Origin of the sequence: Halocynthiibacter sp. C4 (assembly GCF_028823805.1) — a bacterium.
Classification (GTDB): Bacteria; Pseudomonadota; Alphaproteobacteria; order Rhodobacterales; family Rhodobacteraceae; genus Falsihalocynthiibacter; species Falsihalocynthiibacter halioticoli.
On record NZ_JAPEIE010000002.1, the window covers coordinates 1,133,864 to 1,248,544 of the forward strand.

General features: G+C 54.5%; 109 protein-coding genes, 2 tRNA genes and 1 riboswitch (2 of these 112 only partly in view). Of the genes, 40 read left to right on the top strand and 71 right to left on the bottom strand.

The genetic code is table 11. The annotated features are described in order from the left end of the window. A protein-coding gene (cobN, locus tag OU789_RS12800; protein WP_274655926.1) for a cobaltochelatase subunit CobN crosses the window boundary here: on the top strand, positions 1 to 3,024 show its 3' portion. The gene continues 696 nt to the left of window position 1, outside the view; the window shows 3,024 of its 3,720 coding nt (coding positions 697-3,720); the start codon falls outside the window, past its left edge; it ends in the stop codon at positions 3,022 to 3,024. Here the strand turns inward: cobN and OU789_RS12805 are convergent. Then, a complete protein-coding gene (locus tag OU789_RS12805; protein ID WP_274655927.1) occupies positions 3,021 to 3,326 on the bottom strand; it encodes a hypothetical protein in 306 nt (101 codons plus the stop codon). The genes cobN and OU789_RS12805 overlap by 4 nt on opposite strands. Positions 3,327 to 3,454: 128 nt before the next feature. On the opposite strand from OU789_RS12805, the gene cobO reads away from it, so the two are divergent. Then, positions 3,455 to 4,063: a cob(I)yrinic acid a,c-diamide adenosyltransferase gene (cobO, locus tag OU789_RS12810; RefSeq protein WP_263952058.1), complete on the top strand. Its 609-nt coding sequence runs from the start codon at positions 3,455 to 3,457 to the stop codon at positions 4,061 to 4,063. Here cobO and OU789_RS12815 read toward each other — a convergent pair. The 3 genes from OU789_RS12815 to OU789_RS12825 all read right to left on the bottom strand — a co-directional run bounded on the left by OU789_RS12815 (position 4,060) and on the right by OU789_RS12825 (position 8,329). Further along, positions 4,060 to 4,887 carry a 4-(cytidine 5'-diphospho)-2-C-methyl-D-erythritol kinase gene (locus OU789_RS12815; protein WP_446719184.1) on the bottom strand — a complete coding sequence of 276 codons (828 nt, stop codon included), beginning with the start codon at positions 4,885 to 4,887 and terminating at the stop codon, positions 4,060 to 4,062. The genes cobO and OU789_RS12815 overlap by 4 nt on opposite strands. Further along, positions 4,884 to 6,575, bottom strand: a complete 1,692-nt coding sequence (locus OU789_RS12820) for a tetratricopeptide repeat protein (protein ID WP_274655929.1) — start codon at positions 6,573 to 6,575, stop codon at positions 4,884 to 4,886. The genes OU789_RS12815 and OU789_RS12820 overlap by 4 nt, the downstream gene beginning before the upstream one ends. A 101-nt stretch (positions 6,576 to 6,676) precedes the next feature. After that, complete coding sequence (locus tag OU789_RS12825; protein ID WP_274655930.1) at positions 6,677 to 8,329, bottom strand: electron transfer flavoprotein-ubiquinone oxidoreductase; 1,653 nt, start codon at positions 8,327 to 8,329, stop codon at positions 6,677 to 6,679. Positions 8,330 to 8,547: 218 nt separating this feature from the next. Here OU789_RS12825 and OU789_RS12830 point away from each other — a divergent pair, with 218 nt between their 5' ends. From OU789_RS12830 to OU789_RS12840, 3 genes are all read left to right on the top strand, one after another. Then, entirely contained in the window at positions 8,548 to 8,931 is a 384-nt protein-coding gene (locus tag OU789_RS12830) for a VOC family protein (RefSeq protein WP_274655931.1), read from the top strand. Between the two features lie 168 nt (positions 8,932 to 9,099). Then, positions 9,100 to 9,570, top strand: a complete 471-nt coding sequence (gene greA / locus OU789_RS12835) for a transcription elongation factor GreA (protein WP_263952052.1) — start codon at positions 9,100 to 9,102, stop codon at positions 9,568 to 9,570. Between the two features lie 22 nt (positions 9,571 to 9,592). Further along, positions 9,593 to 10,615 carry a hypothetical protein gene (locus tag OU789_RS12840; protein WP_274655932.1) on the top strand — a complete coding sequence of 341 codons (1,023 nt, stop codon included), beginning with the start codon at positions 9,593 to 9,595 and terminating at the stop codon, positions 10,613 to 10,615. Here OU789_RS12840 and OU789_RS12845 read toward each other — a convergent pair. Genes OU789_RS12845 through OU789_RS12855 form a run of 3 tightly spaced genes read right to left on the bottom strand, consistent with a single transcriptional unit; the run spans position 10,612 to position 13,873 of the window. Next, positions 10,612 to 12,384: a bifunctional molybdopterin-guanine dinucleotide biosynthesis adaptor protein MobB/molybdopterin molybdotransferase MoeA gene (locus OU789_RS12845; protein WP_274655933.1), complete on the bottom strand. Its 1,773-nt coding sequence runs from the start codon at positions 12,382 to 12,384 to the stop codon at positions 10,612 to 10,614. The two genes, OU789_RS12840 and OU789_RS12845, sit on opposite strands and share 4 nt — an antisense overlap. After that, on the bottom strand, positions 12,381 to 13,001 hold the full coding sequence (mobA, locus tag OU789_RS12850; protein ID WP_274655934.1) for a molybdenum cofactor guanylyltransferase MobA: 621 nt from the start codon (positions 12,999 to 13,001) through the stop codon (positions 12,381 to 12,383). The genes OU789_RS12845 and mobA overlap by 4 nt, the downstream gene beginning before the upstream one ends. Further along, positions 12,998 to 13,873, bottom strand: coding sequence for a formate dehydrogenase accessory sulfurtransferase FdhD (locus tag OU789_RS12855; RefSeq protein ID WP_446719185.1), 876 nt, complete (start codon positions 13,871 to 13,873; stop codon positions 12,998 to 13,000). The genes mobA and OU789_RS12855 overlap by 4 nt, the downstream gene beginning before the upstream one ends. A gap of 38 nt (positions 13,874 to 13,911) precedes the next feature. On the opposite strand from OU789_RS12855, the gene OU789_RS12860 reads away from it, so the two are divergent. Continuing rightward, on the top strand, positions 13,912 to 14,640 hold the full coding sequence (locus OU789_RS12860; protein ID WP_274655936.1) for an AzlC family ABC transporter permease: 729 nt from the start codon (positions 13,912 to 13,914) through the stop codon (positions 14,638 to 14,640). Further along, complete coding sequence (locus tag OU789_RS12865; RefSeq protein ID WP_263952046.1) at positions 14,637 to 14,963, top strand: AzlD domain-containing protein; 327 nt, start codon at positions 14,637 to 14,639, stop codon at positions 14,961 to 14,963. Before OU789_RS12860 ends, OU789_RS12865 begins: the two co-directional genes overlap by 4 nt. Positions 14,964 to 14,969: 6 nt before the next feature. Here OU789_RS12865 and OU789_RS12870 read toward each other — a convergent pair whose 3' ends face one another. The 5 genes from OU789_RS12870 to OU789_RS12890 form a co-directional block, all read right to left on the bottom strand. Then, positions 14,970 to 15,581, bottom strand: coding sequence for a hypothetical protein (locus OU789_RS12870; RefSeq protein WP_263952045.1), 612 nt, complete (start codon positions 15,579 to 15,581; stop codon positions 14,970 to 14,972). A 32-nt stretch (positions 15,582 to 15,613) separates the two neighbouring features. Next, positions 15,614 to 15,748 (bottom strand): aa3-type cytochrome c oxidase subunit IV, encoded by a 135-nt coding sequence (locus tag OU789_RS12875; RefSeq protein WP_263952044.1) that lies wholly within the window; start codon positions 15,746 to 15,748, stop codon positions 15,614 to 15,616. 69 nt (positions 15,749 to 15,817) lie between these two features. Further along, a complete protein-coding gene (locus OU789_RS12880; RefSeq protein WP_263952042.1) occupies positions 15,818 to 16,297 on the bottom strand; it encodes a DUF6173 family protein in 480 nt (159 codons plus the stop codon). 3 nt (positions 16,298 to 16,300) lie between these two features. Beyond that, positions 16,301 to 17,350: an MBL fold metallo-hydrolase gene (locus tag OU789_RS12885; protein WP_274656041.1), complete on the bottom strand. Its 1,050-nt coding sequence runs from the start codon at positions 17,348 to 17,350 to the stop codon at positions 16,301 to 16,303. A gap of 2 nt (positions 17,351 to 17,352) precedes the next feature. Continuing rightward, complete coding sequence (locus OU789_RS12890; RefSeq protein ID WP_274655937.1) at positions 17,353 to 19,071, bottom strand: acyl-CoA dehydrogenase; 1,719 nt, start codon at positions 19,069 to 19,071, stop codon at positions 17,353 to 17,355. A gap of 115 nt (positions 19,072 to 19,186) precedes the next feature. Here OU789_RS12890 and OU789_RS12895 point away from each other — a divergent pair, with 115 nt between their 5' ends. Then, on the top strand, positions 19,187 to 20,140 hold the full coding sequence (locus OU789_RS12895; RefSeq protein WP_274655938.1) for an L-threonylcarbamoyladenylate synthase: 954 nt from the start codon (positions 19,187 to 19,189) through the stop codon (positions 20,138 to 20,140). On the opposite strand, the gene OU789_RS12900 is transcribed toward OU789_RS12895, so the two are convergent. Continuing rightward, the gene (locus OU789_RS12900) at positions 20,137 to 20,706 is read right to left on the bottom strand and encodes a YqgE/AlgH family protein (RefSeq protein ID WP_274655939.1); all 570 of its coding nucleotides are present in this window, start codon (positions 20,704 to 20,706) and stop codon (positions 20,137 to 20,139) included. The two genes, OU789_RS12895 and OU789_RS12900, sit on opposite strands and share 4 nt — an antisense overlap. Positions 20,707 to 20,833: 127 nt before the next feature. Here OU789_RS12900 and OU789_RS12905 point away from each other — a divergent pair, with 127 nt between their 5' ends. Next, positions 20,834 to 21,676 carry a protein-disulfide reductase DsbD domain-containing protein gene (locus OU789_RS12905; RefSeq protein ID WP_274655940.1) on the top strand — a complete coding sequence of 281 codons (843 nt, stop codon included), beginning with the start codon at positions 20,834 to 20,836 and terminating at the stop codon, positions 21,674 to 21,676. On the opposite strand, the gene OU789_RS12910 is transcribed toward OU789_RS12905, so the two are convergent. The 4 genes from OU789_RS12910 to OU789_RS12925 form a co-directional block, all read right to left on the bottom strand. Then, positions 21,652 to 25,074, bottom strand: coding sequence for an efflux RND transporter permease subunit (locus OU789_RS12910; protein WP_274655941.1), 3,423 nt, complete (start codon positions 25,072 to 25,074; stop codon positions 21,652 to 21,654). The genes OU789_RS12905 and OU789_RS12910 overlap by 25 nt on opposite strands. A gap of 2 nt (positions 25,075 to 25,076) precedes the next feature. After that, positions 25,077 to 26,561, bottom strand: coding sequence for an efflux RND transporter periplasmic adaptor subunit (locus OU789_RS12915; RefSeq protein ID WP_274655942.1), 1,485 nt, complete (start codon positions 26,559 to 26,561; stop codon positions 25,077 to 25,079). 103 nt (positions 26,562 to 26,664) lie between these two features. Continuing rightward, entirely contained in the window at positions 26,665 to 27,195 is a 531-nt protein-coding gene (gene moaB, locus OU789_RS12920) for a molybdenum cofactor biosynthesis protein B (protein WP_274655943.1), read from the bottom strand. Positions 27,196 to 27,204: 9 nt separating this feature from the next. Then, positions 27,205 to 28,017 (bottom strand): uracil-DNA glycosylase, encoded by an 813-nt coding sequence (locus tag OU789_RS12925; protein ID WP_342453582.1) that lies wholly within the window; start codon positions 28,015 to 28,017, stop codon positions 27,205 to 27,207. A gap of 138 nt (positions 28,018 to 28,155) precedes the next feature. Here OU789_RS12925 and OU789_RS12930 point away from each other — a divergent pair, with 138 nt between their 5' ends. The 3 genes from OU789_RS12930 to plsY are packed head-to-tail and all read left to right on the top strand — an operon-like array spanning position 28,156 to position 30,991. Next, on the top strand, positions 28,156 to 29,106 hold the full coding sequence (locus tag OU789_RS12930) for an aspartate carbamoyltransferase catalytic subunit (protein WP_274655945.1): 951 nt from the start codon (positions 28,156 to 28,158) through the stop codon (positions 29,104 to 29,106). Continuing rightward, the gene (pyrC, locus tag OU789_RS12935; protein WP_274655946.1) at positions 29,103 to 30,386 is read left to right on the top strand and encodes a dihydroorotase; all 1,284 of its coding nucleotides are present in this window, start codon (positions 29,103 to 29,105) and stop codon (positions 30,384 to 30,386) included. The genes OU789_RS12930 and pyrC overlap by 4 nt, the downstream gene beginning before the upstream one ends. Continuing rightward, positions 30,386 to 30,991, top strand: coding sequence for a glycerol-3-phosphate 1-O-acyltransferase PlsY (gene plsY, locus OU789_RS12940; protein ID WP_274655947.1), 606 nt, complete (start codon positions 30,386 to 30,388; stop codon positions 30,989 to 30,991). The genes pyrC and plsY overlap by 1 nt, the downstream gene beginning before the upstream one ends. 37 nt (positions 30,992 to 31,028) lie before the next feature. Here plsY and OU789_RS12945 read toward each other — a convergent pair whose 3' ends face one another. The 4 genes from OU789_RS12945 to OU789_RS12960 form a co-directional block, all read right to left on the bottom strand. Then, entirely contained in the window at positions 31,029 to 31,286 is a 258-nt protein-coding gene (locus tag OU789_RS12945) for a hypothetical protein (protein ID WP_263952027.1), read from the bottom strand. 76 nt (positions 31,287 to 31,362) lie between these two features. Further along, positions 31,363 to 32,733 carry a glutamate--cysteine ligase gene (locus OU789_RS12950; RefSeq protein ID WP_274655948.1) on the bottom strand — a complete coding sequence of 457 codons (1,371 nt, stop codon included), beginning with the start codon at positions 32,731 to 32,733 and terminating at the stop codon, positions 31,363 to 31,365. A 60-nt stretch (positions 32,734 to 32,793) separates the two neighbouring features. Beyond that, a complete protein-coding gene (locus OU789_RS12955) occupies positions 32,794 to 33,357 on the bottom strand; it encodes a hypothetical protein (protein ID WP_274655949.1) in 564 nt (187 codons plus the stop codon). Then, positions 33,354 to 34,079 (bottom strand): 16S rRNA (uracil(1498)-N(3))-methyltransferase, encoded by a 726-nt coding sequence (locus OU789_RS12960; protein WP_274655950.1) that lies wholly within the window; start codon positions 34,077 to 34,079, stop codon positions 33,354 to 33,356. The genes OU789_RS12955 and OU789_RS12960 overlap by 4 nt, the downstream gene beginning before the upstream one ends. Positions 34,080 to 34,090: 11 nt before the next feature. Between OU789_RS12960 and ubiA the strand changes: the two genes are divergently transcribed. From ubiA to OU789_RS12975, 3 genes are read left to right on the top strand one after another with little or no spacing between them, the layout of a single operon-like run. Then, entirely contained in the window at positions 34,091 to 35,071 is a 981-nt protein-coding gene (ubiA, locus tag OU789_RS12965) for a 4-hydroxybenzoate octaprenyltransferase (protein WP_274655951.1), read from the top strand. Positions 35,072 to 35,130: 59 nt separating this feature from the next. Beyond that, positions 35,131 to 37,065, top strand: coding sequence for an OmpA family protein (locus OU789_RS12970; RefSeq protein ID WP_274655952.1), 1,935 nt, complete (start codon positions 35,131 to 35,133; stop codon positions 37,063 to 37,065). Then, positions 37,058 to 37,387 carry a hypothetical protein gene (locus tag OU789_RS12975; RefSeq protein ID WP_263952020.1) on the top strand — a complete coding sequence of 110 codons (330 nt, stop codon included), beginning with the start codon at positions 37,058 to 37,060 and terminating at the stop codon, positions 37,385 to 37,387. Before OU789_RS12970 ends, OU789_RS12975 begins: the two co-directional genes overlap by 8 nt. Before the next feature lie 6 nt (positions 37,388 to 37,393). Here OU789_RS12975 and OU789_RS12980 read toward each other — a convergent pair whose 3' ends face one another. The 10 genes from OU789_RS12980 to OU789_RS13025 form a co-directional block, all read right to left on the bottom strand. Beyond that, entirely contained in the window at positions 37,394 to 37,837 is a 444-nt protein-coding gene (locus OU789_RS12980; RefSeq protein WP_274655953.1) for a molybdenum cofactor biosynthesis protein MoaE, read from the bottom strand. Between the two features lies 1 nt (position 37,838). Further along, on the bottom strand, positions 37,839 to 38,087 hold the full coding sequence (moaD, locus tag OU789_RS12985; protein ID WP_274655954.1) for a molybdopterin converting factor subunit 1: 249 nt from the start codon (positions 38,085 to 38,087) through the stop codon (positions 37,839 to 37,841). Beyond that, positions 38,084 to 38,752, bottom strand: a complete 669-nt coding sequence (gene pgsA, locus OU789_RS12990) for a CDP-diacylglycerol--glycerol-3-phosphate 3-phosphatidyltransferase (protein WP_263952016.1) — start codon at positions 38,750 to 38,752, stop codon at positions 38,084 to 38,086. The genes moaD and pgsA overlap by 4 nt, the downstream gene beginning before the upstream one ends. A 68-nt stretch (positions 38,753 to 38,820) precedes the next feature. Further along, on the bottom strand, positions 38,821 to 40,710 hold the full coding sequence (gene uvrC / locus OU789_RS12995; protein WP_274655955.1) for an excinuclease ABC subunit UvrC: 1,890 nt from the start codon (positions 40,708 to 40,710) through the stop codon (positions 38,821 to 38,823). 288 nt (positions 40,711 to 40,998) lie between these two features. Further along, on the bottom strand, positions 40,999 to 41,853 hold the full coding sequence (locus OU789_RS13000; protein WP_274655956.1) for an SDR family oxidoreductase: 855 nt from the start codon (positions 41,851 to 41,853) through the stop codon (positions 40,999 to 41,001). Beyond that, positions 41,796 to 42,752 carry a calcium/sodium antiporter gene (locus tag OU789_RS13005; RefSeq protein ID WP_274656042.1) on the bottom strand — a complete coding sequence of 319 codons (957 nt, stop codon included), beginning with the start codon at positions 42,750 to 42,752 and terminating at the stop codon, positions 41,796 to 41,798. The genes OU789_RS13000 and OU789_RS13005 overlap by 58 nt, the downstream gene beginning before the upstream one ends. 170 nt (positions 42,753 to 42,922) lie before the next feature. After that, on the bottom strand, positions 42,923 to 43,720 hold the full coding sequence (locus tag OU789_RS13010) for a S49 family peptidase (RefSeq protein ID WP_274655957.1): 798 nt from the start codon (positions 43,718 to 43,720) through the stop codon (positions 42,923 to 42,925). A gap of 98 nt (positions 43,721 to 43,818) precedes the next feature. Next, complete coding sequence (locus OU789_RS13015; protein ID WP_274655958.1) at positions 43,819 to 44,811, bottom strand: DMT family transporter; 993 nt, start codon at positions 44,809 to 44,811, stop codon at positions 43,819 to 43,821. A gap of 152 nt (positions 44,812 to 44,963) precedes the next feature. After that, positions 44,964 to 46,070, bottom strand: coding sequence for a 3-isopropylmalate dehydrogenase (gene leuB, locus OU789_RS13020; RefSeq protein ID WP_263952011.1), 1,107 nt, complete (start codon positions 46,068 to 46,070; stop codon positions 44,964 to 44,966). 71 nt (positions 46,071 to 46,141) lie between these two features. Next, positions 46,142 to 47,044: a LysR family transcriptional regulator gene (locus tag OU789_RS13025; RefSeq protein WP_274655959.1), complete on the bottom strand. Its 903-nt coding sequence runs from the start codon at positions 47,042 to 47,044 to the stop codon at positions 46,142 to 46,144. Positions 47,045 to 47,136: 92 nt separating this feature from the next. Here OU789_RS13025 and OU789_RS13030 point away from each other — a divergent pair, with 92 nt between their 5' ends. Further along, positions 47,137 to 48,030: an epimerase gene (locus tag OU789_RS13030; RefSeq protein WP_274655960.1), complete on the top strand. Its 894-nt coding sequence runs from the start codon at positions 47,137 to 47,139 to the stop codon at positions 48,028 to 48,030. Here OU789_RS13030 and OU789_RS13035 read toward each other — a convergent pair. The 5 genes from OU789_RS13035 to leuC all read right to left on the bottom strand — a co-directional run bounded on the left by OU789_RS13035 (position 48,027) and on the right by leuC (position 52,841). Next, entirely contained in the window at positions 48,027 to 49,001 is a 975-nt protein-coding gene (locus OU789_RS13035; protein ID WP_274655961.1) for an endonuclease/exonuclease/phosphatase family protein, read from the bottom strand. The genes OU789_RS13030 and OU789_RS13035 overlap by 4 nt on opposite strands. Before the next feature lie 107 nt (positions 49,002 to 49,108). Beyond that, complete coding sequence (locus OU789_RS13040) at positions 49,109 to 50,041, bottom strand: hypothetical protein (protein ID WP_317134917.1); 933 nt, start codon at positions 50,039 to 50,041, stop codon at positions 49,109 to 49,111. 192 nt (positions 50,042 to 50,233) lie between these two features. After that, positions 50,234 to 50,839, bottom strand: a complete 606-nt coding sequence (leuD, locus tag OU789_RS13045) for a 3-isopropylmalate dehydratase small subunit (protein ID WP_274655962.1) — start codon at positions 50,837 to 50,839, stop codon at positions 50,234 to 50,236. A gap of 39 nt (positions 50,840 to 50,878) precedes the next feature. After that, positions 50,879 to 51,403 carry an HdeD family acid-resistance protein gene (locus OU789_RS13050; RefSeq protein ID WP_263952007.1) on the bottom strand — a complete coding sequence of 175 codons (525 nt, stop codon included), beginning with the start codon at positions 51,401 to 51,403 and terminating at the stop codon, positions 50,879 to 50,881. Between the two features lie 34 nt (positions 51,404 to 51,437). Continuing rightward, positions 51,438 to 52,841, bottom strand: a complete 1,404-nt coding sequence (gene leuC, locus OU789_RS13055) for a 3-isopropylmalate dehydratase large subunit (protein ID WP_263952006.1) — start codon at positions 52,839 to 52,841, stop codon at positions 51,438 to 51,440. A gap of 363 nt (positions 52,842 to 53,204) precedes the next feature. On the opposite strand from leuC, the gene OU789_RS13060 reads away from it, so the two are divergent. The 7 genes from OU789_RS13060 (at position 53,205) to OU789_RS13090 (ending at position 60,317) form a co-directional block, all read left to right on the top strand. After that, on the top strand, positions 53,205 to 54,584 hold the full coding sequence (locus OU789_RS13060) for a mechanosensitive ion channel family protein (protein WP_274655963.1): 1,380 nt from the start codon (positions 53,205 to 53,207) through the stop codon (positions 54,582 to 54,584). Positions 54,585 to 54,836: 252 nt separating this feature from the next. Then, positions 54,837 to 55,196, top strand: coding sequence for a ribosome silencing factor (rsfS, locus tag OU789_RS13065; RefSeq protein ID WP_263952004.1), 360 nt, complete (start codon positions 54,837 to 54,839; stop codon positions 55,194 to 55,196). 9 nt (positions 55,197 to 55,205) lie between these two features. Beyond that, the gene (gene rlmH, locus OU789_RS13070) at positions 55,206 to 55,676 is read left to right on the top strand and encodes a 23S rRNA (pseudouridine(1915)-N(3))-methyltransferase RlmH (RefSeq protein WP_274655964.1); all 471 of its coding nucleotides are present in this window, start codon (positions 55,206 to 55,208) and stop codon (positions 55,674 to 55,676) included. A 102-nt stretch (positions 55,677 to 55,778) separates the two neighbouring features. Then, entirely contained in the window at positions 55,779 to 57,299 is a 1,521-nt protein-coding gene (gpmI, locus tag OU789_RS13075) for a 2,3-bisphosphoglycerate-independent phosphoglycerate mutase (RefSeq protein ID WP_274655965.1), read from the top strand. Then, positions 57,296 to 58,432: a murein hydrolase activator EnvC family protein gene (locus OU789_RS13080; RefSeq protein ID WP_274655966.1), complete on the top strand. Its 1,137-nt coding sequence runs from the start codon at positions 57,296 to 57,298 to the stop codon at positions 58,430 to 58,432. The genes gpmI and OU789_RS13080 overlap by 4 nt, the downstream gene beginning before the upstream one ends. Before the next feature lie 5 nt (positions 58,433 to 58,437). Continuing rightward, positions 58,438 to 59,775, top strand: coding sequence for a S41 family peptidase (locus OU789_RS13085; protein ID WP_274655967.1), 1,338 nt, complete (start codon positions 58,438 to 58,440; stop codon positions 59,773 to 59,775). Between the two features lie 50 nt (positions 59,776 to 59,825). Beyond that, entirely contained in the window at positions 59,826 to 60,317 is a 492-nt protein-coding gene (locus OU789_RS13090) for an RNA pyrophosphohydrolase (RefSeq protein ID WP_274655968.1), read from the top strand. Positions 60,318 to 60,323: 6 nt separating this feature from the next. Here the strand turns inward: OU789_RS13090 and OU789_RS13095 are convergent, their stop codons facing one another. Beyond that, complete coding sequence (locus OU789_RS13095; RefSeq protein ID WP_274655969.1) at positions 60,324 to 61,337, bottom strand: NAD-dependent epimerase/dehydratase family protein; 1,014 nt, start codon at positions 61,335 to 61,337, stop codon at positions 60,324 to 60,326. Between the two features lie 217 nt (positions 61,338 to 61,554). Here OU789_RS13095 and OU789_RS13100 point away from each other — a divergent pair, with 217 nt between their 5' ends. Continuing rightward, positions 61,555 to 62,352: a methyltransferase domain-containing protein gene (locus OU789_RS13100; RefSeq protein WP_274655970.1), complete on the top strand. Its 798-nt coding sequence runs from the start codon at positions 61,555 to 61,557 to the stop codon at positions 62,350 to 62,352. Between the two features lie 220 nt (positions 62,353 to 62,572). Here OU789_RS13100 and OU789_RS13105 read toward each other — a convergent pair. Then, positions 62,573 to 62,648, bottom strand: a tRNA-Lys gene (locus tag OU789_RS13105). A gap of 106 nt (positions 62,649 to 62,754) precedes the next feature. Here OU789_RS13105 and dapF point away from each other — a divergent pair. From dapF to OU789_RS13145, 8 genes are all read left to right on the top strand, one after another. Next, positions 62,755 to 63,591, top strand: coding sequence for a diaminopimelate epimerase (gene dapF / locus OU789_RS13110; RefSeq protein ID WP_274656043.1), 837 nt, complete (start codon positions 62,755 to 62,757; stop codon positions 63,589 to 63,591). After that, positions 63,591 to 64,844: a tRNA (N(6)-L-threonylcarbamoyladenosine(37)-C(2))-methylthiotransferase MtaB gene (gene mtaB / locus OU789_RS13115; RefSeq protein WP_274655971.1), complete on the top strand. Its 1,254-nt coding sequence runs from the start codon at positions 63,591 to 63,593 to the stop codon at positions 64,842 to 64,844. Before dapF ends, mtaB begins: the two co-directional genes overlap by 1 nt. Beyond that, on the top strand, positions 64,841 to 65,476 hold the full coding sequence (locus OU789_RS13120; RefSeq protein WP_274655972.1) for a glutathione S-transferase: 636 nt from the start codon (positions 64,841 to 64,843) through the stop codon (positions 65,474 to 65,476). The genes mtaB and OU789_RS13120 overlap by 4 nt, the downstream gene beginning before the upstream one ends. Positions 65,477 to 65,550: 74 nt before the next feature. Further along, positions 65,551 to 66,174, top strand: coding sequence for an FMN-binding negative transcriptional regulator (locus OU789_RS13125; protein WP_274655973.1), 624 nt, complete (start codon positions 65,551 to 65,553; stop codon positions 66,172 to 66,174). Between the two features lie 3 nt (positions 66,175 to 66,177). Further along, the gene (locus OU789_RS13130) at positions 66,178 to 66,786 is read left to right on the top strand and encodes a glutathione S-transferase (protein ID WP_274655974.1); all 609 of its coding nucleotides are present in this window, start codon (positions 66,178 to 66,180) and stop codon (positions 66,784 to 66,786) included. 169 nt (positions 66,787 to 66,955) lie between these two features. Then, positions 66,956 to 67,513 (top strand): ubiquinol-cytochrome c reductase iron-sulfur subunit, encoded by a 558-nt coding sequence (gene petA, locus OU789_RS13135; protein ID WP_263951980.1) that lies wholly within the window; start codon positions 66,956 to 66,958, stop codon positions 67,511 to 67,513. Positions 67,514 to 67,523: 10 nt separating this feature from the next. Continuing rightward, entirely contained in the window at positions 67,524 to 68,858 is a 1,335-nt protein-coding gene (gene petB, locus OU789_RS13140) for a cytochrome b (protein WP_274655975.1), read from the top strand. Between the two features lie 16 nt (positions 68,859 to 68,874). Then, entirely contained in the window at positions 68,875 to 69,666 is a 792-nt protein-coding gene (locus OU789_RS13145; RefSeq protein ID WP_263951978.1) for a cytochrome c1, read from the top strand. Positions 69,667 to 69,732: 66 nt separating this feature from the next. On the opposite strand, the gene OU789_RS13150 is transcribed toward OU789_RS13145, so the two are convergent. Genes OU789_RS13150 through thiB form a run of 3 tightly spaced genes read right to left on the bottom strand, consistent with a single transcriptional unit; the run spans position 69,733 to position 72,957 of the window. Then, positions 69,733 to 70,428, bottom strand: a complete 696-nt coding sequence (locus tag OU789_RS13150) for a thiamine ABC transporter ATP-binding protein (protein WP_274655976.1) — start codon at positions 70,426 to 70,428, stop codon at positions 69,733 to 69,735. Then, positions 70,415 to 71,995 (bottom strand): thiamine/thiamine pyrophosphate ABC transporter permease ThiP, encoded by a 1,581-nt coding sequence (locus tag OU789_RS13155; RefSeq protein WP_274655977.1) that lies wholly within the window; start codon positions 71,993 to 71,995, stop codon positions 70,415 to 70,417. The genes OU789_RS13150 and OU789_RS13155 overlap by 14 nt, the downstream gene beginning before the upstream one ends. After that, positions 71,971 to 72,957 (bottom strand): thiamine ABC transporter substrate binding subunit, encoded by a 987-nt coding sequence (gene thiB, locus OU789_RS13160; RefSeq protein WP_274655978.1) that lies wholly within the window; start codon positions 72,955 to 72,957, stop codon positions 71,971 to 71,973. Before thiB ends, OU789_RS13155 begins: the two co-directional genes overlap by 25 nt. Positions 72,958 to 72,992: 35 nt before the next feature. Continuing rightward, positions 72,993 to 73,091: riboswitch (TPP riboswitch) on the bottom strand. A 90-nt stretch (positions 73,092 to 73,181) separates the two neighbouring features. Between thiB and aroC the strand changes: the two genes are divergently transcribed. After that, a complete protein-coding gene (aroC, locus tag OU789_RS13165; protein WP_274655979.1) occupies positions 73,182 to 74,282 on the top strand; it encodes a chorismate synthase in 1,101 nt (366 codons plus the stop codon). 3 nt (positions 74,283 to 74,285) lie between these two features. On the opposite strand, the gene OU789_RS13170 is transcribed toward aroC, so the two are convergent. The 6 genes from OU789_RS13170 to ade form a co-directional block, all read right to left on the bottom strand. Then, on the bottom strand, positions 74,286 to 74,693 hold the full coding sequence (locus tag OU789_RS13170) for a thioredoxin family protein (protein ID WP_274655980.1): 408 nt from the start codon (positions 74,691 to 74,693) through the stop codon (positions 74,286 to 74,288). Positions 74,694 to 74,702: 9 nt separating this feature from the next. Beyond that, the gene (locus tag OU789_RS13175; RefSeq protein ID WP_263951972.1) at positions 74,703 to 75,416 is read right to left on the bottom strand and encodes a cytochrome c biogenesis CcdA family protein; all 714 of its coding nucleotides are present in this window, start codon (positions 75,414 to 75,416) and stop codon (positions 74,703 to 74,705) included. 55 nt (positions 75,417 to 75,471) lie between these two features. After that, the gene (locus tag OU789_RS13180; RefSeq protein ID WP_274655981.1) at positions 75,472 to 76,350 is read right to left on the bottom strand and encodes a DMT family transporter; all 879 of its coding nucleotides are present in this window, start codon (positions 76,348 to 76,350) and stop codon (positions 75,472 to 75,474) included. Positions 76,351 to 76,440: 90 nt separating this feature from the next. Then, positions 76,441 to 76,728, bottom strand: a complete 288-nt coding sequence (locus OU789_RS13185; protein WP_263951970.1) for an HU family DNA-binding protein — start codon at positions 76,726 to 76,728, stop codon at positions 76,441 to 76,443. A 133-nt stretch (positions 76,729 to 76,861) separates the two neighbouring features. After that, positions 76,862 to 78,346 carry an AMP nucleosidase gene (locus OU789_RS13190; protein WP_263951969.1) on the bottom strand — a complete coding sequence of 495 codons (1,485 nt, stop codon included), beginning with the start codon at positions 78,344 to 78,346 and terminating at the stop codon, positions 76,862 to 76,864. Beyond that, on the bottom strand, positions 78,346 to 80,151 hold the full coding sequence (gene ade / locus OU789_RS13195) for an adenine deaminase (protein ID WP_274655982.1): 1,806 nt from the start codon (positions 80,149 to 80,151) through the stop codon (positions 78,346 to 78,348). Before ade ends, OU789_RS13190 begins: the two co-directional genes overlap by 1 nt. Before the next feature lie 124 nt (positions 80,152 to 80,275). Between ade and OU789_RS13200 the strand changes: the two genes are divergently transcribed. Next, positions 80,276 to 81,109 (top strand): SDR family oxidoreductase, encoded by an 834-nt coding sequence (locus tag OU789_RS13200; RefSeq protein ID WP_274655983.1) that lies wholly within the window; start codon positions 80,276 to 80,278, stop codon positions 81,107 to 81,109. 1 nt (position 81,110) lies between these two features. Here the strand turns inward: OU789_RS13200 and dxs are convergent, their stop codons facing one another. Genes dxs through OU789_RS13230 form a run of 6 tightly spaced genes read right to left on the bottom strand, consistent with a single transcriptional unit; the run spans position 81,111 to position 86,331 of the window. Then, positions 81,111 to 83,036 (bottom strand): 1-deoxy-D-xylulose-5-phosphate synthase, encoded by a 1,926-nt coding sequence (dxs, locus tag OU789_RS13205; protein ID WP_274655984.1) that lies wholly within the window; start codon positions 83,034 to 83,036, stop codon positions 81,111 to 81,113. Positions 83,037 to 83,057: 21 nt separating this feature from the next. After that, positions 83,058 to 83,927: a polyprenyl synthetase family protein gene (locus tag OU789_RS13210; protein WP_274655985.1), complete on the bottom strand. Its 870-nt coding sequence runs from the start codon at positions 83,925 to 83,927 to the stop codon at positions 83,058 to 83,060. A 3-nt stretch (positions 83,928 to 83,930) separates the two neighbouring features. After that, positions 83,931 to 84,173, bottom strand: coding sequence for an exodeoxyribonuclease VII small subunit (locus tag OU789_RS13215; RefSeq protein ID WP_274655986.1), 243 nt, complete (start codon positions 84,171 to 84,173; stop codon positions 83,931 to 83,933). Next, a complete protein-coding gene (locus tag OU789_RS13220) occupies positions 84,170 to 85,105 on the bottom strand; it encodes a histone deacetylase family protein (RefSeq protein WP_274655987.1) in 936 nt (311 codons plus the stop codon). The genes OU789_RS13215 and OU789_RS13220 overlap by 4 nt, the downstream gene beginning before the upstream one ends. Positions 85,106 to 85,123: 18 nt before the next feature. Continuing rightward, on the bottom strand, positions 85,124 to 85,828 hold the full coding sequence (locus OU789_RS13225) for a response regulator (RefSeq protein WP_274655988.1): 705 nt from the start codon (positions 85,826 to 85,828) through the stop codon (positions 85,124 to 85,126). After that, positions 85,825 to 86,331, bottom strand: a complete 507-nt coding sequence (locus OU789_RS13230; RefSeq protein WP_263951961.1) for a MarR family winged helix-turn-helix transcriptional regulator — start codon at positions 86,329 to 86,331, stop codon at positions 85,825 to 85,827. The genes OU789_RS13225 and OU789_RS13230 overlap by 4 nt, the downstream gene beginning before the upstream one ends. A 175-nt stretch (positions 86,332 to 86,506) precedes the next feature. On the opposite strand from OU789_RS13230, the gene OU789_RS13235 reads away from it, so the two are divergent. After that, a complete protein-coding gene (locus tag OU789_RS13235; protein WP_263951960.1) occupies positions 86,507 to 87,376 on the top strand; it encodes a branched-chain amino acid aminotransferase in 870 nt (289 codons plus the stop codon). Here the strand turns inward: OU789_RS13235 and OU789_RS13240 are convergent. From OU789_RS13240 to OU789_RS13270, 7 genes are all read right to left on the bottom strand, one after another. Further along, positions 87,373 to 87,570, bottom strand: a complete 198-nt coding sequence (locus OU789_RS13240) for a hypothetical protein (RefSeq protein ID WP_263951959.1) — start codon at positions 87,568 to 87,570, stop codon at positions 87,373 to 87,375. The two genes, OU789_RS13235 and OU789_RS13240, sit on opposite strands and share 4 nt — an antisense overlap. A gap of 65 nt (positions 87,571 to 87,635) precedes the next feature. Then, positions 87,636 to 88,553, bottom strand: coding sequence for a DMT family transporter (locus OU789_RS13245; RefSeq protein ID WP_263951958.1), 918 nt, complete (start codon positions 88,551 to 88,553; stop codon positions 87,636 to 87,638). Positions 88,554 to 88,581: 28 nt separating this feature from the next. Continuing rightward, a complete protein-coding gene (queG, locus tag OU789_RS13250) occupies positions 88,582 to 89,556 on the bottom strand; it encodes a tRNA epoxyqueuosine(34) reductase QueG (protein ID WP_446719186.1) in 975 nt (324 codons plus the stop codon). 56 nt (positions 89,557 to 89,612) lie between these two features. Continuing rightward, positions 89,613 to 90,278 (bottom strand): FtsZ-binding protein FzlA, encoded by a 666-nt coding sequence (gene fzlA / locus OU789_RS13255; RefSeq protein WP_263951956.1) that lies wholly within the window; start codon positions 90,276 to 90,278, stop codon positions 89,613 to 89,615. Positions 90,279 to 90,332: 54 nt separating this feature from the next. After that, positions 90,333 to 91,127: a monofunctional biosynthetic peptidoglycan transglycosylase gene (mtgA, locus tag OU789_RS13260; protein ID WP_446719177.1), complete on the bottom strand. Its 795-nt coding sequence runs from the start codon at positions 91,125 to 91,127 to the stop codon at positions 90,333 to 90,335. Between the two features lie 91 nt (positions 91,128 to 91,218). Next, positions 91,219 to 95,754, bottom strand: a complete 4,536-nt coding sequence (gene gltB, locus OU789_RS13265; protein ID WP_263951954.1) for a glutamate synthase large subunit — start codon at positions 95,752 to 95,754, stop codon at positions 91,219 to 91,221. A gap of 74 nt (positions 95,755 to 95,828) precedes the next feature. Then, on the bottom strand, positions 95,829 to 97,262 hold the full coding sequence (locus OU789_RS13270) for an NAD(P)-dependent oxidoreductase (RefSeq protein WP_263951953.1): 1,434 nt from the start codon (positions 97,260 to 97,262) through the stop codon (positions 95,829 to 95,831). A 219-nt stretch (positions 97,263 to 97,481) separates the two neighbouring features. On the opposite strand from OU789_RS13270, the gene OU789_RS13275 reads away from it, so the two are divergent. Then, complete coding sequence (locus OU789_RS13275) at positions 97,482 to 98,285, top strand: undecaprenyl-diphosphate phosphatase (protein ID WP_274655991.1); 804 nt, start codon at positions 97,482 to 97,484, stop codon at positions 98,283 to 98,285. Here OU789_RS13275 and OU789_RS13280 read toward each other — a convergent pair. Further along, positions 98,282 to 99,262, bottom strand: a complete 981-nt coding sequence (locus OU789_RS13280) for a complex I NDUFA9 subunit family protein (protein ID WP_274655992.1) — start codon at positions 99,260 to 99,262, stop codon at positions 98,282 to 98,284. The two genes, OU789_RS13275 and OU789_RS13280, sit on opposite strands and share 4 nt — an antisense overlap. A 165-nt stretch (positions 99,263 to 99,427) precedes the next feature. On the opposite strand from OU789_RS13280, the gene OU789_RS13285 reads away from it, so the two are divergent. After that, positions 99,428 to 99,513, top strand: a tRNA-Leu gene (locus tag OU789_RS13285). An 83-nt stretch (positions 99,514 to 99,596) separates the two neighbouring features. Here OU789_RS13285 and OU789_RS13290 read toward each other — a convergent pair. From OU789_RS13290 to OU789_RS13300, 3 genes are all read right to left on the bottom strand, one after another. Beyond that, positions 99,597 to 102,011 (bottom strand): beta-mannosidase, encoded by a 2,415-nt coding sequence (locus tag OU789_RS13290; protein ID WP_274655993.1) that lies wholly within the window; start codon positions 102,009 to 102,011, stop codon positions 99,597 to 99,599. A gap of 110 nt (positions 102,012 to 102,121) precedes the next feature. Continuing rightward, positions 102,122 to 104,299: a GumC family protein gene (locus OU789_RS13295; RefSeq protein ID WP_274655994.1), complete on the bottom strand. Its 2,178-nt coding sequence runs from the start codon at positions 104,297 to 104,299 to the stop codon at positions 102,122 to 102,124. Next, positions 104,292 to 105,194, bottom strand: coding sequence for an O-antigen ligase family protein (locus OU789_RS13300; protein ID WP_274655995.1), 903 nt, complete (start codon positions 105,192 to 105,194; stop codon positions 104,292 to 104,294). Before OU789_RS13300 ends, OU789_RS13295 begins: the two co-directional genes overlap by 8 nt. A 1,209-nt stretch (positions 105,195 to 106,403) precedes the next feature. Between OU789_RS13300 and OU789_RS13305 the strand changes: the two genes are divergently transcribed. Next, entirely contained in the window at positions 106,404 to 106,820 is a 417-nt protein-coding gene (locus OU789_RS13305) for a hypothetical protein (protein ID WP_274655996.1), read from the top strand. Here OU789_RS13305 and OU789_RS13310 read toward each other — a convergent pair. Continuing rightward, complete coding sequence (locus OU789_RS13310; protein WP_274655997.1) at positions 106,817 to 107,296, bottom strand: hypothetical protein; 480 nt, start codon at positions 107,294 to 107,296, stop codon at positions 106,817 to 106,819. The genes OU789_RS13305 and OU789_RS13310 overlap by 4 nt on opposite strands. Positions 107,297 to 107,512: 216 nt before the next feature. Here OU789_RS13310 and OU789_RS13315 point away from each other — a divergent pair, with 216 nt between their 5' ends. Both OU789_RS13315 and OU789_RS13320 read left to right on the top strand, forming a co-directional pair. After that, complete coding sequence (locus OU789_RS13315; RefSeq protein WP_274655998.1) at positions 107,513 to 107,776, top strand: spike base protein, RCAP_Rcc01079 family; 264 nt, start codon at positions 107,513 to 107,515, stop codon at positions 107,774 to 107,776. Between the two features lie 2 nt (positions 107,777 to 107,778). After that, on the top strand, positions 107,779 to 108,693 hold the full coding sequence (locus OU789_RS13320; protein WP_274655999.1) for a phage head spike fiber domain-containing protein: 915 nt from the start codon (positions 107,779 to 107,781) through the stop codon (positions 108,691 to 108,693). Here the strand turns inward: OU789_RS13320 and OU789_RS13325 are convergent. From OU789_RS13325 to OU789_RS13350, 6 genes are all read right to left on the bottom strand, one after another. Then, positions 108,674 to 109,798 carry a DUF1972 domain-containing protein gene (locus tag OU789_RS13325; protein ID WP_274656000.1) on the bottom strand — a complete coding sequence of 375 codons (1,125 nt, stop codon included), beginning with the start codon at positions 109,796 to 109,798 and terminating at the stop codon, positions 108,674 to 108,676. The genes OU789_RS13320 and OU789_RS13325 overlap by 20 nt on opposite strands. Next, positions 109,788 to 110,711, bottom strand: a complete 924-nt coding sequence (locus OU789_RS13330; RefSeq protein WP_274656001.1) for an NAD-dependent epimerase/dehydratase family protein — start codon at positions 110,709 to 110,711, stop codon at positions 109,788 to 109,790. The genes OU789_RS13325 and OU789_RS13330 overlap by 11 nt, the downstream gene beginning before the upstream one ends. Then, a complete protein-coding gene (locus tag OU789_RS13335) occupies positions 110,686 to 111,942 on the bottom strand; it encodes a glycosyltransferase (protein ID WP_274656002.1) in 1,257 nt (418 codons plus the stop codon). The genes OU789_RS13330 and OU789_RS13335 overlap by 26 nt, the downstream gene beginning before the upstream one ends. After that, positions 111,920 to 113,008 carry a sulfotransferase family protein gene (locus OU789_RS13340; RefSeq protein ID WP_274656003.1) on the bottom strand — a complete coding sequence of 363 codons (1,089 nt, stop codon included), beginning with the start codon at positions 113,006 to 113,008 and terminating at the stop codon, positions 111,920 to 111,922. Before OU789_RS13340 ends, OU789_RS13335 begins: the two co-directional genes overlap by 23 nt. Positions 113,009 to 113,011: 3 nt before the next feature. After that, positions 113,012 to 114,010: an O-antigen ligase family protein gene (locus OU789_RS13345; RefSeq protein WP_274656004.1), complete on the bottom strand. Its 999-nt coding sequence runs from the start codon at positions 114,008 to 114,010 to the stop codon at positions 113,012 to 113,014. 268 nt (positions 114,011 to 114,278) lie between these two features. Then, a protein-coding gene (locus OU789_RS13350; protein WP_274656005.1) for a lipopolysaccharide biosynthesis protein crosses the window boundary here: on the bottom strand, positions 114,279 to 114,681 show its final stretch. The gene runs 896 nt beyond the window's last position; 403 of the gene's 1,299 nt are visible here — the last part of the coding sequence; the start codon falls outside the window, past its right edge; the stop codon is at positions 114,279 to 114,281.

A 114,681-nucleotide genomic window follows, 5' to 3' on the forward strand; every position in this document is an offset into this window, starting at 1 on the left:
CTTCCTGTTTTTGTCGCCTCGCTCAAAGATCCAGTATCAGTTGCAACGCTCGAGCATCTGTTCTCAGAAGCTCCGCCATCCGTAATCCTGAACGGAACGTCTTTTGCCGTTGGCTCGCCTCATCAAGGCGACGATCAGGCCGCCAATCCTTTCCAGATGGAAGCCGCAAACGAAGCACCCGTATTTCAGATCGTGTTCTCCGCCAGCAGCGAAGCCTCGTGGATCGAGGGCGCAAACGGGCTTTCCGCGCGTGACATCGCGATGAACGTAGCCCTCCCTGAAGTCGACGGTCGCATCTTATCCCGCGCCGTGAGCTTCAAGGGCGAAGCGTTTTTCGATGAGGCTACCGAATGCGCCATCGCCAGTTACCGCGCTCAAGGCGACCGCATTGATTTCGTCGCTGACCTTGCCGCGAATTGGGCCGACCTGCGCAAAACTTCCGCAAAAGACCGCCGCGTGGCGCTGGTTTTGGCCAACTATCCGAACAAGGACGGCCGGCTCGCGAATGGAGTTGGCCTAGATGCCCCCGCCGCGACCTGTAATGCCCTCAACGCGCTAACAGAGGCCGGATACTCTACCCGCGATCTTCCAGAAGACAGTGACGACCTGATGCAACGCATTCTTGCCGGACCGACGAACTGGCTTACAGATCGACGCGTGCGAACTGGCGGCGTCGATCTCTCAATGGCGGACTACCAGATTTCTTACGGTGCGCTGCCCCATGAGGTTCGTGCGCAGATCGAAGAGCGTTGGGGCAAGCCAGAGGCCGATCCGTTCTACGAAGCGGGCGAAGTTGACTGCGGGCGGTTCAAGCTCTCGGTGCTGACATTCGGAAATGTTGTTGTCGGTGTGCAGCCCGCACGCGGCTATAACATCGACCCAGAAGACACCTACCATTCGCCAGACCTCGTGCCGCCGCACAACTACCTCGCGTTCTATTTCTGGCTGCGCCAAACCTTCCGCGCGCAGGCAATTGTTCACATGGGCAAGCACGGCAACCTAGAATGGCTCCCTGGCAAATCAGTTGCGCTTTCACAGGAATGCTTCCCCGAAGCCGTCTTTGGCCCTACGCCGCATATATATCCTTTTATCGTCAACGATCCCGGCGAAGGGACACAGGCCAAGCGCCGCACGCAGGCCGTTATCGTTGATCACCTGACACCACCGCTCACCCGCGCGGAATCCTACGGGCCGCTACGTGATCTCGAAGCTTTGGTGGATGAATACTATGAAGCAGCGGGCGTTGACCCTCGCCGGATTAAACATCTAAAGCGCGAAATTCTGACCCTTACCAGCGCCACCGGACTGGGCGAGGATGCAGGGCTTTCGGGTGAGGATGAGGAAAGCGATCTGGCCAAACTCGACGCTTTCCTCTGTGAGTTGAAAGAAGCGCAAATCCGCGATGGGCTTCATATCTTCGGCGAAAGCCCGACGGGGCGGCTGGAGCGCGATCTGGTTCAGGCATTGGTCCGCGTGCCGCGCGGCGATGGAACAGGAGCGAATGCATCGCTTCAACGCGCGATTGCGGATGACCTTGCGCTTGGGTTTGATCCGCTCGATTGCGACATGGCCGCGACATGGGACGGCGCGAAACCCGATGCGCTATTTGCAGTGTCAGCTGATGCTTGGCGTAGTTTTGGAGACACTGTCGAGCGGATAGAGCTGCTTGCCTCTGCTTTGATTGACGGTGAAGCAACCTGCCCAGGCCCCAAAAGCACCACGGTTCTTGAGGGCATAAAAACCAATGTTCGCCCAAGCGTCGCGGCTTGCGGCCCTGCGGAAATGAGCGGGCTTTTGACCGCACTGAACGGCAAGTTTTTACCCCCTGCTCCTTCTGGCGCCCCGACGCGTGGGCGGCTTGATACGCTACCCACTGGGCGCAACTTCTACTCGGTCGATAGCCGCGCGGTGCCCACGCCAACCGCTTGGGCGCTCGGGTGGAAATCGGCCAACTTGCTCATTGAGAAACACCTACAGGACCACGGCGACTGGCCGCGCGCCCTACTGCTTACGGCATGGGGAACCGCCAACATGCGTACGGGCGGCGACGACATTGCCCAAGCCCTCGCGCTCATGGGGGTAAAGCCCACTTGGGACGCCGCAAATCGCCGCGTCACGGGCTTCGAAGTTTTGCCACAAGGCGTACTTGGCCGACCGCGCGTTGACGTGACCCTGCGCGTTTCGGGTTTCTTCCGCGATGCGTTCCCGCAGCTGATAGCTCTTGTTGATAGTGCGGCGCGCGCCGTGATGGAACTCGATGAGCCGGCCGATCTCAATCCCGCCCGTGCACGCCTTTTGGCTGAGGGAGATCAAAGTGCCTACCGCGTATTCGGCTCTAAACCGGGCGCATATGGTGCAGGGCTTCAGGCAATGATCGACGAACACCTCTGGGCTGACAAATCAGACCTAGCTGACGCCTATCTTGAATGGGGCAGCTATGCGTATGGCAAGAACGCCGAAGGAACACGCGCTCGTCCGCAGTTTGAAAGCCGTCTGAAACAGGCCGAAGCGATTGTGCAAAATCAGGACAACCGCGAACACGACCTGCTTGATAGCGATGACTACTATCAATTCGAGGGCGGAGCGGCCGCCGCGATCAATACCCTTCAGGGGCAAGACCGCCCGATCTATCACAACGACCATTCCCGCCCAGAGCGGCCCGTAATCCGCACGCTGGATGAGGAAATCGCCCGTGTCGTGCGAAGCCGCGTGGTTAACCCAAAGTGGATCGAAGGGGTGATGCGCCATGGCTATAAAGGCGCGTTCGAGATGGCCGCAACTGTTGATTACATGTTCGCCTTTGCCGCAACGACGGGCGCCGTTAAAGGCCACCATTTCGATGCGGTCCATGCTGCGTTTCTAGAGGACGAGGACGTGCGCGCGTTTATCGAAGAACATAACGCCCCCGCCTTGCAAGAAATCGCAGAACGGCTAAACGAAGCAATTGAGCGAGGCCTCTGGATGCCGCGGAGCAATTCCGCACGCGCGCTGCTTGAAACCCTTGCGCGCCGCGCCCCAAACTAGGATTTTGGGCATTTCAATCGCGCCACGATGAGTGCGGGATCGCCTTTTACGGATCGCTGATCAACGTCACATCCACTTGCCTCTTCCATCGCGACAACGGCGCGCATCGGTATCTGAGCATGTTCCGAGAACGGTACGAAACCAACGCGAATAGCCTCTGCGATCTCACCTTTGGTTCGAACACGGAAGGTGCTGCCTTCAACTGTGATTTCTTGCGCCTTCACGCCCATCATTTTTGGATGCGGACTATCACAACCGGCAATCAAAAAAACGCCAAATAGTCCTAACAAAATCCGCCGCATCAGTACCTCGCTTCTATACCTTCGAAGGCTACTGCCGCATGGTTAACGAAACCTTACCTCGCGCGGCTTTCCCCTTGCATCCCATGCGAACGCACCGCAAAATCGCGTTGGAACCAAGGGAGCGCAGCATGAGCGAAGACACAGATCGCCACGCCATGAAGATGGCCAAGAAAAAGGCCGCCCGTGACAAGATCATGGCCACCAAGACCGATAAAAAGGGCCTGATTATTGTCCACACAGGGAAGGGCAAAGGGAAGTCCAGCGCGGCCTTCGGGATGATTTTTCGCTGCATCGCGCACGATATGAAATGCGCCGTGGTTCAGTTTATCAAAGGCGGCATGAGCACAGGCGAGCGTGATCTGATCATTGGAAAGTTTTCAGATGTTTGCGAGTTTCACACGATGGGCGAAGGCTTTACATGGGAGACCCAAGACAAGTCGCGCGATATCGAAATGGCGACTGCGGCATGGGAAAAAGCAAAAGAGCTAATCCGCGACCCTGAAAACAAGATGGTGCTATTGGACGAGATCAACATCGCAATCCGCTATGACTATATCGACGTGAACGAAGTGGTCGCCTTCCTTCAAAGCGAAAAGCCCGAAATGACCCACGTCGTTTTGACGGGGCGCAACGCCAAGGACGAATTAATTGAAGCGGCCGATCTCGTCACTGAAATGGAGCTTGTGAAACATCCTTTCCGTTCTGGCATCAAAGCGCAGATCGGCGTCGAGTTTTAGGGCAAAACTCGGGCGGCTTTCACCCACCAATCAGGGTTCGCGGCGGAAATGGATTGCGCCGCTGCTGCTGCCTGCTCCAAGGTTTCAAATAGTCCGAAACACGTCGCGCCAGAGCCCGACATGCGCGCAATATCTGCGCCCTCGAGCGCGGCGAGAACATCGTTAATCTCGGGCACGAGGCCGCATGCAGGCGCTTCGAGATCATTGCGCTGTGCGGCAAGCCACTCACAAAACGCGCTGTAGCCCATACCACTGGGCACATAATCCATCGCCGAGTTCTCACGGTTTTCCAGAGCAGAAAACACCGCAGGCGTCGAAACGGAAACGCGTGGATTGACCAAAACAACCGCCATATCTGGCAAGTCGGCGACTGGCTCAACGCCTTCGCCGATCCCTGTCATCCGAGCTGGGCGTTGCGCCAAACAAACAAGAACATCCGCACCCAACTCCACCACATCCTCGGGCCGGAGCAGTGAACATTCCCAGAGTCCGGCCAAAGCAGAAATAGTGGTGGCCGCATCGCTTGATCCGCCGCCAATCCCAGAAGAAACAGGCAGGTTTTTCGTAAGCGTGATCGCTGCACCCTGCCCTTTGTCTTGCATAAGTCTTGCAGCACGCAGAACGAGATTGTCAGCCTCCGCCTCCAAACCGCCAGCCTCCGGTCCGGCAATCCGAAGCGAGAGGTTGTCCGCGGGCTTCACGTCGATCTGATCGCCGACATCAGCAAATACAACAAGGCTATCAAGCAGATGATACCCATCGGATCGTTTGCCCGTTACATGAAGCGACAGGTTAATTTTAGCAGGGGCGAGCATCGGCGCTATTGGGTTTTGTCAGTCTCAAGCGCTTCTTCTTCAAGCACAACGTCAAGTCCGACCTCAAGCTTGCGGCGGATCCGATCGGCTTCCTCTTCTTCCGGCTCAAGCGACAACGCGCGGCGCCATTGGAAGCTAGCCTCGTTCTTGCGTCCGACCATCCATAGAACATCGCCAAGATGATCGCTCACAATCGGGTCAAGCGGCTCAAGCACAGCAGCCTTTTCCATTGGGGCAACAGCATCTTCGAAACGGCCGAGTTTGTAGTAAACCCATGCGAGAGAATCGATGATGTACCCATCGCGTGGGCGCGCTGCTACGGCTGTTTCGATCATCTCCAGCGCTTCATCAAGATTGATATTCTTCTCGACCATGGAGTAACCAAGGTAATTCAAGACTTGTGGCTGGTTTTCGTTAAAGCTCAGCGCCTTGCGGAAATCCGCCTCGGCCTTTTCCCATTCATCCAACCGCTCGTAACAAATGCCGCGCGAATAATAGATGAACCACGTTCCAGGCAGGTCATCAGGGAACAACGCCAGAGCCGCATCATAAGCTTCGGCCGCTTCGGCGTAACGCTCCTCGCTTCGATAAAGATCACCAAGCGCGATACTAACGGACGGCAAGGTTGGATATTCATCAGCAAGTGCAGTCAGAACCTCAATCGCTTCGTCCGGCTTTCCTGCTTTGCGCAGTGTCTCCGAACGACCCATTTCCGCAACATGGTACACAACGCTGCCTTCAGGTACTTTCGCATAGGCTGCATTGGCAAGCTCGTATTGCTCAAGCTCTTCTAGAAGCCCCGCCGTTAGAAGCAAGGCAGGCAAATGCTCTGGGTTAAGGAACTCCGCCGCGCGGGAATAGAGGATCGTATGATCGGGCGCGGCTTCTTGTGCGAAAATCTCTGCCAACGTAAAGAAAGACTGCGCGGCGCCCTCTCTTGGGTTGCGTGCAGCGGTAAACGGCACAGTTTCGCCCGCTTCCAGCTTTTCCTTGATTGCGGAGAACTCCGGATCAACATCGCCATCGCCATAGAATAGCTTGAGGATATCAAGCGCATCCTGATTGCGTTCCAACTGGCTCAAAACCTGCAAATGCGCAATGAGGCTCAGGCGCGTGTGTTCAAGATTGGTACCTTGAGAGTTGCTTAGTATGGCTTCGGCGCCTTCAAAATCTCCAACGGAGCCAAGCGCGAGCGCCTTGTGGAATGCAGCAATACCGCTAAGTCCGGGCTCTAATGCCATCTCGTCAAAAAGCTCAAGCGCACGAGACATTTTGCCTTCGCCAATCGCCGCCCAAGCCGCGAGCAACTCTGTTGCAATCGGGCCAACTTCGCCGCCAGCCTCAAGGCGTTTGGTCACCGCAGCGTAATCGCCCTCAATGATATCGTTGGACGCAAGCACAATGTTCGCGATCAGATTATCAGTTCCGGTTTGATCGAGCGAGCGGGCAATAGGCACCGCCGAGGCCAAGTCCCCTTTGGACACATAGGCTGCACTAGCCACGTTCATCAGGTGAGCGTTGGTCGGGTCAAGCGCCAGTGCGCGCGTGTAGTAAAGCGCGGAGGCTTCAAAATCTGCTGAGAAACGCGCGCTTTGGCCAGCAAGGTAGGCCCCAACAAACCCCTCGGAACTCGCGGGAAGCGACGGAAACAGGCACAGCGCGGAAAGGGCAAACGACCGCAAGAGGGAATTAGACAAAACGTGAGGCCTCAATAAATATACAGTTGCAAGTAAACTAGTCACTTGCAGCCCTCAACGCAATGCGGGGGCAGCCATTCAGCTGCCCCCGCACGTGTTTGTTACATATTTGGATAATTCGGCCCATCGCCACCCTGCGGCGTAACCCATGTGATATTCTGGCTCGGGTCCTTGATATCACAGGTTTTGCAATGCACGCAGTTCTGGAAGTTGATCTGAAAACGCGGCTCTGATCCGGCTTCCTGAATGACCTCATAAACACCTGCGGGACAATAGCGCTGTGCTGGCTCGTCGAATTTCGGCAGGTTCACGTTAATTGGGATCGTTGGATCAGCCAGCTTCAAGTGACATGGCTGCTCTTCCTCGTGGTTCGTGGCCGAGAAACTCACATTGGTTAGGCGATCAAACGACAAAACGCCATCGGGTTTCGGATATTCGATCTCTTTGTAATCCGCGGCATAACCCGTTGATTCCGCGTCGGACTTGCCGTGCTTGAGCGTTCCGAAGAGCGAAATACCAAAGAGGTTATTCGTCCACATATCAAACCCGCCAAGCGCCAACGACGCCGTAAGACCGAGCTTGGACCAAAGCGGTTTAACGTTGCGCACACGCTTAAGATCTTTGGCGACAACACCCGATTTCAATTCGGTTTCATAGGCCCCAAGCTCATCACCCGCACGCCCCTCTTTGATCGCCTCATAGGCGGCCTCGGCAGCAAACTTGCCAGAGAACATGGCGTTATGATTGCCCTTAATCCGCGGCACGTTCACAAGCCCGACCGAACAGCCCAAGAGCGCCCCACCCGGGAACACCGCTTTAGGCATGGATTGATAGCCACCCTCGGAAATTGCGCGCGCGCCATAGGCAACGCGTTTGCCGCCTTCGAGCAGCTTGGCGATTTCGGGGTGATGCTTGAAGCGCTGGAATTCCATGTAAGGGAAAAGATAGGGGTTCTTATAGTTCAGGTGCACAACGAACCCGACGAAGACCTGATTGTTTTCAAGGTGATAAATGAATGATCCACCACCAGCGTTTTTGCCAAGAGGCCAGCCCATCGTATGGGTAACAGTGCCCTCTTTGTGCTTCGCAGGGTCGATCTCCCAAATCTCTTTCATGCCGAGGCCGTATTTCTGGACATCCGAATCCTTGCCCAGATCGAACTTGGCGATCACCTCTTTTGACAAGCTGCCACGCACCCCTTCAGAGAGGAACACGTATTTGCCGCGAAGTTCCATGCCCGGTTCATATCCTGGGCCTGGTGTACCGTCAGGGTTCTTGCCGAACTCACCGGCCACAACGCCCGCAACCTCGCCGTTCTCGCCATAGATCAATTCGGAACAGGCCATGCCAGGGAAGACCTCAACACCAAGCTCTTCAGCTTGTTCAGCCATCCAGCGACAGACGTTCGCCATAGACACGATGTAATTGCCGTGATTGCTCATCAATGGCGGCATCGGGAAGTTCGGAACGCGAACATGTCCTGCGGGCCCGAGGAACAAGAAGTTGTCCTTACGAACTGGCACATTGATCGGTGCGCCCTTCTCTTTCCAATCAGGGATCAAAGCATCCAGACCAGAAGGATCAAGCACCGCACCGGATAGAATATGCGCGCCAACTTCGCTGCCTTTTTCAAGGACAACCACCTCAAGGTTAGCGTCCAACTGTTTGAGCCGGATTGCCGCAGAGAGACCAGCAGGCCCCGCCCCAACAATCACAACATCGTATTCCATCGATTCCCGTTCAGGTGAAGTCATCCCTAACCCTTTCGCGCCCTGCGCATATCAAAGCTCGCTCTCCGCTCCACTCGTTATCCGATATGGGCAAAAGGGGTCAATCACGACACCGCGTTAGTTTGCTGTTTCACCAGAATTTAAACCGAAAAACAGAGGCAAAACTCTGAAAACAGCCCTTGACCTCAAGTTAACTTGAGGAATTACACAGGACAAACATTCTAAATTTAAAGGACCAAACAATGTCACAGGCAACTCTCGAACACACAAACCTTACCGTCTCTAATGCCAAAAAAACTGCGGCGCTTCTTGGGGAACTCTTTGGTTGGAAAATCCGTTGGGAGGGCACGTCTATTCACGACGGCTATTCGATCCATGTTGGCGGCGATAACAGCTACCTCGCACTTTACCAGCCGAAGCAAACCCTTCCCCATTCCAAAGACAACTACGAACGCGTCAATGGATTGAACCACATCGCAGTTGTCGTTGATGACCTCGACGCGACTGAGGAACGTTTAAAACAAGCCGGATTGATTCCGGGAAGCCACGCTGATTACGAGCCGGGGCGCCGGTTTTACTTCCACGACCATGATGGAATTGAGTTTGAGGTCGTCGAATACGACTAGCCTCGCGTGCTGGCCGCCGCGTTCGTTGGATACGTGGCGGCCAAATAAGCGAATACACGCGGAATTCCGGTTAATCGGCGACTATTGGTGCGGTTGCTATTGACTTCGTGCCCCAAGGTTGAGTTAACAGCAGGATGTTGCCAACCACTTCAATTTTCACAAGGCACTATGGAAAAGATACCTCTAACTAAAGCCGGTTTTGACGAACTCGACGAAGAACTGAAAAACCTGAAAATGGTTGAACGCCCTGCGATTATTCGGGCGATTGCCGAGGCGCGCGAGCACGGCGACCTTTCGGAAAACGCCGAGTATCATTCCGCCCGCGAAAAACAGAGCTTTATCGAAGGGCGTGTGAAAGAGCTCGAAGCGATCATTTCGCTTGCTGATGTAATCGACGTTGCTTCGCTTTCGGGGTCGATCAAGTTCGGCGCGACCGTGACTTTGGTTGACGAAGACACCGAAGAAGAAAAGACATATCAAATCGTCGGCGAACCGGAAGCGAACCTTGAAAAAGGCAAGCTCAACATCAAATCGCCCCTCGCCCGCGCCCTTATCGGCAAGGAAGAAGGCGATAGCATCGAGTTCCGCGCACCCGGTGGCACCAAGGATTTCGAAATTCTGACCGTCGCCTATAAATAGCGCAAATTCGGAGTGCGGCCCGATGACCAAGGCCCCCGATCACCAAACAGTCGAACACAATGCCGCCCCGCAAAAGCGGGATTCGGCGGGTTTGGATCGGGCCGAGGTCATCGCTTTGGCATTGTCTGCTGTTTGGCTTTTGGGCCTTGGCTCTTTTGTCCTGTTTGCTGGTGACGGACTTGCAATCTCCGAACTAACGGCGGCGCAATTCGTCATGGTTTTGGTGGCGATTTTTCTGCCCGTCGCGGTTATCTGGGTCGGCGCGCTGGCTGTCCGAAGCGCTCGAGTTGTGCGGGATGAAACTGCGCGCCTTCAGGCCGCGATTGATGCTCTTCGCCAAAGCTATGTGGCCCAACAAACCGAAGCGGCGATTGCAAATGATCCATCCGTCAAAGATACGCTGGACCAAATCGTAACTGCCCAGCGAATGACGGAAACCGCAATCGCGACTTTTGCAACCAGCCGCCCCCAAAACGAACAACCAAAAACGCTGTCTGCTCCCGCCACATCAACACCGATTGTTGATGATCAGACGGCCCTCGCGCTTGGCACCCGTGCCGAAGACATCGCTCCGCCTCTTTCGACCGAAGATTTTATCCGTGCGGTCAACTTCCCCGAAAACGCCGATGACGCAGAAGGGTTTGCCGCGCTACGCCGCGCGTTAAAAGACAGGCAAGCCTCGCGCCTGATCCAATCGGCGCAAGATATCCTCACTCTGTTGTCGCAGGACGGCATATACATGGATGACCTGCGCCCTGATCGCGCCCGCCCCGAAATCTGGCGGCAATTTGCCAAAGGCGAACGCGGCCGCACAGTCGCAGCACTTGGCGGCATCCGTGACCGCTCTTGCCTTGCCCTGACAGCAGGGCGCATGCGGCAAGACCCGATTTTCCGCGATACGGTCCACCATTTTCTGCGCCAGTTTGATCAGACATTCACGCTGTTTGAAGCTGAGGCGAGCGATCAGGATATTGCCGAAATGGCCGATACACGCACCGCTCGCGCGTTTATGTTGCTTGGCCGTGTGACAGGAACGTTCGACTAAATCCCAAAGCCCGCGAACGGCAAGAAACGAACCAATTCGCCCTCACTGATCTGAGTTCGATCTTCCTCGACCTCAATCAACCCGTTCGCCCAGTGCAACCCCGAGATACGGCCAGACCCCTCTGACTCGAAGGCCGAGACAGTACCATCTGAATTCAAGCGCCCTCGCAAATACTCACGTCGACCAGCTTTTTTCTTCTTGGTGAAATCGGCCGGAACTTTGAAGGCCAATGGTAAACGCCAAGGCGCGCCCGCCAGAACTCCGAGCGCAGGCCGCGCAAAAATTAATGCGCAAACAAAAGCAGCTACCGGATTTCCAGGAAGGCCGAATACCGGCACCCCGCCCCACATCGCGAGCGCCAGCGGGCGCCCCGGTTTGAGCGCGATACGCCAATGGTGCAATGTTCCTTGCGCGGACAAAAGCGCACTTACGTGGTCCTCATCCCCTGCCGAAGCACCGCCCGATGTAAAGATTACATCTGCACTCTCGGCTCCTTGGTCTAAAGCGGTCTTAAGCGCAGCACGATCGTCGGGCACATGGCCAAGATCAACCGGCTCAAATCCCCATGCCTTGGCGAGCTCCAAAAGCATCGGCCGATTGGCGTCATAGGTCTGGGTTGGGGTGGCTGCTTCGCCCGCTGGAACAAGCTCATCTCCGGTTGAGAGAACGCCAACTCGAAGCCGCGCACGGACCTCAACTTCATCACATCCTGTCGCCGAAAGAAGCGCAATGGCTTGCGGAGTGATCTCCTCACCCTCAACCACGATCACCGAGCCTTTGCGAACGTCCTCGCCAGCTTTTCGGGCATTCGCACAAGGCTTTAGCGGGCCGGAGAAACGAAGCTCATTCCCAACGAGCTGCACATCCTCCTGCATCACGACGCTATCAACGCCTTCCGGCAGCGCCGCCCCCGTTAATATTCGAACTGCATGGCCCGCAGGAACCACGCTCTGATAGGGCGCGCCTGCAGCTGCTCGCCCATCAACTAGCGTAAGGCGGTAAGCCTCCTGCGCCGTTGGGTTTGCAAACCCGTATCCATCCACAGCCGAATTTGCCGTTGGTGGATTATCCCGCGGCGCCAAGATGTCTTGCGCGGCAATTCGGCCACAGGCCGCAGAAACGGGTACGGTTTCGCTTCTTACAACGCATTTCAGCCGATCACGCAGTGTCGCGAGCGCAGTATCAACCGGTGTCCACTCCACGCCATCCGGCAACGCAAAGCAGTCATCCCGCAAAGGCGGAAAATCTGGTTTAGGTTCCGTGACGAGCCCCACCTGTTCCAATACGAAATCGGCAATTGCAGCCGTATCATCGAGATCAAATACAAGAACATCGGGCCCAAGCCCTTCCGGCGCAGCGGTATCAGTTGCGACTGCGCGGATCGTGGGGTCATTTAGCGCGATCAGCGGTTCGCGCGCTGCGGACTCGCGATGCACTTCAATCTTCGGATGGCGCGCCGCCTTAAACCCCTCAACCAACACAAGATCAACTGGGTCAAGGCGGGAGAGATGCTCTGCCAGATAAGGCTCCTCCTCCCCGCGCAACTCATCAAGCAATGCCCAACGCTGACTGGACGACAACAATACTTGCTTTGCCCCCGCAACACGGTGGCGATAGGAATCCTTACCCTCTTTGTCGATGTCAAAACGATGATGCGCATGTTTTGTTGTGGAAACGGTAAAGCCACGGCTGGTGATTTCGGCAATGAGCCGCTCCATCAGTCCGGTTTTGCCGTTGTTTTTCCAGCCTGTTACACCAAAAACTCTCATTCGGCTTCTCCGGCCAATTGCTGCGCATGCGCTAGGTCATCGGGGGTGTTGACGTTGAAAAACGGGTCAAATGGCGTGGCCGAATAGGGCGCGGTTGCGATGCCGTGCGGTTCGGCCCATGCCACAACTTTGCGCACTCCTGTTTCGAGTGTGTTCCGAAGATCATCGCGCAAATCAACGGGCCAAAGTGCAAATACGGGGTGCCGCATCAGCTTGCCAGATTCATTCGGAGTCGCGGCCATTGCGATGGGTTTACCCGCAGTCTCAGAGGCAAGAAGCAATTGCGGAACGAGATCAGATGGGAAAAACGGCGTGTCTGCTGCCGCAGTCACTATATGCGTTGCGCCTTGCTCTGCGGCCCAATCCATTCCGGCCAGAACACCTGCCAGCGGCCCAGCAAATCCGGCAACAGAGTCTGGCAAGATTGGCAATCCAAATCCCGAGAACCGCGTAGCATCGCCATTAGCGTTAAGTGCAAGATCAGCCACCTGCGGCGACAAACGTGCGATCACATGATCGAGCAACGAGACACCAGAGAGCGGCAATAGCCCTTTATCCCCGCCGCCCATTCGCCGCGCTTCTCCGCCAGCAAGGATTACGCCAACAGGAGCCTTCATGCCTTGGGGCCTTTCGGCTTTTCACGCACCTCTGCATCGCGGATCAGGCGGTTCTCGCCCGAAAGACAGACAAACCGCTGCCCCCGCATCCGACCGATGAGCGTCAAGCCAAGCGTACTGGCGATCTCAACACCCCAAGCCGTAAAGCCAGAGCGCGAGACAAGCGTCGGGATGCCCATCTGGGCGCATTTGATCACCATCTCGCTGGTCAGGCGGCCGGTTGTATACATGATCTTGTCAGCAGGATCTGCCCCTTCGGCAAACATCCAGCCCGCGATCTTATCAACGGCGTTATGACGCCCCACATCTTCCATATAGACCAGAGGCTTATCTTCAAGGCACAGCACAGTGCCGTGAATCGCCCCTGCCGCCAGATAAAGGCTCGGCATACGGTTGATCGTTTCGGCCAACGCATAGAGCCAGCTTGTTTTGACAGGCGTTTCGGGGAGCCGTATCTGATCCAGCCCCTCCATCATATCCCCGAAAACAGTCCCGACCGCACAACCACTGGTGCGGGTCTTTTTACGTAGCTTTTCTTCGTAGTCGGTTTTGCGCTCTGTCCGAACGACGACAACCTCTAGATCATCGTCATAATCGACTTTCGTGACCACATCTTCGCGCTGCAACATGCCCTGATTACGCAAAAAACCAAGCGCCAAATACTCGGGATAATCCCCAATTGTCATAGCGGTCACGATCTCTTGGCTGTTGAGATAGATCGTCAAAGGTCGCTCTTCGACCACGGCGATCTCGACCTCTTCGCCATGATGATCCCGCCCTGTCACACGCCGCGTCAGCCCCGCTTTCTCCGGTTCCGGCGCAATCAGTGTCGATACAATTTTGGGGGTTGTTGACACGGGCAATCTCTCTATAGGGTCGAGGCGAATTTCAAACAGCTTAGAGGCACTTAATGCCTACTTCCACACGTAATTCCGTCTTTTGGCGCGGTACAATTGACGCGGCCCCATTTTTGTTGGTGGTCGGACCGTTTGCCATTCTGTTTGGTATCGTCGCCACAGAAGCCGGACTGCGCGTGTTGGAGACAATGGCGTTCTCCGTTCTGGTGATCGGTGGCGCCTCACAGTTTGCCGCGGTTTCGCTTATGGCAGAAGATGCGCCCACGTTGATTGTGTTGGCAACGGCGCTGACCGTGAATCTTCGGATGGCGATGTATTCCGCTTCGATGGTGCCCTATCTTGGAGCCGCACCGCTTTGGAAGCGCGCGCTGGTGAGTTACATCCTGCTCGACCAGAGCTACGCCGTCAGCATCCTGAAGTTTGAAAAAGAACCCAAAATGACAGTGAACGAGCGCCTGCTCTACTTCTGTGGGACGATGGTTCTTGTGGCGCCGCTTTGGTATGTTTTTACTTGGGTCGGCGCTGTTGTCGGCAGTCAAATTCCCCCCGAATATGCCATTGATTTTGCGCTTCCAATTACCTTCATAGCTATGGTTGCGCCGATGCTGCGCACGCCTGCGCATATCGTCACTGCCTTTGTTTCGGTTGTGGGATCGCTTGTTTTGAGTGTCTTGCCTGCTGGAACCGGACTTCTGGTTGCTGGCGTCCTCGCAATGATTGCGGGCGCGCAGACCGAACTTTGGATAGAACGCAGACAGAAGCAGAAAGGAGTAGCAGAATGAACTATTCCCTCGCGAATATCTGGCTGATTATCGTGCTGCTTGGAGCAGGCACTTATCTGATCCGCTTCTCTTTTCTTGGGCTACTCGGCGGGGTCCAACTACCAGAATGGGTGCTGCGCCACTTACGGTATACGCCCGTTGCGCTTATTCCGGGGCTTGTCGCGCCACTTGTGATCTGGCCTGCGGCCACAGGCGGAGAAACAGACCCTGCGCGCCTAATTGCGGCGGTTGTCACAATCCTTGTTGGTTACTTCACCAAAAGCCTTGTTCCGGCAATCCTCGCTGGCGGCGCGTCGCTCTATCTTGCGCTCTACCTACTTTGATCAGCCCTAAAGCGGCGACTCGCCCTGCACGACAAGAACGCTTTTGTTGTCGTCTGAATCGTTGTCATAAACCGTGTAGGTCGTGACCCCATCAAGCTCGCCGAAGCGCTTCATAAGCGTTTTGGGGAAATAGGTTCGCCCGACACTTTCAAAGCCATCAAGCTGCGACAGAATTTCGGTTGTGGTGTTGGAACACATCCCGTTGCCCGCTGGCCCCTGCGCAAGAGCAAGCTGAAGCGCTTTCTCCGCAACGTCAGGAGAAACGAGCTTCTTTTGCACGACTACCCGATAAGATTCACGTGCGTGGTAGTCTTCATAAAACTCAACAGTACGGTCTGTCATGCCAAAATGCACGTCATTGCGCTCGGGTCGGCGCGGGTGATGCCACGAGCCAGCCGGATCCCAAAGGATCCTGTGACTGCCGTTGATCAGAAGGGCACTGTGCTGCCCTTCGTTCGCGCCATTTGAAATAACGGTATAAAGTGTAAGCGCGGTTGGTTCATTCGGAGGCGAATAAATCGCGCGCTGAACTTCTTCTTCTGGGGCCCAAACCGACTCGCCCGCACCACAGGCGGCGAGCAAAAACGGGAGTGCGAGAGCAAGAAGAAAACGTCGCATTACACACATTACCCTATGTCGGTATCGCTCGATCAGGTATTGAAGATCGCCAAGAAAATAAGGATGAGAATGCAGAGGATAGTCCCCCATTTCACCATCTTGATAAAGCCGTTGAATGTTTTTTCCTGAACTTCGATGTTCATTTCACCTGGTTTGTACTCAGCCATGATTGCCGTTCCTCATTCCTCTTTCTGCCCAAATAACCGATTCATCTCGGGCTGTCACCCTAAGAGATTTCACGTTTCCTCGCGTGTTGCAGATTGCTCCAAATCTGCAGCAAGCCGGAAGCCGATACGGTTTGGGGCTTTGGCTGTTGGCGCTTTAGGCAAGGCACGAAGCATAACCGAAAGTTGGCTCACATGTTGGATAAGCTGGGTCTTTGCGCCGCTCGCGTCACTGCCATAAAAGGTAATGATATCAGGGTCAAAATAACCAAGCCCCTCAATCCTCAAAACACCCGCATCGCCACCGACAAATGCCATGGCAACCTCATGCTCGTTATCAAGCTGCTCTTCGAAGTTCTTGATATAGAGGATGAGCCGTTCATACGCCCACTGCGCCGGAGATTTCTCGGCAACCGGCGTTTTAGCGATCCCTTTCGGGAGCGGCTCTTTTTCTGCGGTTTGACGGGGTTGTGGATCGCAATGAACCACATGCGCGCGGGGGATCGCCTCGCCTTCGTGGGCTTCGGCTGTTGTCTTGATCTCGTTATCCATGCGTCACCCTACCTTGCGCCACCTCCAAGCGCCATCCTCTTCGAGGGTGCGCGTGATATTTCCGTTCAAATATAGGTGATTAACATGAGCCACTGCTTCGACCAGCGCCAGCCCGTATTCTGCTTCGCCAATCGGGCGTTTAAAGAGGACATCAAAGCACTCAACCGCGGTTTTCGGCGTTTCAAGATGCGTGAGCAATCTTGCAAGTGCGCCCTCGTGATTTTTCACGAATTGTCCAAGCCGCGTTGGTAGCCCTGTGTAAGGCAATTTGTGACCGCCCAGAATAAGCTGATCCGGTCGCGCAAACTTGGCCATATGCGTGCAAGCATCCAACCATTCCTGAAGAGGGTCCGCCATTGGTTCGGTCGCGTAGACGCCGATATTCGGAGAGATCGACGGCAAAAGTTGGTCGCCGCCAAGAACCAGGTGGTCACTATCGCTAAAGAGACAGGCATGCTCTGGTGCATGGCCGTTACCGATCCGAACAGTCCAGTCTCGCCCCGCTGCTGTGAGCTTGCTACCTTCGCGGATGCGTGTGAACCCAAGCGGCAGCGGCGCGACCATATCCACAAAGTTGAACGGCCGCTCCTTGGCCCGCTTCGCCAATATCTCTGGATCCATGCCGGCACGCGTCCAAAACGTTAGCGTTTCGGGTGTTGGCAGCAGTTGTTCATCCAGTGTTAGCATTCGCGCGGAAAGCCAAGCTGTTTGCGTGGTTACAAGCTCCGCGCCGAATTCGGTCTGAAACCACCCTGCAAGTCCGATATGATCAGGGTGATGATGCGTCACGATCACGCGCTCAACAGGCTTACCTGCAAGCGGACCACTCAGCAGCTTCTCCCAAATACGTCGCGTGCGTTTGGTATCAAAACCCGTATCAACAATCGTCCAGCTTGCGCCATCATCCAGCGCATAGACATTCACGTGATCCAGCTTCATCGGCAGAGGAAGGCGCATCCAATTCACGCCCTCAGCGACTTCGATCGCCTCGCCCTCGGCAGGAGGGGTTTCAAATGGATAGCGAATTCCGCTTGGGTCTAGCGTATCGTCCAGACTCAAAGCGCGAGATCCTCGGGCGTGATTGCGTAAAGGTCTGACGCGCCCTCTCGGACGTGCTGCAACAGAGCCGTGTGCTCTGGCAGCAAACGCTTCACAAAGAACTGTGCAAGTCGTGTCCGCGCGCCATCGCCACCTTCAACAGATGCAGCATTCAGATGCGCAAACCCGCCAAGAACAAGCGCGAAGGCACGAAGATATGGCACCGCCCCCGCAAACCGGTCCGCAAGATCATCCTGCGCTACCAACCATTCCGTTGTTTCGCGCAGGGATTCCGCAGCACTCCAAACGCTTTCCGTTAGCTCAGGGAACTGGCTGCGCGCCTTCTCGGAGTACTTCTGCACATCCTCAAGAAGCCGGAATGCCGCCTCGCCGCCATCCATCATCTTGCGCGCAACGAGGTCCATAGCTTGAATGCCGTTTGTACCTTCGTAAATCGCCGTCACGCGCACGTCGCGCCCGAATTGCGCCGCGCCGGTTTCCTCAATGAAGCCCATGCCGCCATGGACCTGCACGCCAAGGTTTGCAACATCAATGCCCACATCGGTGCCGAAGGCTTTGGCAATCGGCGTCAGCAGAGCCGCGCGTGCTTGCCAGTCTGCCGAACCTGTCGCGGTGGCCATATCAATAGACACAGCGCAGTAGAGCGCGATCGATCGCGCGGCAAAGGTCTGGGCCTTCATCGTTGCAAGCATCCGGCGCACATCGGCATGATCGATGATGGTGCCTGTTCCGTTTTCAATCGGCGAGCGGCCTTGTTTGCGTTCGTTCGCATAAGCCAGCGCATGTTGATACGCCGCTTCGGCAATTCCGACACCCTGAACGCCAACGCCGAGGCGCGCGTTGTTCATCATTGTGAACATCGCCTTCATGCCAGCGTGTTCCTCGCCCACGATCCAACCGGTCGCGCCATCATATTCCATGACCGCGGTCGGAGAGCCATGCAGGCCCATTTTATGCTCTAGCGACACAACCCGAAGGCTGTTGGCCTTGCCTGGGTTTCCGTCTTCATCTGGGATGTATTTCGGCACCATAAATAGGCTGATGCCCTTCGTTCCTTTGGCACCATCCGGCAAACGCGCCAACACGAGGTGACAAGTGTTGGCCGTAAAGTCGTTGTCGGCCCAGCTGATAAATATCTTTTGGCCTGTGATCGCATAGGTGCCATCGCCATTATCAACGGCCTTCGAGGCCAACGCGCCCACATCCGATCCGGCCTGCGGCTCGGTCAGGTTCATTGTTCCGTTCCACTCGCCCGAAATCAGTTTGGGAAGGTAAACCGACTTGAGGTGATCGCTCGCATGATGCTCTAGTGCCTCGATCTGCCCCATGCTCATCAACGGATTGAGAGACAACGACAAACACGATCCAGACAGCATATCGTTTACAGCAGTAGCAACCGTCATTGGCAGCGCCATACCGCCAAATTCCGCATCGGCCGCCATGCCGACCCAGCCGCCTTCTGCAATAGCTTCGTAACCTTTATCAAAACCGGTGGAACAGCGCACAACGCCGTTCTCCAATGTTGCGGGCTCAAGGTCTCCCACGCGGTTCAGTGGCGCAAGAACCTCGGTGCTGAGCTTGCCTGCCTCTTGGAGAATCGCTTCGACAACATCGGCGGTTGCATCGGCAAAACGCTCTGTTTCGCGCACCTGATCCAGCCCCACGATATGATCAAGAATGAATTGTATCTCTCTGGTTGGTGCTGTGTATGTCATTCGGTCTCCGTTCCGCGACTTGGCAAAGCAAGGGCATGTCGCTATGTCTCTTTTTCAAAAGCGAGCCTACTAAATCGTAGGTGTCCAGCAATAGAAACGCCACGTCAGAGACCGCATGCTTACAACTGAACGCCTAAATCCTATGCAAGACGGCATTGCCAAGGCTCTTGATGTCTTGCGCGCTGGCGGGCTTTGCGCGTTTCCAACCGAAACGGTTTACGGCCTCGGCGCAGATGCCCGCAACACTGATGCTGTGGCGCGTATTTTCGCCGCTAAGGGTCGCCCGCAATTTAACCCGCTGATCGTGCATGTGGCCAATCTCGAAATTGCCGAACGATATGGCGTGTTCAACGGTGCGGCCAAGCAGATTGCTCAAGCTTTTTGGCCCGGTCCGTTAACGCTGGTTGTTCCTTTGCGCGAAGATTCGGGTCTTTCTCCACTGGTCACGTCGGGCCTCGATAGCGTCGGCATTCGCATTCCTGGTTCTGACCTATCTCACGAATTGCTTGCGGCATTTAACGGGCCGGTTGCCGGCCCCTCGGCAAACCCCTCCGGCAAAGTCAGCCCGACCTCGGCGGATCATGTGCTTGCGGGGTTAAGCGGCGAGATTGAAGCCGTCCTTGACGGTGGCCCCTGCGAGATTGGTCTGGAAAGCACGATCATCGGCTGCGTCGACGCCCCAACGCTCCTGCGCCCCGGCGGGCTGCCGCGCGAAGCGGTTGAAGCATGCCTTGGAGCACCACTGGCCGAGCCAGCCGCCAATGGGGAAATCACAGCACCTGGCCAATTAAGCAGCCATTATGCGCCGAACGCACCTGTTCGCCTTAACGCCGACAAAAAGCGCGAAGGCGAAATTTATGTTGGGTTTGGCCCCTGCGACGGTGCGGATCTTTCGCTTTCAGCTTCTGGTGACCTCCATGAAGCTGCGACAAATCTGTTTGAGATTTTGCATCAAGCGAACGCAATGGAAGCCGAGAAAATCGCTTTTGCGCCGATCCCCGAACACGGACTCGGCCAAGCCATTAACGACAGACTTCGTCGCGCCGCCGCGCCGCGCGTCAAGTATTAGGCATTACCGGACGTAGAAGACAAAAGAAGCGGGCTTACCCCAAGCGTTTCAAGGGCGGCACTCCACTTTTCTTCGTTGTCCATATTGAAAACCAATTCCGGCTCTGCATCGGCTGTAAGCCATCCGTTTGCTAGAATCTCACCTTCGAGCTGCCCAGCACCCCACCCCGCATAACCCAGTGCAAGAAGTGCATCTCTTGGCCCCTGTCCTTGGGCGATATCCTCAAGAATGCTGATCGTTGCGGTCATTCCAAAGCTATCATCCACATGAAGGGTGGAATCTCCGGCATCATAATCACGCGAATGCAGCACAAATCCGCGCCCATGTTCGACGGGGCCGCCAAAGTGTACGCGAATATCAGAGCTCTGTTCGCCTTTTGGAATATCGAGTTGCTCAAGCAGCGTGTCGATCTTGATATCAAGGGAGGGTTTATTGACGATCAACCCCATCGATCCTTCGTCAGAATGGGCGCAAAGATAGATTACGCTATGGTCAAACCTTGTGTCCCCCATGCCAGGCATGGCGATGAGAAGCTTTCCACAAAGGCTATGATCTTCGATGTCCATAGGGTCATGGTGCGCTCAATGGCATAAGTTTTCAAGAGGCGATCCACTCTGTTTCACGAGCACTTCATCGCATTGTGACTTCCTATTTCAAAGCTGATCTCTATTGTTCAGCTCAAGGAGCAACACGATGAAACACCCTAGAAATCGCACCAATTTTGCCCAGCGCACGCTCAAAAACACGTGTCTGGCGCTGCTTATTGGCGCTCCTGCGATTGCGGGTGGGTTTGACGCGGACAAGGTAATTAAAGTCAGTACGCTCTCGGGGTGGAAGAATACCGACGGCACTTATGTTACTGCGCTGAAGGTCGATCTAGCGCCCGGGTGGGTTACATATTGGCGAATTCCCGGGGATTCCGGTATTCCGATGCAATACGACTGGACAGCTAGCAAAAATGTAGGCGGCGCCTCTATCGTATGGCCCCGTCCGGAAATCGACGAGAAATACGGTCTGACATCTTTTGTGTACCGCGACAGCGTGGTTTTACCGATCATTGTGGTGCCAACCAACAAAGGCCAAGCCGCAGAGTTGGCAGGCACCATCGAGCTTGGCGTTTGCAAGGACATTTGCGTTCCGGTGCAGTTCGATATCTCGCAACCATTGAAGCCAGAAAACACGCGAAAAACAGCAGCGATCAACGCAGCACTAAAGGACTTGCCCAAAAGCGCGCGTCAGGCCGGATTATCAGCGACAAAATGCGGAATTTCGCCAACAGAGAACGGCATTTCCATCAACACAACAACCAAAATGAACCAAGACATCGGTAAGGTTCATGCGGTTATTGAGCACGCGGATCAATCCTTTTGGGTCGGCCCCACAAGTACCACCCAGAAGGGCAAGAACGTCCACGCTGCTGCCGAGATTGAAAGCGAGACCGGCAGCCCCATTTCCATTCAACGGCAAGACGTAAGGATCACTCTTCTTGGCACGCGGGAAGTAATCGACATTCAAGGCTGCGTCGGAGAGTCCTGAACGCCTCGCGGTTCGCTTCGGCCAAACAGAACCGCGCCGATGAAGAAACCGATGAGTGTTGCCAAAAGCGTCAGACCGACAAAAAGCGCGAAACTTGTTGCGATCAACGGCGCATTGGCCAATCCCGGCATTAGCGCCAACAAGACCCCTGCGAATTCTCCGGTAACAATCGAAACGCCCATTGTTACTGCAAATGCAAGCAATGCGAACAGCGCCACCGCGGTCGAAACAAACGACACAAGCCGCCCACCTTCAGGGAAACGGAATGCACGGCGCGCCGAGGCAATCCGTCCCGAGAAATCACTCTGAATTGCGATAAGCGAGGGCACAACAAGTAACACTAAAACCATCCCGAACCCAAGTCCGTAAACAAGCGTTATAACCGTTGGCTTCAGGAACTGCGCCTGACTTGAGGATTCAAACAACAGCGGCGCGAGGCCAAGCACCGTTGTCAGCGTTGTAAGCATAACAGGACGCAGTCGGTCAGCGACGCCATCAATGATTGCAGGGAACAAACCACGCTCTTCGGCGTATTCGTCGATTGTCGTGATCAAAACAATCGAGTCGTTGATAATGATGCCCGTCATCCCAATCAGCCCGACAACAGAGAACATAGAGAGTGGCACTTCCCAGACAAGATGGCCGTAAATCGTCCCGACAAGGCCGAAAGGAATAATGGCCATCACAACAAGAGGCCGTGTCCAGCTGCTAAAGACCCAAGCCAATGTGAGGTAAATACCGGTTAGACACATCAGGAAACCAACAAGAGCATCCGTCAGGAACTCCTGTTCTTGTTCGGCCAACCCAGCAAGCCGCCAACCGACGCCAAACTCGCTCTCCAACTCTGGAAGGATCTCTTCTTCAAGCTGTGTCATGATAGCGCTGGCGCGGTCTGGATCGTCTTCGGAAATATCACCCGTCACCGAAACAACCCGTATGCCATTTTCTCGGCGAACGGTGGAAAATCCGCTCTGCTGATCGACACGAACGATGTCGGCAAGCTTTAGGTAATCCCCCGTTTCGCTTCTCATGTAGGAGCGCTCAAGGAAGTCAGCTGAAAGTTCGCCTTCTGGCAATTCAACACGGATTTTCGCACTGCGCGGCCCGTCTGGATAGGTGGCGGCCTCAATCCCGTTGAGCCGATCACGCAGCACGCGGCCAAGTGTATCAATCGAGAAGCCCATAGCCTGACCCTGCGGAGTGAGTTCAAGGATCATCTCTTCCTTGTCATAAGACAGACTATCCTCAACGGCCGAGACTTCTGGAAATTGCGTCAGCGCGGTTTTGAGCGCCTCTGCAGTTGCTTTCAACGTTGGCGCATCCGCGCCGTAAAACTGCACATCGAGCGAATCCCCCCCAGGGCCAGACCGCCAACCACGAAAGCTGACCACCTCGGCGAGCGGGTGTTGGCGCACTTCTTCTTGAAGCGCGGCCACAAAGGCAAAGGCGCTATAGGGGCGGTAATCGGAATCTATCAATTCAATCGCAATGGAGCCAAGTAGATCGCTATCTTTCGTGTCCACGCCCGACAGGCCTCGCCCCGTATTCCCGCCAATTTCAGCAAGGGTATAGACGATAGGATTGGTGCCGTACTCTTCTTCATAACGCGCACCGAGATCCGTTGCGGCGCGCTGCATCTCCTGCATCATCGCAAACGTATCTTCGCGGGTCGCGCCGTTGACCATGGCGAAGTTTCCCGAGACAGAACTTTGCTCCGGCGCGTTAAAGAAACGCCACTGCACGTCGCCATTGATGAAATGCGCCGCCTGAATCGACAACAGCACAACAGTCATTGCAATGACCGGATAACGCGCGACGACAACGAGCCTCATGAATCGGCGGAATATGTTGTCACGGAACCAACTAAAGCCACGGTTCACCACGCGATTGGGCCAGTCGTACCAGTTGTTTTTACCTGCGTGGCGGAGCGCGTGCGCCATGTGGTTTGGCAGGATAAGGAAACACTCAACAAGTGACGCAATCAACACCACAATCACAGTAAAAGGTATGTCGGCGATCAAGCTGCCAAATCGACCACCAATTGCAACGAGCCCAAAGAACGCGATGACGGTTGTAACCGTTGCAGAGAATACGGGCGGCGCCATACGAATAGCCGCATTCTCGGCAGCGACCAACGGGCTTTCGCCCAATCGACGCGCACGGAAATCGGCATGCTCGCCAACAACAATCGCGTCATCCACCACAATGCCAAGCGTAATAATCAACGCAAACAACGATATCATATTGAACGTAAGCCCAGCCGCATACATCAGCGATATCGCAGCCAACATCGCAACCGGAATTCCGGCGGCAACCCAAAGTGCAATGCGCGCATTGAGAAACAGGAACAACAGCATCACAACGAGCCCCAACCCCATGAGGCCGTTATCAAGCAATAGGGCAAGACGGCCCGTAATCGCCTCTGCACGGGTACGAATTAGGGTGATGTTGACGTCCTTCGGCAAGGAGATGCGCATTTCTTCCGCGACATCCTCAACCTGCTGCTGAATCGCAATCGCGTCCCCGCTTGCGGAGCGGTCAATCCGAATGGAGATCGCTGGGTTCTCTCCGACAAAATAGGCGCGATCGCTGTCGATGCCTTGCTGCGTCACCGAGGCAACATCACCGATGCGGAGCTGTGTTCCGTCGGGCTCGCTGCGAAGGATAATATCGGCAATTTCTTCTGCGCTTCGCTTGGCGACGCCCGTTCTGACGCGCGCGTTTGCGCCTTCAACATCCCCTGCTGGATCAGCATCAACTTCGGCTGCAATTGCTGTCGCGATTGCCTGCATCGAGACATCATTCTTGATAAGCGACGTTGACGGCACCTCTACAATTGTTTCGGGCGCAGCAAACCCTCGCAGCGTTGTGCGGGTCACACCAACGGAAAACAACCGCGTAACAAACTCGTCGGCGAGCCGACCGAGCTGCTCGACATCCACGGGCCCTTCGATGACGACATCGGTAACACGATCCCGCCACGCACCGCGGCGGACGTTCGGATCTTCGGCGCCTTCAGGCAGGTTAGACACGGAATCAACGGCCGCCTGAACCTCATCCGCCGCGCGCGACATATCCCAGCCATCTTCGAAATCGAGGCTTATCTGCGCGGAGCCTTCGCGTGATGTGGAATAGGAAGATTCAACGCCTTCGACACCAAGCAAAGCTGGCTCCAAAAGCTGGACAATAGCAGTATCCACGTCCTCCGCGCCTGCGCCTTCCCAATCGACCGAAACGGAAACCGAGTCGATAACAACATCGGGGAAAAACTGCGCGCGCATGTTTGGAACCGCCGCAAGACCCGCAACGATAAGGACCACAAGCAAGAGGTTCGCAGCGGTTGCGTGGCGTGTGAAATACGAGAGGATTCCGCCCGCCATTTTGTTGGTATTGCGCATGGTTAGCCTCCCATCCGCTGCTCAAGCCGATCAACGACGTTCACTGGAACTTCAGGCTGCGCAAGTTGCCCGAGAATACGCTCGCGTGCTTCCTGCGGCATACGTTGGTTACTCTCGACAAAGGCGACAAGTGCTGCGCGTCGCTCATCTGTCAGGGTCACCATCTCGGCGGCTGGCGGCGCTCCCTCGGTGTTCGTACCTTCGGAACTCTGATCTTGACCAGCCACCAGTGGGCGCACCTTGATGCCCGCACCAAGCAATGGAGACCGTTCCGCCACAATTCGTTCGCCATAGTGGCCATCGGCACCGATCAGCACTTCATCGTCCTGACGCCTTAACACCTCTACGGAAACAGACTGCAGCCGGTCTTCCGGCCCAAGAACGAGCACTTCGCCGCTTGCGTTCAGCGCCAAAGCAGGTACGCGCGCAACGTTCTTAAGCTCCGGTTCATCAATCTTAACCTCGACAAAATCACCAGGGCGGAAGCCGCTGTGATCGGCCATTTCAGCATACAGAACACGGCCGCTTTGACCGGTCTGAACCGCTCCGCTTTCACGCGTAATTTTCCCCTCGGTCTGAAGGTCAAGGCCAAGCACATCCAGCCCAACAAGAACCGGCGCGCCGACAAGGTTGCCTTCCCCATCAAGCAGGCGGGCATATTCGCTTGTCGAGACTCGGAAAGCGACTTCAAGAGATTTCGGGTCGATAAGTTGCGCGACCTGTTCATTGGCCGTCACGATACCACCTTCGACAACGGAAACGCCCGAAAGTGTTCCGTCAAAGCCAGCACGGATTTCGGTTTCTTCCAACCGCCGTTCGGCCTCGGTCAAAGTGATTGCATGACGGGCGAGCGCAGCATTCGCAGTTTCAACACGTGCTTCGGCCTGCGCGAGCGCCTGACGGCGGGACACAACCGCCTGACGCGCGGAGGCTGCGGCAAGTGCGGCGGTTTCAACTGCGGCGTCGGTGCCCACACCGCGTTCTTTCAGATCGGTCTGTCTATTGTATGCAACTTCGCGCAGGTCGGCCTGATCTATGGCTGCATTGAGATCATCTTTGGCCAATGTCAGCGCCAGTTCCGCGGCACGAATTTCTGCCTCCGCCTCACTGATATCGGCTTCTACACGCCGCAGCTCGTCTTCTGCATCCGCAGGGTCAATGCGCAGCAGCAACTGCCCTGCCGTAACGCGCCCGCCTTCTTCAAAGGCTGGATCAACGAATACAACCCGACCCGCCGAAGATGCCCGCAAATCGAGCGTTCGGCGGCTACGCACTTCGCCATACGCTGTAAATACCGGCGTATGATCTGCAGCCACGAGGTCAACAACATTTGCGGAAAAGACTTGTTCGCGCGCAGGTCTCTGAGCTTCACTCTGTGCATTTCGGCTTTGAAATGCCGAAACCACGGTATTTCCGCCCCATGCAAGAAGCCCCAGTGTTACCGCCAGCAGGAAAACACCCGTCAGACTACGGCCCAGAAATCGCATCCGTTGAACTCCTTGATTGCATAACCAATTGATTACACGTCATTTTATTGTCATATGACCACGCCGTTCATTGGGCGCTTATTGGTATATACGAACCGAAACGCTATTTCCGTCTCATTTTTTCGGTCAAACGCGGAAAAATTTCGACGAAATTACATGGCATGTGCCGGTAATCGAGCTGTTTGACCAAAATTTCATCCCATGCATCCTTACAAGCCCCGGGACTTCCGGGAAGAGCAAAGAGATAGGTCCCCTGCGCTACGCCGCCTGTTGCACGGCTCTGAACGGCGGAGGTACCAATCTTGTTCAGCGAGACAATCGTGAACACTGTTCCGAAGGCATCCATCGTTTTCTCATACACGTCGTGATGCGCCTCAACGGTAACATCGCGCCCCGTAAGCCCTGTACCGCCCGTGGATATTACCACATCTATCGCCGGATCGGCACACCATGCGCGCAATTGATCGGCAATCTCTTCGCGCTCATCGGGGAGAATTTTGCGATCCGCGAGAGTATGACCTGCCTTTTCCAGCCGATCTACAAGCGTCTGGCCTGAGCGATCTTCGTCGAGACTGCGGCTGTCGGACACTGTGAGGATAGCAATCCGCACCGGAATAAATTCACGTTCGGCCATACTGCCTCCCTAGGTCAAATCCCGCAGTTTTGCTTGGAGCGCCAACAAATCAACCCACGCTTCACGCTTGACCGCTGGCGTGCGCAGGAGTCGCCCTGGATGCAACATCGGCAAGGTCGGGCGCCCATTTAACTCGGTCCATCGGCCACGCTGGCGGTTAATATTCCCCTTGCCCAACAAAATCTGGCACGGAACATTCCCCATCAAAATAACAACTTTCGGGTCGGCAAGTTCGATGTGCCGCCTCGCAAAATCACGCAGCATATCAATCTCTTGCATGTTCGGCGGGCGATCCTGTGGCGTGCGCCATGGCAACACAGTGGAGACATACAACGCCGTTTCCGGATCAGGCGAGCTGCGCAACAGGCCGATTGCCGCAAACATCTTGTCGAGCATTTGCCCCGCGGCCCCGATAAACGGTGCGCCACCGCGGTCTTCTTCGAGCGTCGGGACCTCTCCGATCACCATCACCGACGCCTGCGGGTTGCCGTCCGCAAAAATCGTGTTGCGCGCACCTTTTTTCAGGTCACAGCCATCAAAGCTCTCGATGGCCGATTTGAGCGCCTCAACCGTGTCGCAACTCTCGGCGATTTCTTTGGCGCGTTTACAGGCTGCATCAAAAGCGTTCTTTGCTTCTTCCTGTTGGGAAATAACAGGAGCAACAACCTTTGGTTTGCCCGATTGTTCAGGTTTTCGCGCAGAGGCTGCTTTGGGCAGCTCATTCGGAAGGTCATAGCAATTTACGGGCGCATCGAGAATTGCCTCATCGGCACCCAACTCAATGTACCAGTCAAGCAAGGCCTTGGCCTCGTGAATTCCCAATTGCGACTCCATGCGCCAAAGCTATGCCGCCCCTAAAGCGGGGTAAAGGCTTGAATCCGAACTCGTGGCTTCAAAAGAATAATTTGCGCCTTTGGTATCCTGTTTCTATAAGCAAGAAAATCGACGAAAGGGCCTGTCATGTCATTCCGCGCCAAGCATCTTTTGGGGATCGAGCACCTTGCCCCAGATGAAATCACAACGTTGCTGGATTTGGCCGACAGCTATGTTGATCTAAACCGCTCGAAGTCCAAGCACTCGGACGCGCTCGCGGGCCTCACACAGATCAACATGTTCTTTGAAAATTCCACCCGCACACAGGCCAGCTTCGAACTGGCAGGCAAGCGCCTCGGGGCGGATGTGATGAACATGGCGATGCAAGCAAGCAGCATCAAAAAGGGAGAGACCCTGATTGATACCGCGCTCACGCTCAACGCCATGCACCCGGATTTGCTCGTTGTGCGCCATCCGCATTCGGGCGCGGTAAACCTGTTGGCGGAGAAGGTGAACTGCGCCGTGCTGAACGCGGGTGACGGCTATCACGAGCACCCAACACAGGCTTTGCTGGATGCGCTCACCATCCGCCGCGCAAAGGGGCGGCTGCACCGGCTCTCTGTGGCGATCTGTGGTGATATCGCACATTCACGCGTGGCGCGCAGCAACCTGATCCTGCTGGGCAAAATGGAAAACCGCGTGCGCCTTGTTGGTCCGCCAACGCTTATGCCGAGCCAGATATCCGAATTCGGCGTAGAGGTTTATGATGACATGCGCGAAGGTTTGGCAAATGTGGACGTTGTGATGATGCTGCGCCTTCAGAAAGAACGGATGGATGGCGGATTTATTCCGAGCGAACGCGAATACTACCATCGCTTCGGGCTTGATGCGGAAAAGCTTTCCTACGCGAAGGACGACGCGATTGTCATGCACCCCGGCCCGATGAATCGCGGTGTCGAAATCGACGGGCTGATTGCCGATGACATCAACCGCAGCGTCATTCAGGAGCAGGTCGAGATGGGCGTGGCCGTTCGCATGGCCGCGATGGACCTTCTGGCCCGCAACCTCCGAGCCGAGCCCAAGGAGGTTTTGGTATGAGCGATCTCTTCCTACATAACGCACGCCTGATTGATCCTGATGCCAAGACAGAAACGCTCGGCGCACTTACGATCCGCAACGGCAAGATTGTGGAGGTCCACTCTGGCGACGTGAAGCCTCCCGAGGGCATCGAAGCAATCGATTGCAATGGCAAACATCTTGCGCCGGGCATTGTTGATATTGGCGTGAAAATCGGGGAGCCGGGTGAGCGCCATAAAGAAAGCTTCCGCACCGCTGGCGCCGCAGCCGCCGCTGGCGGCGTTACCACAATGGCAACGCGCCCTGATACAATTCCCGCGCTCGACAGTCCCGAAACGCTCGAATTCGTCGCGCGCCGCGCGAATGAGGCGGCTCCTGTAAACGTATTGCCAATGGCGGCACTGACAAAGGGGCGCAATGGTGCAGAGATGGTCGAAATCGGCTTTATGCGAGATGCAGGTGCGATTGCATTTTCCGATTGCGACAACGTCATCACCGACAACAAGGTGTTTTCCCGTGCGCTGACCTATGCCAGAAGCCTTGGCGCGCTCGTTATCGCTCATCCGCAGGATCCGATCCTATCAAAAGGCGCAGCGGTCACTTCGGGAAAATTCGCTTCCCTGCGCGGATTGCCGGCGGTTTCGCCGATGGCGGAGCGCATGGGGCTTGAGCGCGATCTGGCGCTGGTTGAGCTTACCGGCGCGTGTTACCACGCCGATACACTCTCCACCGCCGCCGCCCTACCGGCACTCCGTCGCGCTAAGGAGACTGGCCTTGATGTAACTGCTGGTGTTTCGATCCATCACCTCACGCTCAACGAATTTGACGTCGGCGATTACCGCACCTTCTTTAAGGTAAAGCCGCCCCTTCGCAGCGAAGACGACCGCCTCGCGATGGTCGACGCCGTTGCCTCTGGCCTGATTGACATCATCTCGTCCATGCACACCCCGCAAGACGAAGAAAGCAAGCGCCTCCCTTTCCAAGAGGCCGCATCCGGTGCCGTAGCACTTGAAACATTGCTGCCTGCCGCGCTTCGCCTTGTTCATGCTGAGTTGATCGACCTGCCGACCCTTTGGGCCGCGCTTTCGCTCAACCCTGCCAATCGCCTCGGACTTGCCTCCGGACGCTTGGCAGAAAATGCCCCAGCAGACCTTGTTTTGTTTGATCTGAATGCGCCATTCGTGCTTGATCGCTTTTCGCTCAAGTCAAAATCCAAAAATACCCCCTTTGACGGACAGCGAATGCAGGGCAAAGTCCGTGCAACATTCGTTGCAGGAAAACAGGTTTACGGAGCTGATTGATGTCATTGTTTGAAGTGCCGACGGAAGTTTTCATGCTCGCCGCGATTATGGGCTATCTCCTCGGGAGTATCCCTTCGGGCGTATTGTTGGCCCGTGTCATGGGCCTTGGAAACCTGCGCGAGATCGGCTCAGGCAACATCGGCGCAACCAATGTCTTGCGCACGGGCAACAAAAAAGCCGCGGCGCTGACGTTGCTTTTTGATGCCGCCAAAGGGGCTATTGCTGTTCTGATCGCCCGCGAGCTTTGGGGCGAGAATGCTGCGCAAATCGCCGCGCTTGCGGCGTTTTTGGGGCATTGCTTCCCTGTTTGGCTTGGGTTCAAAGGCGGCAAGGGCGTTGCAACGTTCCTTGGAATTATGCTCGCACTAAGCTGGCAAATCGGATTGGCCGCTTGCGCAACTTGGCTCTTCTTTGCATTCGCGCTTCGTTACTCTTCGCTCGCAGCACTTATGGCAGCTGGGCTTTCACCACTGTGGATGGTTGTCTTGCAAAAGGGAGAACTCTTTTTCCTCGGGATGATTTTTGCGATCCTGATCTATTGGCGGCATTGGGAAAACATTCACCGCCTGCGCGCAGGTACCGAACCAAAAATCGGGAAAAAATAGGCTCTGCGCAGTTTCGCTCCGCACAGAGCAAAAGCCTTTAACCTTTGGTTTCCAAACGCTCAATCGCATCTGCTGTACGCATAGTGTTGTGGTAAATACCCAGCGACAGATAAAGAATGCCGCCCATCATAACCACATAAATACCCCCGAAAAACAGCACACCGAGTCCGGCGAAAAAGGCGCCCGATTGACCGCTAAACATGGTTCCAATCGCGCCGATAACGACGCCAATAACCATCAAAACAATGATGATGCCAACAAGCTTCTCGAACGAGTTAATAAAGAATTCACGCATATTAATGTCCTTTCCTAATAGGTTAGACATCAACACTGAATCGGGAACCCTCGTTCAAGCAAGGGAAAACTACGGCTTAGTAACAGTACTCGTCGTAGATATGGCTTAGATCCTGATCCCATTCGCCATTGTATTTCGCGAGCAACTCGTCAGCGGGTACGCGGCCAGTTTCGATGCTGTCTTTGAGCGCATTAAGGAAGTGAGTCTCGTCTGGGATCATGCCGCCCGCCCCTTTGCGCGCACGCTGCTTTAGGCCCGCGTCGGCAATATTCACACATTCGCGCGCCACATCGCTCAGATGAACACCGTTAAAACTGCCTTGCAGGCCGTCGACCGAAGCTGCCACCCGCAAACCTTCGCGTGTTTCCGCATCCCAGCCTTTGGCCAAATCCCATGCAGCATCCAGCGAAGATTGCTCGTAACACATACCAACCCAGAACGCCGGAAGCGCACAAAGTCGCCGCCACGGTCCACCATCCGCGCCACGCATTTCAAGAAACTGTTTGATCCGCGCTTCGGGGAAAATGGTTGTGAGGTGATCGGCCCAATCGCTCAGGTTCGGCTTTTCGCCGGGAAGCGCAGGAAGCTCGCCCTTCAGGAAGTCGCGGAAGCTCTGTCCCAAGGCGTTGATGTATTTTCCGTCGCGGTAAACGAAATACATCGGCACATCGAGCGCATATTGCACCCACGCTTCAAAGCCGAACCCTTCGTCAAACACAAACGGCAATGTCCCTGTCCGCGCCGGATCAAGGTCGCGCCAAATTCGGCTACGCCAAGATTTATGGCCGTTGACCTTATTCTCGAAAAATGGCGAGTTTGCAAAAAGCGCCGTCGCAACAGGCTGCAACGCCAAGGCAACACGCAGCTTTTGCGTCATGTCCGCTTCACTCGCGAAATCGAGATTCACTTGCACGGTGCAGGTCCGGTACATCATGGACTTGCCCATGGTACCCACGCGATCCATGTAATCCGTCATCAGCTTATAGCGCCCTTTGGGCATCACGGGCATATCCTCGTGTTTCCACACGGGAGCCGCCCCAAGACCGATGAATTTCACGCCAACCTTATCGGCAATCGCCTTAACCTCACGCAGGTGCGTGTTCACCTCGTCGCAAGTTTCGTGAATTGTTTGTAGCGGCGCACCAGAAAGTTCTAGCTGCCCACCTGGCTCAAGACTGACGTTCGCACCGTCTTTCTCCAGACCAATGAGTTTGCCCGACTCTTCGATCGGCGCCCAATTAAACTGGTCGCGCAGCCCTGTCAGAACCGCAGAGATCGAACGCTCGCCCTCGAACGGAAGTGGTTTTTGCGTTTCCTCACAGAAACCGAACTTCTCGTGCTCGGTTCCGATGCGCCAATCCTCTTTTGGTTTACAACCCGACTCCAGCAATTCGGCAAGCTGTGCGTGGTTTTCGATCGGGCCGCCGCCGGACTGTGGAATGGACATGAGAGCATCCGTTTGTAAAAGATCAATGGCTTCAATAGGTGATTTCTATCGCGGCTATTGTCAATGCAACTTAACCACCTTTTCCCGCGCGATGCGGGCGGCGTCATCTTCCCAAACAAGGAAACGCTTTGCACCTTTGTGCTGCGAGGCGGTGATCACGTTTTCGTAGTCAGCTCCAGGAAACGCAACCAGCGCGTCAAAAACCTCGTCCCCGCCAACGGCGCTCGCTGGGATCTCTACGCGCGGCGCGCGTTTCTGCGAGATGATCCAGAACATATCTTCTTCGCCGTCTTCTGGCTCACAGGTGCGAATTTCAATTCGGGTCACATCACTTAGAGCAATTTTTGCGCCATACCCGCTGTCGAAAAACGTCAGTTCCTGTTCGATCAGATCGACAACGCCTTCGGATTTCGGCGCTGTAGATTGCCGGCTATGAAACCGTGCGCGGCGGATGCCATAAAGCCCAAAGGCCAGCGCGGCGGCAAAGAACGGCAATGACAACATCACAAAGAGAATACCACCCAGCCAGACAAGCCAAAGGGCAATAACAAGCGCCGCCCCCGCCCAAATCACTTCGGAATAGCGGGCCAGCGCCAGTTTCACTTCTGGGCGCACAAAACTCATTGCCAATCCCCACATTGCTTTTGCCAAAGTGTGAGCGCCGCAACTGCGGCGGTGTCTGCCCTTAGGATGCGCGGACCAAGGCTGATTGAGCGAGCCAAAGGATTTGCGCGCAATCTTGTTCTCTCCGCATCAGAGAAACCGCCTTCGGGGCCGATAAATATCGCCCATTTACCGCCCTTGGCCGCGCTCTCAAAATCCAGCTTATCGCCAACCAACGCCTCATCGCAAAAGAGGATGTTCCGATCTTCAGGCCAATTATCCAGCATCCGCCCAAACCGCTCTATCTCGGCCACCTCGGGCACATAAGTTCCGCCGCATTGCTCTGCAGCTTCAACGGCATGGGCCTGTAGCCGGTCGCGCCGGATGCGTTCGGAATTTGTAAATTCTGTCTGCATAGGGCAAATCCGCGCAGCACCCATTTCGGCGGCTTTCTCGACAATAAAATCGGTACGCGCTTTTTTGATCGGCGCAAAGCACAACCAGACATCCGGCGGCATTTGCAACGGTTTGCTTTGCGCCTCGCAAACCAGAACGCCTCGTCGTTTTCCTGCTTCGGCAACCCGCGCGATATACTCACCGTCCCGCCCGTTAAACAGCGCGACAAACGCGCCTTCGGCAAGTCGCATGACGCCGAAAAGGTAATGCGCCTGCTCCTTGGTCAGAGGAATGGATTGCCCAGCAGCGAGCGCATGGTCTACATACAGTCTGATCTTTGCTTTCATGGACAGACCTTATGCCCGCGCCAGACGAACTTCCAGAGCCCAATCCCGCAAATTCCGGCACCGTCAAAGATGCGGTCGCAGGAAACTGGGTGGACCGGTTTGCGCCTGTGGCAACGCGACCCTATCTGCGACTTTCGCGGGTGGACCGCCCGATTGGCACATGGCTTCTTTATATACCCTGTGTCTGGGGCGTTTTGCTGGCGATGCTTGGAACAGGTGAACCTCGCCTTCTCGACCTATGGATCGTGATGGGCTGTGGCATCGGGGCGTTTTTGATGCGTGGCGCTGGCTGTACGTGGAATGACATCACTGACCGAAACATAGATGGCTCGGTCGAACGCACCCGCTCACGCCCTATTCCATCTGGTCAGGTCTCTGTAAAAGCCGCGCTTGTCTGGATGGTGGTTCAGGCGCTGGTGGCTTTTGCGATTCTGCTGACTTTCCCACTGCCCGCAATTATCCTCGGCATCATCGCGCTTGGGCCGGTGGCGATTTATCCATTCGCCAAACGATTCACATGGTGGCCGCAGGTGTTCCTTGGCGTCGCTTTCAATTGGGGTATCCTCTTGGGGTATGCGGCTCATCGTGGACATCTTGATGGTGCAGCGATCACGCTCTTTTTGGCAGGGATCACTTGGACACTATTTTACGACACGATCTATGCCCACCAAGACAAAGAAGACGATGCGCTCATTGGGGTAAAATCCACCGCACGGCTCTTCGGAGATAACACGCTCCCGGCTCTTCGCTATTTCCTCATGCTGACTGTCGCGCTCATGGGGTTTGCGATTGTGCTCACAATGGCAGGACATAATAACATCCTTTCACTCGTAGTAGCGCTTGGCGGGCCTTGGGCATTTGGATGGCACATGACATGGCAGATGAAGCAGTTTGACGCCGACGATCCGGATTCCTGCCTGCGCGTGTTCCGCTCCAACCGTGACGCGGGGCTGTTGCCTGTGCTGTTTTTCGCCGCTGCGCTTTTCCTGTGATTGAACCCCGTTGCCGAAGCGCCTAAACAAGGGCAACTCAGAAACAAACACCGGCTGATATGCGTTCCTTACAAACAATGGTTGCCTTTGCAGCGTTCCTAATTGCTGCGGTGCTTTCGGTCGCGGCTGCGGTGGTCGCTGTGAATACAATCGAAGATCGGTCCGTTGCGCTTGTAGAAGCGGCATTGGCCGAAGAACAGATCGACTGGATTCATGTGGAAGCTGACGGTCTTCAGGTCAGTCTTTCCGGAACCGCCCCAACCGAAGCTACACGTTTCCGCGCTATTTCTGTGGCGGGAAAGGTTGTCGATTCTTCGCGAATTACTGACTTCGTAACAGTTGACGAAGGCATCAGCCTTCAGGCGCCAGAGTTCCTGATCGAGATTCTACAGAACGCTGATGGCATCTCTCTTGTCGGGCTTATTCCAGCCGAAACAGATCGCAATCAGCTAATATCAAGCCTGCGCCGCGCTACGAACGGCAGCCCAGTAGTCGATTTGTTGCAATCAGCCCAATACGACACTCCCGAAGGTTGGGATCAGGCACTGCTCTTTGCTTATGAGGCCCTGAAACAGCTTGAGCGCTCTAAAATTTCGGTCTCTGCGAATGGTGTTTCGATCACTGCGATTACCGAAAGTCAGGAAGCGCGCGCATCTCTTGAACGGCGGTTCCGAGACCGCGTGCCAAAGGGAGTTGAGTTGACGCTCGACATCTCCGCGCCACGCCCTGTTCTTACGCCTTTTGCCCTGCGCTTCACGCTTGAAAATGGTGTCGGGCGCTTTGACGCCTGCGCCGCAGACTCGCCAGAAGCGCAAGCACGGATCATTGCCGCCGCACAACGCGCTGGCCTTGCCCAAGCCGGAACCTGCACGATTGGCCTTGGTGTACCGTCAACAACTTGGGCTCGCGCAGTCGAAGCCAGCATTAACGCGCTCGCCACGCTCGGCGGCGGTACACTGAGCATCGCAGACGCTGATATTGTCGTTACTGCGCAAGCCGGAACCGATCCCAAGCTATACGAGCGTACAATCGCGGAGCTTGAAGCAGACCTTCCAGAACTCTTCTCTCTCTCCTCGCAGCTTCTCGTTGCGGAAGAGCCAACGGGCGAGGAAGGCGACGAGCGGCGAGATTTTGTCGCGACACTCAGCCCTGAAGGGCAAGTTCAATTGCGCGGCCATGTTACAAACGAACGCATCCGCAGCGCTGTCGAAAGCTACGCAATTGCGCGCTTTGGCAGAGACTTCGTTTATGCGCCATTGTCGCTTGATCCAGAGATGCCGGAAGGCTGGCCGATGCGAGTCTTTGCGGGCCTCGCCGCCCTTGCTGAATTGAATTATGGCTCTGTTGATGTGCAGCCTGATCAGATCGCCATCAAGGGCGTCACAGGAAATCAAGACACCCGCGCTCGGCTCGCCGCAATTCTCGCGGAGCAAATTCCCGCTGGAACAGATGTTTCCATTGATGTTGCCTATATCGAGACGCTGGACCCGACTGCCGCGTTACCAAGCCCGCAAGAATGCGTTGACCGGATCAATGCCATCCTGAGCGCCAACAAGCTCACATTTGATCCAGGCGCTGACTCAATGGCCCCCGGTGCGTCACAGACGCTTGATCAGATCGCTGAAATCATGCGCGACTGTCAGGATGTGCCAATCGAAATCGCGGGGCATACAGACAGCCAAGGCCGCGAATCCATGAACCTCTCGCTCTCACAAGCGCGCGCGGAGGCTGTTCTTATGGCGCTGATGTCTCGACGTGTCCTAACCGCGAACTTGACAGCGAAGGGTTATGGCGAGACTGACCCGATTGCCACAAACGACACACCGGAAGGCCGCGAAGAAAACCGCCGTATTGAGTTTACACTCCTGAGCGCAGACGATGTAGACGGCGAAAACCAAGAGACGGCAGAAGAAGCCGCTCAAGATGCCGAAGGCGAAGGCACTGAAGAGGCCCAACAGGAAGAAGCCAAAGAGGAAGAAACCGCAGATGAATAACAACGAATTTATCGCCGCAACCGCCATCATCCTCTTTGTGGCCTTTTGCCTCGGATGGTTTGCCAACTGGCTGGTTCACCGCATGAGCCGCGTCACGCAGGCCGATATCGGCGAACTCGACAAAATGGCCCAAGCCCTGCACGACGCCGAAGAGTTGCGCGATCAGGCGATCACATATGTAGAACAGCGCGAGAGTGAATTGGCCAACCACATCGCCCAGACAGAGGCGGAGCTCAATGCTGCGATGGAAGGCCTACGCGATGCACGCCGCGAAGCAGACGAACTGCGCGCGCACATTGAAAAGGCCAACCAACCAAGCTAGGCGTATTCACCAACGTTTGAGCGCGTCTTCGTCGTGGTCTTTTGACTCGACCCAAACTGCATCTTTTCCGGTGATCTCTTTTTTCCAAAAAGGCGCGCGTGACTTCAGAAAGTCCATCAAAAATTCCGCCGCTTCAAACGCTGCTCTCCGGTGTCGTGATGCCGTGGCAACCATCATAATCGGATCGTTTGCCGACAACTCACCGAAACGGTGGATCACAAGAACACCGGCTAGATCCCAACGCGCCTGTGCTTCTTCTGCAATCGTGGTTATTGCGCGTTCGGTCATGCCCGGATAATGCTCGATCACCATTTTCTCGAGATCGCCTGCCGCTGTATCGCGAACAATACCAGAAAAGCTGACGATAGCGCCCGCGCCCTGCGCCTTATTGGTGAAGGCGTTCAATTCAGCGCCTGCATCAAAGGGCGATGCCTGTACGCGAATATCCATGTTAGCCGCCCGTCATCGGTGGGAAAAACGCTACTTCGCGCGCGCCTTCGAGTGGTGCTGAAAAGTCGGTGAGGTCTTGATCAATCGCAACACGAAGCGCGGACAGGTCAGAAAAGGCCACGTCATAACGCTCTTCGCGGGCGCGTAACTCCTCAACGAGTTCGGCTACGGTTTTGGCGCTTGTCTCGACCGTCTCTCGGGGAATGCCGATACGCTCCCGCACCCAAGCAAAGTACATGACTTCGATCATGACTTATCCTCAGCGAGGTAAGGCCGCGCTTTGTTGAAGTAATCTACTCCAGTAATCAGCGTCAGTGTCGCTGAAATCCAGAGGAGCCAGAGCCCGATATAATACGTGGCAAAAGCACCGTTCCGGATCCACCAAAGGCCCATTTCATCCTCTGTGTTACCTGACAGGATGCTCGAGACTACAGCCTCGTCCATTCCGTAGGTCAGCGCCCAGAAGTAGTGTTCAAACAAGCCCTTCGCAAACAGAACAGAAATCGCAATCATCTGTGCGGTGGTTTTCCACTTGGCAAGCTTCGTCACCTGCAACTTACCCGCATCCGCACCAAGGAACTCTCGCAAGCCACTCACAAAGACTTCGCGGAACATAATAATTGTTGCGGGGAACAGAACATAGGCATCCATCTGCCAGATCGCCACAAGCGCCATCAACGCGATTACGACCATCGCCTTGTCGGCAATAGGATCGAGCATCGCGCCGAATTTGCTTTCTTGCCCCCACTTCCGCGCAAGATAACCGTCGATGTAATCAGTGACAGAGGCCCCGATAAACAGGATCAGTGCAAACCAATCGGCGTAGCCACGGGGCAAAAAGATAAACCCAAGCGCCAGCAGCGGTGCAGCAAGCAGACGAATGACGGTCAGAATATTCGGAATGTTCCAGCTCATGCGCTCTTGTTAGCCCTTTTTCTTACGTGGCGCTATCCACATTTCGCGTATTGGCGACATGCGAAGCGCTACCCTTTATCGTGGAAATAATCGTATAGCGTTTCGGCAAGCGCATCTGAAATGCCTTCTACAGCTTTCAGATCAGACAGGCCCGCACGTGATACCGCTTTTGCGCTGCCGAAATGCGCAAGCAACGCACGCTTTCGCGCGGCCCCAACACCAGGCACATCATCCAGCGGCGTCGCACCAACTGCCTTTGCGCGTTTTGCCCGATGCGTTCCAATCGCATAGCGATGCGCCTCATCGCGCAGGCGCTGGATGAAATACAAAACCGGATCATTATGACGAAGCGCAAACGGACGCTCACCTGTGCGGTAGAACTCTTCTTTGCCGTGGTTCCGATCGACACCTTTGGCAACACCCACCATAGGCACGTCACCAACACCCAACTCGGTCATAATTTCCCGCACCGCGCTCACCTGTCCTGCGCCGCCGTCAATCAACAAGAGATCCGGCCATGTCTCGCCGTTGCGGTCCGGATCTTCCTTGAGCAACCGCTTGAACCGGCGTGTCAGCACCTCTTTCATCATGCCGAAATCGTCACCCGGAGTTATCTTTTCGTCCTTGATGTTGAACTTGCGGTATTGGCTTTTCATAAACCCTTCTGGTCCGGCAACGATCATACCACCAACCGCATTGGTACCTTGGATGTGCGAGTTATCGTAGACTTCTATCCGTTGTGGTGGAGCGGGAAGATCAAAGGCCTCTGCAAGACCAGCTAGCAATTTCCCTTGCGCCGCCGTTTCCGACATTTTGCGCGCAAGGCTTTCTCGCGCGTTGCGCGCCGCATTGGCAATCAGCTCCTGTTTTTCACCGCGTTGCGGAACAAGAATAGAGACCTTGCGCTCTGCCTTTTGTGAAAGCGCCTCTTCCATGAGCTCCGAATCTTCGATGCCATCACTCAGCAAAATCTGTCGTGGAGGCTGCTTGTTGTCATAGAACTGACCAAGGAACGCTTCCAGCACCTCGGCAGCACCAACGTCGGCTCCAACGCGGGGATAGAAATCGCGGTTGCCCCAATTCTGGTTGGCGCGGATGAAGAATACCTGCACACAGGCCTGACCGTTCTCAAGATGCAGCGCAATCACATCGGCCTCTGCAACGCCGCGCGGATTGATTCCTTGGCTCTGCTGAACTTGCGTTAGCGCCTTGATGCGATCTCGCAAAGCGGCGGCGCGTTCAAATTCCATCGCTTCGCTTGCCTCTGCCATTTCCTCGGCGAGTTTGGTCTGAACGTTGGTTGATTTCCCTTGTAGGAAACGTTCCGCATCTCGAACCAACCCTTCGTAGTCCTTCTCCGAAACATACCCGACGCAAGGCGCACAGCAGCGTTTGATCTGATACTGAAGACAGGGGCGCGTACGGCTTTCGAAGGTTGCATCCGAACAATCACGTAACAAGAACACCTTCTGAAGCTGGTTCAGAGTCCGGTTCACAGCACCAGCACTCGCGAAAGGGCCATAATAGTTCCCCTTCTCCGACTTTCGGCCCCGGTGTTTTTTGACGGGCGGGAAACGATGCGCCTTGCTCACCAGAATATTCGGAAAACTCTTATCGTCGCGCAGCAGAACGTTGTATTTCGGCTTGAGCTGCTTGATGAGGTTTTGCTCAAGGAGCAGCGCCTCTGTTTCCGTGCGGGTGGTGAGGAACATCATCTCAGCGGTTTCGGAAATCATCCGCAAAATCCGCCCCGTATGTCCGCGCGGGTTGGCATAGTTGCTCACCCGTTTGCGCAGCGAACGCGCCTTGCCGACGTAAAGAACCCGCGACTCGGAATCGAGCATCCGATACACGCCCGGAGAATTATCAAGGGTCTTGAGATAGCTCTGCACGCGTGCATGTCCAAGCAACGGTGGCTCGGTTTTCGCAGTTTCAGAGCTTTGATCAGTTTGCGTCATTGTGATTCCGTTACCCGCTGCAATCTTATCGAATGGGAAGCAAGTGTTAATGTGTCCACGGTTTCTGTGGATAACTTAGTAGATAAGTTTCCGTGAACATCAATTTTCCTTTTGTTTTGGTGGTTTTCGACGCTTTGCCCATTATTTAGGCAAACTTTTAAGTCATTGTTTTTGAACGTTTTTATTATTAAATTTAGCAAGCGTATGAAAACATTAACAAAATTCTAACATTTTTGTGAAGGAAATGCTGCAAGTGTACAAGTCGTCGCAGTTTTCTGATTTATAGCACTATTCAACGCCCTGAACGTCCCGCGTCTGCCACGTCAGGTGCTGCCCGCCATCCACACAAATAAGCTGACCGGTCACGGCCGGCGCATCCAAATAATACCCCAATGCAGCAGTAACATCCGACACATTCGGACCACGCTGGAGCAGAGATTTGCTTCGCTGCCCTTCAAAATGCTCCTGCGACTGGCGGTGGCCACGAAGGGTTGTTCCTGGCCCGATGGCATTCACCCTTATGTCAGGCGCGAGTGCTTGGGCCGCAGTTTGTGTCAGCGTCCAAAGCCCATGTTTTGCAAGGCTGTAGGTCATGAATTCAGGTGTCAGTTTCTTGACGCGCTGGTCAACCATATTCACCACAATCGAGCGCGCGATAAGCTGACCATCGCGATCCTTGGTGCATTTGGGAGCCTGTTTCGCGAAGGCCTGCGTTAAGATAAAGGGCACCCGAAGATTGGTAAGCATGTGCCTGTCCCAGCTCTCGCGCGTCGCGGTCTCGATCGTGTCGTATTCAAAGATCGAAGCATTGTTGATCAGACCGTTCAGCGGACCACCAAGAAGTTCGGCGGCTCTGTCTACAAGAGGCTCGGCTTGATCCAAATCCAGCAAATCCGCTTGAACCAACTCGGCTTTACGCCCAAGCGCACGGACTTCCTCAGCGACTTCTTCGGCGCCTTCCTTGGAGGTTGCGTAATGAATAGCTACGTCAAATTCTCGCTGAGCAAGACAGAGGGCCATTGCTCGACCAAGCCGCGCACCGGCTCCGGTTACTAGCGCTCTTTGCTGCATCTCTGCCTCCCGGGTTACTGAACCACGGCGTAGAGATACCCTCCATAAGCCGCTGTCAGCAGAATGCCCCATGCCCGCGTGATATTCCACCGCAGAAACACAAATGGTGCCAACAGAAGCGATGCGCCAAGCATGACCCAGATATCAAATTTCAGCACTTCCGGCTCAATCACAATCGGACCGATCAAACCGCCAACACCCATGATCGCCAGCAGGTTAAACATGTTGGAGCCAATGACATTACCCAGCGCCACATCCGCCTGTCTGCGGAGCGCAGCCATAACTGTGGTTGCCAGCTCTGGGAGCGACGTGCCGATCGCAACAAGCGTTAGGCCGATAACGGTTTCGCTAATGCCAAACCGATCGGCGATATTGACCGAATGCTCAACAAGCAAATCCGCTCCGAACGGAAGGCCAATAAGACCCGCAACAAGAAACACTCCGATGCGCCAACTTGGCATATGCGGGTCGGCGCCCTCTGGGTTCTCAAGATCATCGTCGATGCATTGCTTGCCGTCTTTGTGATGATTTACGGCCTCGCGTCCCGCTTCAAACAGAATCAAGGCCAACGTCCCGAGCAACACAAGGCTATGAATCCACGTGATTGGGCCAAGGAAGCACACCACCATAAACAGAAGGGTCGCCCCGATCATATAAAGATAGTTTTTGCGGGTATTACATTCGCTGGTGTGCATCGTGGCAAGAAGAGCGGGCACACCAAGCACGAGCAAAATATTCGCGGTGTTAGAGCCGATCACATTGCCCAGCGCCATACCGGAAAGATCATCCGAAACCGCTTCAATCGTAATAAGCAATTCCGGCGCAGATGTACCAAACGCCACGATTGTAAGGCTAACGATAAGCGCAGGAATCCCCAACCGAAGAGACAGGTTCACCGCGCCGCGCACCAAAAGATCGCCCGCGAGCAGAAGAATAATCAGCCCGAGACCAACGAGTAGCCAGTCGATCATCATGCCCCGTTACCCCCGCCGCATCGGCACGGAGATTTGCGCAAGCGCATCCGCCCGCAGTTCGGGCATTTGGCGTTTGCGATAGTTTTCTGCCCCGGATAGCGCAGCCGTCCGAACATGGCCAGAACGACCATTCCGACGAGGAAAAGGCTTATAATCTTGACCATCACCTAAAGTCCAAACCGCGCATATTCGGCGCGCTCTTCAATATTGCTCACAACGTCATCCACGATATTTATGCCGAAGCGCCGCCAGAACGGTCGCCTTTGGTCGTAACGAATAAGCGAAACTTTCTCGCCATAGAGTTCTTTCATCTTGGACGACAGATGCCCCAACCCGTCAATCAGGCCAAGCTCTATAGCCTGCGCGCCGATCCAATACTCTCCTGTGAAGATGTCTGTATCTGCGGCCAATTTATCGCCGCGTCGCTCAGTCACTTGGGCTTTAAACACGTCGTGTATCTGATCAAGCAGCCCCTTCAGGCGCCTCACATCTGCTGGCTTTTCGGGCTTGAAAGGATCGTTGGTGCTTTTGGATTTCCCCGCTGTGTAAACCCGACGCTCGATGCCATGGCGCTCAATAAACTCGGAAAGTCCAAAGCCCGAGGAAATAACACCGATAGACCCAACAATTGAGGAGGCATCTGCGTAAATTTCATCAGCGGAACTCGCGAGCCAATAGCCACCCGATGCTGCTACGTCCTCAACAAACGCATAGACGCGTATGCCTTTTTCGTCTGCGAGGCGGCGGATTCGCGCGCCGATAAGCGCACTCTGAACAGGGGAGCCACCGGGGGAATTGATTACAAGCGCGACCGCGTCAGGTTTGCCACGGGTAAAGGCGCGTTCAAGCACGGGACCAATCCCAGCGTCGTTCAAGCTACCGCGGCCAGATGATGATATCACGCCACTCAGGCGCACAACCGCCACCTGTGGGTGCGATTTCATAAAGGGGATCCAACGCTTCATAGCGGGCATGTATGCGCGGCATGGGTCGGTAACAAGGGGGAGAGCAAAATCCGTTTGGACTGTTGCGGCCTTGCCAACACAACACACCGCCAACCAACTTAGCGATCTTCGTTTAAGTCATCCGCGCGTTTTTGGTTTCGCTGGGCACGCCGAATAAGCGCCCCAACCCGCAAGCCGCCAAATGTCCCTGCGCGTGATCGCGTCCGCAAAACAGGCGTATTCGCCGAAGCATTTGGAGCCGATTCACGGACAACGATGTAGATACCAGAGAGGATAATCACCCCAGCACCAATATATGTCATCGCATCGACCTGCTCGTTGAAGATAAAATAGCCGAAAATGCTCGCCCAAATGATCTGGGAATACTGCATTGGCGCAACGATAACCGCTTCGCCGTTCCGATAAGCCACGATCTGGAATATCATAGCAATGAAAGCAAGAAGGGCGATCACGCCAAGCGCCGCAAAATCTGCAAATGGCATTGGCACATAGACGAACGGCATTGCACAGCCCATGACGACGAAGTTCCCGATCATCGGATAGAGCAGGAGAACTGCGCTGCGCTCTTCCGGACCGATTTTGCGTACGATGATTGAACTAATCGCACCGCCAACGGCCGCAACCATCGCAGCGATATGCCCCGCACTCAAATCCGCTTGGCCTGGACGCAATACAATCAGCACACCGGCAAGCCCGACCGCAACCGCGAGGCCACGACGCAGGCGAACGCGCTCACCAAGAATCGGAATCGCAAGGATCGTAATCAGCAATGGCGAAGCAAAGAGAATTGCATAGGTTTGGGCGAGCGGAAGATGCGCAAAGGCGTAAAACGCCGACGCTCCTGTTACCACGGCTGCTCCGGTACGAAGGGCCATCCAGTAAGGGTGGCGGGGGCGCAGCGTGTCTCTGCTTGCGTCCTGTATCAACATGAGCGTCACCAGCGGGAAGCCGAGAAGCACGCTGAAGAACACGATCTGAAATGGAGAGTAAGTCCCGCCAAGGGATTTAACGATTACGTCGTGGGTCGCGAAAATCGCAAATGCAATCAACGCAAGTATCGCGCCTTTGGCGTTGGGCGTTAGCTTGGCCATAAAAACTTTCCTCAAATCAAACCCGTGCGTGAACGCTAACAGGTGACTATTACCAGAAAGGAAAAGACCAAGCTGGGCAAGCCACAAATGCAGCCCCGTAAACGAAAAAAGGGGCACCAAAGCGCCCCTTTTCTGAATCTCTTTGCCAAATATTAAAGACTGTCGTCGAGAGCCTTGAGGATCGCATCACCCATTTCGCTGGTGCTGATCGGCGTTTCACCCTCATTGCCAAGCAAATCAGCTGTGCGCGCGCCTTGGGCCAGAACTGCTTCGATAGCATCTTCAAGGCGCGTAGCCTCATCACCCTGATCAAAGGAATAGCGAAGCGCCATAGCAAAGCTCAGGATACACGCGATCGGGTTTGCCTTGCCTTGGCCCGCAATATCAGGAGCGGAACCGTGGACCGGCTCGTAAAGCGCCTTCGGGCGACCGTTTGCCATTGGCGCACCGAGCGACGCGGAAGGCAGCATCCCGAGTGAACCGGTGAGCATCGCCGCCGCATCCGAAAGGATATCACCAAAGAGGTTGTCTGTGACGATCACATCAAACTGTTTTGGCGCGCGAACAAGCTGCATCGCGCCGTTGTCGGCATACATATGCGAAAGCTCAACATCAGGATATTCGGCGTCGTGGATTTCCTGAACAACATCACGCCACAGGATACCGCTCTCCATAACGTTGGCCTTCTCCATCGAGCAGACCTTGTTGTTACGTTTACGGGCCAGCTCGAATGCGCTGCGCGCAACGCGGGCGATCTCGCTCTCTGTGTAACGCTGGGTGTTGATGCCTACGCGCTCGTTGCCTTCGTTGATGATCCCGCGTGGCTCACCGAAGTAAATGCCAGACGTCAGTTCGCGAATGATCATGATGTCAAGACCAGCGACAACGTCTTTCTTGAGGCTGGAGAAATCGGCCAGCGCGTCAAAGCACTGCGCAGGGCGGAGGTTGGAGAAAAGGTCCATCTCCTTACGAAGCCGTAGAAGGCCGCGCTCTGGCTTTACGCTGAAATCGAGGTTGTCATACTTGGGGCCACCCACGGCACCAAGAAGAACAGCGTCAACTTCTTGCGCCTTTGCCATCGTATCATCATGAAGAGGTGTGCCGTGTTTGTCATAGGCACAGCCACCAACGAGGTCTTCGGACACGTCAAACGCCAGATCCCGTTTTTCACCGAACCAAGAGATTACTTTGCGGACCTCGGCCATTACTTCGGGGCCGATGCCGTCGCCCGGCAGGATCAGGATAGATGGGTTGCTCATGGAGTCCTCGATTGCTTGAAAAGTGTGATATTACAGGGTTGCAAGGGGCTTATCGCGGGTTGCGGCGAAATTCAAGCGCCACCCACGTCAACCAGCTTCTCAGCAAGAAAATCAAACACGCGGCGGATGCGGGGAGACTTGCGCAATGCCTCTGGTGCTGTCAACCAAACCGGCAGTGGCGGCACCTCTACCTCGGGCAAGATTTGCTCAACTTCCGCGCAGTGTTGTGCAACGCATTTTAGCGCCACGCCAACGCCGCACCCTGCCTGAACAAGCTGCCAATAGGCCGATTGATTGTCACACCGGATCTTGAAGAAGCTGCGATCCACCGTCCAGCCAACGGCACGCATTCCTTTGATCATCAGATCGTTCCGGTCATATCCCACCCAATCATGCGCCATCAATGCGTCTCGATCCTGAGGCACTCCGCGGCGCGCCAGATAGGTTTTAGCGGCGTATATACCCACGTCGAAATCACAGATATGGCGCGTGATCGTATCAAGTTGCTCTGGGCGGTACATCCGCAATGCAATATCAGCCTCGTGAAACAACAGGTTGTCGGTGCTGTCACTGGCGTGAAGCTCAATCTCTATATCCGGCTCCATCGCGCGCAGTTCAGCGAGCAACGGCGGCAGGATGTAATGGGAGACAAATACAGATGCTGTTATCCGCACAACTCCAGAAAGGTTTTGCGTTTGACCCGCGGCAGCAAGCGAGAGCCGCGCCGCTGCGGCCTGCATGTCACGAGCTGCGGGGAGAAGCGCCTCGCCCTCTGCTGTAAGTTCCACCCCCCGATGCACACGCGAAAACAAAACAACGCCCAAACTGCTTTCAATTTGCGAGATGTGCCGCCCAATTGTTGGTTGGCTCGCACGGAGCCTTTGCGCAGCTGCCGTAAGCGAGCCGCACTCAGCAACCGCAACAAAGGATTGGATCAAAGTCCAATCTATTGAGGCAAACGCCTTATCATTCATAAATGAATACCTAATATCCGAATACAGCCAATTTACCCGACAATAGTGAATGCATACTTTCGCCTCAACGCATTTCAGCAAAGAGGTTCAAAATGTCTAAAACAGTTCTCATCACAGGTGCCACAGGCAAGATCGGCCGCCACGCGAACGCGGCATTCACAAAGGCCGGTTGGCAGGTTCGGACATTCAATCGTGCAAGCGATGACCTTTGTGAAAGCGCAACGGGCGCAGACGTCATCGTGAATGGCTTCAACCCGCCAGCCTATCGCAACTGGGCAACGGAAGTGCCGCGCTACACAGCGCAAATTATCGAAGCCGCCAAGCAGAGCGGCGCAATGGTTATCGTTCCTGGCAACGTTTATAATTATGGCAACACGCCCGGCACATGGGGGCCTAACACCCCGCAAAGAGCCGAGACCCGCAAAGGCAATATCCGCATTGAAATGGAGCAGCAGTATCGAAGCGCCGCGCGTGACGGGGTGCAAACGCTCATCCTTCGCGCTGGCGACTTCATTGATTCCGCGCCTTCAGACACGCTCATGAGCCTGGTGTTTCTTTCTAAGCTGAGCAAAGACAAGCTCATGACGATGGGGCCCGTAGATTGCCCTCGCTCGTTTAGCTACTTGCCCGATTGGGCGCGTGCGGCGGTAATGCTTGCAGAGCGACGAGATACTTTGCAACAGTTCGAAGATGTCCCCGCGCCCAGCGTCACAATCACAATGCAGGACTTGCGAAGCGCATTAGAGATGGCGACAGGACGGCACATCAGCATCAAGAAATTCCCATGGTGGACGTTCCATGTGGCCTCGCCATTTTGGACGCTCGCATATGAATTGCTCGAAATGCGATACCTTAGCGAGACGCCTCATAGCCTCTGCGGCAAGCGACTCGCAGAACTGTTGCCCGAGTTTACGCCAACAGCCGAGACGGACGTTCTTTGCGCCGAAGTTCCAACTTCTCTCATGGCCAAAGAATTCGCCGCCTAGGGCATCTCGACATCGACCCAAACAAGCCGATGACGCGTAATCCCTTCGCCCTCGGCAATCAAGCTTGCCTCTTCAGTACCGGTTTCCGGCCAAAACACACCAGCGTCCAGAACCTTCAGATCGCGAGAAGGGAGAACATACTCTACCCGCAGGTTTCCCGGGAGTTTGTCGTTTACGGGCCATGCGGCTGTATCGAGGGCAGGGTCGCCAGAATGCGATGCATTGGCGGCCTCGACTCCGCCCACGCTTGCGGGCTTTGGATCTTGAAGCGAGGGATGCGCGAGCAGTTCCGCAATAGCTGCGCCATTGCCATCGCCATCATGCGGATCAAGGTTAGCATTTCCGATCAAAGCAAATGGCGCATTGGCAGGTTGTTCCGAAAGTTCACCATTCAGGTATTTCGTCCAGAACCGCGTCTCATCAGCGTTGCGCTTGCCATTGCGATCTTCCGCACCATCAAAAACCGGCGGTGTGGCGTAATACGTCAGGAGGTGCAGCGGCCCGTTGTCCGTTTCAATCGGTACATCCCAATGCGCCGTGGTGGATAAACGAAGAACCTCTAACACCTCATCAGAATAGTACGGGGCGCCATCAACTTCGGGCAGGTTCGCATCAGGTAGATCGCGCCATAGGTACTCTGAGAAATCACGCGCCTCATCGCGCAAAAACGGATACCGCGAAAGAATGGCCAAGCCCTTCTCGCCAGAGTAACGCCCATAGCCCTGCGCATCCACGGCATCACCAAAATTCCCATCACCATTCACATCAAGTCCCGTCGGCATTCCGGTATTTGGCCGCTGCGCAAAATGATGGGGATAGTCAACGCCCGCTCTTGAAAGCTCATCAGCAAATGCGCCGAGCGTGGCAAGGCCGTGGTCGTAATCTATTCCAGCCAGAACGAGTACATCAGGATTTACATGCGCGATCACGGCAGCGGCGCGGACTGCGTCGTGCGCCTTCCTTGCGCGCATATCTCTTAGGAAGAGCCCTGGGGCCTTTCGCTCAAAATCGACGGTATAGATAGCGAGGCGAACCCTGTCCGCCGCAGATGCGCCGCCCGCGAGGGCGAGCGACAGTGCTAAGCCAAGACAAGCCCGTCTTGCTGCGCAGTTAGGAACTGCCGTTTTTCCGCGATCATGGCCGCGATCCGCGCCATTGCGATACCACGCATGAAGAGGCTTGCAGGAAGGAAGGACCATGCCGAAATCGTCCAGATCATCGTTTGAGGGGAAGCAAAAGTGAAGCTGTCAAAGAGGCTGGATGCAGTCTGCATCGCCGCTGGAATTACGAATGGCAGCAAGAAGCCAAGAATGACGTTCAGCCGAGAATCGCGTGTCAGACGATCAACAACATCTCCGCCAGCGGTCGGGTCAAACGTTGGCAGATTTACCCAAACGTTGAAGCTTGCGCCGCGTGATGGCCAACGGCCCATGCGGATAATAATGAGGAAAACAGCAAGCGATACGAGTGAGATCAGATAGCAAAGTCCAGCCGCTGTTCGAACAAGGGAAATTTGCTCGATCGTCGCACCATCAGGAACAGCCAAAACAAACAAGCGCACAGGGCTATAGGGGAAATCCATCGCCATGCCGATCACCGTGCCGACGGCATAGGTAAACTCAGCCAACGTACTTGGATTGCCGGAAACGGCCATGATCTGCGACAGAAGGAAAACCATCAGCATGAGGCTGACATAGCGGATCCGGTTAAACGGCGGCGCATCACGAAACTCGATCAAGCTCGGATAAACCGATGCGTATTCAATCATGACGAGAATCGCGGCGAAAATAGAAATCAGGGCGACGATCTGGTTTGCATCGCTATGCGTGTGCGGCAACACGATCGACGGCGTGGCAATCAGTATGGCCACCAATATCGCGCGCACTGCGGCGCCAGTCAGTCGAGATAACACAGCCCATCTACCCTTTGGTTGGCCCAAAACGCCTTTTACGCGTTTTTTTAGTCCAACTTCGTTCCGTACTTCACGACGGATAGTTTCTTCTTCAGCCAATTTTTGCCCACTTTCCAGTATCGTCGCAAGTAATGGTTAAGTTTGACAAAAAATTTAAGGCAATTTCATGGAAGAACTGGTGCGAGATTGCATCATTCAAAAAAACAGGGTGCGCAGATATTCCGCACACCCCAATATCTTGTAGAGAACCTATGTCGGTCACCTATGAGGTGAACAACCCCTGGGTTAACGTTAAACCCAAGGTCGGCTTACTTCCGCCTGCTTTTCGAAACTCGCGATTGAGTCGACTTTCGCCATTGTCTGGCCGATATCGTCGAGCCCTTCGAGAAGGCAGTGCTTTTTGAAGGCATCCACTTCAAAGGAGATCACCGTGCCGTCTGAGGCCGTGATTTCCTGTGCTTCAAGGTCAATCGTCATCCGCGCATTAGAGCCGTTTTCCGCATATTTCATCAGGAAGTCGCGCTCGGCTTCGGGAAGAACAATCGGCAAAATGCCGTTCTTGAAGCAGTTGTTAAAGAAGATATCGGCAAAGCTTGTGGAAATCACACAGCGGATTCCGAAATCCTTGATGGCCCAAGGGGCATGTTCCCGCGAGGAGCCACAACCGAAGTTATCGCCTGCGATGATAATTTCGGCATCACGATAGGCCGGCTTGTTCAGAACAAAATCCGGAATCTCGTTGCGGTCATCGTCGTAGCGCATCTCGTCAAAGAGATTTACGCCCAGGCCGGACCGCTTGATAGTTTTGAGAAACAGTTTGGGAATGATCATATCTGTATCGATATTGATCAACGGCATAGGCGCCGCAACACCCGTAATTTTCTCGAATTTTTCCATTTCAATCTCCGTGGAGGGGGCTTTCGCCCCCTTGATTTGCTAGGCCTTATTGGCTTTGCGCAGGATTATACCGTACGCAATGGAACCAATGCCATCAGAGAGCAGTTCGATTGCGAGCAAGATGCCCAACAAGCTTGAAGCTGCTTCCAGCGGTTGGTTCAGGACCATAAAGCCAATGATGACAGAGGCGGCGCCCGTAATGAGCATCACCCAGAACAATTTTTCTCCGCGCAGCAACCAGCTCAGGTAGAGGCGCATGACGCCTGTAACCATAAAAAGAATACCCAAAAGCACTGTCAGTGTGATCAGGCCTTTGAATGGGTTGGCGAGAAGCGAGATACCCGCAAGAATGAAAAAGACGGCAAGTAGGATATTCAGAACTTTGGACGTGCCGGAGCCTTCGCCCTTAAAACCAGCGAACAGCGCAAACGCGCCCCCGATCAGGAAGAACCACCCGACCAGTGCTGTAACTGCCAGTGATGCCGCAAAGGGATTCAGAAGCGCGAACACGCCGCCGAGAACCATAAATGCACCAAGAATTATCCAGCTCATTGAACTTTTCATCTTCGTATCTCCTCAATAAAAGTCGCGCCTTCCGTTATGTGAGGTCGCGAATATCTGTCAAATGACCGGTCACCGCTGCGGCAGCCGCCATTTGTGGAGATAGCAGATGCGTACGTCCGCCGCGACCCTGACGTCCCTCAAAGTTCCGGTTTGACGTTGCCGCGCAACGCTCGCCCGGTGCGAGTTGGTCTGGGTTCATGGCAAGGCACATGGAACAACCTGCCATACGCCATTCGAAACCTGCATCAATGAAGATCTGCGCAATGCCTTCTTCCTCGGCTTGCGCACGCACAAGACCAGAGCCAGGAACAACCATAGCCCGCATACCATCCGCGATCTTTTTGCCTTTGAGGACTTCTGCTGCGGCGCGAAGGTCTTCGATCCGGCCGTTGGTGCAAGACCCGATGAATACCGTGTCGATCTTGATGTCGGTGAGCTTTTGCCCTGCCTCAAGACCCATGTACTCGATCGCGCGCTGTGCGGCCTCGACTTTGCCGCCGCTAAAGTCGGACGGGTTTGGAACGGTCGCCGTGATCGGCAGCACGTCCTCAGGAGATGTGCCCCAAGTTACGACAGGCGCGATATCTTCGCCCTTAAGCGTCACGACCTTGTCGAAATGTGCGTCTTCGTCTGTGTAGAGCGTTTTCCACCATGCAAGAGCCGCATCCCATTGCGCGCCTTTCGGAGCGTGCGGGCGACCTTTGACGTATTCGTAGGTGGTTTCATCCGGCGCAATCAGGCCCGCGCGTGCGCCGCCCTCAATGGCCATGTTACAAACGGTCATGCGGCCTTCCATCGAAAGATCGCGGATCGCTTCGCCACAATATTCAATCACATAGCCAGTGCCGCCTGCGGTACCTGTTTCGCCGATAACCGCAAGCGTAATGTCTTTCGCAGTTACACCCGGCTTCAGCTTGCCGGTGATTTCGACCTTCATGTTCTTGGATTTCTTCTGGATGAGCGTCTGTGTTGCCAGAACGTGCTCAACTTCGGATGTTCCGATGCCGTGCGCCAACGCGCCGAACGCACCGTGGGTCGCGGTGTGGCTGTCGCCGCACACAACAGTCATGCCCGGAAGGGTCCAGCCCTGCTCTGGGCCAACGATATGTACGATACCTTGGCGCACATCGGACACAGGGTAATAGTGGATACCGAAATCCTTGGCGTTCTGGTCAAGCGCCTCAACCTGAATACGGCTCTCTTCGTTGTCGATGCCGTTTACGCGGTCCTCTGTGGTCGGCACGTTGTGATCTGGCACCGCGATTGTTTTCTCTGGCGCGCGCACTGTGCGGCCTGCCATCCGCAGCCCTTCAAAGGCTTGCGGGCTTGTCACTTCGTGAACAAGGTGGCGATCAATATAGAGAAGGGTTGTGCCGTCTTCGGCCTCATGCGCGATATGCGCATCCCAGATTTTGTCATAGAGTGTTTTGGGGGACATGGTCCGCTCCCGTCGTTGCTGGAAAAGTCATGAGAAGGGCGCACCCTTCCGGATTCTGGCTCGCGCCAATGGCGCGCCAAACCTATAGGTCGGCGTTGATAGACAGGGATTGACCGTAAAACCGCCAAGGCAAAAAGGCGTGGTCATCTACTTCGTAAATCCGTTTCATGCCGTTGCCATATAAGCTTTAGCCGAGTCTCGCAACGGCTTTCGCTCTTCTTGGATGCGTCTGAGAGCGATATTTCGGACGTTCCGTCAAGCAATCTCGAAGCTGGCTTGCGCACAATCCCTTGAGCAGACACCTGAAACCCTTGTCGCATCGCCCCTCCCTGTGCAAAGATTCCCGTGCGAGCATGAGGGACTATGGATAACGAAGACCCGAACGAAGCAGTTGCACAATCCTTGCCGGAACAGGTTCAGGCCCTGTCAGCCGAAGCTCTGGAATTTGGTGCGACCTTTGTGACCCTTGGCTGGCGCCTTTATCAGGTTTTGCTGATCCTTCTGCTGATCGCGATTGCATATGGCATCGAATACCTTACCCGCCAGAATGTGCGCGAATGGCTCCGCGCGCGGCGCGGGTGGCGTAAATGGCAATTGCGTCTATCCCTGATCCTCCACAAACGGATGCGGCTCATTCTATTTGTCGTGATGATCTGGGCGTTGATTTTCTTCATGCAGGAAGTCACGTGGTATTCACGAACCTACGTTTTGCGTATCGTCGCGTCGATCGCGACAGCATGGCTGGTCGTGTCTTTGGCGGCGCGGGTCATCCACAACCGATTGCTACGACGGATCGTGGTTTGGAGCGCATGGATATACGTCACGCTTCATTTTACGGGCGCATTAGACTCGATTTCGTCTCTGCTGGATTCGGTTGCGATCAACACGGGTGAGGCGCGATTATCACTATTGGACGTGATCAAAGCGTTTGTCATTCTCGCGGCACTTCTCGCTGTGGTTCGCCTTATTGCGCGCATGTCGGCATCAAGGATCAAATCCAACGATGATATCTCCCCGTCTATGCAGGTGCTGTTCGTCAAGGCGATGCAAGTCGTTCTTTACGGCGCTGCTTTCTTCTTTGGGCTTAAGGCGGTTGGCTTTGATCTAACGGGGCTTGCAGTTCTTTCCGGTGCAATCGGCGTCGGCCTCGGTTTTGGTCTGCAGAAGGTTGTGTCTAACCTCGTGTCTGGTGTCATCATCTTGCTGGATAAGTCGATCAAACCCGGTGATGTTATCTCATTGGGTGAAACCTTCGGCTGGATCAACGCGCTCGGTGCACGATACGTTTCGGTCGTTACACGGAACGGCAAGGAATACCTTATCCCGAACGAGGATTTGATTACCGGACAGGTGGTCAACTGGTCCCATTCCGATGCATACGTTCGGCTCGATATCTTTTTCGGTACAGCCTACACAGACGACCCACACCAAGTGCGCCAAATCGCCTGCGAAGCCGCCGGACGCGTGCAGCGCGTTTTGACCCGCACCCACACACCCGTGTGCCATATCGTCGGGTTTGGCGACAGCTCGGTCGACTACATCCTGCGTTTCTGGATTTCCGACCCAACCCGCGGCCTCACCAATGTGCGCGGTTCAGTTTATCTGGCGCTTTGGGATGCGTTTAAAGAACACGGCATCTCGATACCGTTCCCCCAACGCGAGGTTCGGGTTCTCAACGACCCACAGGACGGAATTTCTGCGGTCGAACCGATTTCTCCGCCTTCAAAAGGCGCTTCCGACTAGGCCAATTCATTCGGATTTAAGCGTTTTTCCGCCCGATCTTGCGTCAAAGTGGCAAATGCATCGTTGTGCTGTTGCCATTCCGCCGACATAGGCCTATTCCCCCTGCCCTGACGATTGAGATTCCCTTAATTCGGTGGTATCTTTCGAGTATTCTCGGCACCCTTTCTCTAGGTGCGCATTACGGAGGGCAGGACACTGTCTCAAACATCTGACGCGGCTAAAGGATCGGCCAGCAGCAAATCTGCTTCGGACATGGCAAAAAGCAAGGCGCTTTTGGAGCTTGTTCTGGAGTCTCTTGAAGATGACAAAGCCGAGGATGTTGTCATTATCGATCTGACCGGAAAGTCTCAGATGGCCGACACAATGGTTGTGTGCTCGGGCCGTTCTTCGCGTCAGGTCTCCGCGATCTCCGAGAAGCTTTCGGACCGGATCAAACAAAAGATGGGCTATTTCTCCAAGCTTGAAGGCAAGGGCCAAGGCGACTGGGTTCTGGTAGACGCGGGCGACGTGATCGTTCACGTATTCCGCCCAGAAGTGCGCGAGTTCTACCAGCTTGAAAAGATGTGGCAGTCTGGCGTTCCGGGCTCTGCGGATCCAACTTCGCTTTCCTAAGGCACTCTCATGCGCGTTCATATCTGCGCCGTTGGGCGACTTCGCTCTGGCCCTGAACGCGACCTAATCGACGATTATCTGACACGTTTTGACCGAACGGGCCGCGCCTTGTCGCTCGGGCCAGTTCAAGTGCATGAAGTCGAAGATAAAAAGGGGCTTGGCTCCGAAGAGGAGGCGCGCCTCCTATCCCGCGTCATACCGGATAATGCGCTCGTCGCGATCCTTGATGAACGTGGCAAAGTCATCCCAAGCCCGACATTTGCACAGACGCTTGCGCATTGGCGCGACGACGGGCAAAGCGATGTTGCCTTTGTTATTGGTGGCGCGGATGGCCTTGCCAAATCGCTACGGGCTTCTGCAGATTTCCGGCTCTCTTTCGGGGCAATGGTCTGGCCGCACATGCTGGCGCGGGTCATGCTGACGGAACAGCTCTACCGCGCAGCAACAATTCTTGCGGGTTCTCCCTATCATCGCGCCTGATATGGCCACAGTTCTAAGCTGATTGGTTAAGCTTTCCCTTGCGCGCTTGCCCTTGTCGCTTGCGCTGCGTAGAACAAAGCAACTTCAAGAAACGAGAGACCTATGAGCCCGAAAAAACCAATTGTTTTGTGTATTCTTGACGGGTGGGGCCAAAGTGACTCCAAAGAGGCAAACGCCCCGCTTCTTGCCCATACACCCAATTTCGACCGCATCATGCGCGAAGGCCCCTCCGCGACACTTACCACATACGGACCAGACGTCGGTTTGCCCAAGGGGCAGATGGGCAACTCCGAAGTGGGCCACACCAATATCGGTGCAGGGCGGGTTGTTCCAATGGACCTCGGCCAAATCGACCTCGCAATCGAGGACGGCAGCTTTTTCACAAACGCAGCCCTGACAAAATTCATCGATACCCTGAAATCAACGGGCGGAACCGCACATCTTATGGGCGTTGTTTCCGATGGCGGTGTTCACGGGCATCACGCGCACATCATTGCCGCAGCCAAGGCTGTTGCCGATGCGGGCCTTCCCTGCGTTATCCACGCGATCACTGATGGTCGCGATGTTGCGCCGAAATCGGCGGATCAATTCATCGCAACGCTGCTTACCGGATTGCCCGAGACCGCGCGGATTGGAACTGTCATTGGCCGCTACTTCGCCATGGATCGCGACAACCGCTGGGAGCGCGTTTCACAAGCGTATAACGCAATGATCAAGGCACAAGGGCTTCGCGCTGCAAACGCTGAACAGGCTGTCAAAGAGGCATACGCACGGGGCGAAACAGACGAATTCATCGCGCCAACTGTTCTTGACGGCTTTGAAGGCGTCGTCGATGGCGATGGTATTTTCTGTCTCAACTTCCGCGCCGACCGCGCGCGCGAAATCCTCGCAGCGATCGGCCAGCCGAATTTTGACGCCTTCGAAACCGGCACCCGCCCTGAGCTTGCGGCATTCCTCGGAATGGTTCCCTATTCAGACGCCCACAACGCCTATGTGGATGTGTGCTTCCCCAAGGCGAACCTTGTAAACACGCTCGGCGCATGGGTCGCGAAGCACGACCTAAAGCAGTTCCGCCTTGCCGAAACCGAGAAGTACCCGCATGTGACCTTCTTCCTGAATGGCGGCAAAGAAGAGCCAGAAAAAGGCGAAGATCGCTACATGCCGCTTTCGCCAAAGGTAGCGACCTATGACCTGCAGCCGGAGATGTCTGCCGATGAGGTGACAGACAAATTCGTTGAGGCCATAGAGGCCGGATATGACCTGATCGTCACCAACTATGCCAACCCGGATATGGTTGGGCATACGGGAGATCTTGGCGCGGCGATCAAAGCCTGCGAGGCAGTCGACCTTGGGCTTGGCCGCGTTCTGGATGCGCTCGAAAAGGCTGGCGGCGCGATGGTTGTCACCGCCGATCACGGCAACTGTGAAACCATGGTTGATCCCGAAACCGGCGGACCACATACGGCGCATACGGTTAATCCGGTTCCTGTCGCGCTCTTTGGCGGGCCAGAGGGCGCATCGCTTCGCGTTGGGCGGCTGTCTGATCTTGCGCCGACCGTGCTTGATTTGATGGAGCTTGAAAAACCCGCTGAAATGACAGGCGAGACTCTCATCATCACATGAAGCTAGGCGCCGCCATTCGGGCCTTAGCCCTTATTTTGCTGTCGACCACTCCGGCGCTTGCCGAAGTGGATCCGGCCCATGCTGCCCGCCGCGCCTCGCAACAGATAAGCGAAGCAACTTTGGCGCTGGACAAAGCCGAGAAAGCGAGTGATCGGGTCGCGGCTCTGACCCAAACGGTCGAGGCTTTCGAGGAAGGACTTTCGGCGATGCGCGAGGGATTGCGCCGTGCCACGATCCGTGAACGTGCCATCGAACTTGAATTCGAGGCCCGTCGCGAGGAGGTCGCGCAACTGATCGGGGTTTTGCAATCCATGCAATCCTCGCCCACGCCGCTCTTACTTCTTCACCCTGCCGGACCACTGGGAACAGCGCGAACGGGGATGATGCTCTCCGATGTGACGCCGAGCCTGCAAGCCAAGGTCGAAGGGCTGCGCGCACAGCTTCAAGAAGTCGCCACGCTTCGCGCGCTTCAGGAAAGCGCAGTCGATAGCCTCCGTGAGGGACTGTTCGGCGCGCAACAAGCTCGCGCGCAGCTTTCGCAAGCAATTTCCGACCGTGACGACCTGCCACAACGTTTTTTGGACGAGCCGGAACATCTGCACACGCTTTTGCAAAGCAGTGAAACGCTTGAAGCCTTCGCCAGCGGACTTGTCCCAGATGAGGAAGAGCCTGGTGCTCTGCGTCTCGACTTTGACGCGCTCCAAGGCACGCTGCCGCTCCCCGCAAGCGGAACTGTTTTGCGCCGATTTAACGAAGCCGACGCCGCGGGCATCCGCCGCCCTGGCTTACTCCTCGGCACTCAACCGCTCGCACTCGTAACCGCGCCAGTCCCTGCAACGATCCGATACCGTGGCCCGCTTCTGGACTACGGAAATGTGATGATCCTTGAACCGCAATCCGGCACTCTCATGGTTATCGCGGGTATGAACGAGGTGTATGGTGAGGTCGGCCAAGTCGTTTCAGGCGGCACGGCGATTGGTTTGATGGGTGGCAAATCCCCGAATGCAGAAGAGTTTTTGCAAAATTCTACGGAAGGGAGTGGCGCTCAACGCTCGGAAACGCTTTATATAGAGGTAAGACAGGGCAACGCACCGGTTGATCCGGCTCCGTGGTTTGCTGTGACAAAGGAATAGACGGTATGAAAAAGTTCTTAATGGCGGCAACAGGCGGCGCGGTGCTCGCCGCAATCGTGACAACCCAAGTCGCGGCGCCTTTGCTGGCGCAGGAAGCAGAATCCAAAAGCACAATCTATGAACAACTCGACCTATTCGGCAGCGCGTTTGAACGCATTCGCAGCCAGTACGTCGAAGAAGTCGACGAGGCCGACCTGATCGAAGCCGCGATCAATGGCATGCTAACGTCACTTGATCCGCACTCCAGCTATCTGCCCCCCGCCGATTTCGACGACATGCGCGAACAGACGCGCGGCGAGTTCGGCGGCCTTGGCATTGAGGTGACGCAGGAAGAGGGCTTTGTTAAAGTCGTGTCCCCGATTGATGACACTCCCGCGGATGCCGCAGGTATCGAAGCTGGCGATTTCATCACACACGTGGATGGTGCCAGCGTTTTGGGTCTCACACTCGACGAAACGGTTGAGATGATGCGCGGCCCTGTTGGTTCCGAGATCATCATCACAGTCGTACGCGAGGATGTTCCCGAGCCGTTTGACGTGTCGATCATCCGCGACACAATCAAACTCACAGCTGTACGGACCCGCACAGAAGGTGAGTCCATCGTATTGCGCGTGACAACATTCAACGACCAAACATTCGAAAACCTCAAAGAAGGTATCGAAGAGCAAATCGAAGAAGCCGGCGGCATCGAGAATGTCGAAGGGTTCGTAGTTGACCTTCGTAACAACCCGGGTGGTTTGCTCGAACAAGCGGTTCTGGTTTCGGACGCCTTCCTTGAGGCGGGTGAAATCGTGTCGACCCGTGGCCGCAGCGCCGAAGATGGCGAGCGGTTCAACGCGCGCCCTGGTGATCTGGCCCAAGGCAAACCGATTGTTGTGTTGATCAACGGCGGCTCTGCTTCGGCCTCGGAAATCGTTGCCGGTGCCCTTCAGGATCACCGCCGCGCGATTGTGGTTGGCACAAAGAGCTTTGGTAAGGGCTCGGTTCAAACGGTCATGCCGCTCAAGGGCGACGGCGCGATGCGCCTGACCACCGCGCGGTATTACACGCCATCGGGCCGCTCCATTCAGGCGCTTGGCGTTTCGCCCAATATCATCGTTGAGCAACCCCGCCGTGATCCACTCGCCGAAGAAGAGGAAGAGGATGACGCACCACGCCTTCGCTCTGAAGCTGATCTACGTGGCAGCCTCAGCAACGACTCCATGACAGAGGACGAGCGTCGTCAGCTTGAGGAAGAAGAAGCGAAAGCCGAAGAAGCGGCAAAGCTGCGGGACGAGGATTACCAACTCTCTTATGCGATTGACCTCCTACACGGTCTTTCCGCACTCGACCTCGACGACTAAAGAAACACGGGTTCGGCCTCGGCCGGACCCGCCTTACACCGGCGTTTTCCATGACAGTTTCAAATCCCGACACACGCCCTTACCGTCCCTGTGTGGGCGTTATGCTTGTGAACCAAGACGGCTTGATTTTCGCAGGCCAGCGCAATGACCGCCCCGCACATGAACCGCCAGCCTGGCAGATGCCACAGGGTGGCATCGACGATGGCGAAGCGCCGGAAGCCGCCGCGCTCCGCGAGCTTTTGGAAGAAACAGGTGTCGAGGCCGATAAGGTGACGATCGAAACCCAAACCCAAGATTGGCTTCCCTACGACCTGCCCCAAGATCTTTCGCTCAAACTGTGGAAAGGCAAATACCGCGGCCAGAAACAGCTGTGGTTTTTGATGCGTTTCAACGGGACGGATTCGGACATCAATATCGAAACCGAGGTGCCGGAGTTTTCAGAATGGTGCTGGATGGCGCCCGACAAATTGATCGAGTCAATTGTGCCATTCAAACGCGATCTCTATGGCAAGGTTTTGGGCGAGTTCGGGCCGAAGCTCTAACGCCTCTTATCCAACCTTATAAAACTCTTTGTACCAATCAACAAAGGCGGCAACGCCCTTGGCCACATCGGTTTTGGGGGTATAGCCTGTAAGCTTTTGCAAGAGCGTTGCGTCTGCCCATGTCGCTGGCACATCACCTGGTTGCATCGGCATCATATTGCGCTCGGCTTTGATCCCGATGGCCTTTTCAATTGCGTCGATAAAATCAAGAAGCTGAACCGGTTCTGAATTGCCGATATTCACCACGCGGAACGGCGCCACGGGCGAAAGGCTATCATAACTGGCAATATCGCCCTCGCTTGCGGGCCGTTCTGGAACTGCATCAACCAATAGACGGATCGCCGCCACAAGATCGGTTACATAGGTAAAGTCGCGCCGCATATCCCCGTTGTTGTAAACATCAATCGGGGAACCCTCGAGAATCGCCTTGGTGAATTTAAACAGTGCCATATCCGGGCGCCCCCATGGGCCATAGACCGTAAAGAAGCGGAACATGGTGATCGGCAAATCATAGAGATGCGCATAAGAATGGGCCATGGACTCATTGGCCTTCTTCGTTGCGGCATAGAACGACATTTGCGCATCAGATTTATCCGTTTCAGCATAGGGCATCTTTGTATTCGCCCCATAGGCCGAACTTGTAGAGGCCAAAAGCATATGCGTAGGAGGATAGGCCCGCGCTGCTTCTAGTAATTCGAATGTACCGATCAGGTTGGACTCAAGATAAGTGCGCGGCGCATCAATCGAATACCGAACACCAGCCTGAGCCGCGAGATGCACAACAACATCGAACCGATACTCCGCAAATAGAGAGATCAGCAATTCCGGCTCTTCAAGGCGCGCCACAACTGGCGTGAAATTCGGATGTTCAAGCAGCGCGTGCCGCTTTTCCTTGAGCGAAACATCATAGTAGTCCGTCAGTGCATCAAGCCCGACAACCTTGAAGCCCTCATCAAGTAGCGTCTGGCACAGGTGAAACCCGATGAACCCTGCTGACCCCGTTACCAATGCTGTGCGCATATTATCCGCCTTCTCGTTTCGCTGTTTGGCCGTAGCATAGTGCTATGCCCACCCGATTGAAAACACTTCGTTTTGCAACATTAAAGAGCTGCGCGCGCTGCGCCTGTCGGACGGCACTCAGCACTTGCTCAAACGGGCATTTACGTTTTTCTAAACTTTTTAGCCATTTTAGGGCATACTCGTAACATTATTACACGTCATTTTTGAAAGCTTTGTTATGGCCGATCCATTTCAAGACGTTGATGCCGCTGGCGCCGAGTTCATTCGGCTCTTTGCGGATTTAATGGATCAGCGTCAGTCAGATCCCAAAATGGAGAAGATTGTGGCCGATTATCTCGCACGGCTCACATTCGAACCATCTGGCCTCACAATCGAAGTTGGAGCAGGAGCTGGAGCGGTTACGAGGCGGATTGCCGCGTTTGCCCATCCAACCAAAGTTGTCGGCTATGAACCATCCCACGGTTTTGTCAAAGAAGCCCAGCAGCGCGTAACAGGGCTTGAAAATCTGTCATTCGAAACCGCTGATGGCGCAGCGCTCCCGCTGGAAGACGAGTCAGTAGATAACGTGGTGATGCACACCGTGCTGTCCCATGTGGTTGCCCCCTCCGCCCTCATCAACGAAGGCTTTCGGGTTCTGAAACCCGGCGGCAAGCTGGTCATTTGCGACGTAGATTTTTCAAAAGCCGCATTAGGAAGCTTCCCGAATGACCCACTCGACATTTGCGTCAAAGCGTTCGTAAGCGAGTTTGTAACTGATGCCCATATTGTCGCGAAATTGGGGCCCCTTACCAGCGCAGCCGGATTCAGTGTCGAGCATTTCGACATCACGAGCCGCGTCATCACATCAAAAGAGCAAATGCTACCGTGGGTCACCGAAGCCACCCGCTTGATGGCGGAACGCGGCGAAATCGGCAAAGACTTAGCCGAAGCCCTCGTCGGTGAACATGATCGGCGACTACAGGCAGGGCAGCTCTACGGATATCAAGCAATCGCGACATACATTGCGAGCAAGTAACAGCTGAATCGCCATTGATGTAGATTTCTCTACCGAACTCCCAGAGCTAGTAAATATTTGATTCGTCGCTACAGACGTTCATCGCAAAGAAAATAATCTAGAGCACGTCATTGCGGTTTACGTCCAACGCATACGAGACGAACTGCTTCCGCACAAGAAACGGTGCGCTTTCGGCGCACAAACAGGAACACCACATCACCCAATATTCTGAGAGAAAAAGTGGTGAGCCGTGATGGGTTCGAACCATCGACCTACTGATTAAAAGTCAGTTGCTCTACCAACTGAGCTAACGGCCCACACTGTGGCGCTTCTCTAAGAAAGCGCGGGGGCGGGGTCAAGCCGATTCTGAAGATTTCTTGCAGATTGCTGGTAAATCTTTTTTCCGAGGTCTATATCCGCCTTATGAAACAGGCTTTTGACAGAGATTCCCTGCCGTTTATGAAAATGCACGGGCTGGGTAACGATTTTGTCGTGATTGATTCCCGACAAACAGGCGCGATTGTGACGCCTGATTTGGCGCGCGCAGTGGGTCATCGCCACACCGGCGTAGGATTCGATCAGCTTGCAGAGATCCTCAAAAGCAATGAGACAGACGCAGAGCTTGTTTTTTACAACTCTGATGGCTCGACCTCGGGCGCGTGCGGGAATGCTACGCGCTGTATCGCGCGGCATTTGATGAACGAATCCGGAGCCGACAAGATCAGCCTGAGAACCGAGCGTGGTATTCTTTTGGGCGAAGATGCCGGCAATGGGCTTACCCGAATCAATATGGGTGCGCCGCTGCTGCAATGGGATGAAATACCGATCGCCTCAAAGATGGATACGCTCTCTCTCCCGATTGAGGGTGATCCAGTAGCCACGGGCATGGGCAACCCCCATTGCACTTTCATCGTTGAGGACGCTGAGTCTGTTGATTTGGAAAAGCTCGGAGCCGAGTTCGAAACTCATCCGCTTTACCCCGAGCGCACGAATGTTGAGTTCATCTCGCATGTTGCGCCAAACCGGATTCGCATGCGGATTTGGGAGCGCGGTGTTGGCGTGACGATGGCCTCTGGCTCTGGAAGCTGTGCGAGCGCTGTAGCGGCGGCGCGGCGTGGTCTCACGGGGCGTTGTGTCGAGGTTGTTACCGATGGTGGGATGCTCACGATCGATTGGCGTGACGATGGCGTCTGGATGACAGGGCCAACGATGCATGCATTTGACGCGAGCCTTTCGCGGCAGTTTCTGGAGTCGATCTGATGGCTGTGCCAAAGTTCACCACGCTGGGGTGCCGCCTGAACGCCTATGAAACCGAGGCGATGAAGGAACTCTCCGAAGCAGCAGGCGTCAAAGACGCCGTTGTTGTGAACACTTGCGCCGTAACGGCGGAGGCCGTGCGCAAGGCGCGTCAGGAGATTCGGAAGCTTCGGCGTGAAAACCCTGATGCCAAACTCATCGTTACCGGATGCGCCGCCCAAACCGAGCCGCAAACCTTTTCTGCGATGGATGAGGTTGATTTGGTGATTGGCAACACAGAGAAAATGCAGCCCGAAACGTGGTCTCGTATGGGGCCGGATTTCATCGGCAAAACCGAAGCGGTTCAGGTTGACGACATCATGGCCGTGACCGAAACCGCAGGGCACTTGATTGACGGGTTTGGTACACGCAGCCGCGCGTATGTTCAGGTACAGAATGGCTGTGATCATCGTTGTACGTTTTGCATCATTCCCTATGGCCGCGGCAATTCCCGCTCAGTACCGGCGGGCGTGGTGGTTGATCAGATCAAACGCCTTGTGGATCGCGGCTTTAATGAAGTCGTGCTCACAGGGGTGGACCTTACAAGCTGGGGCGCGGACTTGCCCATGACGCCAAAGCTGGGCGATCTGGTTATGCGGATATTGCGACTCGTTCCGGACTTGCCGCGCCTTCGCATTAGCTCGATTGACTCGATCGAGGTGGACGAGAGCCTAATGCAAGCCATTGCGACGGAGCCGCGTTTGATGCCTCATTTGCATCTGTCTTTGCAGGCGGGCGATGACATGATCCTAAAGCGGATGAAACGCCGTCACTTGCGCGATGATGCCATCCAGTTCTGTGAGGAGGCCCGTGCATTGCGGCCGAATATGACTTTTGGCGCAGACATCATCGCCGGTTTCCCGACAGAGACAGACGCAATGTTTGAAAATTCGATCAAACTTGTTTCCGAATGTGATCTCACGTGGCTGCACGTATTCCCTTACTCCGCACGCGAAGGAACGCCTGCGGCGCGGATGCCCGCTGTTGATGGGAAAACGATCAAAAACCGCGCCGCCCGTCTTCGAGCAGAGGGCGAGAAACAGGTCGCCGCACATCTGGCGTCGCAAATCGGCAAGACACACTCTGTTCTGATGGAAAACCCACACATGGGGCGCACAGAGCAATTCACTGAAGTAACGTTTGCCGACCCACAAGCGGAAGGGCAGATTGTAACCGCCGCGATCAAATCAAGCCAAGGCAACCAGCTCGTCGCATGACCGATCACTCCGCCATTCTTTATTCATTCCGCCGCTGCCCCTATGCGATGCGAGCGCGTCTTGCTCTCGCAAGCGCGGGGATCAAATGCGAGTTACGGGAAATTCTGCTGCGCGACAAACCAGAGGAGATGCTCGCGGCCTCGCCCAAGGGAACCGTACCTGTTCTCATCGCAGAGGGCGAAGTGATCGACGAGAGTCTCGACATCATGTTGTGGTCATTGAAGCGCAATGATCCGGAAGCGTGGCTAGATGTGCCGAACGAGGCATTTGCCCTGATTGAACGCTCGGACACCGAATTCAAAACCGCGCTCGACCGCTATAAATACGCCACTCGATATGAGGACGCAGACCGCGAAACCGAACGCGAAAAGGCCGCTGTGTTTTTGCGCGATCTTGATCAACGCCTATCGGAAAACACCTTCCTCTTTGGCGAAACACGCACAATAGCCGATATGGCGACAGTGACCTTCGTGCGCCAATACGCGAATGTAGATCGGGCTTGGTTTGACACACAAGATTGGCCCCACCTGATCCGTTGGCTTGAAGAGTTTCTGGCTTCCGAGCGGTTTGCCAAGATCATGGTGAAGCATCCTGTTTGGCAAAGTGGCACAAAAGGCATTGATTTCCCTTAAAGCTGTGTGCGGTTTTCGCTTGCGCGTTGCCCTTGCTCTGCGGAACATGTGCGCGCTTGAACGAAAGGCCTGCCATGCACCCCAATCCGGTTTTCCGCAAATCAACAATTGAACAAAACCTACAGTTCGCGCGCGAGCGCGGGTTCGGCACACTTGCGGTTAACGGCGAAGCTGGCCCAACGCTGGCACATGTCCCATTCTGGATTTCGCCGGATGGCTCATATGCCGAGATGCACCTTGTGCGGTCCAATCCGATCATTCGTGGTATAGAAGGAATTCAAAAGGCGGTTTTGGCGGCTACAGGTCCAGATGGTTACATTTCGCCCGATTGGTACGAGATGGATGATCAGGTACCCACGTGGAATTATGTGGCAGTGCATTTACGCGGAGAGTTGGAAGTTCTACCCGCCGCGGAACTTCGCGGCCATCTTGACCGCCTCTCCGAAGTGAATGAAGCTCGGCTTTTGCCAAAAGAGCCTTGGCTCACGAGTAAGATGCCCGAAGAGGCCCTCGCCAAGATGATGCGGATGATTACTCCGTGCCGCCTAACAATCGAAAACGTCGAAGGCACTTGGAAGCTTGGACAGAACAAGCCCGAAGACGCCCGCAAATCCGCTGCGGGGTTCGTAAAAACATATGACCACGGCCAAGAAACAACCATGCTCGCAGCCCTGATGACGGGCGTTCAGGAGGATTAAACCATGCAACTGTATTATAGCCCGACGTCACCCTTTGTGCGCAAAATCATGGTTCTGCTTCATGAAACAGGCCAGCTTGAAGACGTTGAAAAGCTCCCGACCTCAGGGACGCCCCTCGCTCCTGCCAAAGGCCTTCCGGCTCATAACCCGCTAGGCAAAGTTCCTGCGCTTGCTCGTGACGGCGCCCCTACGCTGTATGACAGCCGCGTAATTTGTCAGTTCCTTGATGATCGTGCGCGAGCTTCGCTTTATGGCGAAGGCGAGAGCAAATGGAGCAACCTCGTTATCGAGGCCACCGCCGATGGAATAGTCGATGCCGCTCTGCTTATGGTCTATGAGCGTCGCCTCCGCCCCGACGACAAACAATTCCACGACTATATCGAATCCCAATGGCACAAAGTTGAGCAAGCCGTTGAGGCACTTGATCAAAAATGGCTGTCAAACCTCTCTGGTCCCTTGTCGATCGGGCAAATTGCGGTTGGATGTGCGCTCGGATACCTCGATTTTCGCCATGACGCCCGTGGTTGGAGAAAAAATGCAGGCGGATTAGACGATTGGTATGCTAAATTCAGCGAACGCCCGTCGATGAAAGCAACGATTCCTGCTGGATAGGGCAGAATCGGGGTGCGAAAACCCCACATTTGAACAGAAGAAGCTATCTGCGCCAGATTGACCGCTAGACGTAGGCGTATCAGACAGCTAAAAGCCGCGATAAGCCAGTTTTGTCCGCAAAGCTGACGTTCGTTTCCGGCCTTGGTGGCCAATAAATGGAGAGATACTCGTGTCCCACGCAGAAGATCACGAAGGCACACGCCGGGATTTCCTGTACTATGCGACCGCTGGTACTGCCACAGTCGCGACTGGTGCAGCCGTCTGGCCGCTGGTCAATCAGATGAATCCCAGCGCAGATGTCCAAGCCCTGGCGTCAATTCGCGTTGACGTTGCGGATATTGAACCCGGCACGCAGCTCACAGTTAAGTGGCTGGGTAAACCCGTGTTTATCCGTCGTCGCACGCAGGAAGAAATCGATGAAGCCCGTGCAGTTGATCTGGGCGATCTTCCAGACAATGAATCGCGCAACGCAAATCACCCCGGCGACGCAAGCGACGAAAACCGTGCGCTCGACGAATCCGGTGAATGGCTTGTGATGATGGGCGTTTGTACGCACCTTGGTTGTGTGCCGCTCGGCGATGGCGCTGGTGACTTCGACGGTTGGTTCTGCCCATGCCACGGTAGCCACTACGACACAGCCGGTCGTATCCGCAAAGGCCCCGCGCCGACAAACCTTCCGGTTCCTGTCGCGGTCTTTGAAGACGAAACAACAATCAAACTCGGATAGGGAGAACGTAATGTCTGGAATTCCTCACGATCATTACGAGCCCAAGACGGGCTTTGAAAAATGGCTACACGAGCGCCTGCCCGTTGTCGGCCTTGTCTATGACACGATCATGATCCCCACACCCAAGAACCTTAACTGGATGTGGATCTGGGGTATCGTGCTGGCTTTCTGCCTTGTTCTGCAGATCGTAACTGGCATCATCCTCGCAATGCACTACACACCGCATGTTGACCTTGCCTTCGCAAGTGTTGAGCACATTATGCGGAACGTAAACGGCGGCCATATGCTCCGCTACCTGCACGCAAACGGCGCGTCTTTGTTCTTTATCGCTGTTTACCTGCACATTTTCCGTGGCCTTTACTACGGTTCCTACAAATCCCCGCGCGAAGTGACTTGGATCATCGGGATGCTCATCTATCTTGCGATGATGGCAACCGGCTTCCTTGGCTACGTGCTTCCATGGGGTCAGATGTCCTTCTGGGGCGCAACCGTTATCACCGGCCTCTTTGGTGCGGTTCCGTTCGTTGGCGAAGCAATCCAGACTTGGCTGCTTGGCGGACCTGCGGTTGATAACGCAACGCTGAACCGCTTCTTCTCGCTGCACTACCTCCTGCCGTTCGTGATTGCAGGTCTTGTGATCGTTCACATCTGGGCGTTCCACACGACAGGCAACAGCAACCCGACAGGTGTTGAGGTGCGTCGCGGCTCCAAGAAAGAAGCTGACGCAGACACGCTACCATTCTGGCCCTACTTCGTGATCAAGGATTTCTTTGCTCTCGCTGTTGTGCTCGTCGTGTTCTTCGCTGTTGTCGGCTTTATGCCAAACTACCTTGGCCACCCTGACAACTACATCGAAGCCAACCCACTCGTGACACCTGCGCACATCGTTCCTGAATGGTACTACCTGCCGTTCTACGCGATCCTGCGGGCCTTCACCGCGGATGTTTGGGTCGTACAGATTGCTTCCTTCGTAACTGGCGGCATTGTTGACGCAAAGTTCTTCGGTGTTATCGCGATGTTCGCTGCGATCTTTGTAATGGCACTGGCGCCTTGGCTGGATACATCCAGCGTTCGCTCTGGCCGTTACCGTCCGATGTTCAAATGGTGGTTTGCCCTGCTCGCCCTCGACTTCATCGTTCTGATGTGGGCCGGCGCGATGCCAGCGGAGCCTCCGTTCTCCACCATCTCGCTCATTGGCGCGACTTACTGGTTTGCTTACTTCCTCGTTATCCTCCCACTACTGGGTGTAATCGAGAAACCGCTGCAAACTCCTGCGACAATCGAAGATGATTTCAACGCCCACTACCCCAAAGATGCGTCTGATGATGCATCGGCGGCGAAGTGAGAAAGGTTTAGAGACAATGTTTAAGAAACTCACCCTTTCCGCACTGGCTGCTGTCGCTCTGACAGCAGGAGCGGCGAACGCTGCGGGCGACGCTGGACACGTGCACGATGTGGACTTCTCCTTCGAAGGACCATTCGGCAAATACGACCAAAACCAGCTTCAGCGCGGCCTTAAGGTCTACACCGAAGTTTGTTCGTCCTGCCACGGCCTCCAGTATGTGCCTCTGCGCACGCTGGCAGACGAAGGAGGTCCACACCTACCTGAAGATCAGGTTCGCGAATACTCAACACAGTTCGAAGTCTTTGACGCAGAGCTTGATGACTTCCGCGAAGCCAAACCCGCTGACCACTTCCCTGCTTCGGCACTGGAAGAGGCTCCTGACCTTTCGCTCATGGCCAAGAAGCGCGCTGCGTTCCACGGCCCAATGGGTACAGGTCTGAACCAACTCTTCCGTGGCATCGGTGGCCCAGAGTATATCGCCGGTATTCTCACAGGCTACACAGGTGAAGAGAAGGAAGAAGCAGGAACAACATTCTATGAAAACACCGCTTTCCCAGGTGGCTGGATCGCTATGGCGCCACCACTCTACGGTGAGGATGTTGATTTTGACGATGGCCACAGCAACGATCTGCACCACGAAGCAGAAGACCTCGCGGCCTTCCTGATGTGGGCAGCCGAGCCAAAGATGATGGCGCGCAAACAGGTCGGTTTCACCGCCGTATTGCTTCTGTCGCTTCTTTCGGTGCTGTTGTTCCTGACCAACAAAAAGCTCTGGGCGCCTCACAAAGGCAAAAAGACAAACGTCTAAGCCAGACGCAAAACCAAAAAGAAACGCGCTCCTCGGGGCGCGTTTTTTGTTTTCTGAAAAAGTTTGTTAATGCCCTAGATAGGCCGCTAACACCGCTGGTGGATGGGCGAGGAGCGTCTCTGTTGGCTTGGGCGGATGAGCGACGCCTTCGGCAACGAGGACCGTTTCATTCGCAATGCGGCGCGCGTCATCCGGATCGTGCGAAACCATAACCAGCGTAGCCTCAGTTTCCGAAGCCAGTGTTGATACCAGCTCCAACATTTCGGATTTCAAAGCCGGCCCAAGCGCAGCAAAAGGCTCATCGAGCAGCAAGAGAGGCTTTGCCCGTAGCATTAGCCGCGCAATTGCCACGCGTGCATTCTGTCCGCCCGAGAGCGACGCAGGCTTTTCATCAGCCTTCTCCGCCAATCGAACCCGCGCCAGAGTTTCCGTAACTTGCGCTGTTTCCGCTTTTGACAACCGCAAATCGGGGCGTAGTCCAAGCCCAACATTCTGCGCCACAGTCAGATGCGGGAAAAGGTTGTTGTCTTGAAACAGAATACTCATCGGCCGATCACCGGGTGACACGCCGGATAGGCTTTCTCCCTGCCAGCGGATCGCGCCATTTGATGGCTCAAGAAACCCCGCGATGGCCGAAAGCAGTGTGGACTTGCCAGCACCGGACGGACCGATCAATGCGGCTTGCGTGCCGGCATTAAGCGTAAAATCAGCGGTCAGGCGAAAGTCACCCTGTTCAAGCACCACATCTTCAAACCGAAGCATTCATCCGCCCTCCGCGGTCAAACAGGTAAAACAATCCGAACGACAGCCCCATAAGCAACAAACCCGCGCCCGCCGCCGCATCCATCCGGTAAGCTCCCATCAGGTCATAAAGCTTGAGCGGCAGTGTTGCCTGCTCGGGATCCGCAAAAAGCGCCACAACACCAAGGTCGCCCATCGACAGAGCCGCCGCAAGCCCCGCAACAAACCCGATCGGGCGGCGTAGGCGCGGCAGGGTGAGGTATCGCAGCCGCGCCCAAGACCTGAGACGTAGGCTTTCTGCCAATGGGCCATATTCCGCCTCGCACGCCTCAACCGCAGGCATCAGTGCTCGGGTTACAAAAGGAAGCGCCATTGCAGCATTTACAAGCGCCGTGATCGGCAACGCCCAATCTCGCGGGCTTGCGAATGGAAAGATCAGAATGAACAGCCCCGCCCCCATCACAAGCGGAGAAACCGCCACAGTGAGATAGGCCACCATCTCTCCCACGGCTCGCGGCGCACCACGCAAACGCGCCAACCAAAGCGAGAGCGCAAGTCCGAAAGTAACCGCCAAGCATGTCGAGGCCAATGCGACCAAGAGCGAGCGTCCTGCGGCAGCCCAAACACTTGCCGGCATCGAGAGAAACCCTGCCGCCCCCTGCATCACCACCATTACCAGCGGCAAACCAAGAAGCAGCACCACGAATCCAAGCCACGCTGCGTCAGCAAGCCGCCCATGCGCACGATCATAACGCTGAACCACACGATCAAGCCCCTGCCCTGCATCGTGTTGACGCGAGAACTTCCACGCCGCGATCGCCGCTGCGCCCGAAAGCACTAGCTGAACAATCGCAAGAAGCGCAGCTTTGCTTAGGTCAAAATCAAATCGAAATGCCTGATAGATTGCCAGCTCCACCGTGGTCGCTTTTGGTCCCCCGCCAAGAGCAAGGGCAACCGCAAAACTTGTGGTGCAGATCAGAAAAATCAGCGCAAAAGTTCCGGGCAACACACGCCAAAGCATGGGCCGCTCGAGTAGGCGACCCACATCCCGAGGGCCGCCGCCAAGAGATGCCACCAGCCGAAAATGCTCTGCCGGAATTGCGGCCCATCCCTGCAGGAGGAATCGCACTGCCAGTGGTAAGTTGAAAAATACATGCGCCAAAACCACGCCATGCAGCCCGTAAATTTGAACCGGTGGTAATCCGAACCATCCAAGAAAAGTGCTTAAGACGCCAGTGCGCCCGAATACAGCAAGCAACCCAAGGATCGCCACGATCACAGGCAAGATGAACGGCGCGCCGAGCAACGCGATCATTGTGTGCCGCCCACGAAACTCTCGCCGCGCAAGCGCACGTGCAACCGGAATCGCGAGAACAACACTCAGGAGTGCAGACAGAAAGGCCTGCGTAACGGTAAACCGAACAGCAACCCAATCAGAACGCGAAAACTGCGCAGCGCTTTCCGCACGAAGGAATACCGCCAAGACAGTCCCCAAGCAGAGCAACACCAGCAAAGCGCTGACAATTGCACCCGCCCAAGGAACCAGCCCGCGCGGAACTCCGTTTATTGCGACAGCGCGTTGAGCCACTCGTCCAGCGCCGCGTCACGAACCGCCATTGCATCCCCCGCAGGAAACAAAAGTGCAGAGCTTGGATTTGCCAATGCTTCAAACCCCGAAGGAAGCCCCGCTTCGGGTGTTACTGCAGGATACATCCAATTGGTTGTCGGAATAATGGATTGGAACGTGTCACTCACCATAAAGCTCAAGAACTCGTCGGCCAGATCACTTTCTTCGGTATGAGCAACCTTCGCCGCAACTTCGACCTGAAGGTAATTACCCTCGTCAAAAGCAAGTGCCGCTTTGGTGGCGTCCTCCTCGGCAATCAGGTGATAGGCTGGGCTTGTGGTATAAGACAGGACCATATCGGCCTCGCCCTCTAGGAACATTCCGTAAGCCTCGGACCAACCTTTGGTAACGGTCACAATATTATCGGCAAGGCCTTCCCAAATTACAGGAGCCTCATCGCCGTAAGCCGCCTTAACCCACATCAGAAGACCAAGACCGGGCGTTGAGCTGCGCGGATCTTGGATAACGATCTGAAGATCGTTATCAGCCAACTCTTTGAAGTTTTGCGGAACGTCTGGTGTTTTCGTGGTGTCATGCACGAATGCGAAATAGCCCCAGTCATAGGGCAAGAACATCGGATCGCTCCATTCAACCGGTAGATCAAACACAACATCATCCATGCCGTGATTGGCAAACAATCCGGTTTCGGTCGCCGCCGCGGTGAGGTTCGTGTCGAGGCCAAGGACAACATCCGCCTCTGTGCGGGCGCCTTCAAGCCGTACACGCGCCAACATTGCCGCCCCATCACCGACGCCAACCAGCTTGAGATCACATTCGCACTGCGCTTCAAACGCTTTCTCAACCGCGGGGCCAGGGCCCCATTCGGATACAAAGCTGTCGTATGTGTAAACGATCAACTCCGGTGTCTCGGCCGATGCCATTGAGGCCATCGCCAGACCCGCTGCAATCATGGGAAATTTCATTTCACGCTCCATCATCTGATGGGCGGATGAAGGGTGGAAACGTCCAATACCTTCCCTCCGCCGATCTTAATCGGTTCAGGTTCAACGGGTCCGCATCTGCATCTCAGCCGTTTCCGGCCCCCCGAGGTTCTTCCACTCCTATGCCCTTGATCCCGTTCAGGCAAGCGATATCCCCTTGAGCCAAGGCCTTGAGGCAGGTACAGAACCTTGAAAAGGAGCCGCATATGTCGATGAACAGCTTTGGACACCTCTTTCGCGTGACAACTTGGGGCGAAAGCCACGGGCCCGCGCTTGGCGCAACAGTTGATGGTTGCCCGCCGAATATCGAAGTCTCCGAAGAAATGCTGCAGCAATGGCTCGACCTTCGCAAACCTGGCCAGAACAAATACACCACCCAGCGGCGAGAACCGGATACGGTGCGCATTTTGTCAGGCACGTTCGAGGGTAAAACGACCGGAACGCCGATTCAGCTCATGATCGAAAACACCGATCAACGAAGCAAAGACTATGGCGACATTGTCGAAAAATTCCGCCCCGGCCATGCCGACATCACCTATTTCCAGAAGTACGGCATTCGCGATCACCGTGGCGGCGGGCGCAGTTCTGCGCGGGAAACCGCAGCGCGGGTTGCGGCGGGCGGCATTGCACGCGCGGCGTTGAAAGCGCTGGTGCCAAACCTCGAGATCAAAGGCTACATGGTCCAGATGGGGCCTCACGCCATTGACCGCAGTAAATTTGATTGGTCCCAGATCGACCAAAACCCATTCTGGACCCCTGATGCAGACACCGCTGCAAGCTGGGCGGACTATCTGGACGGGCTTCGGAAGGCAGGTAGCTCGGTTGGTGCGATTGTCGAAGTTGTAGCCAGAAACGCGCCCGCAGGCCTCGGCGCGCCGGTTTACGCTAAGTTAGACACGGATTTGGCAGCAGCGATGATGAGCATCAATGCCGTAAAAGGCGTGGAAATCGGCGAGGGTATGAATGCGGCGGCCCTTACTGGCGAAGAGAACGCCGATGAAATTCGTATGGGCGAAAACGGACCGGAATTCACCTCAAACCACGCAGGCGGGATATTAGGCGGCATTTCCACGGGCCAAGACCTCGTGGTGCGTTTTGCGGTTAAACCGACGTCCTCGATCCTGACCACGCGCAAGACTGTGACCAAAACAGGTGATGATACCGAGATCATCACCAAAGGCCGCCATGACCCTTGTGTTGGTATCCGCGCGGTGCCTGTGGGCGAGGCGATGATGGCCTGCACCCTTTTGGATCACATCCTGCTGCACCGCGGTCAAATCGGCTCTAACCAAGGGCAAATCGGCTAGAATTCAACTAGAAGCAAGAGCTGCATCAAGCAGAGCCTTAATCTCTTTCTTACTAGTTCCGAGCGTCACCCGACCAATTTCTGTATCTCCCCGCAGGGCAACCAGTACCGAGCGGCGCGGGATTTTGAGACGTTTTGACAATGCGTCTTTGGAATATTGATCCCAGTTCACATAGACGAATGTAATCGCGTCGTCATAAGCTGGATTCTCATCCCGAAGCGCTTCAACTGCGCGTTTTTGTGCGGCGCAGGTTGTGCACCAATCTGTGCCGAAATCGACAAATACAGTTTTCCCCTCGGCCAAGGCTTCGTCGACCAAGCCCGGCTTGTACTCGACTGTTTCACCTGAAATCGCCGCAAACGGCAACGAGACTGCAAGGATTGCACCTGCGATAAAATCTCTTCGTTTCATGAATTCCTCCTAAATAGAGACTGATAAGTCGGTGAACCAAGCGGGCAGATTCTGTACAGCCCAACGCTCGGCAACGATGTGAAGCTCAAGCAAGAGCGCAAGGCCCACGAGAATAAACATAACGCCCATAATGGTGCGGGATTTGCTGGCAAGTTTGCGCATAAATTCACGCCGTTTCAGCAAAGTCGCGCGCGCACCATAAGCCAGAAGCAGAACAATTGTGGCCACGCCAAACGCGAAAAACACCATGATTAGGGTCGCTTTCGCGAGGTTCTGTCCTTGAGCGGCCAACGCAATTGCGCCGCCAAGCGTCGGACCGACGCAGGGGCTCCAGACCGCACCAAGGAGAGCGCCGCCAAGGAACTGGCCGCGCAAGGTTGAACGGTCAATCACGTCCATCCCGTGATCCGCACGGTCCGAAAACCCGGCGGTGGCGAGAGTGAACTTACTGCTAAGCGCGGGGCTAAGAAGTACGACGCCAAAACCAACCATGATGAGCGCGCCAATACGGGCGACATCTTCGGCGAGAATGCCAAACGCAAGCCCCACGCTCGACACAAGAACACCAACAACCACGAAACTGGCCCCAAGCCCCGCAGCAAGCGCCAAAGGCCCCTTAGGGCTGGCCTGAAGCGCCGAGGCAAGCACGATCGGCAAGACAGGCAGCACGCAGGGGTTAATCAGCGTGAGCGTTCCGGCGAGATAGGCAAATACAAACTCCATGTATTTGCGCTAGCAGCTTTTGAAAAACCTGTCAGGAGCGCATACGGCTTTGTGATCAAGTTTTGAATTCGGGTTGGCGCGCCAATTGGACCGTAAGAATACCAACCGAAATCACAATCACCCCGATTATATCAAGCGGCCCCAGTGTCTCGCCCAGAAAGAACCACGCCACTGCAACTCCGAGAAACGGGTTGAGGAAATGAAACGTGGCCGCGCGCGTTGCGCCAATACGGTCTACCAGTTTGAACCAGACGAATGTGGCCATAACTCCGGGGACAATCACCGTATAAGCAAAGGCCCACATCACACTTTCGCTCGGCGAAACCTCAAGGTTCTCGCCAATCAAAAGCGACACAACAGCCAAAACTGCGGACCCGACAAACATCTGTAGGCCGACAATCATCATAACGTTGCCGCCTGTCGACGCATTCCGCATTACGAGTGTGGCCGTCGCCAATCCTGCGACACCGATGATGCAATAGACAAATCCAATAGGGTCTATTCCGCCTGAAAACCGCGATCCCATGATCAAAACAGTGCCGGAGAAACCAACCGCTAGCCCAACGACTGCCATCCGCGAGAGCCGCTCACCAAGGATCGACCAACTGGCAAAAGCAACCAACAGAGGCATGGTCGACGCTATGATCGACGCAAGTGATGCCTCGATCCGAGTCATCGCCGAAAAGAACAGCCCGAGATAGAGCGCGTTTTGGCAAATCCCGAACACAATCGTTGCCTTCCACTGAGCGCGGGTCAGCCGCCATGTTTGCCCCAATGCAAGCGCAATCGAGACCGCAATGACTCCAGACAAAAGGAACCGCAAAGACAGCGCTGCAAGCGGCGGAGCCTCGCTCACGATAATCCGCGCAGAGGTAAACGCCGAACTCCACGCAAAGGCAAAGGCGAGCCCCATCAACAACGACCGAATATCCATGGTGCCCTCGCGCGATATTGCCAAAGAAAAGGGCCGCCAGAAGCGACCCTCGAAATTCTTGATGGCCTGATGGCCGAAGCGTTGATGGCCTTAGCCGTTTACGCTGTCTTTCAGAGCTTTCGCGATTGTCATCTTAACAACCTTGTCGGCATCTTTCTTGATCTGCTCACCAGTGGCAGGGTTGCGAACCATACGCTCAGGACGCTCGCGGCAGTAGATTTTGCCAACGCCAGGAAGCGTAACTGCGCCACCTGCGGAAACTTCGCGCGTGATGATCGCGATAACAGCATCAAGAGCACCGGAAGCGGATTTCTTGTCTGTACCCATTTCTTCTGCCAGCGCTGCTACAAGCTGGGTCTTTGTCATTGGTTTTGCCATTTTAGGTCTCCTCGTTCTGCCCTGAATATTGGGCCTCATTGACGGCATTTAACTGAATATTGTTACGCGACACAACGTTTAGTGGTGCAAATATCCACTTTTTCGCTGATTTTTTTGGAAAAATGACCCGAAGTCATAGGAAAGCGGTCTCGTCGAAGCTTCGGAGCTTACGTGAATGGATACGTTCAAGCGGCATCTCGCGCAAGCTCTCCATTGCCCGAATCCCTATTTTTAAGTGCCGAGCGACCTGTGTTTTATAAAAATCGCTCGCCATTCCGGGAAGTTTCAACTCGCCGTGCAACGGTTTATCCGAGACGCACAGCAAGGTTCCATAGGGCACACGGAAGCGAAAGCCGTTGGCGGCAATTGTCGCGCTTTCCATATCAAGCGCGATTGCACGGCTTTGGCTAAGGCGCTGCACGGGGCCGGAGTGATCGCGCAACTCCCAGTTTCGGTTATCGATTGTCGCGACTGTCCCCGTCCGCATGATCCGTTTGAGGTCATACCCTTTTAACAGTGTTTCGCTCGCCACGGCACCTTCCAAGGCAATCTGGATTTCTGCCAGCGCTGGAATCGGCACCCACGGCGGCAGGTCATCATCCAGAACGTGATCCTCGCGCAGATACCCATGCGCCAGCACAAAATCCCCAAGGCTTTGAGAGTTTCGTAGCCCCGCGCAATGACCAACCATCAACCATGCATGCGGACGCAAAACGGCAATGTGGTCGGTCGCTGTTTTCGCGTTGCTTGGGCCGACCCCGATATTCACGAGCGTGATACCCGAGCTATTCTCGCGCTTGAGGTGATAGGTCGGCATCTGGGGCAATTTCACTGGCGCGTCGAGTGGTGCGTCCGGCGCAGTGATGATGGTGTTTCCGGTGCTGACAAATTCGGTATAGCCGCTGTCAGGATCGGCGAGCATCTCGCGGGCATAGGCTTCGAACTCATCCACATAGAACTGATAGTTTGTAAACAGGATGTGGTTCTGAAAATGCTCCGCGTCAGTCGCCGTATAATGCGCCAAACGTGCAAGCGAATAATCCACACGCTGCGCGGTAAATGGCGCGAGCGGCCCAGTTCCGTCGGGTGCGGGGCTGGCATACCCATTGACGATGTCATCATTGGTTGTCGCCAAATTTGGCACGTCAAAGATATCGCGCAGGGGATAGGCCATCGCGCCATCTTGAGGGACCGTCACATCCGGATCGTTGGCTACCGCAAAATGAACCGGCATTGGTGTATCGGAAACGCCGATAGATACGGGCACGCCATGATTGCGGATCAACAATCCGATCTGTTGCGTAAGATATGCTTTGAACAGGTCTGGACGCGTAATTGTGGTTGCATAGGTTCCCGGCTCGGCCACATGGCCAAACGACAGGCGGCTATCAGATTTGGCAAAGCTCGTGGTGGTAATCCGGATCTCTGGATAATAGGCCCGATAGCGCGCGTCGGGCAGCGGCCCGCCTGCTTTTGCGCTGAACTTCTCACTCAGATAATGCGTTGCCTCCTGATACAATGCGATCAGACGCTCTACGGCCTCCTCTGCATTGTCAAAGCTCTCGTGCCGTGTTTTTGGCGGTGTGTGAACGGGCAAGTCGATATCTGCTGCTCTCATTAATGATCCTCAAATAGGTCTGTAATTTCAAATTTCGTAACATCTACCAAGCCAAGGTCGCTTATCCGCAGTTCTGGGATAACAACCAGCGCAAGTAGAGAGTGTTGCATGTAGGCATTGTTGAGCGAACAACCACAGGCTTCCATGGCCTTGACCATATGCTCGGCCTTCGCCGCGACCGTTGCGGCCGGTTCATCCGACATAAGCCCTGCAATCGGCAATTCAACCAACGCAAGCTCTTGCCCATCTTGAAACACGGTAATGCCGCCACCCACTTCGCCAAGCCGGTTCGCCGCCGCCGCCATATTGGCTCGATCGGTCCCGACGACGATCATATGATGGCTATCATGGGCAACGGTCGAAGCTATCGCCATCTTGCCTTTGTAGGAAAAGCCGGACACGAAACCATTGGTTACGCCGCCGGTACCCCTGTGCCGCTCAACGAGTGCGATCTGGCAAACGTCCTGCGCTTCGTCAGGCTCCACGATACCATCGATCACACCAAGATCGCGGGTAAGCGCCTTGGTTGGCGCTTGGTTTTCAACAACACCGATAACCTTTGCCGTTACTTTGTTCGCGCCGCTTGGCGCAGCGATTTCAAAGTCGGATTCGACCCTATCCCGCCCCAAGTTGACTGTTTTACGTGCCTTTTCCGGCCAATCAAGATGTGGGCAATCGACCAGTATCTCTCCATCCGTCGCAACCGTGACGCCACGCGCAATTACCCGTTCAATCGGCAACGTCTTTAGATCAGAGGTTAAGATCACATCTGCCCGACGACCTGGAGCAATAGAGCCTAATTCACGCTCAAGTCCGAAATGCGTCGCCGTATTGATCGTTGCCATTTGAAGGGCAACAACAGGGTCACATCCGCAGGCAATTGCATGGCGCACAACGCGGTTCATATGGCCATCATTAACCAAAGTGCCCGAATGGCTGTCATCGGTGCACAGGATAAAACTGCGCGGGTCCAACCCCTTTTTGGTTACGGCTGTGATTTGGCTTTCAACATCATACCAAGCAGAACCGAGCCGCATCATATGACGCATCCCTTGACGCACGCGAGCAATTGCATCGGCCTCGCAGGTTCCCTCGTGGTCGTCCGCAGGGCCACCGGCAGCATAAGCATGAAATGCAGGACCAAGGTCAGGGCTGGCGTAGTGGCCACCCACGGTTTTGCCCGCATTCTGGGAAGCGGCGATCTCGGCAAGCATCTTGGCATCGCCATGAATCACACCCGGGAAATTCATCATCTCTCCAAGCCCAATGATACCGGGCCAACTCATGGCTTCAGCCACATCTTCGGGCGAGATTTCAAACCCAGTCGTCTCTAACCCTGGAGCGGAAGGCGCACAGCTTGGCATCTGTGTAAATACGTTAATAGGCTGCAATAGAGCCTCATCATGCATCAAACGCACCCCTTCGAGTCCAAGGACATTGGCGATCTCGTGGGGGTCGGTGAACATGCTCGTGGTGCCATGCGGAATGACAGCGCGGGAAAACTCCGCGGGGGTCAGCATTCCACTTTCGATATGCATATGGGCATCACAAAGGCCAGGGATCATATAGGCCCCATCGGCGTCGATCACCTCGGTAGTATCACCAATGCAATGGCTCGCATCCGGCCCGCAATATGCAAACCGACCATCGGCAATCGCTAGATCCGAACCTTTTAAAATTTCGCGTGTATGAACGTTTACCCAAGTGCCATTCTTGATGACGACATCTGCGGCGCTCCGCCCTGCAGCAACTGCAACAAGCCGAGCAGCACTTTCGGGCCATGATTTTAGAGATTGATTTTCCATGCACCAACTTTGAGGAGATTTTCCCGATGTGCAAGTGAAGAAACAATGACATCAGGGCAAAACTTGCTCCTGACGCCACGATATTTCCCTTGCACTTTGGCTGCGCATTTCAGATCAAGATTGCATGAAAAATCATCTGCTTTCTTTTGGCCACGGCTATTCTGCGCGCGCCTTTGCCGCGAAACTAAATCCCGATGAATGGGAAGTTACTGGCACTTCTCGCGCCGGTGGCGCCGATACAATCGCCTGGCCGGAAAGTGACATTTCCCCTTTGTTAGAGACTGTTTCTCATGTTTTGGTGTCTATCGCACCGAATGAGGAAGGCGATATTGTGCTTCAGCACCTCGCCCCGCAAATCGCCCAGATCGCGCCACAACTCAAATGGGTTGGCTACCTTTCAACAACTGGCGTTTACGGCGATCATAACGGCGGTTGGGTCGATGAGGATACGCCTTTAACCCCCTCAACAGAACGCGGCGAGATGCGCGTAAAGGCTGAAGGGCAATGGCAAGCGTTGGCAAAGCAATGCAACCTTCCGCTTCATATCTTTCGACTTGCCGGCATCTATGGCCCGGGGCGTGGCCCCTTCTCCAAAGTACGTGCCGGCACCGCGCGGCGGATTCTCAAAGAAGGGCAGGTCTTCTCTCGTATCCATGTTGAGGACATCGCTCAAACACTGCGCGCCAGCGTCAATGCACCAAGCGCAGGAGCGATCTATAACCTCTGTGATGATGATCCAGCCCCACCCGAAGACGTGATTGCCTATGCGGCCGATTTGCTTGGCCTGCCCGTCCCGCCCGCTGAAAACTACGAGACAGCAGAGATGACACCGATGGCCCGCAGTTTCTATGCGGAATCCAAACGTGTGCGGAACGATAAAATCAAGAAAGACCTGGGCGTTCAGCTCACATATCCAACCTACAAAGCTGGCCTAAAAGCGCTTCTTGAGGCGGAATAGACTAGGCATTGCGGCTCATCTGCGCCACGCCGAGCACGTCCAATACCTTGGCTTCGATGTGATGCGCATCAAGTTTGGCATCTTCGTACATCTCGTTCGGGCTGGCGTGGTCGATGAACGTATCGGGCAAAACCATTGAGCGGAACTTCAGCCCATTATCAAACACGCCTTCATCACTCAAAAGCTGTGCAACATGGCTTCCAAAACCGCCGACTGCGCCCTCTTCGATGGTGATGAGCGCTTCATGATTTGCGGCAAGATCAAGGATCAATTCTTCGTCCAATGGCTTCGCGAAACGGGCGTCAGCGATTGTTGGATTGATACCCCTTGCAGAGAGTGACTCGGCGGCTTTCTCGACCTCGCTCAAACGGGTGCCGAACGACAGGATCGCAACGCGCGCGCCCTCTTTGATGATCCGGCCCTTGCCAATCTCCAGCGGGATACCCCGCTCAGGAAGCTCAACACCCACGCCTTCGCCCCGTGGGAAACGGAATGCACTTGGCCGATCATCGATGCGCGCAGCGGTTGCGACCATATGCACAAGTTCCGCCTCATCCGCCGCGGCCATCACCACGAAATCGGGCAAGTTGGCAAGATAAGCAATGTCAAAGCTTCCTGCATGTGTCGCGCCATCAGCGCCAACAAGGCCCGCGCGATCGATTGCAAACCGAACCGGCAGACGCTGAATTGCGACGTCATGCACCACTTGATCATAACCACGCTGAAGGAATGTCGAGTACATCGCACAGAATGGCTTAATCCCGCCCGCAGCAAGTGCGGCGCAGAACGTCACACCATGCTGCTCAGCAATGCCAACATCGAAACAGCGGCTCGGGAAGCGCTCGGCAAAAAGGTTCAGCCCCGTTCCATCCGGCATTGCGGCTGTGACTGCGGCGATCTTATCGTCCTCAGCAGCTTCTTGAATCAGCGCATTGGCGAACACTTTTGTGTAGCTTGGCGCGTTGCTTGGCACTTTTTTCTGCTTGCCGGTTACGACATCGAATTTTGCGGTCGCATGGCCTTTGTCCCGCGCGCCTTCAGCGGGGGCATAACCCTTGCCTTTGGTCGTTACCACATGGATCAGCATCGGCCCCGTCGCGCGTGTACGAACCGTGCGCAGAACCGATAGGAGTGTATCCATATCGTGGCCATCAATCGGCCCAACATAAGAAAAGCCAAGCTCCTCAAACAGCGTGCCGCCCACGGTCATATGCTTGACCATCTCTTTGGCGCGCCGCGCTCCTTCCTGGAACGGATGAGGCAGCAAGCTCACTGCACCTTTGGCGGCAGCTTTGAATTCTTGAAACGGTGCACCGGCATAAAGCGAGGACAAATAGCTGCTCATCGCGCCAACTGGGGGCGCAATCGACATCTCGTTATCATTCAAGATGACGAACATCCGCTTACCGATGTGGCCCGCGTTGTTCATCGCCTCAAATGCCATACCCGCGCTCATGGAGCCATCACCGATCACCGCAACGGTATCGCCGATTCCATACTCCGGCGCGCCGCCCAGATCCCGCGCTACGGCAAAACCGAGAGCTGCAGAGATCGAAGTGCTGGAATGCGCAGCGCCAAACGGATCAAACGGGCTTTCACTACGCTTGGTAAAACCAGATAGCCCGCCCTTTTGACGCAATGTGCGGATGCGATCGCGTCGACCCGTAAGAATTTTGTGCGGATAACATTGGTGCCCTACGTCCCAGATCAGCCTGTCTTTCGGCGTGTCAAACACGGCATGAATGGCGGTCGTCAGTTCCACAACGCCGAGCCCAGCGCCAAGGTGCCCGCCCGTTTCGGAAACGGCTGAAATCGTTTCAGCACGCACTTCGTCGGCGAGTTGGCATAGTTCCGCGTCAGACAGGGATTTCATATCCGCAGGAACGGAGACACGGTCCAAGATCGGTGTCACTGGCTGTTGGCTCATGCGGAGATCCTTGGCTGCGGGCTAACTGTCGCGCGAAATAACGAATTGCGCGGCCTGACGCAAGTTTTGCGCCTTATCACCGAAAGGTGCAAGCGCGGCCTCTGCCTCAGCGACCAATTCACGCGCCCGCGCCTTAGCTCCATCAAGACCCAAAAGCGAAACAAATGTGGCTTTGCCCGCGTCCTCATCTTTGCCGAGGCGCTTGCCCGCCTTTGCCGCATCTCCCTCGACATCCATGATGTCATCTGCAATTTGAAACGCCAAACCAAGCGCATCAGCATAGTGGCGCAATGGGCCAACATCCTGCCCCGCCAGAATGGCCCCTGCCATCGCCGACCATTCAATCAAAGCGCCTGTTTTTGCGGCCTGAAGCTCAGTGATTTCTTCCAAGTTCAGCGGCCTTAGAGCCGATTCCGCCGCGATATCGAGCGCCTGACCACGCACCATTCCGCGTGCGCCAGCGGCCTTGGTCATGGTCTGAATCAGCTCGACGCGCGTTTCAGCTTTAGGAGCAGCTTCGGGCCGTGCCAACAGATCAAATGCAAGCGCCTGTAGCGCATCCCCCGTCAGAACGGCAGTGGCCTCATCCCATTTGATATGAACCGTAGGCAGGCCACGACGCAGATCGTCATCATCCATGCAGGGCAGATCATCATGCACCAAGGAATAGGCGTGCATCGCTTCAACCGCTGCGGCTGCCCAAACAGACTGGCGCGGGTAAACGCCATAGAGTCGTGCGCCCTCAATAACCAGAAACGCCCGCAATCGCTTTCCACCCGACACGGAATATCGCATCGCATCGGTGATCAGCCCATCGGGATAGGTAGATAGCGCGTTTGTCAGGCAGGTCGAAACCTCTTCCGCCGCCTGTGCCAGCGCATTTTTGAACATCGGCTAGAGCCCTTCGACAGGGGTTGTTCCGCTTGGCGTACCGTTTTCACCGAGCTTAATGGCCGCAACCTTTTCTTCGGCTTCCTTGAGCTTGGCGTCGCAATGCTCTTTCAGCTTGGCCCCACGCTCATAGAGCTTGATCGATTCATCCAGAGCAACCTGCCCATTATCAAGCTGGCTAACCACGCTCTCCAACTCGGCAATCGCCTGCTCAAAGCTCAATTCGGTTACGGGTGTATCGCTCATGCGCCACGCTCCATCAATATTTCAACATGCGCGGCGACACATTCAGCCAGCGCGTCTAAATCATAGCCCCCTTCGAGGGATGAAACCACCCGCCCAGAGCAAGTTTCATCCGCCAAATCGCATATCCGGTGAGTGAGCCAGCGGAAATCCTCGGTGGACCAATTCAAACCCGCCAATGGGTCAGCGCTATGGGCATCGAACCCAGCGGATATGAAGATCAATTCAGGGCGGAATAGAGCCACATTTGGAAGAATTGTCTCTTCGTAGACACGCCGCATTTCCTCACCGTTGCTTCCTTCGGCAAGTGGAACATTCAACACATTATTTGCCGCACCTGTTTCGTGTGCATGCCCTGTTCCAGGATAAAGCGGCATCTGGTGACTCGAAGCGAAGAACACGCGTGGATCACCTTCGAGCAGATCCTGCGTTCCATTGCCGTGGTGAACGTCAAAATCAATGATCGCGACGCGTTTCAGGCCGTGGACCTCAAGCGCATATTTCGTACCAACAGCCACAGAGCCGAAGAGGCAAAACCCCATAGGAGTCTGTCTCTCTGCGTGGTGACCAGGAGGACGAACAGCAGCAAACGCATTCTGCGCCTCACCCGACAAAACCAAATCAACAGCACGCGTATTTGCGCCCGCCGCTCTTAACGCGGCAGAAAGCGAGCCCTCAGACATGAACGTATCGGCATCAAGCTGCACGATCCCGCTCTCGGGCGCACTATCTTTGATGTCATCAATATGGGCTTTTGGATGTACCCGCAGAAGGTCATCATCCGCCACCAAAGGGGCCTTTTTGCGCAGAATAGGGTCGAATTTTGGATGATCCAATGCCGCAAGAACATGCTCTAACCGCGCGATTTGCTCGGCGTGACCAGATGGTGTTTGGTGCAGTAAGCAATCGGAGTGAGTCAGCAGAGCTGTCGTCATATCGTCAGTTGCCTTCTGTTAGTCAGAAGAAAGAAGATAACCCTCGCCACGAACCGTTTGCAGGAAACGCGGTTGTTTCGGGTCTTCTTCAATCTTACGGCGAAGACGTGTGATTTGAACGTCAACTGCGCGCTCCTGTGCTTGTCCTTTGTCGCGGCCAAGGTCTTCGACAAGGCGGCTTCGACTTAAGGCCTCGCCAAGGTTTGCCGCGAAAATCCGCATAAGCGCGCTCTCCGTAGACGTAAGACGGATCACAGTTTCGCCATTCAAAAGCTCAGAGCGCTCAACGTCATATCGCAATGACCCAAGGTTCACGAATTTCGGCCCGTCTGCGCGGTTTGTTGCATCCGGCATCCGGCGCAGAATGGCGTTTATTCGAAGCAGCAACTCTTTTGGCTCAAACGGCTTGGCAAGGTAATCGTCCGCACCCGCCTCGAGTCCTTTGATCCGATCTTCGGTGTCACCTTTTGCAGTAAGCAATAGTATTGGCGTTGCGAGTGTTTCCCGCAAGCTTTTCGTCAGCGCCACACCATCCTCGCCTGGCATCATGACATCCAGAACGATCATGTCGAACTCAAGACCAGACAAAATGCGGCGGGCGTGTTCGGCGTCGCGTGCGGAAGTCACCCAGAATCCATTACGGATTAGGAATTTCTGTAACAGCCCCCGAATCCGTTCATCATCATCGACAATCAACAGGTGGGCTTCGGCGGCATCGCTCATGTACTTTTCTCCATAAGACTTTTGTACTGCCGTCTTTGCTCGGGGTCCATCATTGCTTCAAGAACCTGTTTGAAACCGGCAACCGAGTCCGGTCCAGCCGCGCGAAACGCCGCGCGCATCCGTGTACGCTGGGCCTCTGAAAGCTCGGCTTCCAGTTTTTCGCCCTCATCCGTTAGAAATAGATGACGTTCGCGTTTGTCACGTTCACCAACACGGCTTTCGACCAACCCATCCGCAATAAGGGTACGAAGCACGCGGTTTAGAGACTGTTTCGTGACGCCAAGGATATGAAGCAAGTTGTTAACAGTGGTTCCCGGGCTGCGATGTATGAAGTGAATCGCCCTGTGATGCGCGCGCCCGTAAGCATAGTTTTCGAGAATGCGGTCTGGATCGGAGGTAAAACCACGATACGCAAAGAACATTGCCTCGATTGCTTTGCGCAGCTGTTCATCCGTAAGAAACAGGAGGCTTTCACCACCAGGCACGCTCGCGCCTTCGACCATTGCAATTCTCCTTATCAAATTCTTGGATTTGATTTTATGTCAGCCTTGTTGACTTTCCAAGATTCAAATAGTAGCAAAGGTCAGTTTTTCAGCAACAAAATGACCGAAACGGACATTTATTGCGCAACAATCGAAAAGCGCGACCAAAAAATCGCGCAACAAGAGGAGTTTACAGATGGCCGGTGGATACGATGACCGCGACGGGAAAATCTGGATGGACGGCAAGCTCGTCGAATGGCGCGATGCAAATGTGCATATTCTGACTCATGCGCTTCACTATGCGTCTTCTGTTTTTGAGGGTGAGCGCGCCTACAACGGCAAGATTTTCAAAAGCGTCGAACACAGTGAGCGGCTTCAGCGCTCGGCCAAGCTGATTGATTTTGAAGTTCCATACTCCGTTGAAGAAATCGAAGCTGCCAAATACGCAACCATGGAAGCCAATGGTCTGACTGATGCCTATGTGCGCGCTGTTGCGTGGCGAGGCGCTGGCGAGGATATGGGTGTCGCTTCGGCCAAAAACCCAGTCCGTTTCGCTGTGGCTGCGTGGGAGTGGGGCAACTATTACGGCGACGCGAAGTTCAAGGGCGCCAAGCTCGACATTTCCAAGTGGAAACGCCCAAGCCCCGAAACGATCCCTTGCGAAGCCAAGGCTGCGGGTCTCTATATGATTTGCACCATGTCAAAGCACGCCGCCGAAGCAAAAGGCTGCTCGGATGCGATGATGTTTGACTATCGCGGTTATGTAGCTGAAGCGACGGGCGCGAATATCTTCTTTGTGAAGAACGGCGAAGTTCACACACCAAAAGCGGACTGCTTCCTAAACGGGATCACCCGTCAAACAGTTATCGGAATGCTCAAGGAAAAGGGTATCACCGTAAACGAACGCCATATTATGCCCGAAGAGCTTGAAGGTTTCGAACAGTGCTGGCTCACGGGTACAGCCGCCGAAGTGACACCAGTTGGCCAGATCGGCGACTATAATTTCGAGGTTGGCGCGCTCGCACGCGATATTTCGGAAAGCTACGAAAAGCTCGTACGCAGCTAGGATTGCGCGCGGTGGATTCTGGCGTATTGCACCATACGTGCATTGCCAGGCTCTGCCGCGTGGCTCCGGCGATGTAGCGAACGGATCGACTCATGCGGGCCGAAACTCCCGAGGTTGCGCCGGACTCTGTTGAACTTTTGAATTAGATTGCTGTCTTCGCGGGTACGCGGGTGATCAAGCAAATGTCTTTTCATGGGACCCTCCAAATCTGGCTGTCCCCCATCCTAGCACAAAACGGCGGTTTCGCCCAAATCTGGCCTTAGAAGCTGCTGTCGCTTTTGCGCTGCTGCGCGCGTTTGAGGCCAAGGTGCCGTTCTCGCAGAATAATCGCAATTCCCGCGGAAATGATGATTGAAGCACCGATGAGCATGATAACCGTGGGTACTTCGTCAAATACGAAATACCCAACGGCAATCGACAGAATCATAGATGCATAGGCAAAGGGTGCGACGAGAGATGCGTCGGAAAGCCGATAGCTTGTCGTCAGGAAAATTTGCCCCAGCCCCCCGAGGATGCCCGATAGCACCAAGAGCAACAACTCGCGCCCGTCAGGCATGACCCAGCCGAAAGGAATGGTAAACAAAGCCATAACCGAACCAGTTACGGAGAACCAAAACACAATTGCGCTTGTCGTTTCTGTCTTGGTCATCTTACGTATGAACACCTGCGCAAGAGCGGCGAAACACGCGCCCATAAGAGCAAGAAGCGCGCCTAGCGCCTCTCTATCGCCAAGCCCACCACCTCCAATGGACAAGCGCGGATAGATCACAACGATCACCCCAATTAGGCCAACAGTCACCGCTGACAACCTGAACACACCGACCTTTTCATTGAGGAACATGGCCGCAAAAATAACCACCAGAAGCGGTGCGGCATAGCCAATCGCCGTAAATTCCGGCAACGGCAGCAAACCGATCGCAGAGAAGCCGAACCCCATTGCGATAATCCCCATGAAACCACGCCACACATGGCCAAGCGGATTAGCAGCACGCAATCCATTCGGAAGGTTGTGCGACATCGCAAGCCAAACAATGATCACGGGAAGCGCAAAGAAAGAGCGGAAGAATACGATCTCTCCCGCCGGGATATCGCCAGAAACCGCTTTGACGCAGGTCGCCATGCCCATAAAAATTGTTACGGACAAAAGCTTCGACAGTATTCCTGCGTAATGGTTCATGTTTGCTCCAGCCCTCAAGGGCATTGGGTTATGTGAGTTGGGCAACAGCCCAGCGCGCGGCATCAGCGACGGTCTCATCCGAATCCTCGAGATGCGCCGCAGCACTTGCGCGCAGCGTTGTGTCACCCGAGTTGCCAATGGCGTAAAGTACGTTGCGGATGAACCGGTTGCGCCCAATCCGCTTAACGGGCGAGCCAGCAAATTTCTGGCGGAACTCTGTGTCGTCCAGAGTTGCAAGCTCGGCAAGTTTCGGCGCGATCAAATCATCCTTGGCCGCATACCGCATTTCGCTGGCCTCAACCGCGAACTTGTTCCAAGGACAAGCTGCGAGGCAATCATCGCACCCGTAGATATGGTTACCCATCAGGCCGCGCAGCTCTTCGTCTATCGGGCCATGATGCTCGATTGTGAGATAGGAAATGCACCGCCGCGCATCGAGTTGGTAAGGCGCAGGAAAAGCATCGGTCGGGCAGACATCGAGACACGCGCGGCAACTCCCGCAGGTCTCGCGCACGCGATCATCAGGCGCAAACTCGACCGTTGTGAAAATCGCACCAAGGAAAAACCAACTGCCAAGATTCCGCGATATCAGATTGGTGTGCTTCCCCTGCCATCCAAGCCCCGCCGCCGCAGCAAGCGGCTTTTCCATGACCGGTGCGGTGTCAACGAAAACCTTGATTTGCGCCTCGGGCTCTTGCTCGATCAGCCACCGCCCGACACGCTTGAGGCGCTTCTTAACAATGTCATGGTAATCACGGTTTTGGGCATAAACGCTAATCGCGCCGCGATCAGGCATCTCAAGTACATCCCGAGGATCGAACTCTTGGGTATAAGGCTCGGCCAACATAATGACCGATTTTGCTTCAGGCCAAAGCGCATCCGGCGCGCCTCTCCAGTGCATACGCTCCGCCATCCACCCCATCTGGCCATGGCGGCCCTTGTCAACGTATTCGGCAAGTCGGGAAGCAATTTCAGGTACAGCATCCGGCCGACAGATGCCCATTTTGGCAAATCCGGCCTCTAGCGCGTAGGCCTCAAGTTTTTCTCGTAAGTCATCACTCAAAAATCAAGGTCCGCATAGTGCTGTGCGGGTGGGTAGCCTGGAATCTGATCCGCCAAAAGCGAACGGAAGGCAGGACGGGATTTGATTTTGGCGTACCACATTTTGACATTCTCGTTGCGGTTCCAATCCACATCCGAAATGTAATCAAGCGCGGAGAAATGCGCGGCCGCCGCGAAATCCGCAAGCGTCATAACATCACCAGCGAGCCAGCGCCGTTGGTCCAGAAGCCAGCCCATATAATCAATGTGATATTTGATGTTTCGCGCACCCGCCTTCACATTTGCGGAGTCGGGATACCCCTGCGACATCACCTTTTTATTTACGCGCTCGTACAGCAGTTTGGAGGTCACCTCATGGTGGAACTTGTCGTCAAACCAGCTCACCATGCGCCGCACTTCAAAACGCTCTGCCGCGCCCTTGGGCAACAACGCTGGCGAAGGGTGCTTTTCTTCGATGTACTCACAGATCGCGCTGCTTTCGGCCATCATCAGCCCATCCATCTTCAGAACAGGCACCTTGGCCGCAGGATTGCGGCGCAAGAACTCGCTGTCCTTCTCCCAATAGCGCTCTTCAACAAGCTCAACCTCCAGCTTTTTCTCAGCGAGACTGAGTCGAACTTTGCGACAAAACGGAGAAAGGGGAACGTGAAAAAGTCGGATCATAGAATGAACACTCTTGCTGGGTTTCTCTCTAATTGCCGTGAAACGACAGGTAGTTCAACCTTCGAAACATTCTGCGCGACCATCCGCGCGAATTGTAGCCGCCCCGTCGGCAATGCTGTTGGCCCGTCGCGACAACCACGAAGACGGATTTGAAGCCGAGCGGCCCTTAGGGTTTGGCAAGACCGCCGCGAGAAGGCTCGCCTGACGGGCTGTAAGCTTTGACGGATGGGTTTTGAAATAATGGTGTGCTGCGGCCTCGACCCCAAATACACCTTCGTCAAATTCGGCAACGTTCAAGTAAACCTCAAGAATACGCTGTTTGCTCCACAAAGCCTCAACAAGAGGGGTCAAACTCGCCTCCATTGCTTTTCGAGGCCATGAGCGACCTTGCCAGAGGAAGACGTTTTTCACGACCTGCTGCGATATGGTCGAGGCGCCACGCTGCCCTCCAGATTCAAGCGCCTCACGGATGGCTTCCATATCAAAGCCCCAGTGAGAGCAGAAATTCGCGTCCTCCGCCGCAACCACGCTTCGGGGCATAACAGAGGCCACATCCTCAAACGCAATCCACGAACGATCAATACCGCCCAATCGGCGCGCTTCCGAAACGATATAAGGTGTTGTCGGCGGCGCAACGAAACCAAAGAGGAAAACAACCACCAATATCAAAACCAAGACGCCCAAAGCGCCACGGACAATCCATTTCCGCGCGCGGCGGAACGGCGCGAATATGCGCCAGCCGCCATCGCTTTCGGGTTTTGCCTTTGGCTTTGCCCGTTTGCTCTGTTTCTTTGCTGGCGCTTTGGCCGGTTTCTTTTTTGCTCGTTTTGCCACGCTTCTAGGAACCATGCATTCGAGGAGCGGTCAAGTCAGCCAAACGCAATTGCGGCCCGATCCGCAAAGGTCGGGCCGCAATAATCTACTCGTGCGATTGGCCGAATTAGGCCCGTGCAGCGTCTGTTTCGTTGCTGAGCGGATGCGGGATATGTTTGAGCATCTCTTTCGGACAAATCTGCACGAAATGCGATTTCTCGATATCCCAATGACGCAGGATTTCCGCAGCTTTAATGCTTCCGGTTTCCTCGACATGGCGCTCGATAAGACCCTTAAGCTGGGCCTCCCAATGATCAACGGTTACAGGGCATGTCACCAATGTTTCCATGTTCATCAGATCGCATGCGCTTCCCGATGGATCATAAACATATGCCATACCGCCGGTCATGCCAGCGCCGAAGTTTGCGCTGATGTCACCAAGGATAACAGCAACACCGCCGGTCATATATTCACAACCCGAAGCGCCACAGCCCTCGATCACAACCTTGGCGCCAGAGTTCCGAACCGCGAAGCGCTCACCAGCACGACCAGCCGCAAAGAGATAGCCATCCGTTGCACCGTACAGGACAGTGTTGCCGATGATAGTGTTGTCAGCAGCCACAAGAGGCGAGTTCATAGGCGGACGTACGACGATTGTACCTCCGGAAAGACCCTTGCCTACGTAGTCGTTCGCATCGCCGGACACTTCGATCTTGAGACCAGGCGCGGCAAAGGCACCAAGAGACTGACCAGCCGAACCATTGAGTTTCACAGTCAGGTGGTCGGCCTGTAGCGAGTTACGCATGCCGAAGTTCTGAACGATGTGGCTCGATGTGCGTGTGCCGATTGTACGGTCGGTGTTTTGCACCGCATACTGAAGCTGCATTTTCTCGCCTTCGTTCAGGAAGCGCGCGGCGTCTTTCACGATTTGCGCATCCAGCGTATCCGGCACAGCGTTGCGTGGTTTGTTGCGGTCATAAACGATGTTATCCGCGCCATCCACTTTGATAAGCAGAGGATTGAGATCAAGATCGTCAAGATGCGCAGAACCGCGGCTCACCTGAGACAGAAGATCAGCGCGGCCAATCACCTCGTCTAGGCTCCGTGCACCGATGCTGGCGAGAATTTCGCGAACTTCTTGTGCATAGAAAGTGATGAGGTTCACAACCTTTTCTGCAGAGCCATTAAACTTGGCACGCAGGTCTTCGTCTTGTGTACATACACCAACCGGACATGTGTTCGACTGACACTGACGAACCATAATACAGCCCATCGCGATCAGCGCGGCAGTCCCGATGCCGTATTCCTCGGCACCCATCATTGCTGCCATCACAATATCGCGGCCAGTACGAAGGCCACCATCCGTACGCAGCGTTACACGCTCACGTAGGTTGTTCATTGCGAGAACCTGATGCGCCTCTGTCAGACCCATCTCCCACGGAAGACCCGCGTATTTGATTGAGGTGGCTGGCGATGCACCTGTTCCGCCGTTGTGACCCGAAATCAGGATCACGTCGGCCTTGGCTTTGGCCACGCCGGCAGCAATCGTACCAACACCCGAAGCCGCAACGAGCTTAACCGTTACCTTACAGCGCGGATTGATCTGCTTGAGATCATAGATCAACTGCGCCAAATCCTCGATGGAATAGATATCGTGGTGTGGTGGTGGCGAAATCAGTGTCACACCTTTTGTCGAGTGACGCAGACGCGCAATCAGATCGGTCACTTTCATGCCCGGAAGCTGTCCGCCCTCACCCGGCTTCGCGCCTTGGGCAACCTTGATTTCAAGCTCTTCGCATTGGTTCAGGTATTCGGCAGTTACACCGAAGCGCCCCGAAGCAACCTGCTTGATCTTGGCAGACGGGTTGTCGCCGTTTGGCTCCGGAACAAAATGCGCCGGATCTTCGCCGCCTTCGCCAGAGTCAGATTTGGCGCCGATGCGGTTCATTGCAACGTTAAGCGTTTTGTGGGCCTCTGGGCTGAGCGCACCGAGGGACATGCCTGGCGTTACGAAACGCTTGCGGATTGCAGTGATGCTCTCGACTTCCTCGATCGGGATGGCTTTTCCAAGTGGTTGGATCGCCAGCAGATCGCGAAGATGGATTGGAGGGTTCGCGCGCATCTTAGCAGAGAACTGCTGCCACAGCTCATAGGACGCTTTGGTACAAGCAGCCTGAAGCATGTGCATGGACTGCGCTTCCCACGCGTGGAACTCGCCGGACTTCCGCGATTTATAGAAACCGCCGATTGGCAGGACATCAGAGCCCCCGCCCCAACCGAGCTTGTGAACAGCCTCGACCTTGCGCTGAATACCCAGCACACCGATACCGGAAATACGGCTAGTAAGGCCAGGGAAATACTCCGCGACCATCGCGCGAGACAGGCCAACGGCCTCAAAGTTCAAACCACCGCGATAGGAGGAAATCACCGAAATCCCCATCTTGGCCATAATCTTGAGAAGGCCAGCATCAATCGCGCCACGATAGCGAGCCACTGCCTCGGTCAGCGTACAATCAATCAAACCGCGTTCGATACGGTCAGCGAGTGAATCCTCGGCCAAATACGCGTTCACGATTGTTGCACCACAGCCGATCAGAACGGCAAAGTAGTGCGGATCGATACATTCAGCAGACCGCACGGAGATCGAACAGAATGTCCGAAGACCTTTGCGCGTGAGATGCGAATGCACAGCACTTGTGGCAAGGATCATCGGCATGGCCGCGCGATCTGGTCCTTGGTTGATATCAGACAGCACGATATGCGCACCACCAGAACGAACGGCGTCCTCGGCCTCGGCACGGATACGATCAAGGCCACGGCGCAACTCAGACGGATCACCGTTTACAGGGAACGTACAGTCGAGCGTAACAACGCTCTGTCCAAGATGCTCCATCAATGAGTCAAATTGGGCGTTGCCGATGAACGGGCTTTCCAGAACGATAATCTCTGTCTGGCTGGAATCCTCATCCAGCACGTTCTTCAGGTTCCCGAACCGTGTCTTGAGGCTCATCACGCGATATTCGCGAAGCGAGTCAATCGGTGGGTTCGTCACCTGAGAGAAGTTCTGGCGGAAGAAGTGGCTCAGCGGACGGTACCGCTCGGAAAGAACCGCGCTTGGCGTATCGTCACCCATAGACGCAATCGCCTCTTTCGCGTCTTCGGCCATTGGCTGGAGAATTTGCTCAAGCTCTTCGACAGTGTAGCCAGCGGCAACTTGACGGGTCCGAAGCTCCTGTCCAGAGAATACAGCCGTCTCGGTTTTGTCGGAAAGCTGATCGTCAAGGTTGCTGATTTTCTGGACCCATTCACCAAAAGGCTGGCTCGCAGCAAGCTGATCCTTGATCTCAGTATCGTGGAAGAGTTTACCGTCCTGCATATCGACAGCAATGATCTGCCCTGGCCCAAGCGCACCTTTCTCAACGACACTGGCTTCTTCGATTGGCACCATACCGGCTTCGGAGCCGGCGATCAGCATGCCGTCGCCAGTTACAACATAGCGCATGGGACGCAGGCCGTTACGGTCAAGACCCGCGCAAACCCAACGACCATCGGTCATGGCAAGCGCGGCGGGGCCGTCCCATGGCTCCATTACGGAGTTGCAATAGGAATACATATCGCGCCACGCTTTTGGCAGCTCAACAGCCTGCTGCGCCCAGCTTTCAGGGATAAGCATCGTCTTGGCCATCGGAGCATTTCGTCCAGCGCGGACAAGAACCTCAAACACAGAGTCAAGCGCCGCAGAGTCAGATGAGCCGCTTGCGATGATAGGCTTGATGTCTTCTGCCATCTCGCCAAATGCGCCGGACGCCATGCGGATTTCATGGCTCTTCATCCAGTTGACGTTACCCTTGAGGGTGTTGATCTCGCCGTTGTGAGCCAACATGCGGAATGGCTGTGCAAGCCACCACTGCGGGAATGTGTTTGTCGAATAGCGCTGGTGATAGATCGCAAAGGCGCTTTCGAAACGTTCGTCCTCAAGGTCAGGATAGAAAACACTCACCTGCTCGGCCAACATCATACCTTTGTAGATGATCGAGCGGCAGGACAGCGAGCAGATATAAAGCTCTGGTACTTGGGCAGCGGCAGCGGCTTTCTCGATCCGACGGCGAATGACATAAAGCTCGCGCTCGAACGTCTCTTCATCAACACCTTTGGAGTTGCTGATCAGGATTTGCTCGATCTCTGGGCGGGTCGCGTTGGCTTTTGCACCAAGGCAATCGATATCAACCGGCACATGGCGCCAGCCGTAAATATAGTACCCCATCCGAAGGACTTCGCTCTCAACGATAGTCCGGCACGTTTCCTGCGCGCCGAAATTGGTACGTGGCAAGAAGACCTGCCCAACCGCAATGCGTTCACCAGCATGCGGCTCGTGACCAGTGCGGCGGATTTGATCTTCGAAGAATTCGGTCGGGATTTGAACGTGGATACCCGCGCCATCACCTGTTTTGCCGTCAGCATCAACAGCACCACGGTGCCAAATCGCACGAAGCGCCTTGATACCATTTTCGACAACAGCCCGCGAAGGCTTCCCGTCAATCGAAACAACCAGTCCAACCCCGCAGGAGGAATGCTCGTCTGTTTCGGAATACATGCCGTTCTCGGCCATCCATTGGCGTTTTGCCTCTTCGGCGGCTTTCCAGTTTTGGTCAAACTTGGTCATGTTCAGTCTCCACATTTGCCCGTTTGGGCACATTCTGGTGCGGGGGCTTGCGCCTCTGTCCGCAAATTATTCGGTTACTCAGCAGCCTGTGCGCTGGAGGAATTCAGGTGATCGAGGATCGACTCGGCAGCGTCGCGCCCATCTTTGATCGCCCAAACCACAAGGCTCGCGCCGCGCACGATGTCGCCAACAGCGTAAACGCCCGGAAGCGAGGTTTCGTGCGTTTTGAAGTTGGCCTTGATCGTGCCCCAGCGGGTCACTTCAAGCGCCTCTTCGCCCCAAAGTGTCGGCAGGTCTTCTGGCATGAACCCAAGCGCTGCGACCACAAGATCGGCTTCTTCTACGTAGTCCGCACCCTCAATCACCTCTGGTGACTGGCGACCGGATACATCCGGTTTGCCAAGGCGCATCTTCTGAACCAGCACGCTTTCAACCGTATCGCCGGTGAAGCCCTTCGGCGCTGAGAGCCATACAAATTCCACGCCTTCTTCTTCGGCGTTCTGAACCTCGCGCTGGGAACCTGGCATGTTGGCCTTGTCACGGCGGTAAAGGCATTTCACGCTCTTTGCACCCTGACGGATCGCGGTCCGTACACAGTCCATCGCGGTATCACCACCGCCAACAACCACAACGCGCTTACCTTCAGCATTCAGGTCACCGCCGTCAAACTCCGGCACATCATCGCCAAAGCTCTTTTTGTTAGACGCTGTGAGGTAATCAATCGCTCGAACAACGCCCTCTGCACCGGACCCCGGCGCTTGGAGGTCGCGGGACTTGTAAACACCGGTCGCAATCAGAACCGCGTCATGCTGCCCCTGAATGGCTTGGAATGTAATGTCTTCGCCAACGTTACAATTCAAAACGAATTTCACGCCGCCTTTTTCAAGCTGTTCGATCCGTTTCTGAACCACATCTTTTTCGAGTTTGAAGCCGGGGATGCCGTATGTCATCAACCCGCCCGCGCGATCATAGCGATCATAGACAGTTACTTGTACACCTTGGCGGCGCAGAACATCAGCAGCGGCAAGTCCGCCAGGACCAGCGCCGATAATGCCAACGCTTTCGTCACGCTCAGAAACCGGCACAATTGGTTTCACCCAGCCGTTCTCCCAAGCAGTGTCGGTCAGATATTTCTCAACCGCACCAATGGTGACTGTTTCGTGGCCGGATTGTTCGATCACACAGTTGCCTTCGCAAAGACGGTCTTGCGGACAAATACGACCACAGATTTCGGGGAACGTATTCGTAAACTGGGAAGTTTCGTAGGCTTCCTGTAGACGCCCTTCGGCAGTCAATTTGAGCCAGTCAGGGATGTTGTTGTGCAACGGGCAGTGGCTCTGACAATACGGCACACCGCATTGGCTACAACGGCTAGCTTGCTCTGCGGCTTTTGCTGCGGCAAATTCGGCATAGATCTCGTCGAAATCCTGTTTACGCTCTTCTGCTTCCCGTTTGGTCGGCATTGCGCGATTAAGCGACACAAATTTTAGCATTGGCTGTTTTGCCATGGCGGAGCCTCCGAAATCTAAGTGGAAGCACCTTTTACGCAAGGCCAGAACAAAAGAAAAGGCAGCATTGCTGACCTATATACGAAAAAACGACATGATTTGTGACATTTTTTATAGCGCCCCCTGCATTTTAGGTAAGCTAAAGTTACCTATTTTCCCACTTTCCATTTATTTACAAATGGTTAACCTGTGGGGAAGTTTTCGTTCAAGGAAGTACATATGCCCCTGCTACATCTTGCCCTAGTGGCGATAATTCAAGGCATTACAGAGTTTCTTCCTGTTTCCTCCTCCGGTCACCTGATTCTCTTGCCGATTCTCATGGATATGCCAGATCAGGGCCAAGTGATCGATGTTGCCGCGCATGTCGGAACGCTTTTTGCCGTGATCATCTATTTCTGGGCGGATGTATCGCTTGCTGCGCGCGGCGTCCCTGCAATGTTAACCGGTCGCATTGCGGAGCCAGGAGCACGACTGGCGTTCCTTCTCATGATCGCGACTATTCCCGTAATCATCGCGGGCTTCATCCTTAAGATAACCGGCCTAAGCGACAGCATGCGAAGTATGGCCGTGATTGGCTGGACGATGCTCATTTTTGGGATCGTACTATATTGGGCCGACCAACAAAGCACAGAGAGCAAAGTGAGCGACGAATGGAATATGAAAGATGCGCTCGTGATGGGGCTTTGGCAAGCGGTCGCGCTTATTCCGGGGACATCGCGATCAGGCGCAACAATCACCGGCGCACGCTTGCTTGGTTATACGAGGACGGATGGAGCAAAGCTGGCGATGCTCATGTCGATTCCAACCATTATTGCCTCCGGTACGCTTTCCGCTCTTGATCTAGCGGGGTCAGAGACATCCGGTGCGTTTCGCGATGCGTTGATCGTCGCTGCCCTATCCGCTTTGATGGCGCTTGCTGCACTCTCTCTGATGATGCGACTTTTGCGCAGCGTAAGCTTCACACCCTATGTCATCTATAGGGTGATCCTCGGCACGATCTTGTTGGTCGTTGCCTATACCTAGGCTTTGAGATTTTTCGCAGAGTCTCGGAGCTCTTCGAACTGACCATTCGGGCGGAAGCGCCATAGATACGTCGGCATGATTGCATCCATTGTCGTAGGCGTAACGCCAAGGTCATTCAGTGTTTTGGCATCGTCGGAAACGACATTATCAACGCGCAAGCTCTTGAGCTGATCCCCCGTCAAGACACCGTTGTGAATAAGCCCCATCGATACGAACTGAACAAAATCAAGGATACCCGCGAGGATCCGACCTGCAAAGAACGGCAGGTTCATCACAAGGCGTTTTCGGTGCACCACACCGAGCATCTTTTCGATGGCAGCATGCAGTGTAAGAGCTTCGGGACCACCAAGCTCATAAATGCCTGTTGCGTCACCAAGGATCGCGTTTTCAGCGGCCTCTGCTACGTCATCCACATATACTGGCTGAAAGCGTGTGTTGCCGCCAAAGATCGGAAGAATGGGCCCGAGCCGCGACATAGACGCGAAGCGATTAAAGAATTCGTCCTCATTGCCAAAAATCACCGATGGGCGAAGGATTACCGCCTCTGGGAAGTTCTCAAGAATCCCCTGCTCACCCAGAGCTTTCGACTTCGAATAATCGCTTGCTGCATTCTCATCTGCACCAATCGCCGAGATATGGACAAGCTTCGCAACGCCAGCCTCTTTGGCAAGACGCGCAATCCGCTCTGCACCTTCGTGTTGTACAGAGTCAAATTTGTTGCGCTTTGTCTCCGATAGAATTCCGACACAATTCACTACCGCATCTGCGCCATGCATAACTGCTGCGACAGAGGCATCGTCGCGAATATTGCACAAAACCGGTTCAACCTGACCAACCGCACCATAGGGGCGCACGAACATCGCTTCGTTCGGACGACGCACCGCGACACGCACGCGCCAACCAGCTTTCGCCATTCGCCGTGCAATATACCGCCCGACAAAACCGGAACCGCCGTAAATGGTGACTAGTTTGGACATGGGTGCCTCCGATACTATTTTCATTTGCTTCAATAGCTTTCTCTTTGCCATTGGACAAGCAACTATCACGTCGCAGGCACAGCGTTTTTGGGATGTTCCGCGTTTTTTACGCGAATCCCGTTGACACCACACACACACCGAAGTAATTCCCACGCCACGACACCTGCCCAGGTGGCGGAATGGTAGACGCGCTAGCTTCAGGTGCTAGTGTCCGTATGGACGTGGAGGTTCAAGTCCTCTCCTGGGCACCAATTTCCCAAAAATTCACTTCATCCTAAATTGGCCTTCGAAACCGAAGCCGCTATTCTATTTAGCGACTCCGGTTAGAGATTTTTCAGGACATGAGAGATCGAACGCTCGGCTTCGAGGCTGGCAAATGTGATGTACGTTTGCGGAGCTTTTTTAGGGTTTTCGGCACTCCGGGCAGGAGCGTCACGCAATTCTGCGAATAGATATCATCACCGCCATGATCATAGGTGACATAAAGCGCTGGTTTATCGCTCACGAGGGTAACATCACCGTTGTCAGAAACTGTGCATTCAATCTCTGGCGTTTGGAATTCATACTCTTTGGGGCGCTTAGGTAGGTATTCGTTCTCGCCACTGTGCTCGCCCGATTTATCGCTCCAATCAAAATGCAAAAATTCGGTTTCCGATAGCGAAGCTGCGGACAATCTCGTAACCTCAATCGCCTTATCGGTAGGCACTTTGGAATCGTAGGAACTCACTTCTGAAACCTCGCCTCCAACGTCAACGCGGCGTAGGTTGACCGAAATCTCTGCGGACTCAGGCGTGTCATTCACAGCGTATAGAACTATCTCGCCCGTTGCCTCATCTGGTTGCGCCGTTAACAAAACAGGCGAGAAGAACTCTTTGGCTGCGTAGTGAAACAGCTTCCAACCCCCGCCGTATTCAAGGCTCGCCCAGCTTGCAACGGGCCAAGTATCGTTGAGCTGCCAGTATAGCGTTCCCATGCAGCGCGGTTTGTTTGCGCGCCAGAATTCGATGGCAGTTTTCATCGCGAGCGCCTGCGAAATCTGGCTTTGGTAGGTCATGTCGCCGAAGCTGTCGGGGAAGCGGAAATACCTCGCCAATGTCTCTACGATTCGACTGTTTCCGCCCACATTCCGCTGATGGACATCCATAACCGAAGAAGAGACATTTCGGTCATCGGCTTCCGTAAAACTCTCGACTACCCGATTTGAGGGGAATGACTGAAACCCGAATTCCGAGCAAAAGCGCGGACGCACAGTTCGGTAATGCTCAAAATCTTTTGCCGAATGCCAAACATCCCAGAAATGCATGTCGCCAGAGGTATCGTCATGCCAGCCATCGTCAAAATTTAGAGGCCCGACCGAAGGTGAGCTTGGCCACCATGGAACGTCGATCTTCTCATCCAACACAATCTCTTCAAGGGCATGATTCAAGCGGTCATACATAGCGAGGTATTTGTCGCGGTCCTGTTTGCACTCGTCAAACCAACCAAGCGCGCCAACTAGTTCGTTGTCACCACACCAAAGCCCAATACAGGCATGAGCGGACAAACGTCGAACCTGCTGCTTGGCCTCTTCACGGATCAATGCCAGCCAATCGCGGTCAGCCGCAGGATAGATGTTACAGGCGAACATGAAATCCTGCCAAACCATCAAGCCCATCTCGGAACACATTTCATAGAACCAGTCCGGCTCGTAACGCCCACCACCCCAGACTCGGATCATATTCATGTTCGCTTCAATCGCCGAGGTCAGGATATCGCGAACGGCCTCTGGCGTTGATCGCGCAGGGAGAGCATCAGCAGGTATCCAGTTTGCGCCGCGCATAAAAATCTCGCGCCCATTCACACGAAATGCAAATCGCTGGCCGACATCGTCTTTGTCGCAAACAAGCTCGACCTTACGCAAACCAACACGCATTGTCCGACGCTCGCCACCAAGCGTAATCTCGGCATCATAAAGGTGCTGCTCACCGTGGCCAGCGGGCCACCAAAGTTTGGGCTCATTGATCTCGATCGATACCCGTGCACTTGATTGACCGGGGTAGAAAGCGACGGATTGTTCGACAACTTTTCCATCAATTTCGACTTTCAGCGGAACATTCCCAACGGAATCCGCGAGGAAATACGCTTCAAAATCGAGCCGAACGCGACCGTTCTCGTGGTGCTGAGTAAGCTTTACATCATCAAACCGCACCGCGTTACCGGACCGAAGCGAAACACCTCCATAAACACCGATTGGTGAGAGCGCGATATTCCAATCCCAACCTGCATCACACTGTGTCTTGCGCAAGAAGTTGTAGTGCGGAAGCCGACAGTTCCACTCCACAAAAGGCACGGCAAAGGGAAATGCATCTGCCTTGGCGGCTGCGACCTTACTATTTGACAAGAAGAGGATTTCTATTTTGTTTTCACCCGATACTAGGTGTTCAGACACTTCAAAATCATAGCGAAGGAATGCGTTTTCGCACACTCCGACAAGAGCGCCGTTCACGCTGACTTCTGCGTGGCAATCCACTTGGCTTAGTGTCAGATAAACTGGCCCATCCAAGCCTTCTTCGACCTGAACCGTGCGTTCAATAAGCCATTCGTTTTCGTGGACCCAATCAAGCGACGCCTCTCTATCGCGCCAATACGGATCCTTGATCTGTCCTTCGGACAGCAACACTGAATGCACATCATTTGGCACGCTAAATGGCATGCCGCTCTCTTTGCCAGCTTGCCGAAGCACCCAGCCGCTATTCAATTCCATGTGCATTCTAGTCCTCCTCGAAGGCGGCGATGTTACCGCTATCATTCCCTTCTGCTCGTATCCCGAACTAAAGACTCAAAGTCAATCGGAGAGGAGGATTTGCGAGGTTTAGGCGGCTAAACACCACCCGGATGAGCATAGGTATTTTCATAATCTGAGCCGCGTGATCGATTGTGCGTGAGTACGGAATAGACCGGTGTTGAAGGTTGTACCCCTCGCGCCAGTCGGTCGAGCGCCTCGCGCAAATTCGTCTGCCCTGTGCCGCCATAACGAACGCAATTCAGCACAACATCGGCATGCCGCGCGATATAAATGGCGTCGACGACCGGCAACAATGGAGATGTATCAAGAATGATCACATCCATTGCTTCGCGTGCCTTATCAAGGAACCGCTCAAATATTGCAGACTGAAGCAGCTGATCCGTCGGCACATCAGCGCGGCCGCGGCCAAGGACAACGCCAACTTTTGAAAGCGTATCCGTATCATAGAAGCCCGATTGCGCAGCAAGTTTCTCGGGGTATCGAAGGTAATCGAAGAAACCGGTTTGAGGCGTGAGCCCGAGATATTGGTGCAGGCTCGGTTTTCGCAAATCCGTATCAACTAATAGCGTCGACTTTCCCGCGACGGCATAAGTGCGCGCCAAGGCGAGCGCCAAAGAACTCTTCCCTTCGCTCGGGAACGCAGACGTCACCATAACGACTGTGCATTTGCCTTTGGGCGTCAAAACACCAAGGTCGATACTTGCCCGAAGTTGACGGACTGACTCTGCATAAGGCGAAAGCGGAGCCTGAATAACCGTGTCCGCAACAGAAAGGTGCCCCACTTGTTGTTCGACCTTTGGAATCGCTCCTCCTACGGGGATTGGCAAAACGTTCGCAAGCTGAGCAACCGAAGTGATGCCGCCAAAATAGAACTCGCTAAGAAATGCAGCCGAAACACCGACGCCGAGCGCGAGTACAAAGGCGAAGGACAAGACCATTGCTTTCTTAGGGAAACTTGGCTGTCGTGGCGGCAACGCTTCGGAGACAATTCGACTATCTGCCATTTGGACAAGTGATTGCGCATCCAGATCCCGCGCCCGTGACAGAAGATTTTTGTACTGCCTTTGAGCGATGTCAGCCTTTTGCTGAAGGTCATAAAGTTCCGCGAGCGTCGCAGAGGACAAGTTTCCGTCAAAGATAGCAGAACGCAACGCGCCCTGTTTGCTCCGCACCTCTGCGTTCAAATTTTCCACGTCGAGTTTAGCTGACTGCAAATTCGTTGCGGCTTCTGCATCTAGCAGAGCATCTAGGCGCTCCAACTCCTGCTGCAGATCGACGCGCGTGGTTGTTTCCGTGCTTGTATTCAGTCGCGCAATCAGTGCTTCGCGCTGGCCGACTAGATTTGCGAGCGCGGAGTCCTCGAGAACTTGCGCGATCTGCGCCCAATCGCGCTGTTGATAGGCACTCGACAACGCCTGTCTCTGTGCGGTTGATTGAACTTGCAGGCTGCGTAAGTCTTCGAGCTCTGATCGCAGTTGCTCGATATCAATGCCTCCTGCTTCTCGGCTCAACCGTTCCAGGTTTTGTTCAACATAGAAATCGAGTGCGTCCTCTGACTGCGCAAGGCTCTCACGCGCCTGCTCAATTTGCGCCAGCAAGAGATCGCGCGCCGCCATCGACATGTTTACCTTGGCCTCTATTTGAAGCCCGATGTAGGTTTGCGCCAATGTGTTCGCGAGCAATGCCGCTTTCGTCGCTGATTCAGATGTCGCAGAGACCGCAATGAGATGGGTCTGGCCACGCCTACGAATTTCAGTTGCAGACATAAACCGATCCAAAGTCTGACTCAAAAGATCCGTACCAACTGCAGGATTTTCATTTTGCCCAAACGCAAGACCAAGCTTCTCAAAGAGTCCGAGCGATGGGCCGAATTCCGGATCAGTAACAAGATCAAGGCGCTCGACCGTTGCAAGAGAGACCGTCCCAGATCGAAGTATCTCAACCTCACTTTCTACCCGAGCGGCATCAGACATACCGCCTTGAGAAAACCCCTCATCGGGATTGAGCAAGTTCTTTTGTGAGGGGTCAACCAAGAGCAACGCAGTGGCCGTGAACTGCGGCGTCGTCAAAGCCAAGAACGTCGCCGCAACCGCAAGGAAACCAGCTACAATACCCGCGATTAGCCAAATTTTGCGATAGAGAACAACGACAAGGTCTCGCAAATCCAAGTATTCGCCGACTTGTTGGGCGCTATTTGACGCGCCAATTTTCTCGGCGCCACCGAACTGATGCTGCGGATGTTGTTTAACCATTTTCCACCTCGACTGGTGTTTCACTCCGCGAACGACATTCGACGAGCGCTAGAGCGATGATTGCGATGAAAAGGAATACGTTCGCTTGGATTTCCATACTGAAATCGACAAGCGCATGGAGCGACGCAAACGAGATAACACCGATTGCGGCAACTCGGATCGAGCTGTGGTTTGCAGACGGGTATTGTGCGTGGAGTAAGACCAAGAAAACCCAACCGACCGCCAAGGGAATCAAACTCCCTGCGATCATGCCAAGCTCTGACCAAAGGGTCAGATACGTATTGTGCGGATGGAGCCAGACCACATCCACTGGCAACGAAGGCAAGTGATACCGTTCAAATGCCATGGGGAATGTATCTAATCCGAATCCCGTAAACGGACGATCCGCGATCATGATTAGCGTTTGGTGCCAGAGTTCCGCACGGGTTTGCAGGTCGACGAATGCGAAAACGCTGCGACCTGAGACAGCAGTCAAACCGGCGACGACCGCGACAAAGGGCAAAACAAAAAGTGCTACGCGTAAAGTTCGCCTCTGCCCCGCTCCAACAGACACAGCGAAACAGATACTTGCTATTCCCAAGCCCAGCAAAATTGCTGCGCGCGATTGTGTCGCCAGCAACGCCGCGACGATGGCCCCACATGCGCAAACCCGCGCCCAGAAGCCCTTATCAAATTGGGGATGCGCAAACCGCGATACCCCCAATATCAACCCCATGGAAAGCAAGGATGCGAAAGCATTTCGGTTAATGTAAGTCCCCGTGGCGGAGCCGAGGTAATGCTGCTTTGGGCCACAGATAGAGAAGTCGTTGAACCCGTACAAAAATAACAGAGCAACAATGGCATTCAGCGCAATTCCGAATAACAGCACGTCAGCGAGTTGTCCGGTATTTTTCACCGTTGCGGCCAACAGAACAAACAGGAAGGCATAGGTTAGGAGCCGTATCGCGCCAAGTAGAGTAGCGGATGGCGCGAGGCTGCCTGCTAAGCTCTGAGCGACAGCAAAACCAATTGCACAACAACCCAACACAATTGGTATTCTGGCCTTCAAAACCGCATCAAGAATTGAGCCGGTCGGCGCACTGAAGCACCAGAGAAATGTTAAGGCAGACAGAGTGGCCGCCCAAACACACCACACTATTGGAAGATTAGAACCGGCAGGAATGGGCGCGACGAGAATAATCGCAAGTAGCGATACCCTCACTAACCTATGGTTTGCGCTAAACTGGCGGGTAGACAACCCTTGAGCGGGCACAGAAAGATCAACCATTTGATTGCTCGACCCTTCTTGCAAGCTGATTGAGAAACACCTGCTTCTGAAACTCGGGGAGTTCTTCTACAACACTATGCAGATACGGTCGGAGGCTCTTCTGACGGACATAAATTTGCGGAAGAACCCAGGAATACTCTGCGGACGCCAAAAGGACAGAAGCGTCCTGTGTGAAAGCCCTTTGAGTTTCAGGCGTTAGCGAAGATATGAGTGGCACCAAAAGCTTAACGCGATGCGCGGCGAGCCAACCTTCACTCGGTGCCAATTTCTGTGAGTTTGATATCGCGTCTGTCGTGGTGACCTCTTTCCCCGCCAGAAGTGAAGATTGCGCGATTACTAACTGAGACCGACCGCTTTCGGCTGACTGCTTCTCGATTTTCAATGCAGTTGCAAGGCATCGTTCTGCCGAATTTGAAACTTCGAATGACGGCCTGATGTTAAGCGTTGGATCCGCCAGCAATTGGATGCAGCGCTCTAAGAGTTGGCGCCGTGATGATAGCGATGGAGGGGCTGTTTGTTCTGAGGACAGAGCAAGGACTAAGAACTTATACTCACTAATTCCAAAGATAGCTGAAAGAGAAAATACAATCATAGCGGGAATTAAAATGCATACTCTTGCAAGCCTCTCCCGTCTTTTCATTTTTTCCTCGCTGGCGATTTTCGCGACTTGGCTCAGGCCTGATCAAGTTCTCAATCTAGGCCTTGTTAGAAAATTGAGCGCAGTTATGCATTTCAAGCTTCCGAGCACCTCTAAACTCAGATGATGCAATTACCCTTGTAAAATCAAGGAATTTGTGCAAATTATCAGATGTCACCACAACTCAAGCGAGGAAAAACATGAGACGCGCCATATTCGCAACGGTACTCCTCGCAGTATTTGGCCCTTTTGCAAAAGGCGCAATAGCTCAATCGACTTTCTTCGATGCAGAGGTAATTAGTGCTGCCTGCGCGGTGTCTTCTGAGAATTGCGCGGCCTTAATTCAACAACTGATTTCACAACTTAAAAGTGCAGACCTCACTGAAGCTGAACTTAATAGCCAAGTGGCGGTTCTTGCGAGCGCAGTACTGAACGCAACAAGCGGCGCATCGCCTTCAAACATCGCTCAATTATCCCCAGTTTTGACCGAAATTTCAGGGCTTTCCAGTGACGCCGGGCAGGCATCATCAATTTTAGGTTTTGCGAGAGAAATGGAAAGCGGGCGAGCACCAGAGCTATCAAACATCTCAACACCTTTTGCGGCGAGCCCAGCCTAGACGCCCTGACCTTTCCTCGGCGCACATTCTGAAATTCCTTGGCGGATCATCTCTGAGCCGCTGATGTAGTGGAATCCGACCAATCTGAAGCGCGCTGATTTAAGAAACCAGTCTGCAATTCGTGGCGGGTAGTATAATGCCATTCGTCGAGACCAATATTCGAACTTATCAGGCGGCAACGATATACCAGTGTAGGCAGAGCTTGGGCCATGGAAGCCAAATCGAGCGCCCTTTTCCACACAAACGCTAGGTAGCCCTAAAAACAACGTACAAGCCGAAGCACAGTAGCCTTTTCGGATTTCTACATTGGTATCACTCTTGCGATAGCGCTCTATCGTTGCGACCCGATCTATAAGGTTTCCACCAGCATCATTCCGGATCACGACGGTTTCGGCAAATGCCAAGCTGTAGAGCCAGCACGTAAAAAGCAGGCTAACCGTAACTCGACAAACGACTTCTGTTGCAATGCGTGGCAATTGCTTCTCCTTGACCTCAATCCCTCACGATTGAACGCACAAGCAGCCTTAATTTTGCGTGACCCCTCCGAACTTAAGTTTCAAGAATTTAGTTTAATTCAGCTGTTGCGATGGCCGGTTTCCAGCGAACGCCGCTCGCACAACTCCTTAATTCATTGTGTGCAAATTCACCGCATCCCGCGCAAATCATCGATTGCTGAACAATAAGGAATTGCTATGCACAACCCATTTAAAAACCGAGAACCAAATCTAAACGGCCCGTCAACGGACCTCGTTCCAGTTGCTCCGAACGATACGACGGACCTCTCTTCGGTCGCCCTTGCGCTTTACATCGAAACTGGCGGTACGCTCGTTATTCTGACCGAAAAGGAGCAAACGCGCACGGTTAAGGTTTCAGATTTTATGACGTTGCCCACAGGTGTTCGCCGCGTATTCGCGACAGGAACGACAGCGTCCGGCATCCATGCATTCGTGGTTTGAGCATGATCGGATACGGACTTTCATACACCGCAGCACAGCGGAAACTGTCGCGTGAGACAGTATTTGATTTCACAGGCGGGAGCTTGCCCCTAAACGTGAGTCACTCTCGAAGCACGGGTGCATATCATTTTGACCAATCAGCGAACATCTCTGAAGTCGCCTCCGATGTACCGCGCTTCGACCATGATCCAGTTACGGGAGTCGCTTTGGGTCTGCTTTTAGAAACGCAAAGCACCAATTTAATTGCGCACTCCCGCGCCAATACAACCAATTGGATCAAGGATGCATGCAATGCGAACGCCTTATCTCTGAACGCGCTTGGCGAATTTGACGGTGTGGAAGTATCTTCTACAGGGATGATTTGGGGTCGATTGAAAACGATCTTCAACGTCACCGCGGCGGAAACCTACGCAATCACCGCGTATTATCGCGCCGGTACCTCTCAAAATGCTCGCTTCGCATTCAGTGGCCTTCCTGGAGGTGAAACGCACTTTTCCGGACCAGTTGGCAATCTATCCGAAACACGTACGCAAATCGGATCAGTCACGGCATTCGATCAGACACTTCTTGCTGACGGGACCACCTATCGCGCCCGCTTTTTCTTCACGCCGAACGTGAGTGGTAGTGTTGAGTTCGGGCTCGGTCCACAGAGCGGAACATCCGGTGACTCAATTATTCTTTTGGGAGCACAAGCAGAGCATGGGAATGCGCACAGCTCCTATATTCGAACGACGGGGCAAGTTGCTTCGCGAGCTTCCGATATTTGCGGTGTTGCAGGATTGAGCGGCATTTATGATGTGACGGGAAAATATGGCGACAGTTCAGAAGAGGTGTTTGTAGCGCAATTTGTTTCGGCTGGGTATTGGCCTCCGCTTACAAGCAGACACCTACGCTCGCTTAGGTTTTCGCCAGTTTGACCTGCCGCTTTGTGAATTGAGTTGTCAGTAGTTTCTCATATTGAACAAGCACTTCCTCCCATAGAAAATCCTCGGCATGCCGCTTCTTTGCGGCGTGCCGAGCGGCTGCAAGTTTGGTATTTTCTGAAAGAACAATCTCAAAGATTTCTCTAAGCTCGATCTCATCTGAAAAGTAAAATTGGTCAGAGCCAGCAACCCATCGATTGAACGAATTGCTATGGGCAACTACCACGTTACCTGCGCCAAGCGCTTCGGCCAGCGATGGGTTCGTCCCTCCGACCTGATGACCATGTAGATATGCGCGGCAGAAATATCTTAATGCGCTTACTTTTTCTGGATCGTAGATCGCGCCGGGAAAACACACATTCTCGCTAGCCGCTTTCTTAACCGAGTTGTGATATGGATTGTCGTCATCAAATCGGCCCAGGACGACCAGTTTCTTTTCAGTTGAAATGCTGGAGAAAGCCCTAACCAATTCAAGGATCGAGTTTTCAGGCTCGATTCGTGCGATCGAAACCAGGAAAGAGTCTTTGCAAAGGCCAAACTCAGAGAGAGCAATCTCGTCAGCATGCTCGATCGGGTTTGCGCCGTATGGAATCATAACTGGATTCTTTAGGCATCTTTTTCGAACATGGCGCGCGATCTCGGGATGATCGGCAATCGGGACATTCGCAATATTTGCGCCGATAACTTCATTTAGAAAAAACCATGCCTTTGCCCACAAGGACCATTTGGCGCGTTTCCACTCGATCCCGTCCATATTCATATAGACGCACCGCCCCCGAAGGCGCTGGACAACGCTAAACACGGCCGTGTTATAGCCCAAAACCAAATCGACGCCGGGCTGCTTAAGAACATCGCGCGTGCAAGCCCAGTCAAATTCAATCGTTCCGCGCGGGCCTAGGCTTTTGGGGGCAAAAAACCTGCGTTTGATTCCTCGCCAATGATCCTCTTCCCAGGCGCCGGATTCGCCGTGATCTTTCTGGCAATAAACCAACACCTCATGTCCTTGACGTACTAGGAAAAGCGCCAACTCTTCTGCGAAAGTTTCAAAACCTCCGTGCGCGGCTGGAATTCCCCGTGTTCCCATTATGTTAATCTGCATGCGAACAAAGCTCCCGTGCCAATTCCGAGATTCCATCTTTCAAAGGTGTTTCAGATGTCCAGCCGAAGTTGAGTTGTGCCCGCGATGTATCCAACACAATATGGGGCGGATCGAATGCTCTTGCAGGAATACGATTGACGACAAGTGGCCTGCCCACCGCAGCTTCAACCGCTTCAACGACTTCGTTTAACGAAGTCCCTATTCCAGAACCGCAATTGTAAATCCCAGATTTGCGACATTCGACCGTTTTGCATAGAAAACGCGCCAAATCACTCACATGAAGGTAGTCCCGAACAACACTTCCATCTCCAAAAATCTTGCTAGGATTGCCCTGAATGGCATTTACAAGAAATGTCGAAACAACGCCAAGCACCCCCACTGAAATTTGCCCCATACCGAAAGGGTTTGAAGGACGAACAATGGTTAATTGAACGCCAGTTTCGTTGGAGAATAGCTGACAATATTTCTCGGCGCACAGCTTTCCGACGCCATAAGCGCTGATTGGCTCAAGAGGGTGATCTTCTCGGATGCTTTGCTCTCCGCTAACGGCACCGTAAACCGCACCACCAGAGGACAGAAACACAAGGTGCTTCAGGGATGGGGCATCTTTCAACATCTCCAGAAGCTTGAGCGTTCCAACAACGTTTGCTTGCACATCCCCTTGCATGTCTGCGGTGGCGGTCTTGGGAACCGATGACCATGCCGCATGGACAACCGTCTCTACGCCTTCCAACCATTCGGGGTGCGCCGCCAAGGCTTCATACCCGCCAGGCAGGTGCTGAAATTCCTGTCCGTGCGCGAATACTGGCCGCGCCTTTCGAGAAAGCACAGAAACCTCATGGCCCGCCTTCACGGCCCGGCCAACGAAGTGTGATCCAATAAAGCCATTACCCCCCGTGATCAGAATTCGCATGAATTGCCCTTTCGTAGGCCGACAAGAGGTCGGTGTAGTAGGCTTGATCCGAAAAGGTTTCATCCGACCAGAGCTTTGCGTTCTGACCCATGCGCGCTGCGTCCTTTGTCGAATTGTTAAGTGTGTCTAAGGCCTTCGCTAAAGAACCAACGTCCTCAACTTTGAAAACTAATCCGCGCTCGCCGTCCGCGACCAACTCCGGAATGCCTCCACGATTTGCACCGATTACCGGACGGCCAACTGCGAACGCTTGATTGATCACATAGGGAAAGTTTTCATGCCAAAGCGATGGAACAACAATACACCGCGCCCGCTTAAGTATAGGGGTTAATGCGTCCCCCCAAACTGGCCCCAAGAAGTCAACTTGATCCAAATTGGAAGCCCGTTTCGTTGATTGAAGCCGCTCTAGTTCTGGTCCGTCACCGACAATCTTTATTGGAACATCAGGACAAAGCTTTGCGGCTTCAAGCAATAGCGAAACTCCTTTTTCTTCGACCAACCTTCCGAAATAGAGCGCATATCCATCGTCTTCCGTTGAATGCGTGAAGTCCTTGCTGTTGAAAGGGTTTCTTAGCTTGCTCCAGCTGAACTCGCGACCGGGCCAGAATTCGATTGTTTTATTCGCCATGAAATCAGAGGAGAACGTGTAATGATCGACCAACTTTCCATAGACATTTCGGCTCGCATGGAACTGCGCCTCTAGTGCACTCGCGACGCTATGCGCATAGTTATCTTTCGCGCATCTGTTCTTAACGGCGTTGAAAAACTTGCCGCCGGCACAATCTTCGCAAACGCGTCCGTGATGAAACAACTTATAGTTCGGGCAGATGTGTTTGTAATCGTTGCAAGTCATAACCGTCGCAATATTCGCTTCTTTTGCAGCGGCTAAAATTGATGGGCTTAAATGCACGTGAACCGCAAAACAATGCAGTAAATCTGGTTGGAATTTCTTCAGAAGATCAGCCGTAACCTTCTTGGCTTGGGTTGACCAAATTGCTTTAGGCAGATTTGCAAGTTTTCGGACAGGCGACCCGCTATCGTATTCTGGCGGGTCGACGAATGTAACTTGCGATGGGCTAATTGCCTCCGACCAATCCACGTCATCCGGATTACCTGTTGTAAGAAAATGAACTTCATGACCATTCTCTTGTAGTATGCGCGCAGTTTCTTGCACGAACACCTCTGCACCGCCCACGAGGTTGAAGAACTTATGAGCCAGTAGAACGCGCATATTCATCTCTGCTAGCTGGAAACAAAACCTCTTCATCGTGCTCTATTCGCGGCTGAACGCGATCACAGCTTTCTCGATAACCAAGCTCAACCATGGTTTCGCGAAACGGTGCCACGATTATGGGATCAAGCGCGACGCCTGGATAATATGAAACGCGAGAGAGCTTTGACTCCGCATAGCGAAAAAAAGTGTAGTCACTTTTTAAGCCGCAAAACTCCAACAGGCGCGACAAGGTTTTCGAAGGTTGATTGCATAGGTCTTCGTACCTAACGATATGAACCGACTCGGGTTGAGAGCGCGTTACGGACACGGCCGCGCGCATTGCCAAAATCCATTCCACTGCGGCCCTATCCCGATGATCTGTGAACTGCCGAATCTGGCTTATGTAAGGGCACAAATCTGGATGTAGTGGTACAAGCTCATCAACGAGCAAACGCCATTTCCGATCATCTCGTCCCCACCAATCATGTGTTTCGCCATTTTTTGACAAACCATTCTTTGCCGACCACTTGTCAATCGAACAGCAGGTATCGACACCATTGCGAAGCATCGCGATAAACTTTGCATCCGGGAAGAGATCGAAAACAAAGCGATCTCGAAAAACCAACTCTGGATACTTATCGACAACGCAACGCGCGCGCCCCCAGAACTGCGCCCATCGATACACGCGAGAGACTTTCTTCGCGATCAATTGTGAATCCTGCTGAGGCTCCACAACGACTGTAGCCTGCCCTTCAGTGTAACTTCCGATCAGATCCTCTTGTGGATAGGCGAAATGCCACAAAGCTTTTGGCTCATTCAGAAAAACCACCTCTCTGTGTATCGAGAAAAGCTTGCCCAAAATTGTAGTTCCGCTTCGACCAGTTCCAACTATGAAAACCACCTGACCGCGCCGCTTCGGCGCAGGTATTACCTGCGCTAACCGATAAAGCGCGAAGACCAATCCGTTAATCCACCTCCCTTTTGTCGTAAGTGGGCGTCCCTCGATGAACGCATAGGAAAACAATCTACCTGGTACTTTCCACGGGCGGCGGAGCAGCATTTCTTTGTCGATCTGAGCAACCATGGACTATCCCATTTCCGAAGTTGGCGTTGTCACAATGACGAGCAAACTAAAGTATAGAGTCAGCAACAGGGTCTGCCCCAGAAGCGTGACACTCAGTACGCAGGCGGCAAAAAGACTGAGGGAAAACGCGACAAATAGCCTGCGAGCTCTTACTTCCCCAAGCGCGCCCACGTGACCTGATTGTCTAAGGCAGCGCGTAATTTCCAAAACAATTGCAAAAAGGAAGAGCAGGCCAAAAACGCCAGTTTCGACAAATACCTCAAAGAACATATTGTGAAGCGTTAACCCAAAATAGTTATAGAATTCAGAGTGCCCTGGGCCAAAACCAGAATACCAGACAGGCATGGCAGCACTCAAAGACATCTTCCAATTCACCACGCGCCAAGCCATAGAATTGTCGACCAGATGATAGCTGTACACGTCACTCGATATCTCACCAAAAGAGGTAAATATCTCAAAGAGTGAAAACAGATCCCGCGTCCAAGGAAGAGCGTAGATCATACCCATCGACACGCCTGCCAAGAGCAAGAAGGACACACCTCGAAGCCGTCTAGGAACGTTATAAGAGGCCAAAACGACGATGATGATCGCCAGCATCAGCCAGGCCGTTTGAGCAACAGCAAATGTCATGGCAAGAAGGCCCATCAATCTAATCACATAGTCAGTGACGCTTTTAGATCGATCAAGTTTCAGGCGGAGAATTTCGTCCGCCACAATCGCGAGCAGCATTAACATTCCGAACAAAACAGGGTGGCTCGAAACGCCAAACGCGCGAACTTCTCCGGCAATTTGAAAACGATCCGGAGCAGCTATGATTTGCAAAACGCTTATCGCGAATCCGAAGCCGATAAGGAAGCGAACAAACTGCCGAAGCCTTTCCACCGCATATTGACCGCGAAAATAGATGGACGCGAATCCAACCCAAGCCGCAAGATATACAACTCTAAACACCGCATCCAAGCCACGTGCGATTTCTGGTGGCGCAGTAATGATGAAGCTCAAAACCGAAACGAACGCAAAACACAAAAGATAAACAGTAAGCTTCAGATAACGCGAACAGAAGACTGGCGATGACAACGCCAACAAAGAAAATGTAGCGAAATTCAAGAAAGTGAGCGGCGCGGAAAGCCCAACATTAACCCAAACGCCAACTGCACCCAAGACAACGCGCACGCTTAGTAGCAAAAGAACGAGATCTACGGCGAGTTTTGGGCTGATGCGATAGTCAACACGTGGCTCGAAACCGGGCATTATTGAATTTGCAGGTGAGCTATGCATGCCGCAGAGCCTTCGTGGGGGCTTTCAAAGAGAAAGGCGCGAAGCCCGTAAGCTTGTAGGCCGTGTAAGCAACGACAGCCTTCTTAGCCACAACAGCGATCAAACGCGCGCCTGCAACAAGCACAATTGATCCCGACAAAGCGGCAATGGCCATGAACATTAGCCCAAACACTAGGCCCCAAAACTCAATTTTTCTTAACGCTCTTTCATGGCCCGTCATCGCCAAGAACGCGTTCCCAAACCCTAGGCTTGCCTGCAAGACTTGAGCGAGAATGAGGATTGTGAGCGCAGTTGCCGTTTGGGTGGTTGCCGTTGCAAACAACATTGAAACCAAAGGGTATCCAATCCAAATCAATGCGCCGATTAGGATGCTTATGCTAACAGAAGCAGCTGTC

Coding starts and splice junctions, on each gene's coding strand:
- OU789_RS13305 (WP_274655996.1), top strand. CDS start 106,404: ATGAGACGCGCCATATTCGCAACGGTACTCCTCGCAGTATTTGGCCCT.
- OU789_RS12905 (WP_274655940.1), top strand. CDS start 20,834: ATGAAACACCCTAGAAATCGCACCAATTTTGCCCAGCGCACGCTCAAA.
- greA (WP_263952052.1), top strand. CDS start 9,100: ATGGAAAAGATACCTCTAACTAAAGCCGGTTTTGACGAACTCGACGAA.
- OU789_RS12955 (WP_274655949.1), bottom strand. CDS start 33,357: ATGAGTTTTGTGCGCCCAGAAGTGAAACTGGCGCTGGCCCGCTATTCC.
- OU789_RS12980 (WP_274655953.1), bottom strand. CDS start 37,837: ATGGATATTCGCGTACAGGCATCGCCCTTTGATGCAGGCGCTGAATTG.
- pgsA (WP_263952016.1), bottom strand. CDS start 38,752: ATGAGCTGGAACATTCCGAATATTCTGACCGTCATTCGTCTGCTTGCT.
- ade (WP_274655982.1), bottom strand. CDS start 80,151: ATGGAAAATCAATCTCTAAAATCATGGCCCGAAAGTGCTGCTCGGCTT.
- cobO (WP_263952058.1), top strand. CDS start 3,455: ATGAGCGAAGACACAGATCGCCACGCCATGAAGATGGCCAAGAAAAAG.
- OU789_RS13190 (WP_263951969.1), bottom strand. CDS start 78,346: ATGAGAGCAGCAGATATCGACTTGCCCGTTCACACACCGCCAAAAACA.
- OU789_RS13315 (WP_274655998.1), top strand. CDS start 107,513: ATGCACAACCCATTTAAAAACCGAGAACCAAATCTAAACGGCCCGTCA.
- OU789_RS13015 (WP_274655958.1), bottom strand. CDS start 44,811: ATGGCCAAGCTAACGCCCAACGCCAAAGGCGCGATACTTGCGTTGATT.
- OU789_RS13175 (WP_263951972.1), bottom strand. CDS start 75,416: ATGGAGTTTGTATTTGCCTATCTCGCCGGAACGCTCACGCTGATTAAC.
- OU789_RS13035 (WP_274655961.1), bottom strand. CDS start 49,001: ATGCGCGCAAGGAAGGCGCACGACGCAGTCCGCGCCGCTGCCGTGATC.
- OU789_RS12915 (WP_274655942.1), bottom strand. CDS start 26,561: ATGCGATTTCTGGGCCGTAGTCTGACGGGTGTTTTCCTGCTGGCGGTA.
- leuD (WP_274655962.1), bottom strand. CDS start 50,839: ATGGAAAAATTCGAGAAAATTACGGGTGTTGCGGCGCCTATGCCGTTG.
- mobA (WP_274655934.1), bottom strand. CDS start 13,001: ATGAAGGCTCCTGTTGGCGTAATCCTTGCTGGCGGAGAAGCGCGGCGA.
- OU789_RS13090 (WP_274655968.1), top strand. CDS start 59,826: ATGACAGTTTCAAATCCCGACACACGCCCTTACCGTCCCTGTGTGGGC.
- plsY (WP_274655947.1), top strand. CDS start 30,386: ATGTCATTGTTTGAAGTGCCGACGGAAGTTTTCATGCTCGCCGCGATT.
- petB (WP_274655975.1), top strand. CDS start 67,524: ATGTCTGGAATTCCTCACGATCATTACGAGCCCAAGACGGGCTTTGAA.
- fzlA (WP_263951956.1), bottom strand. CDS start 90,278: ATGATCCGACTTTTTCACGTTCCCCTTTCTCCGTTTTGTCGCAAAGTT.
- dxs (WP_274655984.1), bottom strand. CDS start 83,036: ATGAGCCAACAGCCAGTGACACCGATCTTGGACCGTGTCTCCGTTCCT.
- OU789_RS12860 (WP_274655936.1), top strand. CDS start 13,912: ATGCCTACTTCCACACGTAATTCCGTCTTTTGGCGCGGTACAATTGAC.
- gpmI (WP_274655965.1), top strand. CDS start 55,779: ATGAGCCCGAAAAAACCAATTGTTTTGTGTATTCTTGACGGGTGGGGC.
- OU789_RS13270 (WP_263951953.1), bottom strand. CDS start 97,262: ATGGCAAAACAGCCAATGCTAAAATTTGTGTCGCTTAATCGCGCAATG.
- OU789_RS13340 (WP_274656003.1), bottom strand. CDS start 113,008: ATGGTTGCTCAGATCGACAAAGAAATGCTGCTCCGCCGCCCGTGGAAA.
- mtgA (WP_446719177.1), bottom strand. CDS start 91,127: ATGGTTCCTAGAAGCGTGGCAAAACGAGCAAAAAAGAAACCGGCCAAA.
- OU789_RS12910 (WP_274655941.1), bottom strand. CDS start 25,074: ATGCGCAATACCAACAAAATGGCGGGCGGAATCCTCTCGTATTTCACA.
- OU789_RS13095 (WP_274655969.1), bottom strand. CDS start 61,337: ATGCGCACAGCATTGGTAACGGGGTCAGCAGGGTTCATCGGGTTTCAC.
- OU789_RS12895 (WP_274655938.1), top strand. CDS start 19,187: ATGCTTACAACTGAACGCCTAAATCCTATGCAAGACGGCATTGCCAAG.
- OU789_RS13125 (WP_274655973.1), top strand. CDS start 65,551: ATGCACCCCAATCCGGTTTTCCGCAAATCAACAATTGAACAAAACCTA.
- thiB (WP_274655978.1), bottom strand. CDS start 72,957: ATGAAATTTCCCATGATTGCAGCGGGTCTGGCGATGGCCTCAATGGCA.
- pyrC (WP_274655946.1), top strand. CDS start 29,103: ATGAGCGATCTCTTCCTACATAACGCACGCCTGATTGATCCTGATGCC.
- OU789_RS13010 (WP_274655957.1), bottom strand. CDS start 43,720: ATGAAGCGTTGGATCCCCTTTATGAAATCGCACCCACAGGTGGCGGTT.
- gltB (WP_263951954.1), bottom strand. CDS start 95,754: ATGACCAAGTTTGACCAAAACTGGAAAGCCGCCGAAGAGGCAAAACGC.
- OU789_RS13215 (WP_274655986.1), bottom strand. CDS start 84,173: ATGAGCGATACACCCGTAACCGAATTGAGCTTTGAGCAGGCGATTGCC.
- OU789_RS12880 (WP_263952042.1), bottom strand. CDS start 16,297: ATGGATAACGAGATCAAGACAACAGCCGAAGCCCACGAAGGCGAGGCG.
- OU789_RS13295 (WP_274655994.1), bottom strand. CDS start 104,299: ATGGTTAAACAACATCCGCAGCATCAGTTCGGTGGCGCCGAGAAAATT.
- OU789_RS12825 (WP_274655930.1), bottom strand. CDS start 8,329: ATGACTTCACCTGAACGGGAATCGATGGAATACGATGTTGTGATTGTT.
- OU789_RS12930 (WP_274655945.1), top strand. CDS start 28,156: ATGTCATTCCGCGCCAAGCATCTTTTGGGGATCGAGCACCTTGCCCCA.
- mtaB (WP_274655971.1), top strand. CDS start 63,591: ATGGCTGTGCCAAAGTTCACCACGCTGGGGTGCCGCCTGAACGCCTAT.
- rsfS (WP_263952004.1), top strand. CDS start 54,837: ATGGCAAAAAGCAAGGCGCTTTTGGAGCTTGTTCTGGAGTCTCTTGAA.
- OU789_RS12875 (WP_263952044.1), bottom strand. CDS start 15,748: ATGGCTGAGTACAAACCAGGTGAAATGAACATCGAAGTTCAGGAAAAA.
- OU789_RS13150 (WP_274655976.1), bottom strand. CDS start 70,428: ATGCTTCGGTTTGAAGATGTGGTGCTTGAACAGGGTGACTTTCGCCTG.
- OU789_RS13240 (WP_263951959.1), bottom strand. CDS start 87,570: ATGAAAAGACATTTGCTTGATCACCCGCGTACCCGCGAAGACAGCAAT.
- OU789_RS13275 (WP_274655991.1), top strand. CDS start 97,482: ATGCCCCTGCTACATCTTGCCCTAGTGGCGATAATTCAAGGCATTACA.
- OU789_RS12865 (WP_263952046.1), top strand. CDS start 14,637: ATGAACTATTCCCTCGCGAATATCTGGCTGATTATCGTGCTGCTTGGA.
- moaD (WP_274655954.1), bottom strand. CDS start 38,087: ATGATCGAAGTCATGTACTTTGCTTGGGTGCGGGAGCGTATCGGCATT.
- OU789_RS13170 (WP_274655980.1), bottom strand. CDS start 74,693: ATGAAACGAAGAGATTTTATCGCAGGTGCAATCCTTGCAGTCTCGTTG.
- OU789_RS13080 (WP_274655966.1), top strand. CDS start 57,296: ATGAAGCTAGGCGCCGCCATTCGGGCCTTAGCCCTTATTTTGCTGTCG.
- OU789_RS13030 (WP_274655960.1), top strand. CDS start 47,137: ATGTCTAAAACAGTTCTCATCACAGGTGCCACAGGCAAGATCGGCCGC.
- OU789_RS13200 (WP_274655983.1), top strand. CDS start 80,276: ATGAAAAATCATCTGCTTTCTTTTGGCCACGGCTATTCTGCGCGCGCC.
- OU789_RS12830 (WP_274655931.1), top strand. CDS start 8,548: ATGTCACAGGCAACTCTCGAACACACAAACCTTACCGTCTCTAATGCC.
- OU789_RS13060 (WP_274655963.1), top strand. CDS start 53,205: ATGGATAACGAAGACCCGAACGAAGCAGTTGCACAATCCTTGCCGGAA.
- OU789_RS13290 (WP_274655993.1), bottom strand. CDS start 102,011: ATGCACATGGAATTGAATAGCGGCTGGGTGCTTCGGCAAGCTGGCAAA.
- OU789_RS13000 (WP_274655956.1), bottom strand. CDS start 41,853: ATGGGGCATTCTGCTGACAGCGGCTTATGGAGGGTATCTCTACGCCGT.
- OU789_RS13320 (WP_274655999.1), top strand. CDS start 107,779: ATGATCGGATACGGACTTTCATACACCGCAGCACAGCGGAAACTGTCG.
- moaB (WP_274655943.1), bottom strand. CDS start 27,195: ATGGCCGAACGTGAATTTATTCCGGTGCGGATTGCTATCCTCACAGTG.
- OU789_RS13120 (WP_274655972.1), top strand. CDS start 64,841: ATGACCGATCACTCCGCCATTCTTTATTCATTCCGCCGCTGCCCCTAT.
- OU789_RS12970 (WP_274655952.1), top strand. CDS start 35,131: ATGCGTTCCTTACAAACAATGGTTGCCTTTGCAGCGTTCCTAATTGCT.
- OU789_RS12950 (WP_274655948.1), bottom strand. CDS start 32,733: ATGTCCATTCCACAGTCCGGCGGCGGCCCGATCGAAAACCACGCACAG.
- OU789_RS12845 (WP_274655933.1), bottom strand. CDS start 12,384: ATGAGAGTTTTTGGTGTAACAGGCTGGAAAAACAACGGCAAAACCGGA.
- OU789_RS12900 (WP_274655939.1), bottom strand. CDS start 20,706: ATGGACATCGAAGATCATAGCCTTTGTGGAAAGCTTCTCATCGCCATG.
- OU789_RS13210 (WP_274655985.1), bottom strand. CDS start 83,927: ATGTTCAAAAATGCGCTGGCACAGGCGGCGGAAGAGGTTTCGACCTGC.
- OU789_RS13100 (WP_274655970.1), top strand. CDS start 61,555: ATGGCCGATCCATTTCAAGACGTTGATGCCGCTGGCGCCGAGTTCATT.
- ubiA (WP_274655951.1), top strand. CDS start 34,091: ATGCCCGCGCCAGACGAACTTCCAGAGCCCAATCCCGCAAATTCCGGC.
- OU789_RS13145 (WP_263951978.1), top strand. CDS start 68,875: ATGTTTAAGAAACTCACCCTTTCCGCACTGGCTGCTGTCGCTCTGACA.
- leuC (WP_263952006.1), bottom strand. CDS start 52,841: ATGTCCCCCAAAACACTCTATGACAAAATCTGGGATGCGCATATCGCG.
- OU789_RS13220 (WP_274655987.1), bottom strand. CDS start 85,105: ATGACGACAGCTCTGCTGACTCACTCCGATTGCTTACTGCACCAAACA.
- OU789_RS13050 (WP_263952007.1), bottom strand. CDS start 51,403: ATGAAAAGTTCAATGAGCTGGATAATTCTTGGTGCATTTATGGTTCTC.
- OU789_RS12840 (WP_274655932.1), top strand. CDS start 9,593: ATGACCAAGGCCCCCGATCACCAAACAGTCGAACACAATGCCGCCCCG.
- OU789_RS13005 (WP_274656042.1), bottom strand. CDS start 42,752: ATGATCGACTGGCTACTCGTTGGTCTCGGGCTGATTATTCTTCTGCTC.
- OU789_RS12870 (WP_263952045.1), bottom strand. CDS start 15,581: ATGCGACGTTTTCTTCTTGCTCTCGCACTCCCGTTTTTGCTCGCCGCC.
- OU789_RS13180 (WP_274655981.1), bottom strand. CDS start 76,350: ATGGATATTCGGTCGTTGTTGATGGGGCTCGCCTTTGCCTTTGCGTGG.
- OU789_RS13280 (WP_274655992.1), bottom strand. CDS start 99,262: ATGTCCAAACTAGTCACCATTTACGGCGGTTCCGGTTTTGTCGGGCGG.
- OU789_RS13225 (WP_274655988.1), bottom strand. CDS start 85,828: ATGAGCGATGCCGCCGAAGCCCACCTGTTGATTGTCGATGATGATGAA.
- OU789_RS13235 (WP_263951960.1), top strand. CDS start 86,507: ATGGCCGGTGGATACGATGACCGCGACGGGAAAATCTGGATGGACGGC.
- OU789_RS13085 (WP_274655967.1), top strand. CDS start 58,438: ATGAAAAAGTTCTTAATGGCGGCAACAGGCGGCGCGGTGCTCGCCGCA.
- OU789_RS12960 (WP_274655950.1), bottom strand. CDS start 34,079: ATGAAAGCAAAGATCAGACTGTATGTAGACCATGCGCTCGCTGCTGGG.
- OU789_RS12945 (WP_263952027.1), bottom strand. CDS start 31,286: ATGCGTGAATTCTTTATTAACTCGTTCGAGAAGCTTGTTGGCATCATC.
- OU789_RS12975 (WP_263952020.1), top strand. CDS start 37,058: ATGAATAACAACGAATTTATCGCCGCAACCGCCATCATCCTCTTTGTG.
- OU789_RS13330 (WP_274656001.1), bottom strand. CDS start 110,711: ATGCGAATTCTGATCACGGGGGGTAATGGCTTTATTGGATCACACTTC.
- dapF (WP_274656043.1), top strand. CDS start 62,755: ATGAAACAGGCTTTTGACAGAGATTCCCTGCCGTTTATGAAAATGCAC.
- OU789_RS12805 (WP_274655927.1), bottom strand. CDS start 3,326: ATGCGGCGGATTTTGTTAGGACTATTTGGCGTTTTTTTGATTGCCGGT.
- OU789_RS12890 (WP_274655937.1), bottom strand. CDS start 19,071: ATGACATACACAGCACCAACCAGAGAGATACAATTCATTCTTGATCAT.
- OU789_RS13325 (WP_274656000.1), bottom strand. CDS start 109,798: ATGCAGATTAACATAATGGGAACACGGGGAATTCCAGCCGCGCACGGA.
- OU789_RS13130 (WP_274655974.1), top strand. CDS start 66,178: ATGCAACTGTATTATAGCCCGACGTCACCCTTTGTGCGCAAAATCATG.
- OU789_RS13185 (WP_263951970.1), bottom strand. CDS start 76,728: ATGGCAAAACCAATGACAAAGACCCAGCTTGTAGCAGCGCTGGCAGAA.
- OU789_RS13245 (WP_263951958.1), bottom strand. CDS start 88,553: ATGAACCATTACGCAGGAATACTGTCGAAGCTTTTGTCCGTAACAATT.
- uvrC (WP_274655955.1), bottom strand. CDS start 40,710: ATGACGCAAACTGATCAAAGCTCTGAAACTGCGAAAACCGAGCCACCG.
- rlmH (WP_274655964.1), top strand. CDS start 55,206: ATGCGCGTTCATATCTGCGCCGTTGGGCGACTTCGCTCTGGCCCTGAA.
- OU789_RS13230 (WP_263951961.1), bottom strand. CDS start 86,331: ATGGTCGAAGGCGCGAGCGTGCCTGGTGGTGAAAGCCTCCTGTTTCTT.
- aroC (WP_274655979.1), top strand. CDS start 73,182: ATGTCGATGAACAGCTTTGGACACCTCTTTCGCGTGACAACTTGGGGC.
- OU789_RS13025 (WP_274655959.1), bottom strand. CDS start 47,044: ATGAATGATAAGGCGTTTGCCTCAATAGATTGGACTTTGATCCAATCC.
- OU789_RS13335 (WP_274656002.1), bottom strand. CDS start 111,942: ATGCGCGTTCTACTGGCTCATAAGTTCTTCAACCTCGTGGGCGGTGCA.
- queG (WP_446719186.1), bottom strand. CDS start 89,556: ATGGGCATCTGTCGGCCGGATGCTGTACCTGAAATTGCTTCCCGACTT.
- leuB (WP_263952011.1), bottom strand. CDS start 46,070: ATGAGCAACCCATCTATCCTGATCCTGCCGGGCGACGGCATCGGCCCC.